Genomic DNA, 111,646 nt, shown 5'->3' with positions numbered 1-111,646 from the left:
ACCGGCCGCCTGCATCTCTTCGAGGATCCAGTTGCGGAAGGCTTTGATCTTCGGCACGTTGCGACGGTTTTCCGGATAGACGAGCCAGTAGGCCTTACCGTCGCTGCGGGTCAGCTCGAAAGGCTGATAGAGCCGGCCAAGAGCGATCTCGGCCGCATAGAAGGCCGGATGGAGAATCGCGACGCCGTGGCCGGCGATTGCCGCATCGGCTTCGACAGCCTGTGAGCCAAGTTGGTTGCGCGGGCGCCGGTCGAGATCCGTCTCGGTGACGCCGGCGGCTTCGAACCATTGTTTCCACCAAACGTCGCCGGCATCGAAGAGATCGAACTTCAAGAGATCGCGCGGTTCCTTGATGCCGCCTGCCGACTCCGCCAATTTCGGGCTCAACATCGGGGTGAACTCCAGCCCCATCAGCCGGTGCAGCGCCAGCCCCGGCCAGTTGCCGTCGCCCCAGCGAATGCCGACATCGATCTGTTCGCGGGCGAAATCGATGATATCGGAACTCGCCTGAAAGCGCACTGCGATCGCCGGATGCTTCAAATGGAAGGAGCCGAGGCGCGGCGCAAGCCATTTCGAGGCAAACGTATGGGTCGAGCTGATGGCCAGCGTACCGTCGACGCTATCGCGGGCCGTCGCCATCGCGTCATGCAGCATGGCGAAGGCTTCAGTCACCTTCGGCGCCAGCCGTTCGCCGGTCTCGGTCAAGGCGATCTGGCGGGGACGGCGCAGGAAGAGCGGCTCGCCGACATTCTCTTCCAAGAGCTTGATCTGGTAGCTGACCGCCGTCTGCGTCATGGCGAGTTCGTCACCCGCCTTGGTGAAGCTCCCCAGCCGAGCCGCGGCCTCGAAGACGCGCAGCGCATTCAGCGGAAACTGTTTCGAAAGCTTCATGGATAAGTTCTCTTGATGCAGGCAGACGGTCGTTCGATTGGAATTGCAGCATTTTTACCGGCAAACTGCAACTCATACCATCAATCTGACGAGGTGATGTCATGAATTGCTTTGCTATCGACGAGAAGCGCGCGCAGCCGAGCATTGGCGTGTTCAAGCGTCTTGCCGCACTGCTGGTCGGCCGCTTCTGCCGGCTGCCCCGCCTCGATCTCGATGCTGCGCCTGATCGCATCAAGCGCGATCTTGGTTTTCTCGATGGACGCGATCCGTTTTACGAGGACGCCTGCAAGCGATAGGTCGCCAGCGCCGTCAGGATTTCGGCGGCGGTCATTGCGGCGATCACTTCGGGGCGTTTGTCCCTGACCGCCGAGCCGCCGATCGGCAGCGTCAATCGCTCCATCGAGCCCCGTTCGCCGCCTTCGCGGGAAAGCCAGCTTGCCAAGGTGGCGCGTTTGGTCGCCGAACCGATCATGCCGATATAGGCGAGATCTTCTCTTGCCAGTGCTTCACGGGCGATGAGGAAGTCCAGCGCGTGGTCGTGCGTCAGGATGACGGCTGCGCCGCCAACGGGAATATCCTTCACCAGGGCCTCCGGCATCGGCACCAGCCGGGTCTTCGTCGGCGCCGGCAGGTTGGCGAGCTCTTCGTAGCGCGTTTCGACCACCGTTACCGACAGCGGCAGTGGCGCAAGAGCTGTGGCCAGCGCGCGCCCGACATGGCCGGCGCCGAAGAGATAGACTTCCGGCAGACGCTCGATCTCGCCGACAAGCCTCGCTTCGAGTTCGTCTTTCAACGTCAGCGTCAGTTGGCGGAACCGCAATTGCGTGCGCCCACCGCAGCACTGGCCGATCTCAGGGCCGAGCGGAATATCCATGGTCGCCGCTCCGCCGGTTCTCGCCAGCATCTCCCGGGCATTCGCGATTGCCATGAATTCGAACTGGCCGCCGCCGATCGTGCCCCACAAGGCGGTTTGAGAAACGAGCATGAAGGCGCCCGCTTCACGCGGGGTGGAGCCTTGGGTGCCGGTTATGTCGACAAGAATGCTGTCGGGGTGGGCGACGAGGAAGGCGGGCAGGTCAGTCATGGGAGAATGGCAGACGCGCTCGCGTGTGTCTCACCCCCCTCTGTCCTGCCGGACAGAGGGGGTGTCCACTCTGCCGGTTCCGCTCGAGCAACAAGCCAGCCGGACGCCTTCCCATACTACACCCGCTTCATCCGCTCCACCGCCATCAGCACCCGCTCCGGCGTCGCCGGCGCATCAAGCCTTGGGCAGACTTTGTAATCCGCCACGCTGGCGACCGCCATCGACAGGGCTTCCAGCACCGAGATCGCCAGCATGAAGGGCGGTTCGCCGACGGCCTTGGAGCGGCCGATGGTGGCTTCCGCGTTCTCCGACCATTCGGCGAGGCGGACGTTGAAGATCTTCGGGCGGTCGGAGGCGAGCGGGATCTTGTAGGTCGATGGTGCATGGGTGCGCAGGCGTCCCTTGTCGTCCCACCAGAGTTCCTCCGTCGTCAGCCAGCCCATGCCCTGCACGAAGGCGCCCTCGACTTGGCCGAGGTCGATTGCCGGGTTCAGCGAGCGGCCGACATCGTGCAGGATGTCGGTGCGATCGATCAGATATTCGCCGGTCAGCGTGTCGATCGAAACCTCGGTGCAGGCGGCGCCGTAGGCGAAATAATAGAAGGGCGTGCCGCGGCCGGCCTTGCGGTCCCAGTGGATCTTCGGCGTCTTGTAGAAGCCAGCGGCGGAAAGCTGGACGCGGGCAAAATAGGCCTGCTTGATGAAATCGGGGAAGGGGATTTCGCTGTCACCGACGCGCACGCGGTTGGGCAGAAAGACGACGTCGGAGGAGGCCACATCCCATTTCTCGGCGGCAAAAGCCACCAGACGTTCCTTGATCTGGCGGGCGGCATCGAAGGCCGCCATGCCGTTCAGATCCGAGCCGGACGAGGCAGCGGTGGCCGAGGTGTTCGGCACCTTGGCTGTCGTCGTCGCGGTGATCTTCACCCTTGAGATATCGACCTGGAAGCTGTCGGCCAGCACCTGCGCGACCTTGGTATAAAGACCTTGGCCCATTTCGGTGCCGCCATGGTTCAGGTGGATCGAGCCGTCCTGATAGACGTGGACGAGCGCGCCGGCTTGGTTGAAGGCGGTCATGGTGAAGGAGATGCCAAATTTCACCGGCGTCAGGGCAATGCCCTTCCTGATATAGCGGCTGTCGCGGTTGAAGCCGATGATGGCGTTGCGCCGCGCCCGGTAATCTGACGTATCCTCCAGCTCGTCGACGACGCGGGCGATGATATTGTCCTCGACCTCCTGATGGTAGGGAGTCAGCGTGCGCCCGGAGCCCGGCTGGCCGTAGAAATTCAGCTTGCGGATGTCGAGCGGATCCTTGCCGACTGCGTAAGCGATCTCCTCGATGATCCGCTCGGCGCCGAGCATGCCCTGCGGCCCGCCGAAGCCGCGGAAGGCGGTGTTCGAGACCGTGTGGGTTTTCAGCGGCTTCGACTGGAGGTGCACATGCGGATAGAAATAGCTGGAATCGGCATGGAAGAGGGCGCGATCGGTCACCGGTCCCGACAGATCCGAGGAGAAGCCGCAGCGCGCCGCATAAGTGGCGTCGACCGCATGGATGCGGCCTTCGGCATCGAAACCCACTTCGTAATCGACCAGGAAATCATGACGCTTGCCGGTGGCGCTCATATCCTCGTCGCGGTCCGGACGGAATTTAATCGCACGCCCGAGCTTCTTGGCGGCGATTGCCGCAAGGGCTGCGAACTGGTTACCCTGCGTTTCCTTGCCGCCGAAGCCGCCGCCCATGCGGCGCACGTTGACGGTGACCGCGTTCGACGGGATATCGAGCACATGGCCGACAATATGCTGGATCTCGCTCGGATGCTGCGTCGACGACCAGACGGTGACCTCATCGTCCTCGCCGGGAATGGCCACGGCGATATGGCCTTCGAGATAGAAATGCTCCTGGCCGCCGATGCGCATCTGCCCCTTCAGCCGCATGGCGGCATTCGGCATTTCCGTTTCCGGCTCGCCGCGCTGCAGCGTCATCGGGGTGATCACCAGCGGGCCGCCATTGGCAAGCGCGCCGTCGATATCGTGCCAGTGCGTCAGGTCGCGATAGTCGATCTTCGCCAGCCGCGCGGCGCGCCGCGCCGCGTCGCGCGTTTCGGCGATGACGGCAAAGATCGGCTGGCCGTGGAATTGAACCAAGCTTTCGGCAAGCAGCGGCTCGTCATGGCTGCCATTGGAACTGGTGTCGTTGACGCCGGGCACGTCCTTGCCTGTGAAAACCCAAACGACGCCGGGATAGGCGGCGACAGCGGAAAGATCGATACTGATGATTTCGGCATGCGCCCGGTCGGAAAGGCCGAGCGCGCCGTGCAGGAGGCCGGCGGGTTCGGGAATATCGTCGATATAATCGGCGCTTCCGGTGACATGTTTGTGTGCTGAGTCATGGCGCAGGGAGCCGTGCATGGGGCCGGAGATGACGACTTTTCGGTCTTCGAAGGTGGACTTGTCCATTAGCGGTGTCCTCCACGGGAAGCCCTGATTTGACGGCGGCCCCTCATCCGGCTGCCGCCACCTTCTCCCCGCTTGCGGGGAGAAGGGACATGCCGCGCCGTCTCCGTTGCTCGCCACTTCTCGCAGGGCACGTCCCCTCTCCCCGCAGGCGGGGAGAGGGTTAGAGTGAGGGGCAAAGTGGTGACTGCGGGAGGTCGGCTTGCGAAACAATCCATCACGCCACCTCCTCGAACCGCTTCAGCTCCGCCGGCGCGCCAACAGTCTCAAGATAGAAGCGCGTCAGCAGGTTCTTCGCCGTCAGTTGCCGGTATTCCGCCGTGGCGCGCCAGTCGGTCAGCGGCTGGAAGTCGGCGTCGAAGGCGGGGCGGGCGGCGTCGATCGTCGCTTCCGTCCATGATTTGCCGATCAGCGCGGCTTCGACAGCTTGAGCGCGTTTGGGTGTTGCCGCCATGCCGCCGAAGGCAATGCGAATGTCGGTGACCACGTCGGTTGCATCGAGCGTCAGCAGGAAGGCGCCGAGCACCGCGGTGATATCTTCGTCGCGCCGCTTGGTGATCTTGTAGGCGGCAAAACGGCTGGTCGGCTTGGGATAGGGCACGAATACGCTCTCGACGAATTCGCCGGGCCTGCGATCCTGCTTGCCATAGGCGATGAAGAAGTCTTCGAGCGGCATCTTGCGCCGGCCTTCCAGGGAGCGCAGCGTCAGCGTCGCGCCGAGCGCGATCAATGGCGGCGGGCTGTCGCCGATCGGCGAGCCGTTGGCGATGTTGCCGCCGATCGTGCCCATGTTGCGAACCTGTTCGCCGCCAATGCGGTCGATCAGGCGTCCGAGCGCCGGAATTTTCCGGGCAATCGCTTCGAAAGCCTTGGTATAGCTGACGCCGGCGCCAATGGTGACGCCGTCTTCGCTTTCCGTGACCGATTGCAATTCGCTCAGATGATTGATGAAAACGACCGGGCTCAATCGGCGCATCTGCTTCGTCACCCAGAGGCCGACATCGGTCGCGCCGGCAACGATAGTCGCGTCGGGTTCCTGCGAGAGGACTTCGGCCAGAGCCTGAACAGACCCCGGAACGATCAGCTGGTCTTCGCCATTGGCGATCCGGATGGTGCCGCTCGCCTGCAGGGCCCAGAGCCGCGCAACGATTTCTGAGCGCGTCCGTTGCAGCGGATCGAAGAGCGCGCTCGGCCGCGTCAGGCTCACCTGCTCGGCGGCCTTGACGATCGGCTCATAGCCGGTGCAGCGACAGAGATTGCCCTGCAGCGCCTTTTCGATCTCGCGGCGGCCGGGATTTTCATTCGTCAGCCAGAGGCCATAGAGCGACATGACGAAGCCCGGGGTGCAGAAACCGCATTGCGAGCCATGGCAATCGACCAGCGCCTGCTGCACCGGATGCAGCACGCCGTCGCGCCCGGCAAGGTGCTCGACCGTCACCACATGGGTGGCGTGCAGCGAACCGACGAAACGGATGCAGGCGTTGACGGATTCATAGGCAAGCTTGCCGTCGGCCAGCCGTCCGACGAGCACGGTACAGGCGCCGCAATCGCCTTCGGCGCATCCTTCCTTGGTGCCTGTCAGGCGCCGCTTCAACCGGAGAAAGTCAAGAAGCGTCTCGGTCGGCCCAACATCGGTGAGCGCGATGTCCTCGCCGTTCAGGATGAAGCGTATGCTGTCGTTCATGATATTCCCGGTTGTTTTTTCCAAATGGTTAAGCCGCCGTCCAGCCACCGTCAATCGAGATGTGCGTTCCGGTCACCTGGCGGGCAGCGTCGCTGGCGAGGTAGAGCGACAATGCGCCGATCTCTTCGGCCTTGACGAATTCCCGCGTCGGCTGCGCCTTGAGGATGACCTCGCTCTTTACCTGTTCCTCGGTCATGCCGCGTGCCTTGGCAGTGTCGGGTATCTGTTTTTCGACCAGCGGCGTCAGCACGTAGCCGGGGCAGATGGCGTTGACCGTCACGCCGAATTCGGCAAGTTCCAGCGCCGCTGTTTTCGTCAGACCTAATATACCATGTTTGGCGGCCACATAGGCGGATTTGAAGGGGGAGGCGACGAGCCCGTGCGCCGAGGCAATATTGATGATGCGGCCGTGCTTCTTCGCCTTCATCAGCGGGATCGCCGCGCGCATGGTATGAAAGGAGCTCGACAGGTTGATCGCGATGATCTGATCCCATTTTTCGATCGGGAAATCCTCGATCTTCTCGACATGCTGGATGCCGGCATTGTTGACCAGAACATCGACGGTGCCGAAGCTCTTTGCCGCCGTTTCGATCAGGTCGGCGACCTCGGCGGGCTTCGCCATGTCGGCCGGATGGTAGATCGCCCGGCCTTTCGATATCGATTCAAGCCGTTCGACGATCGCCTTGATTTCATCGGCATTTCCGAAACCGTTGATGACGATGTTGTCGCCCGCTTCGGCGAAGGCGGTGGCGATCGCAAGACCGATGCCGCTGGTGGAACCGGTGACGACGACTGATCTGCTCATGTTTTTCTCCCTGGAAGCGGATGCTGCGTTGCAGCGTTGGCGGCGAGGTTATGCCCAAAGCCGGCGGGCTGGCAATTCCGCTTTATTCGCTTTTCTCATCCGTATCCGTGTCCTATTGATTTGCAACGATAATGATGTGTTTTGAGGAGGGATTTGATGAGTGGATATGTTCTGGCGATCGATCAGGGAACGACGTCGACGCGGGCGATCGTCTTCGATGGCGATATGCATGTCGCCGGCAAGGGCCAGAAGGAATTCACCCAGATCTATCCGCGTTCCGGCTGGGTGGAGCACGATCCCGACGAGATCTGGGATTCGGTCGTCTCCACCGTCAACATGGCGTTGCGCGACGCCGGGATTACGGCGAGGGATGTTGCGGCACTCGGCATCACCAATCAGCGCGAGACGGTGGTCGTCTGGGAGCGCGAGACGGGCCGGCCGATCCAGAATGCCATCGTCTGGCAGGACCGGCGCACCGCGAGCTATTGCGATAATCTGAAGCGGCAGGACCTCGAGCGGCTGTTCACCAAGAAGACCGGCCTGCTCCTCGATCCCTATTTTTCCGGAACGAAGCTTTCCTGGATGTTGGCCAACGTGAAGGGTGCGCGGGCGCGTGCCGCCAGGGGCGATCTCTGCTTCGGGACGATCGACACCTTCCTGATATGGCGGCTGACAGGCGGCAAGAGCTTCGTCACCGACGCCACCAATGCCTCGCGCACGCTGATGTACAATATCGCCGAAAATAGCTGGGACGAGGATCTGCTCGATATTCTGAGGGTGCCGGCCGCCATGCTGCCGGAAGTCAAGGATTGCGCCGCCGATTTTGGGACGGTCGACGCCGGTATCTTTGGCGCTGCGATCCCGATTCTCGGGGTCGCCGGTGACCAGCAGGCGGCGACCATCGGTCAGGCCTGCTTTGCGCCGGGCATGCTGAAATCGACCTATGGCACTGGCTGTTTCGCGCTGCTCAACACCGGCGCAGATATGGTCCGCTCGAAAAATCGGCTGTTGACCACCATCGCCTATCGCCTGAACGGGGAGACGACCTACGCGCTCGAGGGATCGATCTTCATCGCCGGTGCAGCGGTGCAATGGCTGCGGGACGGACTCGGGATCATCGGCAGCGCCGCCGAAACCAACGCACTTGCCGAAAAGGCCGATCCCACGCAGGAGGTCTATCTCGTGCCCGCCTTTACCGGGCTGGGCGCGCCGCATTGGGACGCCAAGGCGCGCGGTGCCATCTTCGGGCTGACACGCAATACCGGCCCGGCGGAATTTTCCCGCGCCGCGCTCGAGGCCGTCTGCTACCAGACCCGTGACCTGCTCGACGCCATGCAGAAGGATTGGAAGAACAGCGGCGACGATACGGTGCTGCGGGTCGATGGCGGCATGGTCGCCTCCGACTGGACGATGCAGCGGCTCGCCGACCTGCTCGATGCTCCGGTCGACCGCCCGGTCATTCTCGAGACGACGGCGCTCGGTGCCGCCTGGCTCGCCGGCAGCCGGGCCGGGGTCTGGCCGGACAGGGACGGCTTTTCGGCGAGGTGGAAACGCGACCGGCGGTTCGAGCCCGATATGGACGAGAAGGTGCGGACGACCAAGCTCAAGGGCTGGAAGAGTGCGGTCCGGCGGACGCTGAGCGAGGGGTGAGGCGCGATCAGAACCGCATCATAACGGCTGGTGTCCCCACGGGCTGCTCGGCTGTTCGGGCGCCTTTCTTTTGATAATTTTTTAATGCGACCTGTCGGCTAAGCGGTTACTCCTTCGTCATTCGGAAAGAGGAGTGGCCCGATGCTTTATGCAATCCTTTGTTACGCCCATGAGGAAACCGTCTTCGCCTGGAGCCAGGAGGAGGAGGCTGCCGTCATGGAGAAACTTTACGCCGTGCAGGAGCCGCTGGCGAAAGCCGGCAAGCTCGGTCCCGTCGGCCGGCTGATGCCGACGACGGCGGCGACTACGGTGCGCAAAGGCAAGGACGAGCCCTTGGTCATCGACGGGCCTTTTGCGGAAACGAAGGAGGCGCTTCTCGGCTTCTATGTGGTTGACTTCGAAACCCTCGACGAGGCGGTCGCCTTCTCGAAGCAGCTTTCATCCGTCAATCCGGGTTCCACCTCATACGAAATTCGGCCTTTCTACGTCTTCAGGCCCGGAGATGCTGCATCATGACCGATATTGCCTGGATCGACCTCGCTCTTGCCTCGGCCCGCCCAAAGGCGCTTGGCGCGCTGCTGCGCTATTTCCGTGATCTCGATACCGCGGAAGAGGCGTTCCAGGAGGCATGCCTGAGGGCGATCCGGACATGGCCGGAGAAGGGACCGCCGCGCGATCCGACGGCCTGGCTCATCTTCGTCGGCCGCAACAGCGGCATCGACGCGGTGCGCAAGCGGTCGAAGCTCCAGGCCCTGCCGGATGAGCACGTCATTTCCGATACCGAGGATGCCGAAAGCGATATCGCCGAGCGGCTGGACGATTCCAATTATCGCGACGATATCCTGCGGCTTCTTTTTATCTGCTGCCATCCGGATCTGCCGGCCACCCAACAGATCGCGCTGGCGCTGCGCATCGTGTCCGGCCTTTCGGTGACGCAGATCGCGCGCGCTTTCCTGGTATCGGAAAGCGCCATGGAGCAGCGCATCACCCGGGCGAAGGCGCGTGTCGCCAAGGCAGGCGTGCCTTTCGAAACGCCGAGCCCCGAGGAGAGGGCCGAACGTCTCTCGATCGTCAGCACGATGATCTATCTCATCTTCAACGAGGGTTACAGCCAGGCCGACCCCAAGCATGAGGCGGCCGCCATCAGCGACGAGGCGATCCGGCTGGCACGGCTGATGCTGCATATTTTCCCCGCCGAACCGGAGCTGATGGGGCTGCTCGCGCTCATGCTCCTGCAAATCTCGCGCCGGCCGGCGCGCTTCAGCGCCGAGGGCGAAATCGTGCTGCTCGAAGATCAGAACCGCTCGCTTTGGAACCAGCCCTTCATCAACGAGGCGCTCGCGCTGCTCGACAAGGCGCTGCGGCACCGCCGGCCCGGCCCGTATCAGCTTCAGGCGGCCATTGCCGCCATCCATTCCCGCGCGAAACGTGCCGAGGATACCGACTGGGTCGAGATCGATCTGCTTTACCGCGCGCTGGAGCGTGTGCAGCCTTCGCCTGTCGTGACGCTTAACCGCGCCGTCGTTGTTTCCAAGCTGCAAGGGCCGCAGCAGGCTCTCGATCTCATCGATCCGCTTGGCGAGAAACTCGGCGGTTATTTCTACTATCACGGTCTGCGGGGTGGCCTGCTGAAGCAGCTTGGCTTGTCTCGCCAGGCGCGCGAGGCCTTCGACCATGCCATTGCGCTTGCCCATTCGGCGGCCGAGGCCGCCCATATCCGCCGGCAGATCGACAAGATGCAGGAAGAGGCCGCGCAACCGATCGCAGAATGATCAAAGAAAAATCGCCACGCTGTCGGAATGGCGAAGTTTGACACGTCCTTGTAACAGCCTGAGACGAACCAGGTTTAATCAAATGGAGAGATGTTGAGATGACCGCCAGCACCCAACATGAGCTTGTCCTTATCCGCGAATTCGAAGCCCCGCGTGATAAGATCTACAGGGCGTGGACCGATCCCGAGCTGCTGAAGCAGTGGTTCGTACCGCGCCCCTGGGGCGTGGCGGAAGCGACGCTGGATGTCCGCCCCGGCGGCTCCAACGTCATTGTCATGCAGGATCCCGAGGGCAATCGGTATCCGAACCGCGGCGTCTATCTCGAGCTCGTCGAGAACGAGAAGATCGTCTTCACCGACGCCTATAGCAGCGCCTGGGTGCCTGCCGAAAAACCTTTCTTCACCGGCGTCATCCTGCTCGAAGATCTCGGCAATGGACGCACGAAGTATACGGCCAAGGCGCTGCACTGGCGCGCCGAGGACAAGGAAGCGCACGAGAAGATGGGTTTCCACGACGGATGGGGAAAGGCCGCGGATCAGCTGGCGGAACTGCTGGCGAAGATGTGAGCGGAGGAGGCGTGGCGGAGGCCGGGTCGTCCCTGCTTCAAGTATTGTTTGAGGCAGCTTGGAAGAAGATTCCGCCGGCGCTTTGAAGTCGTTGAATTCAGATTCGAATCGAGGGTTTAGGCGTGGGGGTGGCTCTGTCGACGCAGGCTGTATCCTGTGCCAATCTGCTGACATGGGTTACGTCTACATTCTCGCATCCGGGCGCAACGGCACGCTCTATACCGGCGTGACGCGGGACCTTGCCGGGCGGCTATACGAGCACCAGAATGAACTGACGCCAGGTTTTCACGTCCAAGTATGGCGTCAAGACGCTGGTGTGGTTTGAGGAGCATGATCTGCTGACGACTGCGATCAAGCGGGAGAAGACGATCAAGAAATGGCCGCGGCAGTGGAAGCTCAATCTGATCGAGCGGGAGAATCCGGAATGGGAGGATATCTCGTTTCATCTACTTGGACTGTGAGTACCTGAGTCTCCCGTCGCGCGGACGCGCGACTGCTGGATTCCTGTGACGAGCACAGGAATGAGGGAGTTCTTGGTGTCGGGAGAGATCAAAAGCAACTGTCGTCCCTCTGATCCGGCTCTACACGAGGATATGGAGCGCGGGTTGACCCACTTGCTCCCTCATTCCTGTGCTTGTCACAGGAATCCAGCAGCGCCGTGTCTACGGCGCAAAGACTCTTACCATGCTGCCGACTAAGTCTTAGCGACGAATGGTCGAAACCATCCTACCACTATCGAAACTCTCGAACATTCCGTTCCAGACTTTGTATTTGCGTTGCCGCTCGCCGGTCCTTATCTCCAGGTTGAATTCAATGGGATGCGGACAATGGAACTCGGCCTTTATACATTCGCAGACGTCAATCCTAATCCCTCGCGCAGCAAGGGAGCGGAAGGAGCCGAACGGCTGAAGCATCTGATCGAGGAGATCGAGCTTGCCGATCAGGTCGGGCTCGACGTCTTTGGGCTCGGCGAGCATCACCGGCCGGATTATGCGGCCTCCGCTCCTGCGGTGGCGTTGGCGGCGGCTGCCGTCAAGACCAGGAATATCCGGCTGACGAGCGCCGTCACCGTGCTTTCCTCCGACGACCCGGTGCGGGTCTTCCAGCAGTTTGCGACGCTCGACCTGATTTCGGGCGGCCGGGCCGAGATCATGGCGGGGCGGGGCTCTTTCATCGAGTCCTTCCCATTGTTCGGCTACAATCTCGAGGATTACGACCAGCTTTTCGAAGAGAAGCTCGATCTGCTGCTGGCGCTGCGCGACAGCGAGACGGTGCAATGGGAGGGCGAGCTTCGCGCGCCGATCCGTGGGCGCGGCGTCTATCCCAGGCCATTGCAGGATCCGCTGCCGCTGTGGGTTGCGGTCGGCGGCACGCCGCAGTCCGTGGCGCGCGCCGGTGCGCTCGGCCTGCCGGTGGCGCTGGCGATCATCGGCGGCGAACCGCGCCGTTTCGCGCCGCTTTTCGATCTCTACCGTGAGGCGGCGCGCCGGGCAGGGCAGGACCAAACGAAGCTGAAGACCAGCATCAACGTTCACGGCTTCATCGCCGATACCACCGAGGCCGCCGCCGACCAGTTTTACGGACCGCAAGCCGAAGTGATGAACCGCATCGGCCGCGAGCGCGGCTGGGGGCCGACAAGCCGGGCGCAATTCGACCTATCGCGCGGGCCGAACGGCGCGCTCTTCGTCGGCGATCCGGAGGCAGTCGCGGAAAAGATTATCGCCCAACATGCGCTGTTCAAGAACGACCGTTTCCTGCTGCAGATGGCAATCGGCCTGATGCCGCATGCTGAGATCATGCGCGGCATCGAGCTCTATGGGACGAAAGTCGCGCCGATCGTCAGAAAGGCATTGACTGAAAGGAACGAAGGGGCGAAAGCCACCGCTTGAGGCGGCCGCGCCTCGCCCGCAAGGCCGGAAGAGACGAATGGTTATCGCAAACGACGATGAGCTGACAAAGCTCAAGGAGATCGGCCGGATCTGCGCCAACGCCATCCAGGTGATGGCGGCAGCGATGGAACCGGGCATGACGACGCTGGAACTCGACCGGATCGGACGCAAGGTGCTTGAGGATTCCGGCGCGCGCTCGGCGCCGGAGTTCTGCTACCAGTTTCCCGGCGCCACCTGCATCAGCGTCAACGAGGAAATCGCCCACGGCATTCCCGGGCCACGTGTCATCCAGGCCGGCGACCTGATCAATATCGACGTTTCGGCCGAGAAGGACGGTTTCTTCGCCGATACCGGCGCTTCCTTTGCGATGCCGCCGGTCAAGCCGAAGATCGAACGGCTCTGCCGCGACGGCAGGCGGGCGCTCTGGGTCGGGCTCAACCAGGTCAAGTCGGGTGAGCCGCTGGCCAAGATCGGTACCGCAGTCGGGGCTTTCGCCCAGAAGAACCGCTATACGCTGGTTGCCAATCTGGCGAGCCACGGCGTCGGGCGTTCGTTGCACGAGGAGCCGGCCGAGCTCTCGACCTGGCCGGACCCTTCGGAAAAGCGGGTCATGACGGACGGTCTCGTCTTTACCGTCGAGCCGTTCCTTTCGCTCGGCGCCACATGGGCCGAGGGCGGCGACGATGCATGGACGCTTTATGCCGATCCCAAGGCGCCGACCGTGCAATATGAACACACGGTGGTTGCGACGCGGAACGGACCGGTGATTTTGACCTTGCCGGATGGGCGGGCGTAGGGGAATTCTCGGGTTTTCTTCCTTCGTGGCGGCGTCAGCGCACCCGCGTCGCCCTTCGAGGCCCCGCGGGGCACTCAGGATTGAGGCTCCCTTGTTCTTTCGGGCGCAATCCGCAGTGCCTCTGCTGCCATCTTTCATGACCTGTCTCAGGAGCATTAGGAAACCACCCTGTCGTCAGGGATGGGGTTAGAGCGACTTCAAATACTCGGTGAGATCGCCTTTTTCCTCCGCGCTCAGATTCAACTTCAAATGGTCGTTATAGTGCTCGACGACGTCCTCCAGCGTGGCGAAGCGCCCGTCATGGTAAAAGCCACCCTTGTGGACCTTGTCCACGTTCCACAAGGCGCGCAGCGGCGCTGTCCGGTAGCGGCCGTCCGGGGCGCGTTTCGCCTGGAAATCGTCTATCCCGATCTCGTCCGCCGTGTGCAGGTTCCAGCCGGGTTCGGTGAAGAGCGGCGGTACATGGCAAGTGGCGCACTTGGCCTTGTCGTTGAAGAGGGCCTTTCCTTTTTCCGCCGCCGCCCTGTCGAAGGTGCCTTCCGGCGGCTGCGGAGTAGGCAAGGACAGCTGGTAGAAATGTAACGCCGGCAGTTTGGCGGTGATCCGGTCTTCCTTGTCCTGCTTGTGGCCCTGCTTTGTCCTAGCGGCGACCGGATATTTCTCGGCGTCATCAAGACGCGGATCATAGAACGTGCCTTTGCCATGCATCTCGAGGTTTCCGACATAGGCGTTCCAATAGCTGACGGTTCCCCAGGCTCCAGTCCAGGTATGGTTGTTCACGCCCGCCAATCCGAATGCGGGCGGATTGAGCGTGGCCGACGTCTTGCCGTCCGGCCGGAACGCCTTTCCATCCAGGTTGAGTTCGGCGTCGAACTTGCCGGGCCCCCAGGCTTCCACCGCCTTCTTCACGTCGGCTTCCGAAACCTGCAGCATCTCAGTGAATGCCGTAAGGTCAGGCGCCAGCGCGACGATCGCACCGATGTTCAGGTCACGGTTGGGCCAGCCATCCAGCCGATGACCGATGCCGGGAGCGTAGGCGTCGTCGACCGTCGAGTGGCACACCGCACACTGGATTCCGACCGACGTCAGGGTCTTTCCGTCTTCGCCGAAGAATCCGGTTACCCCCACAACGGCATTGGCCTTCAGCAGAAGTAGCGTGCTGGCCGGATCGTCAAGATCGACCTCACCTTTGGCGAGCGCAGCGGCAATGTCTTTTGGGATGGCGTTAACTTCGACTTTCAACCCGAGCTCCAGAGCTTTCTTGGGACTAAGGCCTGGCCCCTTGCCGCCCAGCTTCTCACCCGCGATCGCTTCGTGAAGCTTGAGTTTGCCTCCCCAGAAGTCCTCACTGCCGAACGTGTCAAAGCGGAATGTCTCGCGGCCCTCCTCCAAGTACCGTCTTGCTTGATCGGCCGCCGCGGCATCAAAGTCCTTACCGCTAACAGAGGGCTCTTTGCCTGTTTGGGCAGCGGCGGGAATCATCGTTGACGAGAGGAGAAGAAGGAAAAGAGCGGTACCCTGAGAGCGTAGAGACATGAAATTCCCTCCACGCAGCCGATGTTTTCGGCTTGCGCACCTGGATTTAGGCCAATGACAACAACGCCCCACAATATATTACCGTATGCTAAAATAGCAATTAATATACGAGCCAATCCGCGGCGGTCGCCCGCATCGAGGCGATCCAGACCTCGGAAGAAATCGTCCTTCGAGGCAGCTCAGGACGAGGCTCTCTTATACCTCGGCGCGTCCGCGAACGCGCCGTCGCCGGCACCTACCCCGTCTTCACCGCGTATCCGGCCTGCCGCCCTGTAGGATTTCCGTGGCCGCGCGTTCCAATATGCCGGCGATACGGGCGGCTTCGGCTTTCGACCAGGGATAACGCATCCTGAGCGCCGAGCGCAGCAACATGCGGGCGGCGCGGATATCGCCGCCGTCCTGCATGAAGTCGCCATCATCGCTGTCGGCGCCATGGCGGTCGGTTTCGAAAACACGCTTCACATACGCCATCTTCTCACCGATGCGTTCGAGCTTGGCGAGTGTGTGCAGGATCATGTCGCGGTTTTCCTCGACGCGGCGCCGGCCGGCCTCGGTGATGCGGTACAGCTTCTTGGTGCCCTCATTCTCCACTTCGGCAAGGCCGGTTTCTTCGAGATAGGTGAGCGCCGGATAAATGACGCCGGGGCTCGGCACATAGAAGCCGCCGGAACGCTCCTCCAGTAACTTGATCAACTCGTAGCCGTGGCGCGGCTGCTCGGCGAGCAGCGCCAGGATGACGAGCTGCAGATCGCCCGCCGCGAATTTGCGGCCCATGCGGAACGCTTCGCCGAACATGCCGCCTTTGAAACCTCTCACTGGCTTTTTCCTTTCATCGCAAGATGTATCGCTGGCTATGTCGTAAGACATATATCGTAAGATAATCACTTTCAAGGTGAGCCGGGGTTTTTTTCGACCTTTCCGGAAATTGATCGACCGATCAGAAATAGTCGTTTGCGATACCGGTGCTGCGGCGCGATAAGCGCTGCATGCTCTCCCGCCCCCCTCGCTCCCAGCCAAACCTCGTTGCCACCGCCGCTGCCGGTGCCGTTGCTATGGCGGCGGCCATGGGCTTCGGGCGCTTCTCCTACACGCCGATCCTGCCCGGGATGATGAGTGGCGTGCCGCTTTCGGCGGCGGATGCAGGTTTCATCGCCTCGGCGAATTTCGTCGGTTATCTCGTCGGCGCCGTGCTGGCGGCCTATGGCTGGGCGGCGGGGCGCGAGCGGCTGGTGGCGCTCTCGGCGCTGCTTGCCACCGCAATCCTGCTTGCCGCCATGGCTACCACCAATTCCGTCGCGATCTTCGCCGTCATCCGCTTCCTCGCCGGCCTCGCCAGCGCCCTTGCGATGGTCTTCACCTCGTCGATCGTGCTCAGCCACGGGGCCGCGGCCGGCAACGACCATGTGCAGGCGGCGCATTTCGGCGGGCCGGGGGCGGGGATCGCGCTGTCCTCGGTGATGGTGCTCCTGATCGGCCTCGGTTTCCACGGCGGGGCGGGCGGCTGGCGCGCCGACTGGATCGGCGGGGCGATCTACTGTGCGCTGAGCCTGGTCGTCGTTTTCCTGCTGTTGCCGTCTGCCCCGGCGCAATCGGCGCGCGCGGGTAAGGAGCCGGTGCTGGTCTGGAGCCGGCCGATGGTGCTGGTGACGCTCTCCTACGGCCTGTTCGGCTTCGGCTATGTCATCACCGCCACCTTTCTCGTCACCATCGCCCGCCTGTCGGCAACGGGAGCTTTCGTCGAATTCCTCTGCTGGTTCATCGCCGGTCTGACGGCGGCGGTGGCGCTGTTTGCCTGGAAGCCGCTAGTGAGGCCGTTCGGGCTTGGCGGCGTCTATGTCGCGGCGCTTCTTATCGAGGCGGCCGGCGTGCTTGCGACTGTGGCGCTGCCGCCTTCGGTCGCACCGCTGATCGGCGGCGCGCTGTTCGGCGCGACGTTCCTGGCGATCACCGCTTACGGGCTGCAGATCGGCCGCAAGCTTTCGCCCGAGAGTCCGCGCAGGATACTGGCGATGATGACCGCCGCCTTCGGCCTCGGCCAGATCGTCGGGCCGATCGTTGCCGGCTGGATCGCCGAACGCTCGGGCAGTTTCACCGTGCCGACGGTGATCGCCGCCGCCGCCCTTCTGGTCTGCGCCGCGCTGGTGATGCCGGTGATCAAGAAAGTCGCCTAACCGGTTACATCTCCGTAACAATCGGCCGAACCCATTGCTGCTTCCTTCGAACTGCCTTAGTTTCCGGCACAATCAGTGTTCCATGACACTCCCGAGACTCACAGTTCAGGAAAGCAAAGCCCCCCGTGTTTCATTCGTTTTTTCCCCAGCCGAAACCTTTCTTCATTTCGCTTGTCGTGTGGACGCTGATTTCAATATTCGGCTGGTATTTTTTCGCTGCGGGCCTCGGCGCGTCGCTCGGCTTTGTGCCGGTTCCGGAAGAGCAGCAGCCGATCGACCTTTCTTTCTTCCTGCTGCCGGAGAACCTTTGGTTTTACGGATACTTCCTTCTCTCGGCGGTGATCTTCTGCGGCGCATGGCATTTGAAGGCGCTGCACCATCCCTGGAAGCTGTGGTCGATCTGGGGTTCGGCGCTCATCATTTTCGTCACCTATTTCGGCGTCCAGATCACGGTCGTGATCAACAACTGGCGCCGGCCCTTCGGTGATCTTCTCCAAAACGCCTTGTCGAAGCAGCCGGGCATTTCCGTCGACAATTTTTATAGCCTGATGTGGGTCTTCTGTCAGATCGCTTTCCTCAGCATGTTCGTGTCGATCATGACCGACTTCTTTACGAGCCACTACATCTTCCGCTGGCGCGCTGCGATGAACGACTTCTACATGTCGAAGTGGGAAAAGCTGCGTCACATCGAAGGCGCCTCGCAGCGCGTTCAGGAAGACACGATGCGCTTTTCCAGCACCCTCGAAGGTCTCGGCATCAGTCTCATCAACTCGGTGATGACGCTCGTGGTCTTCCTTCCGATCCTTTTGGCGCTCTCGCATTACGTGACTGAACTGCCGGTCATCGGGCCGCTGGCGAATTCGCTCTTCTGGCTGGCGCTTTTCTGGTCGGCATTCGGCACGCTGCTTCTGGCAGTCGCCGGTATCAAGCTGCCGGGCCTCAACTTCCGCAATCAGCGCGTCGAGGCCGCCTATCGCAAGGAACTCGTCTATGGCGAGGATCATGCCGAGCGCGCGCAGCCGCTGACAGTCAGCGAGCTCTTTAATAACGTTCGGCGAAACTATTTCCGCATGTATTTCCACTACATGTATTTCAACGTCGCCCGCTATTTCTACATTCAGGCAGACGCACTCTTCGTCGTCTTCATGCTGGTGCCGACGATCGTTGCAGGCACGATAACCTATGGTATCTTCCAGCAGATCTCGACCGCCTTCGGCCAGGTCAGCAACTCGTTCCAGTACCTGGTCAACTCCTGGACGACGATCATCGAACTGCTTTCCATTCACAAACGTCTGAAGGCCTTCGAGGCGGCCATCGATGATGAACCGCTGCCGGCGATCGACCAGCATTATCTGGAGCGGGAAGCTGGCGTTGTTCATGTTGATGGGTGATAGGTAGCTTTCCGACGGATGGGGAAGCGCAGGCGGCAGAAAGAGGTGACTGGCGTGCCGTGCGGCCCCCTCATCCGCCTGCCGGCACCTTCTCCCCGCTGGGGAGAAGGGGAGGAAACGCGACCCCGCCACTTGCTTCCTCTTCTCGTCCCGCGGGGAGAAGATGGCTCGACGGGTCGGATGAGGGGGGCTGCGCGGCACCACCCCTCGTTCAAGAAGCATTGTCTCAGAGCCCTGACGTCTGCTGCAGCTTGCCGCGGGCCTCGATCATCGGGATCGCTTCGGAATAACTGACGCAGGCGACATCGGCGCGGTGGCAGACGTCGCTGACCAGGCGGTCCAGGGCTCGCCAGTAGGCGCCGCCGTTCATTTCCACGAAGTGGAAGCCGAGCTGGAGGGGGATGCGGTTGCCGTTGTACTGGCGGTCGAAGGCCTGGGAGAAGGCGGCATAGGAGCGATCCTCGAATTCCTTCGAATCGGCCCTGTCTTCCTCGCCCTTGGAGTGCCGCACGAACAGATTGTAGTCCATGCCGATGATCGGCTTTTCGCTCGGGCCCTCGGGGATCAGCGGCAGGCCGAAGCGGATGATGCCGTCTTCTTCGACTGGCATGGCCGGGCCTTTGGTGACGAGGCTTGCATCATAGGAGAAGCCGGCCTTCTTTTCGGCGGCGATCATGTCGGCGCCCGCCGTTGCCGCGAGATAGGGGGCGCGAAAGCCCCTGATGCCGTGATCGACAAGGTCCGGCCAGCCGGCAGGTTCCTCGATGCCGACGCTCTTCCAGGCATTCTTCAGCGTCGCGTGGAAAGTGGCATATTCGGCCGACCAGTCTGCCTCGCTCCAGAGGCGGCCGTCGAAATGACCGCAGGCATGGCTCGATATGTCGTGGCCTTCGAGATGGGCGTGCCAGATATTGCCGAGGCGTTCGCGGATCTCGTCGTCGCTCTGCGCGAAGCCGACATTCGATTTTCCGCGTTTCTGGTGCGGCGCCTGATAGGCCTTCTTCGCCGTCTCGTTCATCAGGAAGGTGCACGAAAGGAAATAGGTGAAGTGGGCGCCGTTCCTGGCGGCCATCTCCCGGCTTTTCAGCCAGAGCGCATTGTCGTGGGCGCCGTCGAAGGAGATGAGGACGAGCTGTTTCGGCCGGTCAGCCGCCTCGGCGATTGCCGGGAGAAGGAACGAAGCAGTCAGGCAGGTGGAGAGGAGAAGACGGGACATGGACACCGCGACAATTTGATCGCGGTTTCCCTCCTATAGAATTGCGGCGAAGCTGCGGTCTCAACTGGTATTTTTTCCCGTCAGCCGCTAAGCCATGACAAACTGCACGGAAGGGACCGCAATGGCACTGCTTATCATCGGCATCATACTTTTTCTCGGCGTGCATCTGGTGCGGGTCGTGGCTCCCGGCTTTCGCCAGTCGATGATCGCAAGCCTCGGCGAGAAAGGGTGGCGGGCCGCCTATTCGATCGCCAGTCTCGCCACGCTGATCCTGTTGATCTACGGGTTCGGACAGGCGCGCGCGGTGACCGGCATGCTTTACAACCCGCCGGTCTGGATGGCGCATATTACGATTACGCTGATGCTGATCGCGATGATCTGTCTGGTCGCCTCGCTGCTGCCGGCCGGACATATCGCCACCAAGACGAAACATCCGATGGTTCTGTCGGTAAAGATCTGGGCGCTGGCGCATCTGCTCGCCAATGGCGAGACGTCGTCGGTGCTACTGTTTGCCGCTTTTCTCGCCTGGGGCGTCATCCTGCGCATCTCGCTGAAGCGGCGCGAGCGGGCGGGCGAGATCACGCTGCGCCCCTTCGTCTCGGCGAAATACGATCTCTATGCCGTCGTCATCGGCATCGTTGCCTGGGGGCTGATCATCTGGAAGCTGCACGAATGGTTGATCGGCGTTTCGCCGCTGGTGATGTAACGAATCTTTCATATCCCCCTTACAACCGCAGCAAAATGGGGTAGAAGGCGCGGCAATGTGCGTAGCGCACAGCCTATGGGTATTGCCGCGGCCGGAGACGAGAATGGCATTCAACGACGACAGCTTCATCCGTGAAGTCAATGAGGAATTGCGGTCCGACCAGATGAAGGGCGCCTGGCGCCGGTTTGGCCGTTATATCATCGTCGCTGCTATCCTGATTGTCGTCGGTACCGCCGGCAAGGTTCTCTATGAGTATTGGGATGATAGCCGCTCCTCGGGCGCCGGCGACCAGTTCCTGGCGGCGATGAAGCTGGCCGACGAGAACAAGAACGATGAGGCGCTGGCCGCGCTCGACAAGCTGGAGAAGGAAGGCCATGGCGCCTATCCGGTGCTGGCGCGCATGCGGGCTGCGACCGTCCAGGCCCAAAAGGGCGACGCCGCCGCGGCGATCGCCGCCTTCAACGAGATCGGCAAAGACAACGGCGTTCCCGCTGCCGTGCGCGATGCCGCCAGAATGCGTGCCGGCTGGCTGCTGATCGAGAACGGCTCCTATGAGCAGGTTTCGGCCGCGATCGAGGAAATGGCCGTGCCCGGCAACGCCTTCCGCCATTCGGCGCGCGAGGCGCTCGGTCTGGCCGCCTACAAGGCCGGCAACATGGCGCAGGCGCGGCAGTGGTTCCAGTCGATTATCGATGACGCCGAAAGCCCGCGTCCTGTTGCCAATCGCGCCCAGATGATGCTTGATCTCATTACCGCATCCGGCGAGGCGCCCGCCGCGCAGGGCTGAGTTTTAAGGAAAAAGAATGAGTTTCACGGTCGCCATCGTCGGTCGTCCGAATGTCGGCAAGTCGACGCTTTTCAACCGCCTGGTGGGCAAGAAGCTTGCGCTCGTCGACGATACACCCGGCGTGACCCGCGACCGCCGGCCGGGTGATGCGCGGCTGATGGGTCTGACCTTTACGATTATCGATACGGCCGGTCTGGAAGAAGCCGACGAGGAAAGTCTGCAGGGCCGGATGCGCGCCCAGACGGAAGCGGCGATCGATGAGGCCGATCTTTCACTGTTCGTCGTCGATGCCAAGAACGGGCTGACGCCTGTCGATACCGCTCTTGCCGAAATGCTGCGCCGGCGCGGCAAGCCGGTGGTGCTCGTCGCCAACAAATCCGAAGCGCGCGGCTCCGACAGCGGCTTCTACGACGCCTATACGCTGGGGCTTGGCGAGCCGACGCCGATTTCAGCCGAACACGGGCAGGGAATGATCGACCTGCGCGACGCGATCGTCGCAGCGATCGGCAAGGACCGCGCCTATGCCAAGGAGGATGTCGCGGTTACCGATGTCGACATTCCGCCGAGCGAAAGCGAGGCCGACGGCGAGGATGAGGAGCCGGTCTATGACGACACCAAGCCGCTCAGAGTGGCGATCGTCGGCCGGCCGAATGCGGGCAAGTCGACGCTGATCAACCGTTTTCTCGGCGAGGACCGGCTGTTGACCGGGCCCGAGGCCGGCATCACCCGCGACTCCATCTCGGTCGAATGGGACTGGCGCGGCCGCACCATCAAGATGTTCGACACCGCAGGCATGCGTCGCAAGGCACGGGTAACCGAAAAGCTGGAGAAGCTGTCCGTCGCCGATGCTTTGCGCGCCATCCGTTTCGCCGAGACCGTGGTCATCGTTTTCGATGCGACGATCCCCTTCGAGAAGCAGGACCTGCAGATCGTCGATCTCGTGCTGCGCGAGGGGCGCGCCGCCGTCCTCGCCTTCAACAAATGGGACATGATCGAGGACCGCCAGGCGGTGCTGGCTGACCTGCGTGAAAAGACCGACCGGCTGCTGCCGCAGGCGCGCGGCATCCGCGCCGTGCCCATCTCCGGCCAGACCGGCTGGGGGCTGGACAAGCTGATGCAGTCGATCATCGATACCGACAGGGTCTGGAACAAGCGCATCTCGACGGCACGGCTTAACCGCTGGCTGGAAACGCAGCAGATCCAGCATCCGCCACCGGCCGTGTCCGGCCGGCGCATCAAGCTGAAATACATGACCCAGGTCAAGGCACGCCCGCCGGCCTTCATGATCTCCTGCACTCGTTCCGACGCGCTGCCGGAATCCTATACGCGCTATCTGATCAACGGGCTGCGCGCCGATTTCGACATGCCGAGTGTGCCGATCAGGATTCATTTCCGTTCGGCTGAGAATCCGTACGAGTCGAAGAAGAAGCGGACGTAAGGGGCGGGGCGCTGGTTTGGCGCCTTTATATTCGCTTGTGTCGTGCTCCGGGGTGCCCCGGAACGAGGTGGTGCGGTTAGCCGTGAGTCCCGCTCTTATTCAACGCCTCGCGCAGCGCCACGATCTCAGCCTGCAGCCGAGTGAGATTCGCCGCATCGCGGCCGCTCGCTTCCACGATACAGCCGGGAATGCCGATCGCTTTTTCCTTCAGGCGACTGCCTTCCTCGCTCAAGCGAATGACGACGACGCGTTCGTCCTCGCTGCTGCGTTCGCGCCTGATATAGCCGGCGCTTTCCAGGCGTTTGAGCAGCGGCGTCAGCGTGCTCGATTCCAGGAAGAGCTTTTCGCCCAGGCCTCCGACCGTTTGGCCGTCCTGTTCCCATAGCGTGACCATGGCCAGATATTGCGGATAGGTGAGGCCGAGCGTGTCGAGAAGCGGCTTGTAGACGCGGTTCAGCGCGTGGCTCGCCGTATAGACGGCAAAGCAGATGAAATCGTCGAGCTTCAGCGGATCCTGCATGGGGCAATCTCCAAAACCGGTCGACCATATATCGCGGGATAAATAATCGGAAGCGAGTTTTATGCATGGCTGCCATGCCGAGATTTAAATTGTGCGATAAATAATCGTGCGCGATATAGGTGGCGTGTTCAGAACGAACATCGAAAAACCGAGAGGACAGGACAATGTCGACCATCAAGACCGCAGTTTCCGCAGCAGCACTCCTGGCAGCTTCCGCCGTCGGCGCGCTTGCCGATCCGGCGCTCGAGCCGACAACGCAGACGTTCATCGATAGCCTGGCGGGCGGCAAGCCGATCTATACGCTGTCGCCGGCCGATGCCCGCAATGTGCTGGCGGGTGCGCAGAAGGGCGATGTCAAGAAGCTGGCGGCCAAGGAAGAAGACAAGGTCATCAAATCAGGCCCGACCGGCAGCATCAAGCTGCGGATCGTCCGCCCCGAGAATGCCAAGGGCACGCTGCCGGTCATTCTCTATTTCCATGGCGGCGGCTGGGTGCTCGGCGATGCGGATACGCATGACCGGCTGGTGCGCGAGATCGCCAATGGCGCTGATGCCGCCGTCGTCTTCGTCGACTACGAACGCTCGCCGGAAGCCCGTTACCCTGTGGCCATCGAGCAGGCCTATGCCGCGACCAAATATGTCGCTGAGCATGCCAAAGAGTTCAACGTCGACGCCAGCCGGCTGGCGGTCGCAGGCGACAGCGTCGGCGGCAATATGGCGGCCGTGGTGACGTTGCTTGCCAAGGAGCGCAGCGGTCCTGCCATCGACCAGCAGGTGCTGTTCTACCCCGTCACCGACGCCAATTTCGACAACGGTTCCTACAATGAGTTCGCCAATGGCCCGTGGCTGACGAAGGAAGCGATGAAGTGGTTCTGGAACGCCTACCTGCCCGATGAGGCCAAGCGCAAGGAACCGACTGCTTCGCCGCTGCAGGCATCGCTCGAACAGTTGAACGGCCTGCCGCCGGCTCTCATCATCACCGATGAAAACGACGTGCTGCGCGATGAAGGCGAAGCCTATGGCCGCAAGCTCAGCCAGGCCGGCGTCAAAGTCACCTCGATCCGCTATAACGGTACGATCCACGACTTCGTGCTGCTGAATGCGATTACCGAAACGCCGGCGGTCCGCAGTGCGATCAAGGTGGCGAACAACACGCTTCGCAGCGCTTTGCATAAGTAAGGGCGATTAGAACTCTTTCATGCAATTCCCTAGGAAAGTCGCTTCGCGCTTTTCCCGGCAAAACCGCTTCACACTTTTGCTGGAATTGCTTTAGTCCGAGGACGGCAAAGGCCCGGCGGCTTCGCCGGGCTTTCTGCTTCTCGGAAGCGACTTGGCGAATTGCCAGGCCTTCTTCCATTTCGGCGTGATGACGCCGTTGGCAGCGCGGATATTGTTGATGAATTGCAGCGTTGCCGCCTCCCAGGAATATTGCATGGCCAGCGCGCGCGCCTTCTCGCGCGAGGCGGAGAGGGCGGCGAGACAGGCGACGCGCAGATCCGCATCGAGCGCCCCAACCTCACTATCCTCGCCGATAATATCCAGCGGGCCGGTGACCGGGTAGGCCGCAACAGGCACGCCCGACGCCAGCGCTTCGAGGATCGTGTTGCCGAAGGTGTCGGTGAGCGACGGGAAGACGAAGACGTCGGCCTGGGCATAGATTTTTGCCAGATCCTCGCCGAATTTCACGCCGGTGAAGTGCGCATCCGGATAGCGCTGCTCCAGTTCGACGCGCGCCGGGCCATCGCCAACGACAATCTTCGAGCCGGGCAAGTCGAGATCGAGAAAGGCCGGCAAGTTCTTTTCCAGCGCCACACGGCCAACCGTCATGAAGATCGGACGCGGCAGGCCGAAAGGCTCTTCTTCGAGCGGCATGGGATGAAATTGCGTCGCGTCGATACCGCGGGTCCAGGGCATCAAATTCTTGATGCCGCGGGCCGACAGATCGCGGGCAAGGCTCGGCGTCGCGACCATGCAGCCGGCGCCGCCATTGTGGAACCAACGCACGAAGGCATAGAGCCAGCTCTGCGGGATCGGCAGCCGGGCGGAAACATATTCGGGAAAGCGGGTGTGATAGCTGGTGGAGAATGGCATGCGCTTGCGCAGGCACCAGCGGCGGGCTGTCAGCCCCAGCGGACCTTCCGTGGCGATGTGCACATAGGTGGGGTTATGCTTTTCGATCTCGCGCGCGACACGGCGGTAACTGGTGATCGACAGGCGGATCTCGGGATAGGTCGGGCAGGGGATGCTGTTGAAGCGCTCGGGCGTCACCATCGAAACCTCAACGCCCATCTTCGCCAATTCGCGATTGGTGTTCTCGATCGAACGCACGACGCCATTGACCTGCGGGTGCCAGGCGTCGGTGACGATCACCAGCCGCTCCGGCAGATTGCCGGCGGCCGCGGCACTGGCCCAGCTCTCGCCGCTATAAGTGTTTGCCGGACGTTGCAGCATGTCGCGATTTCCATCCGCGTTGCGATGTATGGCAACGCTCTACCCCTTAGCGGGGTTCCGGAATGGCGATTCCCGCCTCTTTATTTTGAGGCATGAGCATGATGGAAATATTACAGCGCTCTATGAACACTTACAGAGGCTTAGCGCCGTGCAGCCGGCAATTATGTCGGGAGGAAGAGAGCCTCGGAGGCTCAAAAAGAGACGGCGCCGGTCCGAGACCGGCGCCGCTTGGGAGGTTAGGCAGCAGCGGAAGCAGAGCCCGTGAGCGGAACTTCCGAGATCGTCTTCAGAACCTGGGAAGCGATCTGGTAGGGGCAGCCCTGCGAGTTCGGGCGGCGATCTTCCAGATAGCCCTTGTAGTCGTTCTTGATGAAGGAGTGCGGCACGCGGATCGAAGCGCCACGGTCAGCAACGCCGTAGGAGAACTTGTTCCACGGAGCCGTTTCGTGCTTGCCGGTCAGGCGCTTGTCGTTGTCGGGCCCGTAGACGTTGATGTGGTCCATCAGGTTCTTTTCGAACTGGGCCATCAGCGCCTCGAAATAGGCCTTGCCGCCGACTTCGCGCATGTACTTGGTCGAGAAGTTGCAATGCATGCCCGAACCATTCCAGTCGGTGTCGCCGAGCGGCTTGCAGTGATACTCGATGTCGATGCCATATTTTTCGGTCAGGCGCTGCAGGAGGTAGCGCGCCATCCAGATCTGGTCGGCTGCCTTCTTGGAGCCCTTGCCGAAGATCTGGAATTCCCACTGGCCCTTGGCAACTTCGGCATTGATGCCTTCGTGGTTGATGCCGGCAGCGAGGCAAAGGTCGAGATGCTCTTCGACGATTTCGCGGGCGACCGAGCCGACGTTCGAATAGCCGACGCCGGTGTAGTAGGGGCCCTGCGGAGCCGGATAACCGGACTCGGGGAAGCCGAGCGGACGGCCGTTTTCGTAGAAGAAGTATTCCTGCTCGAAGCCGAACCAGGCGTCTTCATCGTCGAGGATGGTCGCGCGAGCATTGCTCGGATGCGGCGTGACGCCATCGGGCATCATGACTTCGCACATGACCAGAACGCCGTTCGTACGGGCGGGGTCGGGATAGATGGCGACGGGCTTCAGCACGCAATCGGAGCTGCGGCCTTCGGCCTGCATGGTCGACGAACCGTCGAAGCCCCAGAGCGGAAGCTGTTCCAACGTCGGGAATGCATCAAATTCCTTGATCTGCGTCTTGCCACGCAGGTTCGGTACCGGAGTGTACCCATCGAGCCAAATATACTCGAGCTTATATTTTGTCATCGTGACTCTCTCAATGCTACGTAGGTGCGCAAATCCGGAGGCGATCTCGGCGCGTGAGCGCATCCGACCGCCAGGGGATGAAGCTCTTGAAGCATGTGGCGTGCCAGTTTGATTACCGGCGAAAGAAAAATCGAAAATCAGCCGGCCGGCACGCGTTTTTTTCGATCGAGCAACCAGCCTGATCGGGTACGCTAACACCGTATCCTCCTGAGAAAGCATATTTTCCGCTTCGGAACCCGATGAAAATTTCAGCGTTAGTCTGAAGTGATGAAGTGTTGAACAAATAGGCGGACGCTTTCGGCGTGGACAGCATAACGATCAGCCATAGTCGCGGTTGTGCTTATATTTTATGCAATTTGCATAAACTATGTGCAGCGTGCTATGGTGACGGTCGTCAATGTCGATGCGCCGAACTGAATGGAGGCGATCTCATGCCCACCGGTTTCCATCGTGAATCCGCAACGATCTACCAGTTTCCCGTCAAGCCGACGCGGGCCGCCAGCCGGTTCGAACGCACCCGGCGGATGGAGCGCGAAGCAGCCGACGTCTGCGACGCGGCGCTCGACAGCTGCTGGTATCATGACGAGGCGGTTCGCGACTCCGATCGGCCGACGAAATCCTGATTGCTTGATTCCCACGCGGGGTTAACGCCGATACGGCGGGGAGCGCGCCCGCGCATGGCGTTCGCATGTTCGTCGTCATGCGCGGGCTTAACGCCCGCTCAATCCAAGCTTCTCCTTGGCGACCAAGGCGCCATGCTCACTGACGACGCGGGCTGCGACGCCTGCGGCGAAGCGGGCGGCGACAGCTGCATCCTGCGTTTCCAGATAGCGTGCAAGGAAGGCGCCGTTGAAGCTGTCGCCGGCGCTGGTGGTATCGACCACTGTCTCCACCTTTTCGGCCGGAACAAAGCTCTGGTTGCCGGCGAAATTCAAATGGATGCCGTCCGCACCGTTCTTGACGACGACATCGGCGGCGCCCAGGGCGCGATAGCGTTGAATCGTCGCCTCGATGGAATCGTCGCCGAAATGCGCAGCTTCGTCGTCGAAGCTCGGCATGACCAGCACGGAGGAACGGGCGCCTTCGCTGATCGTGGCATGCATGACGTCGTAGCTCGACCAGAGGCGGGGACGGATGTTCGGGTCGAAGACCACGAGCTTGCCGGCCGCCTTGGCGCGGCGGATTTCGGCGAGCAGTGTCGTGGCATCCTCTTGCGGAAGAATGGCAAGGGTGATGCCGGAGAAATAGACGAGGTCGGCGCTTTCCACCGCTTCGCGGAGGCGATCGGGATCGGCAGCGAGGCTGCGGGCGGCCGAGCTGTCGCGCCAGTAGCTGAAGGAGCGCTCGCCGTTCTTCAGGCTGATCATATAGAGGCCGGGCGTCCTGCCCTTGATGCGCCGGATCAGGCTCGTGCCGATACCTGCCTTGTCGATGAAGGCGACCATCTCGTCCGACATGGTGTCGTCGCCGAGAGCGGTGAAATAATCGACCGACCAGTCAGGGCCAAGGCAGGCGCGGGCATACCAGGCGGTGTTGAAGGTATCGCCGGCAAAGCCCTTGCGCAGCAGCCCGTCGCCAGCCTGCGAGAGCTCCACCATGCATTCACCGATCGATAGAAACCGTCTTCCGCTCACCTTGTCCTCCCAGTACGAGCGCCGCTGATCCAACAGGCCGCTCTATCGCTTTGAATTGGCGCTTCATCCGCTGATACGCGGAGCCGGGCGGAGTGACAAGCATTGATGTTGCGGGCGCCGGTATCACTCGAAATGAAAAGCCCGCCTTCGCGGACAAGGCGAAGGCGGGCTTCAGCGAAGGTTGATTATTCGTGGATGGTGTAGCTGCCGAGCTCGCAAAGGTCCTGCGTGTCTTCGGTCGTGTCGAGGTTCGAATTTTCGTCGAACTCGAAGCGCATGTCGTATTTGCAGACGGTGCGGCCATCGGCGATGGTGATGTTCACGGTCTCGCCCGGATTGAGGACATCCTCGCCGAAGACGTCTTCTTCCCAGCTATTGACGCCGGTCGGCGAGCTGTAGAAGCGGGTCAGGACGGAATTGGTCCCGTTCGTGAGCTGGAACTTCAGATCTTCGGCACGCGACGGCACGGCTGAGGCGGCGATGATCGCGGCGGCAAGCGCGATCAATCCAGAGACTTTCGATTTCATGTATGCGTTCCCCTCGCCCATGATTGGGCGGAGAAAGGGATAGCAGATCCCCATCTAAATCTTTGTTATCGGAGACTATAGATTCCAAAATAAGTCTGTTTTCGGAACACTTCACCCCAAAGATGGAGGGCATAATATTCTGAAATCAGTGGAGGACGAATGCGGCTTTCGGGGGCTTAAAGCTCGCCAGCCCTCCTTCGTCATGCTCGGCCTTGTGCTGCCTTGTGCCGAGCATCTGCCTCCATCGATAGGCCAGCAGATCCTCGGCACAAGGCCGAGGATGACGTGTGAAGGGAGAGATCTATCATCAAGCCGAAGGCCGCCTCACGCAGCCATCGTGTCATTCACGGTCTGTCCATGTGGTAGCAGGCCGCCCTCTGGCCGGGGCGAACCTCCTCGATCGGCGGCATTTCGGTGCGGCAGATGTCGGTCGCCTTCCAGCAGCGCGGCGAGAAGACGCAGCCTTTCGGCGGGTTGAGCGGCGAGGGCGGATCGCCCTGCAAGCGGATGCGGGTGCGCAGGCGCGCGAGCTTCGGATCGGGGATCGGCGCGGCCGAAAAGAGCGCCTGCGTATAGGGATGGGCCGGATGGTCGAAGACGGTGGCGCAGTCGCCCGCCTCCACAACCCGGCCGAGATAGAGCACCAGCACATCGTCGGAGATCAGCCGCACAACCGAGAGGTCGTGGCTGATGAAGATCAGCGTCAGGCCGAACTCTTTGCGCAGCTTGCGCAGAAGCGTGATCACCTGGCCCTGGATCGAGACGTCGAGAGCCGAAACCGGTTCGTCGCAGACGATGAGCTTCGGCTTGGTGACGACGGCGCGCGCAATGCCGATGCGCTGCGCCTGGCCGCCGGAAAATTCGTGCGGGTAGCGATTGATCATCTCCGGAACAAGACCAACGGCACCCATGATCTCACGGACCCGCTCGGTGCGCTCGGTCTTCGAAAGCTTCGGCTCGAAGACGGTAAGCGGCTCGGCGATGATGTCGCCGACGGTCATGCGCGGGTCGAGCGAGGCGATCGGATCCTGGAAGATGATCTGCATGTCGCGGCGCGCGGCGCGCATTTCCTCTTCACTGAGGTCGAGGAGATTGCGGCCCTGCCAGAGGATGCGACCCTTCTGCGATTTCAACAACCGCAGGATCGAGCGGCCGAGGGTCGACTTGCCGCAGCCGGATTCGCCGACGATACCGAGGGTGCGGCCTTCGGCGAGATCGAAGCTGACATTGTTGACGGCGGTGAGGAAGACCGGCGGCTTGAACAAGCCTTTTGCCGGCAGTTCGAATTGGGTCGTCAGATTTTCGACCCTCAGCAGCGATCGCTCAGCCATGGTTCAGCAACTCCTCACGACGCGGGAACGGATGGTAACAGGCGGCGCAGTGGCGCGGCGCCAGCGTTTCGAGCGGCGGCGGACGGTCGATGCAATCGTTCTGGACCTGCGAACAGCGCGGCGAGAAATTGCAGCCCTTCGGCAGGTGCTGCAGGTTCGGCGGGCGGCCGGGAATGACGACGAGGTCGTCGACATCCTGGTCCGGCCGCGGGATCGAGGCATGCAACGCCGCCGTATAGGGATGGGCCGGATTGTCGAAGAGTTCATCGACGGGGGCCTCCTCGACGATGCGGCCGGCATACATGACGGCGACGCGGTCAGCCAGGCCTGCGACCACACCCAGATCGTGGGTGATCATCACCAGCGCCGTGTTCATCTCGGCCGTCAGGTCGTTGAAGAGATCGAGGATCTGCGCCTGAATGGTGACGTCGAGCGCCGTCGTCGGTTCGTCGGCGATCAGAAGCTTCGGCTTGGTCAGCAGCGCCATGGCAATGACGATGCGCTGGCGCATGCCGCCGGAAAGTTCGTGCGGATAGAGGTGGAACCGCCGGGTCGGATCCGGAATACCGACACGTTTCAGCATGTCGAGGGCAGCGTCCGATGCCGCGCGCGCCGTCAGGCCGCGATGAACCTCGAGCTGCTCGGTCAGCTGCCGGGAAATCCTCAGCGACGGGTTCAAGGCGGTCATCGGATCCTGGAAGACCATGGCCATGTCCTTGCCGCGAATCTGATCGAGCTCGCGCGGTTTTAGCGACAGCACATCCTTGCCTTCGAGCAGCGCCTGGCCAGTCGTGGCGCCGTTCTTGGCCAGCAGACCCATGATGCCGAGGAAAGTCTGACTCTTGCCCGAGCCGGACTCGCCGACGATCGCGACGCGCTCGCCGCGCCGGACGGTAAGGTTCATATTCGAGACCGCCTTCACCTCGCCGTCAGGCGTTGCGAAGGTGATCGAGTAGTCGTTGAGTTCGAGCAGGATGTCTTTTTGCGTTTCTAGGGGCATTCTTAACGATCCTTCGGGTCGAACGCGTCGCGCAGGCCGTCGCCGATGAAGAGCAGACTGAGCAGCAGGGCCACGAGGAAGCTGGCCGGGAAGATCAGCAGCCAGGGCATGCTTTCCATGGCGTCGGTTCCCTCGGCGATCAGCGTGCCGAGCGACGTCAGTGGTTCCTGCACGCCGAAGCCGAGATAGGACAGGAAGCTCTCGGTGGCGATGATTTCAGGCACGGTCAGCGCCGCGAAAATGACCACCGGACCGACGAGGTTCGGAATGATGTGCTTGACGATGATCTTGAACGGCCGCTGCCCGGAGGCGCGGGCCGCCTCGATGAATTCGCGATGCTTGATCGACAGGGTCTGGCCGCGCACGATGCGGGCCATAGTCAGCCATTCCAGCGCGCCGATCGCGGCAAAGAGCAGGTAGACGTTGCGGCCGAAGATCACCATCAGCAGGATGACGAAGAGGATATAGGGAAGCGCGTACATGATATCGACGAAGCGCATCATGATCGCATCCAGCCTGCCGCCGATATAGCCCGAGATCGCGCCGTAAAGCACGCCGATGACGACCGAGACGACGGTTGCCGTCAGTGCGACCGCAAGCGAGACGCGGGTGCCGTAAAGCACGCGGGCAAGAAGGTCGCGGCCATTCGGGTCGGTGCCGAAATAATGGCCGGTCTCGATCGACGGCGGGATGCGAAAGGCGGCCCAGTCCGGATCCTCGTAATTGAAGGGAATGAACCAGGGACCGAGGAAGGCGGCGAGGATCAGCAGCGCCAGGACGGCGATCGACAGGACGGCCGCCTTGTTGCGTCCGAGCCGGCGGAGTGCATCCTTGGTGAGCGAGCGGCCTTCGGGCGCGAGGCCCTCGGCCTGCAGTAGCTCCTCGGCGAGCAGTTCGCGTTTTGCGGGGTTGAGGATCATCGGTTTCTCACTTTCGGATCGAGCCAGGCATAGGCGATGTCGACGAGAAGGTTTAGGAACACGATCAGCACCATGTAGAAGATGACCGTCCCGAGAACCATGCCGTAATCACGATTGAGGGCTGCGTTGACGAAATAGCGGCCGATGCCGGGCAATCCGAAGATGCTTTCGACGACCAGCGAGCCGGTGAGAAGGTAGCTTGCCGCCGGACCCAGATAGGAAACGACCGGCATCATGGCGGGCTTCAGCGCATGGCGCATCACCGTCAGGCGCGGTCCGATGCCCTTGGCCTTGGCGGTGCGGATGAAGTTCTGGTTCATCACCTCGATCATCGAGCCGCGGGTGATGCGCGAGATGCGGCCTGCATGCGGCAGGGAGAGAACGACGATCGGCAGGATCAGATATTTGATCGAGCCGTCACCCCAGCCGCCGACCGGAAACCAGGCGAGGTGAATGCCGAAGATCAATTGCAGGATCGGCGCGATCAGGAAGTTGGGCAATACGACGCCGACCAGGATCAGCGCGCCGAGAATGTAATCCGGCGCCTTGTTCTGGTAGAGCGCGCCAAGGCAGCCGACGGCCACGCCGACGATGATGGCGATCAGAAAGGCGGCGGTGCCGATGGTGAAGGTGTAGGGCAGGCCGATCATGATCTGCTGGGCGACGGTGAAATCCTCGCTGGCGAAGGAGGGACCGAGATCGCCCCGCAGCAAGTCTCCGACATAGAGCAGATACTGCTGGATCAACGGCTTATCCAGGTTGTAGTGGGCCGCAAGGTTCTTGAGGATCACCGGCGGCAATGGCCTTTCGCCATCGAACGGACCGCCGGGGGCAAGGCGCAAAACAAAAAACGAGGCTGTCACGGCGATCCACATGACGGGGATCGTCGACAGCAGGCGACGGAGAGCGTATTTGATCATGGTCGTGGGCCGGTCCTTCCCGCGAGCGGCGGGAAGGACCGTTTTCCCTTACTCTTTCATCGACAGCCAGCGCGTGCGGTGGATGTCCTGGATGTTGTCGACGAAGCCTTCGATCTTCGGTGAGACGACATTCTTCGAGACATAGTAATAGATCGGCAGGGCGGCGGATTCATCAAGCGCCAGCTGCTCGGCCTTCTTGAAGATTTCGGCGCGCTTTTTCAGATCGGTTTCGGCGTTGCCGTCCTTGATCATCTTGTCATAATCGGGATTGGACCAGCGGCCATAATTCATCTGGACGCCTGTTACCAGCAGGTTCAGGAAATTGTCCGGATCGTTGTAATCGGCAAGCCAGCCGGCACGGCCGATTTCGACCTGACCGCGCTGCATCTGGTCGTAGTGCACCTTCGTTTCGGCATTGACGAGCTCGACATCGACGCCAAGCGGCTTCCACATGGATGCGATCGCAACGGCGATGCGCTTGTGGTTGTCGTTGGTGTTGTAGCTGAGGACGGCGTGAAGCGGCTTGTCCGGACCGAAGCCCGCCTCAGTGAGCAGCTTCTTGGCCTCGGCGACCTTGTCCTTATAGGGCAGGTCCTTCCAACTGACATAGGCCGGCTCGCCATAGTTCGCAGTGCCCGGCGGTACCCAGGAATAGGCCGGCAGTTCGCCGGTGCCGAGGATCTGTGGTCCGATCACTTCGCGGTTGATCGCCATCGATAGTGCCTGGCGGACGCGCTTGTCGCTGAAGGGCGGCTTCTGCGAGTTGACGACATAATAATAGAGGCCGGAGAAGGGGGCGACATGCGCCTGGCCCGGCAGGTTCTTCTTCATCCACTCGTACTGATCGGTCGGGAAATCGGTGAGGATATCGAATTCGCCGGCGCGGTAACGTTTCAGCGCCGCTTCTTGATCCTCGAGCACGAAGAACTTGGCGCCGTCGATCTTCAGGTCCTTGGTGCCGTACCACTGATCGTTCTTGACTGTCGTCACGTGCGAGCCGGGAACCCACTCGACCGGCTTATAGGGGCCGTTGGTGACGATGTTGCCGATCTTGACCCAGTCCTGACCCTTGGCCTCGACGACGTGTTTGGGCAGCGGATAGGCGGTGTAATGCATCAGCGCATTGAGGAAATAGGGGGTGGGGTTTTCGAGGGTGATTTCAAGCGTCTTGTCGTCGATCGCCTTGACGCCGAGCTGGTTGAGGTCGGTAATTTCACCCTTGTTGATCTTTTCGGCGTTCTTGATGGTGAACTGCAGATAGGCATAATCGGCGGCGTTCTTCGGGTCGACGAGGCGCTGGAAGGCGAAGACGAAGTCTCCTGCCGTGACCGGCTGGCCATCGGACCACTTGATGCCGTCGCGAAGCTTGAAGGTGTAGACCTTGCCATCGGGCGAAATCGTCCAGCTTTCGGCTTGGCCGGGGACCGGATTGTCCTTGGCATCCTCGGTGACGAGGCCTTCGAAGATGTCGCCGGCGATGCGATTCTCCCAGTCGCCTGAAAGTTTCTGCGGATCGAGTGACTGCGGGTCGCCACCATTATGAATGTTGAGCGTCGCCGCTTGAGCCGAAAACGCCAGCAATGTGCCAAGCATTGCGGAGGCGAGAAATTTTTTCGCGAAATGGTTCATCGTGGGTCCACCTTCCTAGGCTTTGCGCCTTTATTAGACATTTGTTCCCGGGTTTGACCTTTTACGTGCAGGTCAGTGCGCACCTTATCGCAAAGGCTTTGCGTTGCAACCCCAAATCCGGAGGCTGGAAACGGGTTGTGGACAAGCCTATATACGTCTCCCCCTTGTCGGATCGCGACGACATATGGCGACAGGTCCGTCACCTCCAGAACGGCCTCACATGTTGTCTTTTGCTTCGTCCGCTTTAGTGTTGCGGGCGCAAACGAAGCAGGAGATGTGGCCGATGGCATTGCAGGCAGGCGGTAATGCGGATTGGTGGCGCGGCGCGGTGATCTATCAGGTCTATCCGCGCTCGTTTCAAGACACCAACAGCGATGGCCTCGGCGACCTCAAGGGAATTACCCGCCGGCTGCCGTATATCGCCAGTCTCGGTGTCGATGCGATCTGGCTCTCGCCCTTCTTCAAGTCGCCAATGGCCGACATGGGCTATGACGTCTCCGATTATTGCGATGTCGACCCGATCTTCGGGACACTTGCCGATTTCGACGAGATGATGGCCGAGGCGCACAGGCTCGGCATCAAGGTCGTCATCGACCAGGTGATCTCGCACACATCCGACCGGCATCCCTGGTTCGTCGAGAGCCGGTCGAGCCGAACCAATCCTAAGGCGGACTGGTATGTCTGGGCCGATCCGAAGCCGGATGGGACGGCGCCGAACAACTGGCTGTCGATCTTCGGCGGGCCGGGCTGGGAGTGGGACGGCGTGCGCCGGCAATATTATCAGCATAATTTTCTCACCTCGCAGCCGGACCTCAACTTCCACAGCGAGGCCGTGCAGGATGCGGTGCTGGAAACGGTGAAATTCTGGCTCGACCGGGGAGTCGACGGCTTTCGGCTGGATACGGTCAACTATTATTTCTGCGACAAGCAGCTCAGAAGCAATCCGCCGCACGAGCCCGATGAGGATGACGCCGGTCTCGACGCGCCCGACACCAACCCTTACGGCATGCAGAACCACCTCTACGACAAGACGCAGCCGGAGAATATCGGCTTTCTCAAGCGCTTCCGGTCGCTGCTCGACCGCTACGAGGATCGCACCACCGTCGGCGAAGTCGGCGACGGCGCGCGATCGCTGAAGACGGTGGCCGCCTATACGAGCGGCGACGACAAGCTGCATATGTGCTACACGTTCGACTTGCTGGGGCCGGACTTTACCGCCGACCACATCCGCGGCTGCGTCGAAGCCTTCCAGAAATCGGTGACCGATGGCTGGGTCTGCTGGGCCTTTTCCAACCATGACGTCATGCGCCATGTCAGCCGTTTTGCGCTGACGGAGGAAGAGCGGCCTGACATCGCCAAGCTGGCGATTTCCGTGCTTTCGGCGTTGCGCGGCTCGATCTGCCTCTATCAGGGCGAGGAGCTCGGCCTGCCGGAGGCGGAGCTCGCTTTCGAGGATCTGCGCGACCCATACGGCATCCGCTTCTGGCCGGCCTTCAAAGGCCGCGACGGATGCCGCACGCCGATGCCCTGGGAAGCCGGCAAGGCGCATGCCGGCTTCACCTCTGCCGAAAAGAGCTGGCTGCCGGTGCCTTATGAGCAGGCGGCCCTTTCTGTCGATACGCAGGAGGCAAGCGGCGGATCGGTGCTCAATCACTATCGCAGGGCGCTCGCCTTCCGAAAAAGCCATCCGGCGCTGATCGACGGCGAGATGACCTTCGTCGACACCAATCAGGACCTGCTCGCCTTCACTCGCGAGAAGGGCGGAGAAAAGCTGCTCTTCGTTTTCAATCTGACGCGCGAACCGGCGGAATTCCGACTGCCTGAAGGCATCATGCTGGCCGAGTCGCTGGAGATGCCGGGCTTTGAAGCGGTGTCAGCTTCGGGGCTGGTGAAGCTTGCCGCGCTGGACGGGTTCTGTGCGCGGATTTGAGGATTATTTCAGCAACTTGTCGTAATCCACATGGGAGCCGATCCAAAACCAGATGACGTCGTCGCCATCCCTGATGGCTAAAGCTTTCCAGACGTGCCAACGCGCGCCGACCAAAAGCGGCCGACGCGCTTGAAGTGCAGGGATGGATGTCTGGGATCTTGTTTGAGCAGATCGAAATTTTCGTCGGCCAGCTTCCGTATCTGCTCAGGCAAGCCGTCATAGCCCTCCCAGAAGGAGGGAGTTGCATGGTGTTTCAAAGCGGCCTTGTCTTTCCGGCACGAAAATCCGCTAAGGCCTTCGCCGCGAAACGATCGAGCTTGCCGCTCGCGGCGTCCGCTTCCATCTGTCGATACCAGCGTTCGGTCTGAAGGGCTTCAAACCACGCCGAAAAGGCCTCGAACTCCTGCTTGTCGAGTTCGGTCACGGATTTTTCAGTCTGTTCCAGCTTGGTCATGATTTGCTCCAGCGATATCGCAAAATCGGCGCTGGCGCGAAATTTCCCAAGGATTCCATCACCCGATCAGCGCGAACTTGTCCACGTCGACCATGCCCCGGTCGGATATCTTCAGGTGAGGGATGACGGGCAGCGGCAGGAAGGCCAACTGGAGGAAGGGTTCTTCCAGCGTGGCACCGAGCGCGAAGGCGGCCTTGCGCAGATGGTGCAGCGTGTCGCGGACCGTCTCGTAAGGTTCAAGGCTCATCAGGCCGGCGATCGGCAGGGCGATTTCGCTGGTGACCTTGCCGTCCTGCACGACGACGAAGCCGCCCTGGATCTCGCCGAGGCGGTTTGCGGCGCGCGCCATGTCGTCCTCGTCGACGCCGACGACGCAGATATTGTGGCTGTCATGGCCGACGGTGGAGGCGATCGCGCCCCTCTTCAGACCGAAGCCTTGGACGAAGCCGTTGGCGTGATTGCCGTTCTTGCCGTGGCGTTCGATGACGGCGACCTTGATGATGTCGTTGGCAAGATCGACGGCCGTCTCGTTGCCTTTCACGGGCAGCCGGTAGCGGCGATGTTCGGTGATGATCTTGCCCGGCATGACGCCGATGACCGATGTCTCGCCCTCCCTGGCCGGCACGCCGAAATGGGCCGCGTTCACCGGTCGGGCCTTGACGCTGTCGAGGCCGATCGGAGCGACCGGCTTGCGCGTGGAAAAGAGTGCGTCGGTGACGCGGCGGCCAGCGGAAAAGACCATGCCGGCTCGGCAACCTTCCAGACTGTCGAGAACCACGAGATCGGCGCGCCAGCCCGGCGCCACCAGGCCGCGGTCCCGGAGGCCGAAGGCGCGGGCGGCCGAGATCGAGGCGGCGCGGTAGATCGCCAGGGGCTCGACGCCGTTGGCAATCGCGGTGCGGATCATGTGGTCGAGATGGCCCTGTTCGGCGATATCGAGCGGATTGCGGTCGTCGGTGCAGAGCGCGAGATGAGGCGATAGCCGCTCGGTGATGATGGGGATCAGCGCTGCAAGATCCTTCGACACGGAACCCTCGCGCACAAGGATATGCACGCCCTTGCGGATCTTTTCCAGCGCCTCAGTGGCGGTCGTGCATTCGTGCTCGGTGCGGATGCCGGCTGCGAGATAACCGTTGAGGTCGTTGCCGGAAAGAAGCGGCGCATGACCGTCGATATGGACGCCCTGAAAGGCGTCGAGCTTGGCCATGCAGACGGGATCCTTGTGGATCACGCCGGGGAAATTCATGAATTCGGCGAGGCCGATGACCTTCGGGTGATGGCGGAAAGGCAGGAGGCGTTCGATCGGCAGGTCGGCCCCTGCGGTTTCGAGATGGGTCGCCGGCACGCAGGAAGAGAGCTGGACGCGGATGTCCATGATCGTCTCCAGCGCGGATTCGAGAAAGAATTCGATGCCGGCGGTTCCCAGCACATTGGCAATCTCGTGCGGATCGCAGATCGCCGTGGTGACGCCGTAGGGCAGGACGCAACGGTCGAATTCATGCGGCGTGACGAGTGAGGATTCGATGTGCAGATGTGTGTCGATGAAGCCGGGAACGACTGTTTGGCCCGATATGTCGATCTCGGTCTCACCCTTATAATTGCCTGAAGTCCCGACGATGCGGTCGGCGCCAATAGCAATATCGGAGCGGACGATTTCGCCGGTGACGAGATCGAAGAAGCTGCCGCCCTTCAATACGATATCGGCGGGCACGCGGCCCACACCCTGGTCGATGAGACGTTCGAGTCTGCTGGTCATGGCACCGCTCACATTGCAACCGATTCTAAAACTTATAACCGATCTGCCGCGACATGCGATGCCCACAAACGAAACCGGGCGCCGAATGGCGCCCGATCGCAGTCTTTCCTGTCGTGGCTTATTCGGCCGCGACGATCTTGCCGCCTTCCCACTTGTAGAGCGAGAAGCTCTGCGAGGTCAGGTCGCCGGTTTCACCGTAAGTGACTTTGCCGATGGCGGTCGGGATTTCCTTGCCGTCCTTCAGCGCTGCGGCGACGGCTTCGGCATCCTCGGCGCTGCCGGCCTTCTCGATGCCGGCCTTCAGCACTTCGACGGCGGCATAGGCGTTCAGCGTGAAGGCCTCGGCCGGAATGTTCTTGGCGGCAAGCGCGTCGGCGGCCGTCTTGGAGTCGGGGTTCTTGGTCGCGTCGGAGGCGTTGGTGAACAGCGTGCCTCCCGCCGCATCCGTGCCGATCGCCCAGAATTCGGTGTTGGAGAGGCCGTCGCCGCCGATGATCGTCGCGTTGGCGGAGAGGTCATGCAGTTGGCGGGCCAGCAGGCCGCCTTCCGGGTGATAGCCGCCGAAATAGACGATATCGACCTTCTCGGACTTGATCCGGGTGGTGAGCGCACTGAAATCCTTGTCGCCGGGCGTGATCGCGTCATTGACGACTTCGGTAACGCCGCCGGCGTTCAGTGTCGCCTTGAAGGCGTCGGCGAGACCCTTGCCGTAAGCGCCCTTGTCGTTGACGATGGCGATGCGCTTGTCCTTGAAGTTCTGCAGCACGTATTTGGCGGCGACTTCCGACTGCTGGTCGTCGCGACCGCAGGTGCGCAGCACATTGGTGAGGCCGCGCTTGGTGAGGTCGGGGGCGGTTGCCGTCGGGGTGACCATCAGGACGCCATTTTCAGCCAGAACGTCCGACACCGGGATTGCGACGCCTGAAGTTACCGGCCCGACGACGAAGCGGATGCCGTCGCCGACGACTTTGTTGGCGGCGGAAACGCCCTGCTTCGGTTCGCCGGCATCGTCGGCGAGTTCGAGCACGACCTTCTCGCCGAGAATCCCGCCCTTCTTGTTGATCTCGTCGACGGCGGTCTGAGCGCCGTTCTTTACCTGGTCGCCATAGGCGGCGACCGGACCGGTCAGCGGCGCGATCAGCCCGATGGTGATATCGGCATGGGCAAGCGGTGCAAAGGTGAGTGACGCGACGAGGGTCGCCGTCAATGTCTTGAGGGTCATTGTCTGTCTCCTTGGATGGGGTCTTCGACCCGCGATGAGGCGCCGCGCCGGCTTACCCGATCATTCAACGGCCCTCCGGGGCCGTGCCAAGGACGATCGGTAGCGGCGCGATCAGCGAGCCCGCCGGCCATGTTTGACTCGGGGAGGCTCATGGCCAGATTTCTAGGAATTTTGATGAGATTGCGCAAGTTCATAACAAATCGAACGGGAGAATACGGTCGATCCGACCGAAGACGCGCCCGATGGGGTCATTTTCTATGTTTTCGAGGATTTTTCGAAAGCGAAGCCGCGATAAATCCGCGGTCCTTGTGTCGGACAAAACCACCTCCATAGGGTTGTCTTTAGCTTTCCTATTAACGGTTAGTTTGGCCAATGGCAGTAGGATCCCACGATACTCAAATACGGCAGCATTGAAAAAGAGACTGCATAAAGAATACATAGACATATCGGGAAATAGAGATCTGGATGCTCAAGCGTATCGATGCCGGTCAGGTGCGTATCGGAATGTTTGTGGAGGCTGTCGAGGGCCTGTGGCAGGATCCGCTTTTGTCTAAGCGCAGATTTCCCCTGCGGCGCGAAGTCGATGCCGCAAAAATTCGGAAATGCGGTACCGCCAGCGTCGTCATCAACACGAGCAAGGGGCTCGACACCAACGGGCTGCCGGGCCGCGACATCGAGATCGACATCCAGGCGGCGCGCGAGGCCGTTCAGAAATCCGTGCAGTTGCTGGAAGAGGCCTTCGGGCGGCTGCGCAATGGCGACGGAATCAGCGTCGATCACCTGACGCCGGTGATATCTTCCGTCTCCAAGTCGATGGATGAGAACCCTTCGGTTTTCCTTAGCGTCACACGCCTGAAATCAAAAGACGAAGTAACCTTCCTGCATTCCATTTCGGTGAGCGCGCTGATGATCCTTTTCAGCCGCCATCTCGCACTCGACGAACATACGATCCAGATGCTCGGCACCGCGGGTTTGCTGCACGATGTCGGCAAACTTGAAATTCCGCTTGAAGTCCTCAACAAGGCAGGACCGCTGGAAAGGGATGAGATCAGCTTGCTCCGGGGCCACCCGGAGAAGGGGCATGCGATCCTTTCGCGGCAGGAGGGCATGTCGGAGATCGTTCTCGACGTCTGCCTCAATCATCACGAGCGCATCGATGGCAAAGGCTATCCGCGCAGCTTGTCCGGCAGCGAGGTGAGCCTTCATTCGCGGATTGCCACGATCTGCGATGTCTATGACGCCATCACTTCGGTGCGGCCGTATAAGGCGCCATGGAGCGCCAGCGAGGCACTGAAATGGATGCTCGGCACTGAAGGGCATTTCGATCGCCAGCTGCTGAAAAAATTCGCTCTCTGCCTTTCCGTCGCCTCTGTAAGCTGAGCTTCCTGTCTCTTCAGATGAGAAGACCCGCGAGAGCATTGTCCGTCGCGGGTCTTGAGCGAATCTTCGGATGCGTCTTCAGATGTTGTTCTGAAGGATGGTCCTGAGCTTGCCGAAAAGTTCGTCGATGTGATGCTTTTCGATGATCAGCGGCGGGGAGAGCGCGATGATGTCGCCGGTGGTGCGGATCAGAAGTCCGCTCTCATAGGCCTTCAGGAATGCCGTGAAGGCGCGCTTGGTGGGCTCGCCGGCAATCGGGTCGAGCTCAATTGCGCCGATCAGGCCTGTGTTTCTGATATCGATGACGTTGGGGCAGTCCTTGAGCGAATGCAGCGCGTCGGCCCAATAGTCGGACAGTTCGGCAGCGCGGGTGAGCAGCCCCTCTTCCTTGTAGGTGTCGAGCGTGGCGAGGGCTGCGGCGGACGCGATCGGGTTGCCGGAATAGGTGTAGCCGTGGAAGAACTCGATCATGTGCTCGGGGCCGGCCATGAAGGCGTCATGAATCTCGGAGGTGACAAACACGGCGCCCATCGGGATGACGCCGTTGGTCAGTCCCTTGGCGGTGGTGATCATGTCGGGCTTGACGTCGTAATATTGCGCAGCGAAGGGGGCGCCGAGGCGGCCAAAACCAGTAATGACCTCGTCGAAGATCAGCAGAATGCCGTGTTTGGTGCAAATCTCTCGCAGCTTCTGCAGATAACCTTTCGGCGGGATGAGGACGCCGGTTGAACCGGCGACCGGCTCGACGATGACAGCGGCGATGGTCGAGGCGTCATGCAGCGTGACGATGCGCTCGAGTTCGCTGGCGATGTCGCCGCCGTGCTCAGGCTCGCCGCGGCTGAAGTTATTCTTGCCGGGCTGGTGGGTGTGCGGCATGTGATCGACTCCTGTCAGGAGCGTGCCGAACATCTTGCGGTTGGCGACGATGCCGCCGACGGAAATGCCGCCGAAATTGACACCGTGATAGCCGCGCTCACGGCCGATCAGGCGGAAGCGCGAACCGTTGCCCTTCACGCGGTGATAGGCAAGCGCCACCTTGAGCGCGGTCTCGACGGATTCGGAGCCGGAATTGGTGTAGAGGACGTGGTTCATGCCTTCCGGGGCGATGTCGACCAGACGGTTCGCCAGTTCGAAGGCCTTGGGATGACCGAGCTGGAAAGCCGGGGCGTAATCGAGTTCGCCCGCCTGCTCGCGGATTGCCTCGGTGATCTTCGGACGGCAGTGGCCGGCGTTGACGCACCAAAGGCCGGCCGTGCCGTCCAATACCTGACGGCCGTCATGGGTGGTGTAATACATGTCCTTGGCGCCGACGAACAACCGCGGCTCCTTCTTGAACTGGCGATTTGCCGTAAACGGCATCCAGAAGGCGCGAAGATCGTTCGGCGTATTGAGGCGATTGGACATGCTGTTCTCCTGGCCGTCGGCGGCCCGTTACCGAAGGGCTTGTCGCCCGAATTTTTACTGCCCGGTCAAATTATCAGTGCATCTCAACGCGTCAACACCTCACATGCTTCAGCGCCGGAAGAACGCGCCAAAAGACACGACCGGCAAATCGCGAAATTTGCCGGTCGTGCCGTTTAAGGTTCAGGTGCTGAAATTTCGTTGCCGAGCCTTCCGAGAAGATTCCCGTGCGGCACCGGCATGGCTGACGATCATGTCAGCGCTATCATCAGGCCGCGGATCTGCTTCTGGCCGGAACGAGGTAGATGTCCTCGAGCGTCGCCAGGATCTTCATGACCGGCTCGGATGTGCTCGAGTAATAGATGGTCTGGGCGTCGCGGCGGGTCTTGACCAGCTTCTGCGCGCGCAGTTTCGAAAGGTGCTGTGAAAGAGCCGACTGGCTGAGGCCGACTTGCGTGGCAAGGACGCCGACGGCGACTTCGCCTTTCACCAGGCTGCACAGGATCAGCAATCTTTTGGGGTTGGCCATGGCTGACAATAGTGCTGCCGCCACATTCGTGTGGTCAGCCAAATCAGGGGTTTCCATATTGTTATCTTCCTAATGCGAAACGTACATCATCTGTATGGGACAGGCCGTCTGCCGGAGCGGGCGGCCAAAACTAGCAACTAGGCTCGAAGATTGTATATACCTAAATTTAAGGTATCGAGTATGCTATTTTAGATATGTTTGAACAAATGTGATCGGAATCCGCAGCGAGAGTTTCGAATTCGTATCGCACCAAAAAATCCCCGGAAATGATCTCAAAACCCGCCGGATCGACGCCGCTGATGCGCCAAGAAGCCGATTCCGGAGCATTTAGGCGCACTGCAAGCACCGACGCCACATCGGGATGGCGCTCTACTAAATCTCGCACTGCTTCGGCCGCTTTGGCGGCGATCTCCTCGTTTGCCGGCGATTGGATGACAAGGTCTCTTCCGCCGAGATGATAGGCGCGGCCGAAGCCGCCATTGAGGCTCGCCCGCTCAGGTTTGAGACGGAAGAAGAGGAAGTCGGGAAAATCGATATACAGTTTTGCCTTGGGATGGCGATCGAGAAAACGCGTGCGAATGCGTTCGTGGAAGTGATGACCATGCTCGACCGGCTCCGCCGTACATTGGGTCGTCAGCCGAGCATAGGCGAGGGGATCGCCCTTGCCCGGTTCGCCGGTGAGCAGCGAAGCGCGCGCGTCCCTTGCCAGCGCCTTCGTGTGGGCCGAAAGCTTCGAAACGAGAATGACGGGCGCGCCATCGATATCGGTGGCGAGGAGGACGCGGCTGGCGAAGGGAAAACCGGTCTCGGGATCGAGAACGGCGATCGCCGCGTGCCGTGCGGAGCGCAACAGCACGCGGGCGAGCTTGCGGGCTTCATCGTCGGTTTCGCGTAGGGGCGAGGGCTGATCTTTCATAACCGCTTTGTGGCAAAGCGGATCGAAAACATCAAGCGTCCTGCTTGCGGCGATGGCGGGTGAGGCCGGCGACGATATCCTGGGCCGAGATGGTACCGACGATGGCGCCGTTCTCGACGATGCCGATACTGCCCGGCTGGCGGGCAAGCGCATCGAGAACATCGATGAGCGGGGTAGCGGCGCGGGCCGTGGCGCTGACGCTCATGCCGGCGGCTGTCTGGCCGAGCCCCGACTGCATGACGTCGGCCGCCGTCAGCATGTTGATCGGATTGAGATGCTGCACGAAATCGGCGACATACTGGTCCGCGGGGTTTTTGACGATGTCGTGCGGCGTTCCGCACTGGATGATGCGGCCGCCCTCCATGATGGCGATGCGGTTGCCGATGCGGAAGGCCTCGTCGAGATCGTGGCTGACGAACAGGATTGTCTTCTTCAGCCGCCGCTGGAACTCCAGGAGCTCGTCCTGCAGTCGGGTGCGGATCAATGGGTCGAGCGCCGAGAAAGGCTCGTCCATGAGGAGGATCGGAGCGCCGGTGGCAAAGGCACGGGCAAGGCCGACACGCTGCTGCATGCCGCCCGAGAGTTCGTTGACCTTGCGGTCGGCCCATTTAGTCAGGTTGACGAGTTCGAGCTGCTCGCCGACGCGCACCTTGCGCTCGGCCTCCGGCATGCCGGCCAACTCTAGGCCGAAGCCGACATTTTCGGCGACGGTGCGCCAAGGCAGAAGGGCAAACTGCTGGAACACCATGGAGACGGTGTGGGTGCGCAGGTCGCGTAGAGCCTTGGCATTGCATTTGTAAGGGTTGACTGAGCCGGTGGTCGTAGAGACCGCGACATCGCCGCGCACGACGGGGGCGAGGCCGTTGACGGCGCGCAGCAGCGTCGATTTGCCGGAACCGGAGAGACCCATCAACACCAGGATCTCGCCTTCCTCGATCGTCAACGAGGCATTGGCGACGCCGAGCACGAGGCCGGTGGCCGCGCCGATCTCGTCGCGCGTCTTGCCCTGGTCGACCATGGCCAGCGCGGTTTCCGGCCTATCGCCGAAGATGATGCTGACATCCTTGAAGCTTACCGCGGTCATGCGCCGTCTCCTTCACCCGCCGTGCGGAACATGCGGTCGAGAATGATCGCCAGGATGACGATGCAGAGACCGGCTTCGAAGCCTTTTGCGACATTGACGGTATTCAGCGCGCGCACGACCGGCACGCCCAGACCATCGGCACCGACAAGAGCGGCGATCACCACCATCGACAGCGACAGCATGATGGTCTGGGTGAGGCCCGCCATGATCTGCGGCGTAGCGAAGGGAAGCTCGACCTTGCGCAGCACCTGCACCGGCCTTGCGCCGAAGGCGACGGCGGCTTCGACAAGGGAAGGCGGCGTCGAGATGATGCCGAGGCGTGTCAGCCGGATCGGGGCGGGGATCGCGAAGATCACGGTGGCGATCAGGCCCGGGACCATACCGAGGCCGAAGAGGATCAGGGCCGGGATCAGGTAGACGAAGGTGGGAATGGTCTGCATCAGATCGAGCACGGGCCGCATGGCAGCATAGATCCAGGCGCGGCGGGCGGCCGCGATGCCGAGCGGAATGCCGATCACCATGCTGACGAAGGTGGAGGCGAGCACGAGGGCGAGCGTCTCCGTCGTTTCCTTCCAATAGCCTTGGTTCATGATGAGCAACAGCCCAAGACAGGTGAACAGCGTGATGCCGATCGATCGGCGCAGCCAGAAGGCCAGCGCGGAGATGACGGCGATGACGATCAGCGGGTGAGGTTTCTGCAGCACGAAGAGCAGGCCATCGATGACGTGCGACAGCAGGAAGGCGAGCTGGTTGAAGAACCACTCGCCGTTCGAGGTCAGCCAGTCCACGAAGGCTTTGGCCCATGAGCCGATGGGAATCTTAGAGTCGGTGATCCAATTCAAGGGGCGCGCCTATCCAAAAAAAATCAACAATCGGACAAAATGAAACGGGGCGGCGAGCCGCCCCGATCATATCATCAAAGGCCGAGGCCGGTCTTGGCGGCCGCCAGCGCGTCGCCCTTGCCGTCGCGGGTCTTGACGCCAGCAAGCCAAGGCTCGAGCGCGGCGGGATTGGCCTTCAGCCATTCGGTCGCCGCCGCTTCCGGCTCCTTGCCGTCGTCGAGGATTTTGCCCATGATCTGGTTCTCCATGTCGAGGGAGAACGTGAGATTCTTCAGCATCGCGCCGACGTTCGGGCATTCGTTGAGATAACCGGCGCGGACATTGGTGTAGACCTTGGCGCCGCCGAAATCAGGTCCGAAGACGTCGTCGCCGCCGGTGAGGTAGGTCAGCTTGAAGTTGGTGTTCATCGGATGGGGTTCCCAGCCGAGGAAGACGACGGGCTTGCCCGCTTTCTCGGCGCGGGCGACCTGGGCGAGCATGCCCTGTTCGGAGGATTCGACGACTTCCATGTCCTTCATGCCGAAAGTGTTCTTTTCGATCAGGTCCATGACGAGGCGGTTGCCGTCATTGCCGGGCTCGATGCCGTAGATCTTGCCGTCGAGATCGTCCTTGTGGGCAGCGATGTCCTTGAAGTCCTTGATGCCGAGTTCCGCGCCCTTTGCGTTGGTGGCAAGCGTGTACTTGGCGCCGACGAGGTTGGGGCCGAAGGATTCGACCGACTTGTCGTCGATATAAGGGCGGACGTCCTTTTCCTGCGTCGGCATCCAATTGCCGAGGAAGATGTCGATGTCCTTGTTCTTCAGCGAGGTGTAGGTGACCGGCACCGAGAGAACCTTGACGTCGGTCTGATAGCCGATGCTCTTCAGAACGACTGATGCGGTGGCGGTGGTGGCGGTAATGTCAGTCCAGCCGACATCCGAGAAGTGGACGGTCGAGCAGCTGTCGGGATCGGCAGCGAAGGCAGCGGTCGCAACCGACAGGGCGGCGACGGCGGTTGCGGTGACAAGTTTGAATGTGCTTGTTGTTTTCATTTTAGACTCCCAGTCTTTAGGTCCCCAAGCCAATCACCAATAGCCCAGTTTGACAAGCGACCTCAGTGTGTTTGCGTCGTATCGACCTATGCGATTGCGACGTCGGCGATTTTTTCGCAGTGTCTCGTTTTGGCGGCTTTCGCCGGGTTTTAGAGGTCGATTCCTGTGATTATCGCGGGGGCGGGGCTTTTCTTTGCCGTTGTGAGCTTTCAATAAGCCGAGCAAGGAGACATCGGATGGCAAAACTCTATTTCAACTATTCGACAATGAACGCCGGCAAGTCGACGCTGCTGCTGCAGGCCTCCTATAATTATCAAGAGCGCGGCATGCGTACGGTGCAGTTGATCGCCGCCTTCGACGAGCGCGCCGGCCGGGGCGTGATCGGCTCGAGGATCGGGCTGGAAGCGAGCGCTATTCCCTTCGAGCCGCATGAAGATCTGTTCAATCTCATCGCCGGTCTATGCGGCGACGGGGCGCCGATTTCCTGCGTCTTCGTTGATGAGGCGCATTTCATGACGGCCGTCCATGTCTGGCAGCTGGCCCGTGTCGTCGATCGGCTCGGCATCCCTGTTATGGTCTATGGGCTCCGGACCGACTTCCAGGGCAAATTGTTTCCGGCCTCGCAGGAGCTGCTGGCGATCGCCGACGAGATGCGCGAAGTGCGCACAATCTGCCATTGCGGCCGTAAGGCGACGATGGTGGTGCGGCTCGACGCCCAAGGCAAGGTGCTGCACGAGGGTGCGCAGATCGATGTCGGCGGCAACGAGAAATATGTTTCGCTCTGCCGCAGGCACTGGGACGACGAAATGAACGGGGCCTGGATCGCCGAGCCGGTCTGAAGGGGGAGCCTGTTTTCTTTGTCGCCATAAGCGACTAGCCTGCGGGCAGGAGATTCCCCGGAGAAATCAGGTGCGCAAAGCCCCGTCGTTCGACAGCCGTTATGAAGCCGCAAGCGGCTTCGCCGAAAAGATCGCGGCCGATGGAGCCTATTGCACAGCCTGCATCCGTGCCTTTGACAGCGATGAAAAACATTCGGCCGATGAGGTTTTCCTCGAGCAGAATGGGCGCTTTCACGACCATATTGCAGATGGCGCCGCGCTGGACGCTCTGCTGGCCGAGCTTGTCTTCTCCCTCGACCGGCTGACGGCGGAAGTGTCGGCAGATCTCGACAGTTTCCGGGGATTGACGATGCGCGAGAAAATGGCCGGCTGGACGTCGCGCCAGCGGATGTGGCGGATGTATACCGAGCGTGTGCGCGAGGCGCCCGTCATCGAGCGGCTGCTCGACCTTTTGGTGAAATCGGACGCGCTTGCGAGGCTGATCACCACACAGCGCGCTGCGCTCATCGACCGCCACAAGGCGGCCGAACACAATCTTGTCAGCATCGTTGAGCACCGCCGCCGGCTGGTCGATTCTATCGATATCGCCCGTCTCAGGATGAAGGAGCTCAACGCCAAGGCGCTGACGACGCAGGGTCGCATCGGCGTCTACGGCAACAGGGCGCATTGGGAGCAGATGGAGGCGGAGCGGCGGGCGCTGAAGGCGGAGGCCGAGCGCATCTCCGCCGAGGAACTCGAGATGCGCGACGACAGCCAGCGGCGGGAGCGCTTCATCAGCCTGTTTCAGGCCTTCGTCGATGCGACGAACAGCCAGATCGCCGCCCGCAACGTGCTTTTGTACAAGCTGATGATCGATGTCGAGGAGCGGCTCATCATCTATCAGGCGCAGGTCGATACCGATCGGCCGGGCATGAAAGCTAGGATCAAGCCGGAGTTCTTTCCCGATATTGCCGCGCCGATCAGCCTGTTCGAGAAGGGCATGCTCGTCGCCCAGGATCTGGAGCGGCGCAAGGGCCGCGCCGCTCTCGAAGTCGCCAGACGGCTTCCCGCCTATGCCGAACCGTCGCCCGAAGCACCAGGGGCGCCGTTGATCGATACGGCCCGCCGGCCCTTCCGCATCAGCCTGCGTTTTCTGCGTTCCTGAGCCCGAGGCGCGTCTGCGCTGCTTTCATTCGGAAAAATCGAGGGGCTTGTGTTGTGCTCGGCCCATCGAGCGCATATGTGGATGCAATGGGGTGGCAATCTTCCGATGCTCGCCTCGCCTGACAGGAGACGACGATGCTTGACCGGATCGCCGGTTTTTTCAGGCTGATCGGCCGGACGATCGGTCGCTGGGCCCGCCTGTTTTTCGCCTGGGCCTTCTGGCCCTTCCTTGCCGCGCATGGCTGGTATCAGCGCCGGAGTTGGATGATCCGGCTGCCTATTATCGCGCTCGTGGCGCTCTTCGTCGTGCTATACGGCTATTTCTTCTGGCAGACGCAGGTCTGGACGAATTTCAACATCGCCTTCGTCGACCAGTATCGACTTTCCGAACGCAAGGTTCCCGCCGGGCAGGAACTGCCCGTTGCCGAGGGGGCAAGTGCTGGGACTGCCAAGACCTGCCAGCGCTCGGCCATCGTCGACGTCACGGCGGATCTCACCGATTTCAACGTCAATCAGAATGCATGGATCTCCTCCATGCTGCTCTACAAGATGGGCTTCTTCGGCATCGACTGGGATCACACGCCCTTCCTCGACAACAAGGCGTCGTTCCAGCGCGGCATCAACCAGGCAGTCCGTCGAACCTCGGCGGAGCTCGTCGATACGCTCGGGCGCGTGCGTGGCACGTCGGGCATCAACAATGATCTGCAGAGCGCGCGCGGCAATCTGCAGTTCGACGAACATAGCTGGTATTTCGGGCTCAACCCTTTCGGGCCAAAGACGCCGACGCCCTCTTATTATCGCTCGGCGATCGGCAGCCTGCGCAAATTCAACACCGATCTTTCCGCCTGCAATGTCATTTTCGATGGCCGCGCCGACAATCTCATGCAGTTCATCGACCGCGTCGCCAACGATCTCGGCGGCACCTCCGACATGCTTGCCGAGCGCTCGGAGAACCACAATCGCGGCTGGTTCGACACGCGCGCCGACGACCGGTTCTGGTTCGCTTACGGTCAGCTCTATGCCTATTACGCTATTCTAGCCGCTGCACAGTCGGATTTCTCGCAGGTGGTGCAGGAGCGCAATCTCGGCGCAGTCTGGGGCGGCACGATGCGGCAATTCCAGGCGGCACTGCGCATCCAGCCGGCGATCATCTCGAACGGGCGCGAGGATGGCTGGATCATGCCGAGCCATCTCGCCACCATGGGCTTCTATATTTTGAGGGTGCGCTCGAACCTTGTCGAGATCCGTTCGGTGCTCGATCGTTAGGCGGACAGAAGCCCGAGACGGCGATAGGCGCCGAGCATCTGGACGATTTCCGCATCGGTGAGGCCAGTATGGGCGCAGGACTGCACGATCCTGTCGACGGTGGGCTGACTCGCGTCTGATCGGTCAGTTGATCAACTTCAATCGAATTGCTTTTGCGACCAATTGGGTACGGTTGACGCAATCGAGCTTTTTGATCGCGTTCGTCATATAGGCATTCACCGTATGGTCCGACAGCGTCAGGATCTGACCGATTTCGATCGAGGTCTTGCCCTGTGCGGTCCAGCGCACGACTTCGAGTTCACGTGCCGACAGCGCATTATGGGCGCTTTCTTCGTTCCGTCTGACGGTATTATATGCGTCGAGGGCGTGGAGGATGATGATCGCCAACTCGTTGACCTCGCTCTGGCCGAGTGCGGCGCGCTCGCCGCAGAACCAGAAAACCAGGCGGCGGCCGTCGACTGCAATGGTCGGCATGGCGACGCCCGCCGGTATCGCATGGTGCAGCATCAGGGCGCGCAGTTCGGCGGGAAAAGCCTGACCATTGACGACATCGTTAAGGTGCCAGGCGAGCGGCACTGCCGACTCCCTCAGCCGCAAGCCGAAAGGGCAGCCGCGCATCATATTGGCGCGGTCGAAGTCGCGGACATAGGCCGCGGGAAGCGAGCTTTCGATCAGCAGCGGTTTCAGCAGGAGGTCTTCCGGGGAGGGCGCGTGCATCAGCGTGGCATGCGCCAGCCCGAAGGCCGTAGCCACCCTGCCGAGCGCCTGGGCAAAAAGGCCACGCGTCCCTGCAACGGCAAGCTCCGCCGAAAGCAACGACTGTCTTTCAGAGGTGGTCATGTAAGACATCTATACGCCTCCGGCAGCCCCAATGTTAACGCTATCAAATACAGAAACGCCGGCGGATGCTAGTCCGAATTGACTGAACGCAAGCCGATTGGTTCGAATTGTGAAAAAATAGTCACAACTGCGCCCGTCTCGGTTGAGCAGAGGCTTGAGCAAGTAGCGCTGCGGTATTTTTGACTTCTTCCGATGCGGGACAGCTGTGGATATCTTCGACGCCTAACAGGAAGAGAATCATGGCGAAAGAGCCTCGGCGACGAGGCCGCCGAAATCCGCCTTGCTGCCGGTCAAGCCAGTTGCTAAGTCTATTATAATGTATAGCCGGGGCGGTTTGATCGTGCGCTTTGCGAATAGCTTTACTCTGAAGTCTCTGTTTTTTCTGCCGTTACTTGCTTTTCTTCTTTTGAACTTGCCGATTGGAACCGCAACTTCGCAGGCCGCCGAGCAACAGAAACAGTCTGCGCAGCCGCCCATGCGCTTCGTCATCGTGCGCAGCCTTCTCTGCCAGGAAAACTGCCCGGAATGGATATCGGCGGAGGGACGAATAACCTCCGACACGCCGGCTCGGCTGAAGAAAATTCTGAAGGCGGCGGGCGGACGAAAACTGCCGGTCGTCTTCCGTTCGGAGGGCGGCGATGTCGATGCCGCCTATGCCATCGGCCGGATGATTCGCAAGGCTGGATTGGAAACGGCGGTCGGCGGCACACGGCTGAAAGGTTGCCCAACGGCTGATCCGCGCTGCGACGCTGCTATCGCCAAGGACGGCAGCTCGATCGGTTACACCTATTCGGCCGGTGCATACTGCTTTTCCGCCTGTCCGCTGGCCTTTGCCGGCGGCACCTCGCGCGTCGCATCGCAATGGGCGCTCATCGGCGTGCACCAGATCACGACGATTTATAACAAGATGCGCATTTCCTACCGCATCGAATACAAGATCGTGAACGGCAAGAGGAAAGAAATCTCTCGCAAAGAGGTGGGACGCAAGGTGGCAGGGCAGACCAGTTCCACCAAGCTCGGAAAGAAGAGCATCGCTGCCTTGACGGCCTATTTGAAGGAAATGGGCGTTGACGACGACGTGATCGATCACATGATGAGCGCCACACCCGACAGCATCAAGATCGTACCACCGGTAGAAGCACTGCGTATAGGACTGATGACGGATATGCTGGCTTACAACGAATGGCCCGGCATGCCGCATTGCGCGCCGGATGCGCCGGCGGAGGCTGTCTGCCATGGCCATCCGCCAGCCGAGGCGCCGGCGGCCGCCCCCTCGGGCGGCTAAGCCTTGTCCTTCAGGTCATTCTTCGACGTTACGCTCATCAGCTTCTCCAGGAAACCGAGCATGACGGCGGAGGCGACGAAGGCGAGATGCATGAGCGTCAGCCACATGATCTTGCCATCGGCATATTTGTCGGCGTTGAGGAAGACCTGCAGCAGGTGGATCGAGGAGATGGCGACGATCGAGGAGGCGACCTTGATCTTCAGGCTGCCGGAATCGAGCTTGCCGAGAAAGGAGACCTCGTTGTCGGCCTCGCCTGCTTCATCGAAGCGGCTGACGAAATTCTCGTAGCCGGAGATCATCACCATGACGATCAGGCTGGCGACGAGGGCTGCGTCGATCAGTCCGAGCATGGCAAGAATCATTTCGGCCTCGTCGAGGTCGAAGACGCCGGAGGCGATCTTCAGGAATTTGTAGCCGAAGGAAACCGCATAAACGGCAAGCGCCAGCACCAAACCGATATAGAAGACGACGAGTAGCCAACGGCTCGACAGGATGACGCGCTCGATGATGAGTTCCAGTGACTTCATATTTTCACCCTGTGGACGGCAACGTTGATCGCCACATAAACGGCCAGCGTGGCAGCCGCAAGGCGCGGCGCTATTCACACCCTGCCGATATTTCGTTATCCCGATGAAGAGGAAATGTCGGCTCCGTCGCCGCGGAGCTCGGGAGGGGAGCATCCATGCCGTCGATCAAATCCGATATCGAAATCGCGCGCGCGGCGGCCAAGAAGCCGATCTTCGAGATCGGGGCGCAACTCGGCATACCGGTCGAGCAACTCGCGCCTTACGGTCACGACAAGGCCAAGGTCAGCGCCGAGTTCATCGCGGCACAAGCGGGCAGGAAAGATGGTAAGCTGATCCTCGTCACGGCGATCAACCCGACGCCGGCGGGCGAGGGCAAGACGACCACGACGGTTGGGCTCGGCGACGGTCTGAACCGGATCGGCAAGAAGGCCATCATCTGCATACGTGAGGCTTCTCTCGGTCCCTGCTTCGGCGTCAAGGGGGGAGCAGCCGGCGGCGGTTATGCGCAGGTCGTGCCGATGGAAGACATCAACCTGCATTTCACCGGCGATTTCCATGCCATCACCTCGGCGCACAATCTCTTGGCGGCGATGATCGACAACCACATATATTGGGGCAACGAAGAGAATATCGACATTCGCCGCATCGCCTGGCGGCGGGTCATGGACATGAACGACCGGGCGCTGAGGAGCATGGTCTCCTCGCTCGGCGGCGTCGCCAACGGCTTCCCACGCCAAGGCGGGTTCGACATCACCGTCGCCTCCGAGGTGATGGCGATCCTCTGCCTCGCCACCGATCTCAAGGATCTCGAGCGGCGGCTCGGCGATATCATCATCGGCTATCGCTTCGACAAGACGCCGGTGCATGCGCGCGATCTGAAGGCCGATGGCGCCATGGCGGTGCTGCTCAAGGATGCGATGCAGCCGAACCTGGTGCAGACGCTGGAGAACAATCCCGCCTTCGTGCATGGCGGTCCCTTCGCCAACATTGCCCATGGCTGCAATTCGGTGACGGCGACGAAGACGGCGCTGAAGCTCGGTGATTATGTCGTGACGGAAGCAGGTTTCGGGGCGGATCTCGGCGCCGAGAAATTTTTCGACATCAAATGCCGCAAAGCCGGGCTGAGACCGGATGCGGCGGTCATCGTCGCGACCGTCAGGGCGCTGAAGATGAATGGCGGGGTGAAGAAAGAGGATCTCGGCACGGAGGATGTCGCGGCGCTGAAGAAGGGCTGCGCCAATCTTGGCCGGCATGTCGCCAATGTGCGCCGTTTCGGCGTTCCCGTGGTCGTTGCGATCAACCATTTCGTTTCCGATACCGACGCCGAGATCGCGGCGGTGAAGGAATTTGTTTCCAGGCTGGGCGCCGAAGCGATCCTCTGCCAGCACTGGGCGAAAGGTTCGGCCGGCATCGAGGAATTGGCGCACAAGGTGGTGGAACTGGCCGAATCCGGCCAGGCGAAATTCCACCCGCTCTATGGCGACGATCTTTCGCTGTTCGAGAAGATCGAAATCATTGCCTCGAAGATCTACCATGCCGGCGAGGTGACGGCCGACAAGGCGGTGCGCGACCAGTTGCAGAGCTGGGAGGAGCAGGGCTACGGCAAGCTGCCGGTCTGCATGGCGAAGACGCAATATTCCTTCTCCACCGATCCGAATCTGCGCGGTGCGCCCGAAGGCCATATCGTCTCGGTGCGGGAGGTGCGGCTTTCGGCCGGCGCCGGCTTCGTCGTCGCCATTACCGGCGAGATCATGACGATGCCAGGCCTGCCGAAATCACCGTCGGCGGAGCGGATTTTTCTGAACGACCAGGGCTATATCGAGGGGCTGTTCTGAGCAGGCGTGTCACGGGACGGGAGAGGCGGCATCTCGTTCCCACCTTCTCCGCGCCGGGGAGAAGAGGATATGCCGCACCGTCTCGGTTCCCCGCCAACCGGCTTGATGACATGTTGCACGCGCTGGAGAGGCTCAATGGCAGTAGCGATAGCCACCCTTCCTATCGATCACGTCGAGATGGAAATGAGTTTCATGGGCAGCGTCGCTTTCGGGGTCGAGGACGGTGGTGAAATAGAGGCAGCCGGCGGCGCTGACGGTGCGTTGGAAGGCGCCGGTCAGCGTCGAGTCCCCGCGGCGGGAGCGGACGGCGACGTCGTCGCCTTTCTCGAAATGGAAGCTTGCAATGTCGATGGCATTGCCGCGCGCATGCTCGGAAATTCTGCCGGTTTCGGCGCCGTTGCGCAGGCGGCACATATAGGACGTTGCCTGGTTGACGGTGGTGATGCGGCCCTGTTCCGGCAGGGCGGCGGAGGCGGCCGGGACGACGCTTTCCTTGATCCAGCGGGCCAAGGCGAGTGCGGTCGGGCAGCGGATCGTCGCTTCCGGCTTCAGCTTGATTCCGGGCAGCGCTTCGGAAACGATGATCGGCTTGTCGATGCCGCAGCCGTTGCCGTCGTCGATGCGTGGCGTTTCCTTGAAGACGACGCCGAGCGCCTGGAGTGCGGCGGCGCATTCGGCGTGTTCGGCATCGCTTTCTGGTTCGATCGTCAGATGCTGCTCTTCAAGCGTCTGCTCGGCGGGCGGCTTTTCTTCTTCTTCAGGTGTCTGCGGGCTTTTTAACCTGCCCGGCGGCAGTGGCGGGCCTTGCATCGGCTCAGCCGGCGCGGGGGTTGAAGCTTCGGACTTTCCTGGTTCGCTTTGGGGCGCCGGCGGCCGGTCCTGTGCCGGTGCTTCCGGCTCCTTCGCATCGGGCTTCGGTTGGGGCGCGGGTACATCTTCCGGTGCAGGCGGTTCGGCCTTGTCAGGCAGCGGTGCAGGGCTGGTTGTCTCTGCGGGCTCCGGCTTAGCCTGAGGCAATGGGCCGTGCAGCGGCAGGCGAGCGCCGGCAAGAATGGCGGTTGCGGCGAGAAGGATCGCCAGTATCGAAAGTTTTCTCAACGCATCCGGTTCCGTCATGTCGATAGCGGAGGGAATAACGCATCATGGCGGGTTTCGTTGCATTTTCGCAACGCCCCGAAAGATCGCTAAAACTTGATTAATTCTTTCAAGATAAATCCTCCCTTTATGTTGACAATGATGGTCATGTTTTTTATGCGGCGAAAAGGAGGCGGAATTCTGCTTCGCCTTCATCCGCAAAAGCCCAGCCAGCCCCTCGAGCGTTCGACGCCACGACCAGCCAGCCCGGTAATCATCATGAGAGGGTAGGTTATGATCGTCCGGCATTGGCGCTCGGTTCTATTGGTCTGCACGGCAGTTGCAGCTGCTTTTCCTGTTTCGCAGTCTTTGGCGCAAAGCGCTCCGGCCACCACGCCGCAGGCGACCGCCGACGACAGCACCGTCCTGCAGAAGATCGTCGTCAAGGGCAAACGCGCGGCGCCGGGCAGCGTCGCCGACACGCCGCTGGCGAGCGAGGTCACCGCCAAGCAGCTGCAAGAGAAGCAGGTGACCAACTATAGCGACATCGGCCGCAGGGTCGATGCAGGCGTGAACTACTCGCGCGCGGATGCGGGCTTCAACCTGCGCGGCCTTTCCGGCGCACGCATCCTGACCACGATCGACGGCATTCCGATTCCTTATATTTCCAACAGTTCGCGTCAGGGCGCTTTTGCGCCGGCCAACGCCAATGGCGGCGGTGATACCTTCGATTTCGACTCACTCTCCTCGCTCGACATCGTGCGCGGCGCGGATTCGAGCAAGGGCGGCTCGGGCATGCTCGGCGGCGCAGTCGTTCTCAATACGCTGGAGCCGGAGGATGTCATTCCTGAAAGCCGTGACTGGGGTGCGATCGTCAAGTCGACCTATAACAGCGAAGACAGGAGCCTTTCCGGTTCGGCTGCCGCTGCCAAGCAGATCGGCGGCACCTCGATCCTATTCCAGGGCGGCTACCGCAAGGGTCATGAACGCGACAATATGGGCGATAACGACAGCTACGGTGCTCTTCGCACCGAGGCGAATCCGGCTGACTTCGATCAGAACAACCTGCTCTTCAAACTGCGCCAGGAGCTGGAAGGCGGTCATCGCATCGGCTTGACAGCGGAACGCTTCCGCTGGGATCTGAAAACCGATCTGCGCCATCTTCAGGGCGGCACCAGCCCTCGCAACTTCATGTCCGATAATTACGACGGTCGCGAACTGCGTGACCGCGATCGCGTATCGCTCGATTATGATTATGAAGCGCAGTCCTCCGACGCGTTCTTCAGCAGCGCGCGGGCCACGCTATATTGGTTGGATTTGAAGAAGGAAGCCGGCAGCAGGGGCCGTACGACCGCCAATGTTGCCTATGGCCGCAACAACCAGATCGAAAACGAAACCTGGGGCTTCAGCGGCACCGCGACGAAGGATTTCGAATATTCCGGTCTCGATCACTCCGTTCGCATAGGCCTCGATGTCGGCGTCTCCAGCTGGAGCCAATATAGCTGGGCTCTGTGCCCCACGTCGACGACTTGCCCGTCGCTGAACAACCAGGCGGAAGTGCCCAATGTCGACAGCCAGACCCTTGGGCTTATCGTCGAAGACAAGATCGAGATCGGCAATACCGGCTTCGCGCTGACACCCGGCTTCCGCTTCGACTGGTTCAACTACGATCCCTCGACCGGCGGCGGTTTTGCCAACAATACTGGCCTTACCCGTTTCGGCGATCTTCGCGACCGGACGGAAGCCGCCATGTCGCCGAAGATCCTTGCGACATACGACCTGACGCCTGATGTAGAGCTCTATATGCAGCTGGCGGTCGGCTTCCGTGCGCCCACCGTCGACGAGCTTTACAGCCGTTTCTATAACCCCACTGGCCGCTACGCCCAGCTCGGCAATCCCGATCTGGAACCGGAAATCGGCCGCGGCATCGAAGTCGGCGCCAATTTTGACACGGGCGATGTCACCGGAAGGATCGCGCTTTTCCACACCCGCTACCAGAACTTCATCGAAACGGTGACGAGCGTCGACGCGACCGGATTTACTGAATTCAATTACACGAACGTGGCTGCAGCCACGATCTCCGGCATTGAAGCCAGTGCAGCAAAGACGTTCAACAACGGCATCAATCTGCATGCTTCGCTTGCCTATGCCTATGGCAGGAATGAAGAGACCACGCAGCGGCTGCGCTCGGTGGCGCCGTTCAAGGCGATCATCGGTGGTGGCTGGAGCAACGAGACCTTCGGCTTCGACCTTTCCTCGACGCTTTCGGCCGGCATGCTGACCGACCACCTCAATACACCGGTCACCAATACCGCCGACACGACCTTCGATGCGCCCGGTTATGCGATCGTCGACCTGACCGGCTGGTGGACGCCGGAACAGCTGCCAGGCCTGCGCGTTCAAGCAGGCCTCTACAACATCTTCGACCAGGAATATTTCAACGCGCTCGCGGTGCGCGACGTCAATCTCAGCTCGGCGACGGCGTCGCAGCCGCGCGACTGGTATTCAGAGCCTGGCCGCACCTTCAAGGTCTCGCTCACCAAGACCTTCTGATTGTCGGCACACCGTCAAGGCTGGGGGAGGGCGGCGTTCGAGCCGCCCTTTTCATTCGTGCGATCGCCTCTTGCGCGGCGGCTGATCTCAGGCTAACAATTTTTCCATGATCAAGTCCTTGAACATTGCTGTTTGGTGGTGGGCTCGCTGAGGCGGCCTCGACCAATCGTGTCCAAAGACGACGACGAGTGAGCCGCCCGAAACTTCGAGGCGGCTTTTTTGTTTTATCGCCGCCTGTCGTCCGGGCCCCGATAACGGAGTGGAACTATGGTAACGATCCTGCGGGATGATGGTGCGGAAATCTACGAGACCAAGGGCGGGATATCAGTCACGCGGCAGCGGCGGGCGATCCCCTACAGCGACGCGGTCTCTTCCTATGTCGACAAGCTCGACGAGCGCCGCGGCGCGGTGTTCTCGTCCAACTACGAATATCCGGGCCGCTACACGCGCTGGGATACCGCCGTCGTCGATCCGCCGCTCGGCATCTCTTCCTTCGGGCGCGACGTCTGGATCGAAGCCTACAATGAACGCGGCGAGGTGCTTCTCAGCTTCGTCACCGAGCGGCTGCAGACAGTGCCCGAGCTTGTGCTCGGCGCTTCCTCCGCCCGCCGGCTCGACCTTTCCGTCAAGGCGCCGGACCGGGTGTTCACCGAAGAAGAGCGCTCGAAGATGCCGACGGTCTTCACCGTGCTGCGCGCCGTCACCGACCTCTTCTATTCGCAGGCGGATGCAAGCCTCGGGCTCTACGGCGCCTTCGGCTACGATATCGCCTTCCAGTTCGACGCGATCGATCTGAAGCTGAAGCGGCCCTCCGACCAGCGCGACATGGTGCTCTACCTGCCGGACGAGATCCTGGTCGTCGACAATTACGCCGCCAAAGCCTGGATCGACCGCTACGATTTCGAGAAAGGCGGCGTGACGACCGAGGGCAAGGCCGAGCAGATCGCCCCGGAGCCTTTCCAGCACACGGATGCCATTCCGCCGAAGAGCGACCATCGACCGGGCGAATATGCTGAGCTTGTCGTCAAGGCCAAGGAAAGCTTCCGCAAGGGTGATCTCTTTGAGGTCGTGCCCGGGCAGAAATTCATGGAGCGCTGCGAAAGCAAGCCTTCCGATATCTCGAAGCGGCTGAAGGCGATCAATCCATCGCCCTATTCCTTCTTCATCAATCTCGGCAATCAGGAATATCTGGTCGGCGCCTCGCCGGAGATGTTCGTGCGTGTCTCCGGACGGCGCATCGAGACCTGCCCGATCTCGGGCACGATCAAACGCGGCGACGACCCCATCGCCGACAGCGAGCAGATTCTGAAGCTTTTGAATTCCAAGAAGGACGAGTCCGAGCTGACCATGTGCTCGGACGTCGACCGCAACGACAAGAGCCGTGTGTGCGAGCCCGGTTCCGTCAAGGTGATCGGCCGCCGGCAGATCGAGATGTATTCGCGTCTCATTCATACCGTCGATCATATCGAAGGCCGGCTGCGCGACGACATGGATGCCTTCGACGGTTTCCTCAGTCACGCCTGGGCCGTCACCGTCACCGGCGCGCCGAAGCTCTGGGCGATGCGCTTCATCGAGAGCCATGAAAAGAGCCCGCGCGCATGGTATGGTGGGGCAATCGGCATGGTCGGCTTCAATGGCGACATGAATACCGGCCTGACGCTGCGCACCGTGCGCATCAAGGACGGCATCGCCGAGGTGCGCGCCGGAGCAACGCTGCTCAACGACTCCATTCCGGAGGAAGAAGAAGCCGAAACCGAATTGAAGGCCTCTGCCATGCTTTCCGCCATCCGAGACGCCAAGACCGGCAATTCCGGCAAGATCCAGCGCGACGTCGCAAGCGTCGGCAAGGGCGTGAGCATCCTGCTCATCGACCATGAGGACAGCTTCGTCCATACGCTCGCCAATTACTTCCGCCAGACGGGCGCAACGGTTTCGACCGTGCGCACGCCGGTGCCGGAGGAGATTTTCGATCGGTTGAATCCGGATCTGGTCGTACTGTCGCCGGGACCGGGAACGCCGAAGGATTTCGACTGCAAGGCGACGATCAAGAAGGCGCGGGCCCGCAACCTGCCGATCTTCGGCGTCTGCCTCGGCCTGCAGGCGCTCGCCGAAGCCTATGGCGGAGAACTGCGCCATCTGGCGCTGCCGATGCACGGCAAACCCTCGCGCATCCGTGTGCTGGAGCCGGGAATCGTCTTTTCCGGCCTCGCCAGGGAGGTGACGGTCGGCCGCTACCACTCGATCTTTGCCGATCCTTCGACGCTGCCGGCTGAGTTCATCATCACGGCGGAAAGCGAGGACGGCACGATCATGGGCATCGAGCATGCCAAGGAGCCGATCGCCGCGGTGCAGTTCCATCCGGAATCGATCATGACGCTTGGTGGCGATGCCGGCATGCGGATGATCGAGAATGTCGTGGCGCATCTGGCGCGCAAGGTGAAGACCAAGGCTGCCTGACACCCGCAATGCCATCTCGCCCTTCCTGCTTGCGGGAGGGGCGGGGCGGGCATTCCAACGGCAGCGCCCGGTTGACTTTATCGGACAAATCAGAACATTTCCGGAACGATCAACCGGGAATTATCGCCGTGGCCAATGCTGAGAAGTTCATCGTCCTTCCTTACCGCAAGAACCGCGGCAATCTCGTTCCCGGCGAAATGCGGCAGGCATCGAATGCCGTCAGCGCCGAAAAGATCGCTTTGGCGATGGCCCGGCGTTTCGTCGGCGTTGCGGCCTATGCCGTGATCGTCGACGAGGAAACCGGCGACATGACCTCGCCGCGATTGCTCGCACGCCATGGCGAAATTGCCGATCTCAACGCCGCCTGAGGCGCAATTTTGATGGAGACCTCGCTCTACCTGCCGGTCAAAGCCTTCCTGGAGGCGGCCGGCTATGTCGTCAAGGGTGAGGTCGGCGGCTGCGATCTCGTCGGGTTGAACGATGGTGAGGCGCCGGTCGTGGTCGTCTGCGAGCTTAAGCTTTCCTTCAATCTCGAGCTGCTGCTCCAAGCGGTCGACCGGGCGGCGATGAGCGACGAAGTCTGGATCGCGGCGCGCGTTTCGGCCAAGGGGCGCGGGCGGGAAGCCGACAGACGCTACCGCGACCTCTGCCGGCGGCTCGGCATCGGCATGCTCGGTGTCTCCGATGGCGGCGAGGTCAGCGTCATCGTCAGTTCCGTCTCGCCGATGCCGCGCACCAATCCGAAGCGGCGCACGCGCCTCGTCAGCGAGCACCAGCGGCGCCGCGGCGATCCTGCCGTCGGCGGCGGCTCACGTGCGCCGATCATGACCGCCTATCGACAACAGGCGCTGCTCTGCGCGGCGGCGCTCGACCAGGGCGTAGCGCGGCCGCGGGATATGAAGGCGCTTACGCCCAACGCAGGCAGGATCCTGCTCGACAATGTCTATGGATGGTTCGAGCGCAAGGAGAAGGGCGTCTACGCGCTGACGCCGGCCGGGCAGGCCGCACTCCTGCGCTGGCCGCAGCCTGTCGCCGATCCCGCTCCGGATTCCCTATAGTTTGCCGCCACTGCTTTTCCGTGGTGGGCGGCAGCTGTGAACGACGCGTCATTCTCTTTGACAAATCCGGCATCATCGCCCATATCACCCTCAACTGCACCGCCTGCGCGATATTCGCGCGGGCGGTTTTGCATTTCAATGGCTTGGATCCTGCAATTCATTCGCAACCGCAGGAGGACGATATGAGCGACCACGGCGATCTTACGGTTCGGAATCTGGCGATGTGGGGGATCCCGCTGTCGCTCGGCGTCATGGGCTTGAAGATGGTGGCCTGGTGGGTCACCGGATCGGTGGCGCTGCTGTCGGACGGGCTTGAATCGACGGTGAATGTCGTTGCCGCCTTCATTGCCTTCTTCGTTATCCGCTATGCGCAGAAGCCCGCCGATCACGACCATCCCTTCGGCCATCACAAGGCGGAATATCTATCCGCCGTCACCGAGGGCGCGTTGATCGTGGTCGCGGCGCTGTTGATCGTCAACGAGGCGATCGGTTACCTCGCCGAACCGCGCATGCTCGATGCGCCCGTACTTGGCCTGGCGATCAATTTCGCGGCCGGCGTCATCAATGCGGTCTGGGCACGGCTGTTGATCCGGACAGGGCGCAAATATCGCTCGGCAGCACTGGCTGCGGACGGGCAGCATATCATGTCCGACGTGGTGACCTCGGTCGGCGTGCTCATCGGCTTGCTGCTGGCGCTCGCCACCGGTTATGCGATCTTCGACCCGGTGCTAGCCATCCTCGTTGCCGTCAACATCCTTTATCAGGGCTGGAAGGTGATCTCGCAATCGATCGGCGGGCTGATGGACCAGGCCGTCACCCCGCAGGAAGAAGAAGCGATCAAGCAGGCGATCGCCACCCATGCGGCAGGCTCGATCGGCGTGCATGATCTGAAGACCAGGCGGGCGGGCACCGTCACTTTCATCGATTTTCACATGGTGGTGCCGGGGACTATGTCCGTGCGGCAGGCGCATGATATATGCGACCGCCTTGAGGATGCCATCAGGACCGTGCATGAGGGCGCCAAAATAGCCATTCATGTGGAGCCGGAGGGCGAAAAGGCCCATGGCATCCGCGTCAAAGTCGTCAAGGAGGCATGATGCCGAATACAGATGTTTCCAGCCTGTCGATGCTGGGCCAGCAAACCGAAACCGCAAAATCACCGGAGGAGGCGGTGCTTGAAAAAGTGCCGTCCAACCATGCCGGCACCGATTATGTCGTGCGTTTCACCGCGCCGGAATTCACCTCGCTCTGCCCGATGACCGGACAGCCCGATTTCGCCCATATCGTCATCGATTACATTCCGAGCGAATGGCTGGTGGAATCAAAGTCGCTGAAGCTCTTCCTGCATTCCTTCCGCAATCACGGCGCCTTTCACGAAGACTGCTCGATCTACATCGCCAAGCGGATTGTCGAGTTGCTCGATCCCAAGTGGCTCCGGATCGGCGCCTACTGGTATCCGCGCGGCGGCATTCCGATCGACGTCTTCTGGCAGACCGGCAAGCCGCCGGAAGGCGTGTGGCTGCCGGAGCAGGGCGTCGCCACCTATCGCGGACGTGGGTGAGCCACGGTGCCGCCAAAGGCAGCAGCAATCAACCCAGTGGATCGATTGCAGTGGCGAACGCCCGGAGCTTAAGCGAAGGGCCGGGATACGGTGCGGCAATTCAATACCAATTGCCGCACATTCCTTACCCGTTGAAGCTCACACATCCGTAACGTCGCCGGACGCGTCATCGCTGTAATCGTCGCCATCGCCATAATCGGCCTGCTGCAGATTGTCATCGTTGCTATCGTGGGCGGCATTGTCGGACGCCTGGCGGGTGTCGTCGTTGCCGAAATAATTGTTGATGACCGTTTCCTCGGTGGGTGCGCTGGCGTTGCCGAAGGGATTGGCACCGAAGGGCGAGCCCCAGCCGAGCGAGGACATGTGGTTGCCGAAGATGCCGCTCAACGAATTGGCGAGCAGCATGCCGCCGGCAACGCCCGCTGCCGTGCCGAGCGCGCCGCGCAGGAAGCTGCCGCCTGCCGATGGTGCATAGGCCTGCTGGCTCCAGGGGCCGGTCGGCTGCTGCGGCATCTGGCGAGCGCTGCTGTCGTAGCCGCGGGGTTCGTCATAGGTGCGGGAGGGCTGGCCCCAGGGACCGGGATTGGCAGGGCTGGAGGGAACCGGAGCGGGCTGCTGCGTCTGGGTGTTGCCGAAGATCGAGCTGAGGAAGCCGCCACCCTGTTCGGCCTGACGGTGTTCACTGCTGCCGGCTTCCAGCTGGCGGACGTGTTCCTCGAGTTCCTTGATATGATTGGCGGCCGCCTCCAGCCCTTTTTCCTGCACGATCACGGCTTGAGCCAGATAATAGGTAGCGGAGGGCTGTTGCCGCGTTGCCTGGTCGATCAGGGCCTCGGCCTCGCTGTCGCGCGGCGTGGCCGCGGCAGTGCGTACGCGGTCGAACAGGGCGGTCAGCAGTTGGCGTTCTTCGGGTGACATGTCTTGTCTCCTGTTATTTCGGACGGCATTGCCGCGTGAGGGTGAGGTAGGAAGCGATTCAGGCTTTTCAAAGCCTTTCACCGTTACATTTCAGTAAGGCTTGCGGAACGGCGCGTGGCTTCTTAAGGATATCTCCACCGCTTCGGTGCCTTGTGTTTTTCCCGCATTGTTTTAGGCATTGAGTCGCACTATGTGCGAGGAACCCGAATTCATCTCCGAGAGGTTCGCATGAACGACGAAGAACAGGACGACAAGACGAAGGAACTGCCGCTCGGCAAGGAAACGGAGGCGAATCTTTTCAAGTCGCGTTCGATCTTCATCTATGGACCGATCAACCAGGAACTGGCGCAGAAGGTCTGCTCGCAGCTTGTCGCACTTGCGGCGGCCAGCGACGACGACATTCGCATCTATGTCAATTCGCCCGGCGGCCACGTCGAATCCGGCGACTCCATCCATGACATGGTCAAGTTCATCAAGCCGAAGGTGTGGATGATCGGTACCGGCTGGGTCGCTTCGGCCGGCGCGCTGATCTATGTCGCGGCTCCGAAAGAGCAGCGCCTCTGCCTGCCGAACACGCGCTTCCTGCTGCACCAACCGTCAGGCGGCACGCGTGGCATGGCATCCGACATCGAGATCCAGGCACGCGAGATCATCAAGATGAACGAGCGCCTGAACAAGATCATGGCGGCGGCCACCGGCCAGCCGCTCGACAAGATCGCCAAGGATACCGATCGCGACTACTGGCTCTCTGCCGAAGAGGCGAAGGACTATGGCCTCGTTTCGCGGATCGTGACGTCGCAGGCCGACATCTAAGTTTTCGCGGCCAAAACGATCAGGAGATGCCCTTGCCTGCAGACAGCAGGCGAGGGCATTTCATTTTCACGGGCGGATTCGGGCGGGGAGAATATCCCTGCTGCGGCCCTCAATACGAGCGTGTGAAACCGCCGTCGTGCATGATGTTGAGCCCGCTCATATGGTCGGAGAAGCGCGACAAGAGGCCTTCGACGGCGATGGCGACCTCTTCCGGTTCTCCATATTTTCCCAAGGGTACGTTTGCTGTTTCCTCGGCAAGACGCTGTTCGAACGTCACGCCGGCGGCAGCGGCCCGTGTTTCGATGGCTTCGCGATACCAGGGCGAGAGCGTGCCCCCGAGGGATAGCGTGTTGACATGAATACCGCGGGCGCCGAGCGCAAAAGCCAATGTCTTCGCCTCGCCGATCCACGCGCAGCGCAGAACGTTTGAAGTGGCGTAGTGTCCAAGCACCTGCGCAGACGATATGCCCGAGATGATGACGATCTTTGCCCGACGTCCGTTGACGGGATCGGGGTTCATCCGGCCAATCGCCGTTTTCAGGACTTCCAGCGGCCCGATGAAGCAATTCTGGAACAGCGCGCGCCATGCCTCGCCGGTCGGCATCGGATCATTCGTGCTGTGGGCCTGCGGCGGCATCAGAACGACCCCGTCGAGAACGATATCTCTCGAGGTCAGCTGCTCGCCGAACTGACGGATCGACTGGTCGCTCGTCATGTCCAAGGGCAGCCAGACAGGACGATCGCCGGTCCCGGCCAATTCATGTGAAAGTGACTCGAGCTTGGCTTCATTGCGCGCGGCCAGAACGAGCGAATGACCGCTGTGGGCGAGTTGACGGCAGACTGCCGTACCAATGCCTCCGGTTGCCCCTGTGACCAGGATCGTCCGCGTTTCGTTGGCCATTCGCCTATCCCCCAAAGGTTGCAGATCACTTTAAGCGTGCGCTGCCGGCAGGGAAAGGCGTTGTTTGTCGAGTGCTGAACGGAAAGGGCTGAATCTGGACTTGCACGCGCGCCAACCGTCGTGCTCCATGCCATTCCCGCTGTCCGAGTCCTGATATGCTCAAAGATTTCTCCGTCCAGGCCCTGTTCATGGGGCTGCTGACCGCCTTTGTCGGTTCCGCCAGCTCCTTCGCCGTCGTGCTGCATGGATTGCAGGCCGTTGGCGCCACAGAGGTTCAGGCGGCCTCGGGGCTGATGGCACTGTCGATCTCCATGGGTGTCTGCGCGATCGTGCTCAGCGCCGCGACGCGGTTGCCGATCAGCATTGCCTGGTCGACGCCGGGTGCGGCCTTGCTGGCAAGTACCGGGCCAGTCGAGGGCGGCTTCAATGCCGCGGTCGGGGCATTCCTGGTCTGCGCCGTGCTGATCGTCATCGCCGGCCTGTTCAAGCCGCTTGGCCGCGCCGTCGCCGCCATTCCTGCGCCGCTTGCCAATGCGATGCTGTCCGGCGTGCTGATCGGCCTCTGCTTTGCACCGGTGAAGGCAATCGGCTTCAATCCGCTGTTCGGCCTGCCGATCGTTCTCGCCTGGATCGTCGTCGGCGCCTTCAAGCGGCTCTGGGCGGTGCCGGCGGCACTCGCAGCCTTCGTGTTGGTGCTGGCGTTCGGTGTCGATATTCCCGACGGTGCACTCGGTTCGCTGCAGCAGTCATTGGTGCCGACGGCGGAATTCGTCCGGCCGGTGTTCAGCCTCGCCGCTTTCATCTCGATCGCGCTGCCGCTCTTCATCGTTACGATGGCCTCGCAGAATATTCCCGGCATCGCGGTGCTGAAGGTTAATCATTACGATCCGACGCCCGGTCCGCTCTTTGCCGTCACCGGCTTCTTCTCGCTGCTGTCGGCGCCGTTCGGCGGTCATGCCGTCAATCTGGCGGCGATCACCGCGGCCATGTGCGCCGGGCAGGATGCGCATGCCGATCCGAAGCGGCGCTATTGGGCGTCGCTGATCGCCGGCGTTGGTTATATCATCCTCGGGTTGCTCGCCGGTGCGGTGACGGCCTTCGTCGCCTTGGCGCCTCCCGTTCTGATCGAGGCGGTGGCGGGGCTGGCGCTGGTCGGCGCCTTCTCGTCTTCGGCAATGTCGGCCTTTCAGGCGCCCGAATCGCGCGAGGCGGCGGCGATCACCTTTCTCGTCACGGCATCCGGCGTCTCCTTCGGCGGCATCTCAGGCGCCTTCTGGGGATTGATCGCGGGCGGGCTGATGCTCGCCCTGTCGCGACTGGTGAAGATGTCAAAAGATCGAGCTCAGCAGAGGTAGAGGAAACCTGGCGCGCCGCGAGGGCTTGCCAGTTTCGCTGGCCAAGGTTATAAGCGCGGCCATGAAGACCTCTGGCGCCAAGATTTCCGACACGATTGCACGCGGCCGCATCGCCCTGCGTGACGTCTCGCGCGCCCTGACCTCGCTTCTTCTCCTCGGCCTTACGCGCGGTTGCCGGGTCCTTTGAGGAGCGCCCGGCGGCCGAAAGCCCGCCTGGCAATCGCTCCTCGCGACTCACTTTCAAAATTGACCTAATGACCGATGAAGGTCCGCATTTGTTTATCGCCAAGCCCGACGTGATCGGCTAAGAGGCGGAACAAATGCCGGGACGAGGAGACAAGACAATGGACAACACCACCAACCGATCCTCCGCAGGTGCCAAGGGCATGCCCGATGCCGCGGCGAAGTACCGGCCCTATCCGCAAGTAAGCATTCCCGACCGCACCTGGCCGACCAAGACAATCACCAAGGCGCCTGTCTGGTGCTCGGTGGACCTGCGCGACGGCAACCAGGCGCTCGTCGATCCGATGGGCCATGACCGCAAGGCGCGCATGTTCCATCTGCTGCTGGAGATGGGTTTCAAGGAAATCGAGATCGGTTTCCCCTCGGCCTCGCAGACCGATTTCGATTTCGCTCGCTGGTGCGTCGAGGAGGGCAATGTTCCGGCAGACGTCTCGCTGCAGGTACTGGTGCAGTGCCGGCCTGAACTCATCACCCGCACCTTCGAAGCGCTGGAAGGGGCAAACCGGCCGATCGTTCATTTCTATAACTCGACCAGCGAGTTGCAGCGTCGCGTCGTCTTCGCCAAGGATGTCCAGGGCATCAAGCAGATCGCCGTCGATGCGGCCAAGATGATTACCGACATGGCCGCCAAGGCCGGCGGCGGCTACCGGTTCGAATATTCTCCAGAAAGCTTCACCGGCACTGAGCTCGAGGTGGCACTGGAGATCTGCAATGCGGTCATCGCGGTCGTGAAGCCGACGCCCGACAACAAGCTGATCATCAACCTGCCGTCGACCGTCGAGATGGCGACGCCGAACGTCTATGCCGACCAGATCGAATGGATGTGCCGCAATCTCGACAACCGCGAGAATCTGATCGTTTCGCTGCATCCGCACAACGACCGCGGCACCGGCATCGCCGCCGCCGAGCTGGCCTTGCTGGCGGGCGCCGACCGCGTCGAAGGTACGCTATTCGGCAATGGCGAGCGCACCGGTAATGTCGATGTGGTGACGATGGCGCTGAACATGTTCACGCAGGGCGTCGATCCCGGCATCGACTGCTCGAACATCGAGCGCATTAAGGAGGTTTTCGAATATTCGAACCAAATGGCGATCAGCGAGCGTCACCCTTACGTCGGTGAGCTGGTCTATACGGCCTTCTCCGGTTCGCACCAGGATGCGATCAACAAGGGCATGAAGGCAGCGCAGGTGGCCAACCATCCCGTCTGGGAAGTGCCTTATCTGCCGATCGATCCGCGCGATGTCGGCCGCTCCTACGAGGCGATCATCCGCATCAATTCGCAGTCCGGCAAGGGCGGCATCGCCTATATCCTGCAGCAGGATTACGGGCTCAACCTGCCGCGCAACCTACAGGTCGAATTCCGCGAAGACATCCAGCGCATCACCGACGTCGAGGGCAAGGAGCTTCCCTCGAAGCGCATCTATGATCGCTTCATCGAGCGATACGTGACCCAGCCCGAAGCGCGCCTCAAATTCGTCGATCACCACACCTATCCCGATACGGAGCGTAAGGGCCAGCGGATCGTCGCGGCTGAGATATCGGACAATGGCGAGATCAAGCGGATCGAAGGGCGCGGCAACGGCCCGATCGACGGTTTCATCAACGCACTGTCGCATTATCTCGGCATCGAGATGTCGGTCGAGGACTATTCCGAGCACTCGCTGCAGCACGGCTCGAACGCGGCGGCGATCTCTTACGTCGAGACGTCCTATCCCGGCGGCAAGCTCTTCGGCGCCGGTATCAATACCAATATCGTCGCGGCCTCGCTGGAAGCGATCGTCTCGGCGGCCAACCGGGTGCTCGACGTGAAGGCCGGCAAGGTCTGATCCGATAGGCTTCAGGCCGCGATCGCTTCGGTGCGGCGCGGCCTGATGAGGAGATTGGCTTCCTTGAGTCTTCGCTGAGCGCTACCGAACGCAATGAAAGGCGCGCTCTGATGCTAATGGTCGATTTCGCCATAGGTTCGCAGCTCCGCTGGCGGTAATCATTCGACACATGCGACAGCCGCCGTCAGATCGCCGTGGCGATCTCCATGGCCAGCTGGCCGAGGGCTGCCTCGGAGGAGGGGCCGGCGAGCACGTAGGAAGTGCCGGCATTGTGCCAGGTCACCAGGCCGATCTCATCTTTGATCGTTTCCTTGAAGTCGTCGGTTTCCGGTGGCTGCGCATCCTTGCGGAAGCAGATGGAGATAATGTCGCCGTCGGAGTTGGAATAGACGAGCTGACCGACGGGACGGCTGTCGCCGAGGATGACGCGGGCGCCCTGGAAGGTCCAGGCCTTGGCGCTGAGATCCGGCACGCGGAAGGGCACACCGATGGCCGTCGTCAGCCAGCTGGAGATCTCCTCGGCCTGCGAGGCGGGCACTTCGACGAGATGACGGGGCTGGCGGATCAGCAGGCGCTGATAGGCGGTGACGTCGCCCAGCCAGTCGCTGGTATTGGCCGGCGCTGAGGCTGAGGTCGTGGTTGCGATTTCGTCTGCGTCCGGGGCGGTACCAACAAAGTAGCCGATGCCGCAACCTAGGACGAAGAGGATGAGAGCGGCCGCGAGTGCCTGCGGGCCGCTCGGCGCCAGCTTCACCTGCGGGCGCGTGGCGCGCTGTGCGACCGGCGTCTTCGGCGGCTGCGTGCTCTTGATCGAGCGGACGAGGGCGAGCGGCACCGGCTCCTTCAGCACGTCGTCGAGGCGGCGGCGTCCGAAATCGGCGCCGTGGCGCAGTTTTTCATGCAGCCGGCGCGCATTCTCGTCATTTGCCAGGCGCTGCTCCAGTTCGTGGCGCTGTTCGGGCGAGACTTCGCCATCGAGGAGGGCGGTGAGCTGGGCTTCGAGCGACAATTTCCTGAGATCGAGCAATTCAGTACCTGTGGATCGGGTGGGTGCCGGCAAGGGCTGCGAAATGCAGCCTTGCAGTGGCGAGCTGCGAGGCGACGGTCGCCGCCGGAATGCCCATGATGTCGGCCGCCTGCTGGTAGCTGTGGCCTTCGACGTCGACGAGCAGGAAGATCGAAGAGACGCCGTCCGGCATATCGGCGATCATGCGATGGATGGCGTCGGGATCGACTACGGCCGAGCGCTCGCGCGCGGCCTCGCGAATATCGGTGACATTGCCGCGGGCCGACGCCCTCGGCTTGCGCTTGCGGCTGTCGTCAGCCCATTGCTGGCGGGCTAGCGTATACATCCAGCTTTCCAGCCGGCCTTCGCCGCTCCACTGATGCCCCTTGGAGATCGCCCGCTGACAAACGGCCTGGATCAGTTCGTCGGCCGCAGTCGCCTCGCCCGCGAGCGTGATCGCGAAGCGGCGAAGACGCGGCAGAAGGCCGACGAGATCACGGCGGAGGTCGATGGTCGTTGCGGGCTGACGCATTGTCTATCCAGGAGCACTCACAGTAGTTTCGCGGACGACGCTTAAGCGATCGGACGCGAATCCGGCCTTCTTGTCGCCGGTCATGCATGCGCTTTATGGAACAACTCTCCTCCACTTCGCAAGCATCCGGTCGTTTCCAGTCCCCTTTCCCAGGGAATTTTCGTAATCTAGCCTGCAAAGCTTGCGTCAATATGTCCTGTAGCCGTTCAAGCTTTGCAGCAGAGCGCGATAGGCCCAGGTGCCTTCGCCGCCGCGATCGCGGATTTCGACGAGCTGGACGCGGGCGCCCTGGATGTCTCCCTGTTCCACCAGCGCCATGCCCATGTAAGAGCGGGCGAGGATGTAGTTCTCATCGGCCTGCAGCGCCTTGCGGTAATAGGACATGCCGAGTTCCATGCGGCCGGCTTTGCGGTTGGAGTAGCCGAGATAGTTCAGGATGCGCGGGTCGTTTTGATTGCGGGCGAGATTGAGCACGGTGATGGCGTTCTCATACTGGCCGGCATAGGCAAATTCGCGGGCGAAATTGTAGAGGTCGTCGTCGTTGAAGCTGCTCTTCTTCGGGGTGACGCATTCCTTCTTGGCCTTGTCCCAGACCTTGCCGCCGGTGCAGGTCTTGGTCGTCTCGGTCTTCGGCGGCGGGTTGGTGTCGTCGTTGCCGCCGCCGACCGCGAAAGCGGCCGTGGCGATGCCGAAGGCAAGGCCTGTAGCAAGCGAAATTCTGCCAAGACGATGGAAGGAGAAGGTCATGGGCGGGCTCCATTCTGAGGCGATGCGTTGCGCGGATTGTACGCTTACCGCCGAAAATACCAAGAGGATAAGAAACCTCTATGGCAAATGTTGCGACGATGATCGGACGTGTTCGCAGATCGATCCAAGTGCGGAGTGAACGGAGTCCGGATCCGTCGCTAAGCCGCGAAAATATCAACGCTTTCCGGAATCACCGCGTCGCCGGCCCGGTTCAGGCTGAAGCGCTCGCCGCTCAGCTCCCAGGCACCGGGAGAGCCATCGATGGAGAACAGATTGTAGGCTGCGGCCGGCTTGATGCTGCCCGGTCCCTGCGAGGCCGATGCGATGCCGACGACGGGTACTGGCTGCACCTGGCCGCGCAGCCAGTGCAGCGTGTTCAGGTGTGTGTGGCCATGCAATACGAGTTCGGCGCCGCCCGTCGAAATCACGGCGGCGAAGCGGCGGATGCCGATCATCCGCTTGTAGAAGGTCGTGGCCCCGCGGATCGGCGGATGATGGATCATGACGACACGGAAGAGGCCGGCTTCGCCGGCCGCGCGCAACATGTTGACGGTATCGCGCGCCTGGCGCGCGCCGAAGAAGCCGGAGGCGGCGAAGGGAGGGGTGGCGACCGCCGTCGAGCAGCCGACGATCGCGACTTTGCCGCGGACGCGCAGATAGGGGAAGATGTGCCGGTCCTCCTGCCATTGCGGCGGGGCGAGATCGCCACGGACATACTCGTACCAGGCTCGCATCGATTTCTCATAGGCGCCCGGCACATAGGCGTCGTGATTGCCGGGAACGACCGAGGTATGGGCGGGATCGCCGAGCTCGCGCAGCCAGGCGGCGGCGGCGCGGATTTCGATGCCGCTCGCCAGATTGACAAGGTCGCCGGTGACGGCCAGATGATCGGCCTGATGGGCGCGGATGTCATCCAGCAGCAGATCGAGCGTGCTGCCGAAAAGGTGCTTGCGCCGATTTCGATGCCAGTTCACAAAGCCCGTTATGCGTTTGGAAAACAGCTCCTGGATGGAAAGACGGGGCAACGGCCCAAGATGGACGTCGGAAATATGCGCGAGCTTGAACATGCTACGAGACATAGACCAGCTTATTGACAAATCAAACACATCCGGGCGCGATGAAGAGCTGAAACGGAGCGATGGTGGATAAAGAAAAGCGGCCCCTTCATATCAGGACGGCCCTGCGCCTTCTGCATGTCTATTTCTCTTTCGCCCGGGGCATGACAATGGGTGTCAGAGCCGCCTGCTTCGATGCGCAGGGGCGGATTTTTCTAGTCCGCCACAGCTATGTCGGCGGCTGGCATATGCCGGGCGGCGGGCTGGAACGCAACGAGACTGTCGAGGAAGCGCTAGCCAAGGAGTTGCGCGAGGAGGGCAACCTCAGGATCATCGGCAAGCCGCAGCTGATCCAGGTCTATTTCAACACGACAACCACGCGGCGCGACCATGTCGTGTTCTACCGGGTCACCGTCGAGCAGACGGCACCGCGGCCGCCGGATTGGGAGATTTCCGACAGCGGCTTCTTTTCCCTCGACAGCCTGCCCGAGGGTACGACCGAGGCGACATATCGCCGCCTTGCCGAACTTCGCGGCGAGCAGCAGCCCGACCATCGTTGGTGACAGGGCTCAGGCCGCGTAAGGCTTTGCACGACCATGCGGGCTGTCGAGATCGAGCGTCGGGCCGACGGGAACGATGCCGGTCGGGTTGATCGTCTTGTGGCTGCGGTAATAGTGCTGCTTGATGTGATCGAGGTTTACCGTCTCGGCGACGTCTGCCGTCTGGTAGAGATCTCTGAGGTAGCCAGGCAGGTTCCGGTAGTCGGCGATCCGGCGAATGTTGCACTTGAAATGGCCGACATAGACGGGGTCGAAACGCACCAGCGTCGTGAACAGGCGCCAGTCGACCTCGGTCTGCCTGTCGTCGAAGAGGTAGCGGCTCTTGCCGAGACGCTCGTCGAGCCTGTCGAGTGTTTCGAACAGCTTGGTGACATTCTCCGCGTAGGCTTCCTGGGCGGTGGCAAAGCCCGCTTTGTAGACGCCATTGTTGACGGTGTCGTAGACGATAGCGTTCAGCGCATCGATGTCGGCGCGCAGATCTTCGGGATAGAAATCGGCCTTTGACCCGGTCAACCCGTCGAAGGCGCTGTTGAACATGCGGATGATCTCGGCGGATTCGTTATTGACGATTGTGCCTGACTTCTTGTCCCAGAGGACGGGCACCGTCACGCGGCCGGAATAGTGTGGATTCGCCTTGACGTAGATCTGCCAGAGTGTCGCCGCGCCGAATAGATGATCGCCGGTCGCGCCGTCGCCGATCTTGAACTCCCAGCCGTTCTCGACCATCAGCGGATCGACAACGGAAACCGAAATCAGCTCCTCCAGCTTCTTCAGCTTGCGGAAGATCAGCGTGCGGTGCGCCCAGGGACAGGCAAGCGAGACGTAGAGATGGTAACGGCCGGGCTCGGCCTTGAAGCCGCCGCTGCCGGTGGGACCGGCCGTGCCGTCTGCCGTCACCCAATTGCGGAACTGCGAGGGCTGCCGTTTGAATTGGCCATTGCTCTCCTTCGTGTCGTACCAGGCATCATGCCAGACGCCGTCCACCAGCATTCCCATGATCTTCATTTCCTCGATTGCGTGTCGGAGCGGAAGTTAGAGCCTTTCCTGGTTAGATTGAAGCATTCTGTTGGCTCAAACGGAGTCGGATGGTCGACCGGCCGGCGCGCGTCGTAGCCCAGCTCTACTGCCAAGCCGGACGGTCGATCAGACGGCCCGTTTCAGCCAACCCGAAGGGCCGGGCATGTTTCCGCCAGGATCAGAGGCGATCGGCTCGGACATACCTTGGGGTATGTCCGTCGCCAATCGCCTCTGTCCTGACGAAAACCTGCTCCGGCAGAATGCTTCAATCTAACCAGGAAAGGCTCTAGCTGAGATAGCGGGGCTTTGCAGGCGGTAAAGGTTTGAACACTGTGTCACGTCGTTCGGACAGCATCATTAAGAGCGCTGCAGGCTCCTTTGAGCGTTTGGAAAGAGGCGCGGCGCCATGGTGTGCATTTTGCGTTGGACGGCGGAAATTTTTCCTGCTATCGGCGTTTCCACGATTTTAGGATCCCTGCGTGATGTTCATTTCCAGAAACCCGCGACGACGCTGATGCTCCCGAACGCCGAAGGCGTGTTCGAGACCCATCAATCTGTCCATCCGGTTTCTGTCATCATGTACAAGCACGATCTCGTCTATCTCACCGAAGACGCGTCCCACGACGCCGCCATCGAACACATCAACGAAGAAGCCTTCGGCCCGGGCCGCTTCACGCGGGCGGCCGCACGCATTCGCGAGCAGGGACCGCATGACCTGTCGCTCTCCTTCATCTGCGCCGACGACGGCGAAACGATCGCCTCGGTGCGGATGACGCCGGTTCTGGCCGGCACAGTGAAAGGTCATCTTCTCGGCCCGCTTGCCGTGCGTCCCTCGCACAAGAATATGGGCATCGGCCGAGAACTGGTGCGGATCGCGGTGGAAGCGGCGCGGCGCAAAGGTTCGGAAGCCGTCATCCTTGTCGGCGATCCGCCCTATTATGGCCCGCTCGGCTTCGAGAAGGTCGCCTATAACGCGCTGACCTTCCCGGGCCCAGTCGATCCCGCCCGTGTGCTCGTCGTTCCGATCGCCGAGGGCGTGCATGAACGGCTGAAGGGCGTGATCGCCTGGCACGGAGATTTATAATCTTTTCCTGAGAAAGCTGCGCGTGCGGCCTTGCGGGAAATCCTCGAGTTCCCCGAAGACTTCATAACCCTGGCGAAGATAGGCGCTGAGAGCCTGCGGGCTGAACGTGTCGATCCAGGCGCCGCCGCACCCCCGGGCTCTCGCCTCTTCCTCCGCTTCTGCGAGGAGCTTGCCGGCGAGACCGGCGCCGCGCAGCGTCTCGGGGATATAGAGCATCTGGGTGAAGAGCCAGCCCCAGGCGGTAAAGCCGGACAGGCCGCCGGTCACCTTGCCGTCGGTATCGCGGATGAGGATGGCAAGCGGCCGACGATCCGCGGGACCGACATCGCCGGTGTTGAAGGCCGAGAGCGCATCGGCGATCGCCGCAAGTTCCTCCGGCGAGGGCGCGCCGGTGAGCTCGAATCCCCGCATGCGACTACCGCCCCTCGCGCCACCACATGGTCCCGAAGGCGAGCAGCAAAATGCCGACGCCGGCAAAACCGGCAAAGAGCGGCAGCGTGTTGATGCCCTTCAAGACTGTCTCGCTGGTCATGCGGATCATCATGCGGTCATTGTCGGAGACGCGAACCTGGCCGCGCACCGGCAATATCGGCGGCACGGTGATTGCGCCCTTTTCACTGGCGACACGGGTCAAGAGACCTTTGCTCCTGTCGACGACAGGTTTCAGCACATTTGTCGTCGAGATCATTGCCTTGAATTCCGGCGCGTCGACGGCGCCGATATGGACAAGGGTCGACAATTTGCCGTTGCGGATTTCGAAGAGACCGATCTCGTCCATCCGCTTCTCCGCCTTGTAGAGGCCGGGTTCGGATTGGGCCAGCGGCAAGGTTTCGGTCTTGCCGGAGGGATAGCGTACGGTGGCATTGCCCGGATTGTCGCCGATCGTCTGGCGGGTGATTTCAAGGGTCCGGCCGGAAGCGCGCGCCGTCAGCGCTTCTTCCTCGAGCGCCGGCTCCTTCATCAGCCAATGGGCGATGCGGCGATAGAGCGAGACATTCGGACCGCCGCCTTCGAAACCGCGAGCCCAGAGCCAGCCCTGATCGGAGAGCAGCATGGCGACGCGGCCCTGGCCGGCGCGGTTCAGCACCAATAGCGGATGGTTGTCGGCGCCCAGCATGATCGTCTCGCCCTGCGGCCGCTCGACGTCGACGCTGCGGAACCAGCGCCCCCAATGCGGCGGATCCTCGCTCGAGCCGTCCAGACCGCGCGTGACGGGATGCTTGCGGCCTTCCTCGGACAGGCGGGGGTAGAAGGCCTTCTCGATCATCCGGCCTGTCGGCTCGGCCGGCAGCACGGAGGCAAGCGGCGTCATCGCGATCGATTCCGGGCTTGCGTGTTCCGGACCGGCGGCGATCAGCAGGGCTCCGCCGTTCTCCACATATTGGGCGATGTTGTCGTAATAGAGCATCGGCAGCACATTCGCCCGGTCCTGATAACGGTCGAAGATGATCAGGTCGAAATCCTTGATCTTGTCGATGAAGAGTTCGCGTGTCGGGAAAGCGATCAGCGACAGCTCGTTGATCGGCGTGCCATCCTGCTTTTCCGGCGGACGCAGAATGGTGAAATGGACGAGATCGACCGAGGCGTCGGATTTCAACAGATTTCGCCAGGCGCGTTCGCCGGCATGCGGCTCGCCGGAGACAAGCAGGACGCGCAGATTCTGGCGGATGCCGTCGATGACGTGGACGGCGCGGTTATTGGCAGTGGTGACTTCGCCGGGAAGTGCCGCGACCGAGAATTCGAGCACGTTGCTGCCGCCCCCCGGCACCTTGAAGGAGAAAGGCGTATCCTGGCCGGGTGTCGCCTGCAGGGTGGCGATTTCATCACCGTTGATCTTCACCGTCACGTCGGCGGTGCCGCCGGGGCTCGGGCCGTCGTCGAAGACGCGCAGGACGACCTGCTGCTCCTCATTGACGATGCCGAAGCGCGGCCCCTTGATGACTTCGATGCGGCGATCGAATTCGTTGGCCTTGCCGGTGATGAGGCCGTGGATCGGCGCGTCGAAACCGAGCGCCTGATTGGCGGCCGGAACATCGTGGACTTCGCCGTCGGTCAGCATGATGGCGCCGCCGATGCGGGACGGCGGAACATCGGCAATGTTGGCCGACAGGGCGTCGAACAAGCGCGTCGACGGCACGTCGGAATTGACGTCGCCTTCGACATCGATGAAGCGAGGCTCTATCTGCGGAAAGCGGGCGAGCTGGGACTTCAGGGCTGCCAGCGCATCGTCGGTCATCTTGGCCCGGTCGGGCGTCTGCTGGCTCTGGCTCCGGTCGACGAGAACGGGGACGATCGTCGACAGCGGATCCCGATCCTCCTGCAGCAGCACGGGATTGGCGAGCGCCGTCAGCAGGGCGAGTGCCGCCAGTGTCCTGATCCAGGCGCCGCGGATGCCACGCCAGATCGCGAAGGCGGCGATGACCGCTCCGATGGCGGCAAGTGCCGCCAGAACCGGCCAGGGCAGAAAAGGCGAAAAGTCGAAGGTCATCTCATTGTCCTAACCGTTCAAGGAGGTCGGGAACATGAACCTGGTCGGTCTTGTAGTTGCCGGTCAGCATATACATCATGATATTGACGCCGGAACGATAGGCATATTCGCGCTGCCCTTCGTCGGAGGGCACGGTCGGCAGCATCGGCACGCCGTTGTCGTCGACCGCCCAGGCGCCGGCGAAATCATTGCCGGTGATCAGGATCGGCGAAACCCCGTCGGCCGTCGCCGCCGATTTTTCGGTTGTTTCGCGGCCGCCGCCCTGCCGGGCCTCGATCCAGAGGGGGCTGCCGGCATAACGGCCCGGAAAGCTCTGCAGGAGATAGAAGGATTTCGTCAGCACGTGATCTGATGGTACCGGCTCGAGCGGCGGAATGTCGAGATTGGCAAGGATCTCCTGCAGCCTCTGACCGTTGGCGCTGACATTGCCGCCATTGTCCAAGGCGCTGATCTGATCGCGCGTATCGAAAAGCACTGTGCCGCCGTTGCGCATATAGGCGTCGATGCGGCTGATCGCCGCCGTCGACGGCATCGGCGCCGTTGCCGAAACCGGCCAGTAGATGATCGGATAGAAGGCGAGTTCGTCCGTGGTTAGGTCCAGGCCGACGGGCGGCGCCGGCTCCAGCGTCGTGCGGAAGGTCAGGAACTGGGTGAGGCCCTCGAGACCGCGTTCGGATATATTGTCCACCTCCTGTTCGCCGGTGACGACATAGGCGAGGTGGGTGTTGTCAAGCCGCTGCAGGATCAGGTCGTCGCCGGGCTGAGAATCATTGGCGTGCAGCGTACCGGGCTGCAGCAGGAAGGCGGCGGCGAGCGCTATCGCGATCACGCTCATGGTGCGGGCAGCCGGGCGCATGCGCGAGAAGGCGCCGTTCATGAAGAGGACGATCAGGCTGTCGGCCAGCAGCAGCAGAAAGGCGGCAAGAAAGAGCGCGGGTTTTGCCGACCAGCTTTCGCCGCCGATCAAGCCTTCGCGCACGGCCGTCGCCCCTGCCGTGTCGAGCGGCTTCAGTTCGGCGCCCTCCGGCAGCACGTTCAGAGAGGTGAAACCATCTTCCGAACCATAAAGCCCGGGCGGATTGTCGAAATTCGCCGTCGGCTCCGTTCCGGCCTTTGGAGTGAGCGGCCGCGCCGAACCCGTCTCGGAGATGAGAGCGCCCTTGGCCGTCAGCATGCGGAATGGCGGCAGCGTCTCGGCCACACGCGCATTGCCGCGAGCCTCCGACGTCACGCCGCCCGAGCGCGATATTTGCAGAAGATGACGCAGCATGTCGACAAAAGTGCCCGAAATCGGCAGATCCGACCAAGTCGCTTCGGCGGTCACGTGAAACAGAACGATCTGGCCCGATGCCAGCGGCTTCATCGTCACGAGCGGCGTGCCGTCGGCAAGGCTCGCCCAGGTGCGCTCGGCAAGATCGGGGGTCGGTTCGGCAAGCACCTGCCGCTTGACGACGACGTCGGAAGGACGCGCTATGCCCGAGAAAGGCCCGAAATTCGGAAACTCGGCCAGCGACTGGGGTTCGCTCCAGGACAATGTGCCGCCCAGCGCCCGTTCTCCCTGACGCAGAATGACGGGGATGAGAGGGTCGTCGGCAGGTGCTGCCGCCATGCGCGGGCCGGCGAAGCGCAGGAGCATGCCGCCATTCGATATCCAGCGCGTCAGGGGTTCGTAGGTGTCCTCCGGAAGCCGGCCGATATCGGCCATGATAATGATCGACGGATTGCTGGCGAGAAGTTTCGGTATGGCAACCGAAAGATCGGAATCGCCGGGCTGGATGAGATCCGCATAGGGCTGCAGCGCCCGCTGGATATAATAGAGCGGCGACAGCAGCGGCTGGAACTCATCCCCGCCTGCTCCCGACAGCAACACCACGCGGCGGCGCTTGAATGCGTCGTCGAGAAGATGGACCGCGCCTGCTGTCGCGCCGTTGTCGACGCTGATGCGCGCGAAATCGTTGCGCATCTCGAAGGGGGCGGTGATCGAACTCGTCGCGACGCTTTGGCCGGGACGGAAGTCCACCCGACCGTTGGCGATCGAGCGGCCCTGGCTGTCGACGGCGTTCAGCGCTACAGATGCGGCATGCGCAGCGTTGAGGCGCGTGACTTTGACGGTCATGGCATCAGCGGCGTTGTTGGCCGCGGTGATCGCAATCGTCCGCGCGGCATCGCCCTCGATCAGGCGCAGATCAGCGGGCTGGAGATCAGCCAGCTGACGGACCGTGGCGTCGTCGGCTTCGGCGGCGGCGCCGTCGGTCAGAAAGGCGAGGGTTCCGGGCTTGATGCCGTTCAAGGCGGAGCGCAGTGCCTGGAAGGCGCGCTCGCGGTCCGGCGCCAGCGGCCGCGGCTCGGCGGCGCGCAGCTTGTCGCGGGCGGCCGCGGCGGTGCCGGGCACGGCGTCGTTGGTCGGCTCGGCAGTGAAGGCGATCGACACCGGCATGCCGGCGGATTCGGCATCGTCGATCAGCGCGTCGGCCGTCTGGACGCGCCGCTCCCAGTCGGGTGCCGCGGCCCAGCTATTGTCGACGAAGAGGACGAGTGGGCCGCCAGATGCGAGCGAACTGGTGCGCGGATTGAAAACCGGATCGGCGATCGCGAAGATGATGGTGGCGGCGAGCAGCATGCGCAGCAGCGTCAGCCACCAGGGGCTCTGGGCCGGCGTCTCTTCGCGCTTCAGCACCGATGCGAGGATCTTCAGCGGTGGAAAGATCTCGCTCTTCGGATGTGGCGGCGTCAGCCTGAGCAGCCACCAGATCACGGGCAGGGCGATGAGGGCGCCGAGAATGGCGGGATAGGCGAAAGCGAAGGGAAGAGCGTTCACAGCTGCCCCCCATGCGTAGCCTTGGCCGGCATGCCGGACAGATACATGTGCACCGCGACCAGCGCTTCGGAGGCGAGGTGATCGGTGCGATGGCTCGTGAAGGTCCAGCCGAGATGGCGCAGCGACTGGCCGAGGCTCTCCCTGCGGGCGAGGTAGGCGTTGCGATAGGCCTCGCGGATATGTTCGGCGCGGCCGGAGATCAGCCTCGCTCCGGTCTCAGGATCGGTGAATTGGGTGCGGCCGCTATAGGGGAAGATTTCCTCGGCGGGGTCGGATATCTCGACCACGTGGCCGCGTAGGCCGCGGCGAGCAAGCGGGCCGAGCCGTTCCATGATCGCCGGCGCGTCGTCGAGGAAATCGCCGATGAGGACGAGGTCACTCCAGCCGCGGATCATCCCCGTTTCCGGCAAGCCGCCGGCCAGCGGCGCGTGCATCAGCGCGGAGGCGAGGCGTTCTGCTGCCGTGCGGGTGGAGGCGGGTTCCATGATGCCGGGGCAGCCGATGCGTTCGCCGGAGCGAGAAAGGATTTCGGCGAGCGCCAGCATGACGACCAGCGCCCGGCTTTCCTTGGAGGCGCTGCCATAACTCGATTTATACATCATCGAAGGCGACATGTCGCACCAGAGCCAGATCGTATGCGCTGCCTCCCATTCGCGCTCGCGTACATAGGTATGGTCGTCGCGGGCGGAACGGCGCCAGTCGATGCGCGACAGGCTCTCACCCTCGGCATAGGGACGGAACTGCCAGAAATTCTCGCCGATACCGCGCTTGCGGCGGCCGTGCCAGCCGGCGATGACAGTGTTGGCGATGCGCTTGGCCTCCACCAGGCAGTCCGGCATCAGGGCGGCCCGCTGCCTGGCGCGGGAAAGGGCATCACTGCCTGACGTCGGGTTGACGATCTGTCCGATAGATGCCACGCGTCCGGCTTCCTTATCCCTTTGCCTGCTTCACCAGTCCGGCGATGACGTCGCGCACCGACATGCCTTCGGCGCGGGCGGCGAAAGTCAGCGCCATGCGGTGCTGGAGAATGGGTTCGGCAAGCGCGAAGATGTCGTCGAGAGATGGGGCGAGACGGCCTTCGTAGAGCGCGCGGGCGCGGGCGCAGAGCATCATCGCCTGGCCGGCGCGAGGGCCGGGGCCCCAGGCGACATTCTTGTCGGTCGACGCGTTGCCCTGTCCGGGGCGGGCGGAGCGGACCAGCGAAAGGATGGCGTCGACGACCGTCTCGCTCACCGGCATCTGGCGCACCAGGGTCTGGATTTCGATCAGCCGCTGCGCATCGATGATCGCCGCAGGCCGGGTTTCGCCGAGGCCCGTCGTCTCGAGCAGGATCTGGCGCTCGGCGGCGAGCTCGGGATAGTTGACGTCGACCTGCAGCAGGAAACGGTCGAGCTGGGCTTCGGGCAGCGGATAGGTGCCTTCCTGCTCCAGCGGGTTCTGGGTGGCGAGCACATGGAAGGGCGCCGGCAGGTCATAGCGCTGGCCGGCAATCGTGATATGATATTCCTGCATCGCTTGCAGGAGCGCCGACTGGGTGCGCGGCGAGGCGCGGTTGATTTCGTCGGCCATCAGAAGCTGGGCGAAGACCGGGCCCTTGACGAAACGGAAGGAGCGGCGGCCGCTGTCGTCCTGGTCCATCACTTCTGAGCCGAGAATATCCGAAGGCATCAGGTCGGGGGTGAACTGAATGCGGTTGGCGGCAAGGCCGAGCACTTCGCCGAGCGTCGTCACCAGCCTGGTCTTGGCAAGGCCGGGGACGCCGACGAGCAGGGCATGACCGCCGGAGAGCACGGCGAGAATGGTGTTCTCGACGACGCTTTCCTGACCGAAGATCACCTTCGAGACTTCTGTGCGAATGGCGGCGATATCGGAGAGCGCCTTCTCGGCGGCGGCGACGATCGCCTTTTCATCGAGGCTGGCTTCGGTCTTCATCATACCCATGGGCATCTCCAACGGCTGAAATCATTCGGCAGCGAATCGGCGGACTTATACATCTGCCTCATACTCGATAGAGTTATGGAGATGCGACGGGCTGACAAGTTCGTTACGAATGACTATCTCGTGACTTCACTTCGTTAAGGACAAACCGGGACGGAAGAATGGCAGCCGAGGAAATCAGCGGACAGGCGGATGCAGCGGGACTTGCCGCGCTGATTTCACGCGCGTCCGCGGAAAACAGCGGCAAAAAACGTGGACTTCCGCCGGTCGAGCGGTGGAATCCGCCTTTCTGCGGCGATATCGACATGGAGATCAGGGCCGACGGCACCTGGTTCTATATGGGCACGCCGATTGGCCGGCCGGCGCTGGTGCGGCTGTTTTCGACGGTTTTGCGCAAGGATGAGGACGAGAAGATCTATCTCGTAACTCCTGTGGAAAAGGTCGGGATTAGGGTCGCCGACGCTCCTTTCATCGCCGTGGAGATGAGCGTGACGGAGCGGGAGGGCCGCCAAGTGCTGACGTTCCGCACCAATGTCGGCGATGTCGTGGAGGCGGGAGTAGAGCATCGGCTGCGCTTTGCCATTGCGGGCGGCAATGCCGAACTGAAACCCTATCTGCATGTGCGCGGGCGGCTGGAGGCGCTGGTGTCGCGTGCAGTGATGTATGAACTGGTGGCACTCGGAGAGACCGTCGACGTGGAGGGGCAGGCGATGTTTGCTATCCGCTCCGCCGGCGAGGTCTTTCCTGTCATGCCGGCCGACGAACTGGATATGCTTTCCCGATGAATGATGCGATCACCCAACGACATGCGCTGTTCTCCGCAGCTGAATTCCGCCGCCGTGCGCTTAATCAGAATGGCGGGCCGGTGGAACATGCCTGGCGTGATCACGGCGACCATGTCCTCAATCCCGACATCGTGGCTGAAGTGGCGACTTTCAAGCTGCGCGATGCCGCGGTGCTCGTGCCCGTCATCGACGACGGCGAGGAAGCGCGGGTGATCTTCACCAAGCGCACGACGACGCTGCGCAAGCATTCCGGCCAGATCGCCTTTCCCGGCGGATCCATCGATCCGGCCGATATCTCGCCCGAAATGGCGGCGATCCGCGAGACGGAGGAAGAGATCGGGCTTGCCGGCTCCTTCGTCGAGACGGTCGGCAGGCTGCCGAATTATCTCGCCTCGACCGGTTTCCGCATCACGCCCGTGCTCGGCGTCGTCAAGCGTGGTTTTGCCTTGCGGCTGAACCCGGCCGAGGTGGACGACGTGTTCGAAGTGCCGCTCTCCTTCCTGATGAACCCGGCCAATCACCGGCGCGACAGGCGCGTCATCGATGGCCTCGACCGGCATTTCTACCGTGTGCCCTATGAAACCAGGATGATCTGGGGCATCACCGCCGGCATCGTCCGCACGCTCTATGAAAGGCTTTATGCATGACAGGCCTTGCCGACCAAGCATGGTTCCGCGATCCGGCGCTCGGCCGGATCCTTGCGCTTCTCAATGCCGGCGGTGGGGCCGGTGGTGGGTCCGACGGCGGGGAAGGGCGGGTGGTCGGCGGCGCAGTGCGCAACAGCCTGATGGGCTTGCCGGTCAGCGATATCGATATCGCCACGACGCTGACGCCCGAGATCGTGATCGAGCGAGCGGCGGCGGCCGGAATCAAGGCGGTGCCGACCGGCCTGCAGCACGGCACGGTGACGCTCGTCATCGACGGCAAGCCTTTCGAGGTGACGACGCTTCGCACCGACGTCGAGACCGATGGGCGTCATGCCAAAGTGGCCTTCAGCACTGACTGGAAGGCCGATGCCGAACGGCGGGACCTGACGATCAACGCGCTCTATGCCGATGCGAGAGGCGAGGTGGTGGATCTCGTCGGTGGGCTTGCCGACATCGAGGCGCGCAACATCCGCTTCATCGGCGATGCGGCAACGCGTATTGCCGAGGACCATCTGCGCATCCTGCGCTTCTTCCGTTTCTTTGCCTATTACGGTTCCGGGCGTCCGGATGCCGAAGGGCTGAAGGCCTGTGCGGCGGCGCGTTCGAAACTGAAGACGCTGTCTGCCGAACGTGTGTGGTCGGAGCTCAGAAAACTGCTTGGTGCCGCCGATCCCGGCCGGGCGCTGCTCTGGATGCGGCAGGTGGCGGTGCTGACGGAAATCCTGCCGGAGACCGAACGATGGGGGATCGATGCGATCCCCGCGCTGGTTGCCACCGAAAAGGCGCTCGGCTGGGCGCCCGACCCATTGCTGCGCCTTGCAGCGATCGTGCCGCCCGATGCGGCGCGGCTGGAGGCGCTTGCGGCCCGGCTGAAGCTCTCGAATGCGGAAGCGGCCACTCTCAAGGCCTGGGCGATGGCGGCACCGATCGACGACGAAATCTCGTCGGCCGCCTTCGAGCGGCTGCTTTACCGCAACGGCGCGGACGGCATCACGACGCGCCTGAAGCTGGCGCTTGGCGTCGCACGCGGGAAGGCCGAGGGCGATCTTAGCGAGATGGCGCGCTCGGCGCGGCTCGGAAAGCTCCTGGATCGGGCCATGACGTGGAAGAAGCCGCAGTTTCCCGTGAATGGTGCAGACGTGATCGCGGCGGGCATCCCATCCGGCCCGCGTGTCGGCGAACTGCTTGGCAGCTTGGAAAATCAGTGGGTGGAGGAAAACTTCGCGTCCGATCGAGCAGAACTTCTCGCGAGGTTGCAGGAACGCGTACAATAGTGGATATGGCGTCGCGCCCGGTGGACGCGGCGCCTGCTATCGTCGTTGGCGCCAGGACTCGGGCCACCGGCCGTCAGGCGGCGGTCGCTTCGTCGCGGATGCGGGCCTTGATGTTATCAACCATGTTTTCGCGTATGGTGGTTTCGCCATGAGCGGATTTCAGGTGCTCGACGGCGCGGCGGACCACTTCTGCGTCATTATCCGCCCGGGTGTGCCAGGCGCAGCCGGGAACAAGCGTGCCGCATTCGAAAAGTCGCATGGTCTTCTCCTCTGTCTGAACACAACGGCCGTCGCGTTTGCACGCGATTGATGAAATGTACGGAGGACGGGAAGGTTCCGGCCGGCATCGAGTGACGACCGGAGAAGGTCTTTCAGTCGGGCATCGCCCAGGCTTTGTAGGTATCCGAGAGATGGCCGGGCGTGTTGCTGTTGGCTGCGTCGTTCTGCAGCTCTTCCGGCGACTTTCCGCCGGCCAGCTGTAGCTTGACCTGCTCGATGAAGCAGCACAGCGGCAGATCCGAGCCGCTCTTGGCCCGCAGTTTCTCGGCAATGCGTATCAGGAACTCGGGCGTGTCGATGGCACGGAATGTTTCCTGGACATCCGTGGACGCAGGCGAGCCGCTTTGTGTCGTCATGACAATCCTCCTCCGATTGTTACGCACGTACATATAAAGTTAGGACTCACTGAGCTTTTATGAAGGTCCCTCGGTTCGAATTTATCGATGAGATCTCATAGTCTCACGGCCAGCGTACGACGGGTGGCAGCGAGGAGAGAATGGACTCGACGTTGCCGCCGGTCTTCAGGCCGAAGATCGTGCCGCGATCATACAGCAGATTGAATTCGACGTATCGGCCGCGGCGGATCAATTGTTCGTCACGATCGGCTTCCGTCCACAGCTTGTTGAAGTTGGAACGGACGATCTTCGGATAAACCATGGCGAAGGCCCGGCCGACATCGCGGGTGAAGGCGAAATCGGCGTTCCAGCCGCCCGTTTCATCGCTCGAATGCAACCAGTCGTAGAAGATGCCGCCGATGCCTCGGGGCTCGTTGCGGTGCTTCAGGAAAAAATAGTCGTCGCACCAGGCCTTGTAGGCATCGTAGTCGGCGACGGCATGATTGCGGCAGGCAATCTCCATGGCCTTGTGGAAGAGTTGGCTGTCCTCGTCCTCCTGCGTGCGGCGGCGCGACAGCACCGGCGTCAAGTCGGCCCCGCCGCCGAACCAGCGGCTAGTGGTGACCACCATGCGGGTGTTCATATGCACTGCCGGAACGTTGGGATTGACGGGATGGGCGATCAGCGAGATGCCGGAGGCCCAGAACCGCGGATCGTCCTTGGCGCCGGGTATCTGCGCCCGGAATTCCGGGGAGAATTCGCCGTATACCGTGGAAGTATGGACGCCGACCTTCTCGAAGACACGGCCTTCCATCATCGACATCCGGCCGCCGCCGCCGGCGCCGTTTTCGCGCGACCAATCCTTGGCGACGAAGCGGCCGGGCTCCTGATCGGAGAGCGGGCCTTCCAACCCGTCTTCAAGAGCCTCGAAGGAGGCGCAGATCGTATCGCGCAGCCCTTCGAACCATTTGCGGGCGGCCTCCTTCTTCTCCTCGATATCGTCAGGCAAGCCGATCGGCAGTTCCGGTCTTTCCATGTCACGCCTCCAACGGCCGGCCTCCGCTAGGGAAACGACTCGCTCATTCTTGATTGCACCTCGGTTTAGCAGGTGGCGCCGCATCTCGCCAAGCCGGCAGGCACGGGCATGTGCCGCCAAGATTCGACTCGCAAATCCGCGATTTCGATACTACCTTTCCTCGGCAGAGGTAGGTTTAATGGCGAAAATTCCAGGACCTCCGTCCTTCGACGGCCTGAAGCGCAGAATGGCGAAACACCGGGCGGAAAATCCGACCCGCAAAGACCATTTCGTGCGTCAGACATATTGCCTCGGCTTGATCGACGCACGCGCCAAGGCGCGCGAATGGTTCGACGAATATCCGAAAGCGGCCTATTGGACCGAAGTGGAGAGCTGGCGCCAGCTCGACGGCGACCGGATCGAATTCACCATGCGCCGCCTGCCTTCGGCAGACTAACCGTCATTCTGCGACAGCCCGCACGCGACTTTCGATCAGCAGGCCGCTCTCATCCATAATGGGATATGCCACGGAGACGATGTGGGCATTGATCCTCTTCAGATCGCGCAGCATGTCGAGATGCAAAGAGCTCGTTTGCAGGCTGTCGGCCCGGCCGTCGCGCAGGCGTTCGAGATGATGTTCGGCCGACTGCTTCTCCATCCGGCGCACCTCGACTTTCGTTTCCATCATCTGGCGCGCGAGGTTGAAGTCGCGGGTGACGAAGATGGTCTGGGCGACGCGCAGATTGTCGATCGTCAGGTCGAATAGTGTTCTGAGTTCCCGATGACCATCCTCGGAAAATCTGAGGCCCAGTGAGATCTTCTTCGCTACCTGCTCCGAGAGCCCCTTCTCGATGATGTCGCCCATATGTTCGAGATTGATCGCATAATCGATGACGACGATGGAGCGGCGGGCGTTTTCGTCACTGAGGCCTTCGCGGCCAAGTTTCGACAGATAGACCTTCACCGCCTGCTGCAACGTATCGACGCGTTCTTCGAGGGCTGCGATTTCGGCAAGCTTGGAGGCATTGTTCTGCTCGAAGGCTTCCGAAACCCGCATCAGCATGCGCTCGATCAGGTCGCCGATCCCCAACACTTCACGCGTGGCGCTGGCAAGAGCGATAACGGGTGCCGAAAGCTCCTGCGGATCCAGATATTTCGGCGCGGTATCGGACTCGGGCTGATCCGGCACCAGCCGGGCCATCAGGGTGGCGAGCGGCCGGGAGAAAGGCCACGCTAGCGCGGCAAGCAGAAGATTGAAGGCCAGATGAGCGTCGACCGGCAGCTTGGCCGGGCCGAAGGGCAGCATCTGGATGAGTTCGGCACCGTAGCTCGCCAGGGGCAGGGCGATGAGGCAGCCGAGCGTGCGGACGGCGAGATTGCCAAGCGTCACGCGCCGGGCCGAAACCGGGCCGCCCAAGGTTGCTATGACGGGCGGTATTGCGCCGCCGAGATTGGCGCCGAGCACGAGAACGATGACAAGTTCGGGCGAGATGAGGCCAGCGGAAGCGAGCGACAGAATCAGAACGACCACCGCCAGGCTCGACGAGGAAAGGAAGGCAAGGGCCGCCGAAAAGAGCAGTGCTACGGGCAGGGCGCCGTTCAGCAGGCCGATGAATGCGGCAAGGGCGGGAGACGTCCGCATCGGCTCCGTTGCGAGGCCAAGGAGATGCAGCGACAACAGCATCAGCCCAATGCCAATCAGCGCTGCGCCACCGCCTTGGCGGGCGCTGGAGCGGCCGCGGTAGAGCACAATGCCGGTCAGGATCAGAAGCGGAGAGAGCCACTCTATGCCGGTTGCGACGATCCACGCGGTGATCGCAGTGCCGACATTGGCGCCAAGCAGGACGATCTGCGCCATGCGCGGCTTGATCAGGTCACGTTCGACGAAGGAGGCGGTCATCAATGCCGTCGCCGTCGAGCTCTGCAGCGCGACGGTGGCAATAAGGCCCGACAGGAAGGACCGAAGGCTGCCGCGCGTTCCGGTGGCAAGTCCTGTTCTGAGCCGGGCGCCGAAGGCTCTGGATACGCCGTCCTTCACCTGCGCAAGGCCGAACAGCAGCAAAGCGACGGCGCCGAACAGGTTGATCATGATGACCGTGGAATCCATTTTTTGTTTTTATTCTTCCTTTATCTGTCGGCGCGACTCAAGCCTGCGAGACGCCTCTCCAAGCTATTGAAATCGCAGCCGCCATGCGATTTTTTTGATTGCCCGGCTAATAAATATAGACTGATCCGGCGGATTGGCAATGTCGATTTCTGACACATCCGGGGCTTTGCCCGTTTCGTTGCGGCCGCTGCCGCTCAAGCCCAGACGGTCTGGCGCATCGCTTCGCCGACGATCATCGCGGCCGAGACGGCGACGTTGATCGAGCGCTGGCCTTCGACCATCGGGATCAGGATGCGGGCGTCGGCCCTTTCATGCACGTGGTCCGGAACGCCGGCGCTTTCCCGGCCGAGAAGCAGGATGTCGTCTGGACGGAAGGTGAAATCAGTGTAGCGATCGGCTGCCTTGGTCGAAGCGAGGATGAGGCGGCGGCCGGTCGTGGCGCGCCATGCTTCGAAACGATCCCAACTGACATGGCGGGTCAGCGCGGCGGCAGCGATATAATCCATTCCCGATCGTTTCAGGTTGCGATCGGAAACGTCGAAGCCGGCCGGCTCGATCAGATCGACCGCGAAACCGAGGCAGGCCGCAAGACGCAGGATCGTGCCGGTATTGCCTGCTATATCCGGTTGGTAGAGTGCCAATCTGAAGTCGGTCATCATGCGCCGTTTGTTTCGTCGGGATGCGAGATACCTAAAGCAACCGGCATTTCGCCGCAACAAGGCGCACTTTGGCCCCGAAACGGTCAATTTCCGCCGTCATGGGGCTGGAAATTTCGCGATTTTCGCGTTATCCATGCACGTCTTCAATCGCCAGCAGGGAGGGCCGACATGAATATCTTGCTCATTGTGCGCTTTCCCGCCGTGATGCCGATCAAGGCGACATGGCGCCGCTAGTGCGCATTTCTTCCTGAAATCCCCTTTTGATCCATTGTGCGGCTGTTTCAGCCTCGCCCCTTGAACGGTCGGTTCCCATATGTGCTTGCAGTGCGCTCAGATGGCGCGAAGCCGGGAGCCGAGACGCGGATGTTTCGGAGCAATTTCATGTTTGGCTGGTTCGAACAGCGACTCAATCCCTTTCCGAGCGAGGAGCCCGTCGCTCCGCCCAAAGGTCTTTTTGCCTTCTGCTGGCACTACAGCAAGCCGGCGGCACCCTGGCTCGGCCTGATGGCGATGCTGACGGCGTCGATCGCCGTCGGCGAAGTGGCACTCTTTCAGTTTCTCGGCGACATCGTCGATTGGCTGACCCATGCCGACCGCGCCACGTTCCTGCAGACGGAGGGCCACAGGCTTTTCTGGATGGCGGCGCTGGTGCTGGTCGGCTTGCCGCTGGCGGCCGGCCTCGATTCACTGATCATGCACCAGATGCTGCTCGGCAATTATCCGATGAGCGCCCGCTGGCAGATGCACCGCTTCCTGCTGCGCCACAGCATGACCTTCTTCGCCAACGAGTTTGCCGGGCGTGTCGCGACCAAGGTGATGCAGACCTCGCTTGCCGTCCGCGAAACGGTGATGAAGATCCTCGACGTCTTCGTTTATGTCGTCAGCTATTTCCTGACGATGATCATCGTGATCGCGGCCGCCGACTGGCGGCTGATGATCCCGATCCTCGTCTGGCTCGCCATCTATGTCAGCATCGTCTCCTACTTCGTGCCGCGGCTTCGCAAGATAGCGGCACAGCAGGCCGATGCGCGCTCGATGATGACGGGGCGTGTGGTCGACAGCTATACGAATATAGCCACTGTCAAGCTGTTTTCGCATGCCGGCCGCGAGGAGGTCTATGCCAAGGAGGGCATGGACGAGTTCCTGCAGACCGTGCACAGGCAGATGCGTAAGGTGACGCTCTTCCACATCAGCGTCTATCTGAACAACTGCGTCGCACTCTTCGTCGTCTCCGGCCTGTCGATCTGGTTCTGGCTGAACGGCGCGATCTCGGTCGGCGCCATCGCCATTGCCATCGGCCTTGCCATGCGCGTCAATGGCATGTCGCAATGGATCATGTGGGAAGTCTCGGCGCTGTTCGAGAATATCGGCACGGTCTATGACGGCATGGAGATGATGAGCAAACAGCACGACATCGTCGACAAGCCGGGCGCTCCTTCCATGACGGCGAAGAAGGGCGCGATCCACTACGAGCGCATCCGCTTCCACTACGGCAAGAGCAAGGGTGTCATCGACAACCTGTCGCTCGACATCAGGGCGGGCGAGAAGGTCGGTCTCGTCGGCCGCTCCGGCGCCGGCAAGACGACGCTGATGAACCTGCTGCTGCGCTTCTACGACCTGGAGGGCGGCCGCATCACCATTGACGGCCAGGACATATCAGGCGTCTCGCAGGAAAGCCTGCGCTCGCTGATCGGGGTGGTGACGCAGGATACGTCGCTGCTGCACCGTTCGATCCGCGACAACATCGCCTATGGCCGGCCGGAGGCGACGGACGCCGAAGTGATCGAGGCCGCCAAGCGCGCCAATGCCTGGGAGTTCATCGAAGGGCTCGTCGACATGCAGGGCCGCCAAGGGCTCGACGCGCAGGTTGGCGAGCGCGGTGTCAAACTGTCTGGCGGCCAGCGTCAGCGCATAGCGATTGCTCGCGTCTTCCTGAAGGACGCGCCGATCCTGGTGCTCGACGAGGCGACCTCGGCGCTCGATTCGGAAGTGGAGGCGGCGATCCAGGAAAACCTCTTCGCCCTGATGGAGGGCAAGACGGTGATCGCAATCGCTCACCGGCTGTCGACGCTGACCGAGATGGACCGGCTGATCGTGCTCGACAAGGGCCGGATCATCGAGGCCGGCTCGCATGGCGAACTGATCGAGAGCGGCGGCATCTATGCCGACCTGTGGAACCGCCAGTCCGGTGGCTTCCTCTCCGATCACGCCGAAGAGGCGGAAGAGGCGGCGGAATAATCAAGCCCTCCCTGCGAGAGCGGGGAGGGCCATTCGAATTATTAGACTGATTTCACTTGCCAATGGGGTACAAGGCGTCCTTTCCGCCGTTTCAAAGGCTGTCGGCCCAATCGATCACCCTATCATGTTCGACGACGACAATAGTATTGGCGGCTGCCAGCGTACGCAGCGTGGCGATGCGGCGGCGTTCCTCGCTGTCGAGCCAGGCGGTGATGGCCGCGGTGACTATCGCGTCGCGCGCTAGCGCCAGGTCGAGAGCCAGGGCATCCAGCCTTTCTGCAAGCGGAAGCGGAATATGCGCATCGAGCATTTTCGTTTCCATGGCCTTCCCTCCGTTGAAGCGCAATCGTAACGTCAGATTGTGACCGGTTGGCGGGCAATCAATGGCGATGCCGCCGATGTTATCGATCATTACAAAAATATAAGATTGCGACCGCTTTTCATTCCCTTTGCCGCTCCGCCCAATCCGCCTATATCGCTTCCATGTTTCTGCGACCCATCTTCCGCCTGTTCGAGACCTGGATCGATCCGTTCCGCCCGTGCGCCAATCTTCAGCCGCCGCCGGGAACGCTCGGCTTCATCTGGTTCTATATCGGCCAGACGAGGATGCCGTTCATCACCATGCTCATACTCGGCGGCGCATCGGCCGCAATCGAAGCCGCACTCTTCTGGTTCGTCGGACGCCTCGTCGATATTCTCGCCAGCATTACGCCCGGTGCCGGCTGGAGCGGTCTTCTCGCGGCCCATGGCGGCGAACTGTTCGGCATGCTCGCCCTGATCGGGCTGGTGCGCTTCGTCGTCGCCTTCCTGATTGCCCTCGTCGATCAGCAGGTGATCACCCCGGGCTTCTACAATCTAGCACGTTGGCAATCTTATCTCCACGTCTCAAGGCAATCATTGTCGTTCTTTCAGAGCGATTTCTCCGGGCGCATCGTCACCAAGGTCTGGTCGGCCGGCCAGGCGACCGGCGATCTCGTCACCTCGCTGATGGAAAGCGTCTGGTTCGTCGGAATTTATGCGGTCACGACGCTGGTGCTGGTTGCCCGATTGGACTTTTCCCTTGCCGCCGTCGTGCTGTTCTGGCTTGGCGCCTTCAGCCTGCTTGCCCGCCACTTCGTCCCGCGGATTCGCCATCATTCCCGCGAGACGGCGGAAGCGGGATCGATGCTGAACGGCCGGATGGTCGATTCCTACAGCAATATGCAGACGCTGAAGCTTTTTGCCCGCGACGAAGAGAGCGACCGCTACATGCGCCAGGGCTTCGACATCTATCAGGATACGGTGCTGCGCTTCACGCGGTTCATCACTGGCGTCAGAGCCTCCATGGCGCTGCTCTCCGGCCTGATGATCGTGACGATGGCGGGCTTGAGCGTCGATCTCTGGCTGCGCGGCCTGGTCAGCTCCGGTGCGGTGGCATTCTCGCTGGCGCTGGTGCTGAGGCTGAATTTCCTGCTCGGACGGCTGATGACGCAGTTCAACGGAATCATGCGCAATCTCGGCACGATCCAGAATGCCGCCGAGTTGATCTCCCAGCCGCTCGGGCTTGTCGACCGTGCCGATGCGAAGAGCCTGGTGATCCGCCAGCCCGGCATTCGCTTCGACAATGTCTCCTTCCGCTATGGCAAGGATCAGCAGCCGGTCGTCGACGACTTCTCCCTGACCATCCGTCCGGGCGAAAAAGTCGGGATCGTCGGCCGTTCGGGGGCGGGAAAATCGACGTTGATGAACCTGCTGCTGCGCCTCTACGATCTTCAGGAGGGCCGCATCCTTGTCGATGGGCAGGACATATCGGCCGTGACCCAGGAAACCCTCCGGATGCAGATCGGCGTTGTCAGCCAGGATACCTCGCTGCTGCATCGATCGGTGCGCGACAATATCCTGTTCGGACGGCCGGACGCAGGCGAGGAGCGGCTGATCGAGGCGGCCCGGCGCGCCGAAGCCATCGATTTTATCGCCCGCCTGCAGGACCAGCAGGGCCGCAGAGGCTTTGATGCCCATGTCGGCGAGCGCGGCGTCAAGTTGTCGGGCGGCCAGCGGCAGCGCATCGCCATTGCCCGGGTGATGCTGAAGGATGCTCCCATCCTGGTTCTCGACGAAGCAACGTCGGCGCTTGATTCTGAAGTGGAGGAAGCGATCCAGTCCAATCTCCATCGGATCATGGAGGGCAAGACCGTGCTTGCGATCGCCCACCGGCTGTCGACGATCGCTGCGCTCGACCGGCTGATCGTCGTTGATCTCGGCCGGATAATCGAGGAGGGCAGCCACGACGAACTGCTTCGCCAAGGTGGGCTCTACGCCGAACTTTGGGCGCGTCAATCCGGCGGCTTCCTCGCGGTGGACGGGGATCTCGGCTCAGGGGTCGACGGCGAATTCCGCCATGAGGCCAAAATGGTTTGAGCCGAAGCTGTCGGCGATGCGGCGGACCGATTTCAGCCGCAGGGGCGCCCTCGCAAAGATGTGGTCGATCGGAATGCCGAAGACGCTGGCTGCGATCGGCCAGGTCGCGGGTTCCAGCGATACGGTGCCAAAGCCTTCTGTGCGCAGAAGATTTTGTACCCCTGGCGTCAGAATAGACGAGTTGAAATCACCGGCCAGCACCAGCGGTCCCGGCAGGCTGGGCGCGATCGCGGCGAGGTCCTCGAGCTCCAGGCCGTAGAACTCATCGTAATAGGGTTTGGTCAGATGCGCCGTCAGGAAGTTGACTTTGCGGCCGTCGAAATCGACCGCCGAGATCGTCAGCCGATTGCGCCACAGCAGGCCGAGACTGCGGATGCGCGGCTCGATGAGCGGGCGCTTCGACAGGACGAGCGTATCGCATTGCTGCATGCCGATGCCGCAGCCGACATAATAAGGATAGGTTTTCAGAAGCCGCGGCAATTCCGACAGAACTGGCTCGGCCTCGAGGATGTTGACGACATCGGCGCCCGAAGCAATCGCCATGTCGGCGATCGCGCCACCGTTTGCAAAATTATCGTTTTCGATATTGAAGGACATCAGCCGGAAAAGAACCGGGCGGTGCGCATCGACGGCGGGCTGGGCAAATTCGCGGGTCATCACGATGCCATGGACGGCAAGAGCCAGGGATATGCCGAGCGTCAGCAGGCCGTACCAATGGCGCTTGACAAGCAAGGCCACGAGGGAGGCGAGCGCAGCGGCCGCCGCCAGATGGAGCTGGAAGCTGTAAAAGAACGAAAGCAGATAAAAATCGGTGACATACCGCAACGAAACGATGGCGAGTACCAGGGTCGTGAGGACGCTGAATACGCAAAAAATCGTGTCTCTCATCCGCTTCGGTCCGGCTTGCTGGCGTGATTGCGATTGCGCCTATCACGGCGGCTTTTTTGTTGCAATGCAGCATGCCGGCAAGCTCGTATTTGCCTTAAAAAATTCATCCGAAATTTCCCGCGACATTGTGCCCTCATCCCCTTGTCAAGGCTGGACATAATTTGCGATCAAGCTTAGAACGCGCCGGATTGCCGGGGAATCTATGGCCGAAATGTGTCCAGATCGATTCGCCGGCAGAGGGGGCAGGGCGGAATTCCGCGATAATTGCGCAGAGGATGGTTAAGCCGTGAGCGAACACGTAACGACAAGCGAGGCTTCGACAGAGCCTACTCGCCGTGATTTCCTTTATCTCACCACTGGTATGGCGGGTGCTGTGGGCGCCGTTGCGGTTGCTTGGCCGTTCATCGACCAGATGCGGCCGGATGCGTCGACGCTGGCGCTCGCCTCCATCGAAGTCGATGTTGCGACCCTCGAGCCCGGCATGTCCCTGACGGTCAAGTGGCGCGGGAAGCCGATCTTCATCCGCAACCGCACGCCTGAAGAAGTGAAGGCAGCCGCCGATGTTCCGCTGGCAGATCTCAAGGATCCGGTCGCCCGCAATGCCAACCTGCCGCCCGAGGCTCAGGCAACGGGTGTTGATCGTTCAGGCGGCAAGGACAAGGAAAACTGGATCGTCATGATCGGCACCTGCACCCATCTCGGTTGCGTGCCGCTCGGCCAGGCCGGCGAGTACAATGGTTGGTTCTGTCCCTGCCATGGCTCGGTCTACGATACGGCCGGCCGCATCCGCAAAGGTCCTGCGCCGCAGAACCTGGCGATTCCGACCTTTTCATTTGTGTCCGATACCAAGATCAAGATCGGTTGAGGGGAGACTGATTCATGAGTGGCCATTCCAGCTACGAGCCATCAACCGGCTTCGAAAAATGGGTCGATGCGCGCCTGCCGCTACCGCGCATGGTCTATGACAGCTTCGTTGCATATCCGGTTCCCAGGAACCTGAACTATGCCTACACCTTCGGCGCGATGCTCTCCGTCATGCTGATCGTGCAGATCCTGACGGGCGTGACGCTCGCCATGCATTATTCCGCCGACACGACGATCGCGTTCAACTCCGTTGAAAAAATCATGCGCGACGTCAACCATGGCTGGCTGCTGCGCTACCTGCATGCAAACGGCGCATCCTTCTTCTTTGTCGCCGTCTACCTGCATATTGCCCGCGGCCTCTATTACGGCTCCTACAAGGCGCCGCGCGAAATCCTCTGGATCCTCGGTGTGGTCATCTACCTGCTGATGATGGCAACCGGCTTCATGGGCTACGTGCTGCCTTGGGGCCAGATGTCCTTCTGGGGCGCGACCGTCATCACCGGCTTCTTCTCCGCCTTCCCGCTGGTCGGCGAATGGGTGCAGCAGTTCCTGCTCGGCGGCTTTGCCGTCGACCAGCCGACGCTGAACCGCTTCTTCTCGCTGCACTACCTGCTGCCGTTCATGATCGCCGGCGTCGTCATCCTGCATATCTGGGCGCTGCACGTCACCGGCCAGACGAACCCGACTGGCGTCGAAGTCAAGACGAAGACGGACACGGTGCGCTTCACGCCCTATGCGACGATGAAGGATGCGCTCGGCGTCTCCGTCTTCCTGCTGGTCTATGCCTATTTCGTCTTCTACCTTCCGAACTTCCTCGGCCATGCCGACAACTACATCCCGGCCGACCCGTTGAAGACGCCGGCTCACATCGTTCCGGAATGGTACTTCCTGCCGTTCTACGCGATGCTGCGTTCGATCACCTTCAACATCGGCCCGATCGACTCCAAGCTCGGCGGCGTCCTCGTGATGTTCGGCGCGATCATCGTGCTGTTCTTCCTGCCCTGGCTCGATACGTCGAAGGTTCGCTCGGCGGTCTACCGTCCCTGGTACAAGCTGTTCTTCTGGCTGTTCGTGATCAACGCGATCATCCTCGGCTGGCTCGGTTCGCAGCCGGCGGAAGGCACATACGTCATGATTTCGCAGTTCTGCACGCTTCTCTACTTCGCTTTCTTCCTGGTTGCGATGCCGGTTCTCGGCCTGGTGGAAACGCCACGCCGTATCCCGAATTCGATCACCGAGGCGGTGCTCGAAAAGCGCAACAAGACTGCTGCTGCCAGTGCGGCGGCCAATGCCTAAGCGAGCGACGGAAGGGAATAGAACCATGAAAACGCTTGTTGCAAGCATTCTGCCGCTCGCCGTCGCCGCTCTGCTCGGCAGTGCGGCTTTCGCCGAGGAAGCGGCGCCTGCGAATGGCGCAGCCCCTGCTCATCACGAGGAAGGTGCGACGCCGCACTATCCGCTGAAGGAGCCAAAGGAGCAGGAATGGACCTTTGCCGGCCCGTTCGGCCATTACGACAAGGCTCAACTCCAGCGCGGCCTGAAGGTCTACACCGAAGTCTGTTCTGCCTGCCATTCGATGAGCCTCGTGCCTTTCCGCATGCTCGACGAGCTCGGTTATTCCGAGGCACAGGTGAAGGCTTTCGCCGCCAATTACGAAGTGCAGGATGGCCCGAACGCGGCTGGTGAGATGTTCAGCCGCAAGGCGGTCCCTTCCGATCACTTCCCGTCGCCGTTCCCGAATGCCGAGGCAGCTGCCGCTTCCAACAATGGCGCGGCTCCACCTGACTTTTCGCTCATCGCCAAGGCCCGCGAAGTCGAGCGCGGTTTCCCGCGGTTCGTCGTCGACATCTTCACCCAGTATCAGGAAAGCGGGCCTGACTACATCTACTCGCTGCTGACGGGCTATGAAGAGCCGCCGGCCGGGTTCCAAGTGCCGCAGGGCGCGCATTACAACCCCTATTTCCATGCAGCCGCTGCCTTCGCCATGCCGAAGCCGCTCTCCGACGGCCAGGTAACTTATGACGACGGCGCGCCGGCAACCGTCGATCAATATGCCAAGGACGTGTCTTCCTTCCTGATGTGGGCCGCCGAGCCGCATCTGGAGGAGCGCAAGCGTACCGGCTTCATGGTGATGATCTTTCTGGCGATCTTTACGGTGCTGATCTATCTGACGAAGCGCTCGGTTTACGCCAACAAGGAACATTGAGCGTTCCGTGCCTGAATTCGAAAGGCGGCCCATGGGCCGCCTTTTTTGTGTCGGCGATTCCATCGGCTTGGCCGGTGGATCCTCTCCGAAAGCCGCTTTTGCGCTCAGTGTCATGGGTCTCAGCGAGGCGCGTCCTTTCTGACGTACAAGGGCGCCGTAGCGCCCTGAACTGCCGGATAATTTTATCCCTAAATCGATTTCGATTTGAGGAATTATGCAGTAGGGTGCGGCCGTTTCATGCCCTCGCAGATATGGACTTTCCATGGACAATACGACGTCGGAGCTCGCAGCCAGCATCCGTTCCATTCCCGACTATCCGAAGCCCGGAATCATTTTCCGCGACATCACCACGCTGCTCGGCAATCCCCGCGCCTTCCGCCGGGCGGTCGATGAACTGGTGCAGCCCTATGCCGGTACGAAGATCGACAAGATTGCCGGCATGGAGGCGCGCGGCTTCATCCTCGGTGGGGCGGTGGCGCATCAGCTTTCCTCGGGCTTCGTGCCGATCCGCAAGAAGGGCAAGCTGCCGCACGATACCGTGCGCATCGCCTACAGCCTCGAATATGGGGTGGACGAGATGGAGATGCATCGCGATGCGATCGAGCCCGGCGAGAAGGTGATTCTGGTCGACGACTTGATCGCCACCGGCGGCACGGCTGTCGGTGCCACCCAGCTTCTGCGCCAGATCGGCGCGGAGGTGGTCGGCGCCTGCTTCGTCATCGATCTGCCGGACCTCGGCGGTCGCAGGAAGCTGGAAGAGCTCGGCGTCAACGTGCACACGCTGGTCGAATTCTCCGGGCACTGAGCCCGGATCCAATGCCGATGGCGTCAGTCGAATTCCAGCACGCCGCTTTCGAAGCGCATAACGGGATCGCCGTTTTGATTGATGCCTTCGCACAGGATGGTGTTGAGGTGCCAGCCCGGCCGCGACGCCAGCGGCCGGCTGGAGAGGAGGGCGACGGAGTAGGTCACGATGTCGCCCGGGAAGATCGGCCGCAGCCATTGCAGTTTCTGGAAGCCCGGCGAGGGACCGAGGTTCGGCGCCGTCAGCCCTCTTTGCGCGAGGGCGACGCTCTGACTTTTCCAGAAGGCGAGGAAGGTCCGCATCCAGGCGGCGGTGGTGTGCCAGCCCGACGCGCAAAGGTCACCGAAGAGGGTTTCTTTGGCGGCTTCCTTATCGACGTGGAAACGCTGCGGATCGTAGCGCGTTGCGAAGTGGATGATGTTTTCCTCGGTGAAGACGTAGCTGCCGATCTCGGTCTTTTCGCCGACGGCGTAGAGTTCAGACATTCTCATGCTGTCATCTCCGGACTCATGTTGATATCCGGGGCAGGGCGCATGCGGATCATGACCGAATTTTCCGAGAGACAAACAAGCTCGCCGCGCTGATTTTCCACCTCGTGGCGGAACTTGGCGATGCCGATGCCGGGGCGCGAGCGCATCGGCCGGGCCTCAAGCACGGTCGAGTAACCCTGCAGCGTGTCGCCTGAAAGCACCGGCTTTCGCCATTCCATCAGATCGATGCCAGGCGCGCCCTCGCAGAGCGCGTTAAGGATGTAGCTGTCGGCCATCATGCGCATCAGCATCGCGGACGTATGCCAGCCGGAGGCGGCAAGGCCGCCGAGAATGCTGGCGCGGCCGGCAGCCTCGTCGAGATGCATCGGCTGCGGGTCGAATTCCCGCGCGAATTCGACGATTTCCTCGGCGGTCACCGGTTTCGGGCCGAGGGGAAAGCGGCGACCGGGTTCGAAATCCTCGAAGGCTAGCTTTTCTGCCGACATTCGCTCCTCCGCCATATCAAGCGCCTAGAATAGGATGACCACCTTAGGCCGAATCGGCCTAAAATCTGAATCCTGTTCTACATTAAAGAGTTAGAGCATGATGTCGCCCGAAAACCGCTCACACTTTTCGGCATCATGCTCTAGTGCTTACAATAGGATCCGCGTGGGCTCAATGATTCCGGGGAGATAAACCGGCATGACTGATCTGAGGTCGATACTCGACGAGGCAGCGCGCCAGGGGCTGATTTCGCCTGAAGCGGGCGGGCGGCTTCTGCCGTTTCTGACCGAGCGTGGCGTGGCTGTCATCAGGCCGCAGCTGGCATTGGCAGCCGAGGGGCAGGCAGCCGAAGGGCAGGCCTGGTCTGATACGGAGACACCGCGCTTCGTGCGCGGGTTTCACGACGTGCTGATCACCATCGGCGTCGTCGTGGCGCTCGTCGGCCTCTGGGGCCTTGCGCCGCTTTATGCCGTGCCGCCCGCGATCCTGGTGCTTTCGGAAATCCTGGTGCGCCGCCAGCGGCTCGCTTTGCCGGCCGTCGGCCTGACGATCGCCCTGTTCTGCTGGACATTCTTGCTGATGTCCCGCGTTTTCACGCCGTGGACATCCGAAATCGGCGCAGGGCTGACGCAATTTGTTGCCGGCTTTCCGATCCTTCTCGGCGTCTACTATGCCCGCTATCGCGTGCCCTTGTCGCTGGCGCTTGCCATCATGTCCGCGCTTGCCTTGGCACTCACCCTGCTGTTGCGTCTCGTGCAATGGCTAAGCGGCAATCCAGGTTTTTTCGTCGATCATCTTGCCTTGCTGGCTGCGATCTCTCTTCTTTGCGCGCTCGGCCTCTTCGCCACGGCGCTCTATTTCGATCTCGGCGACCGGCTGCGCCGGACAACACGCTCGGATATTGCGTTCTGGCTGCATCTCGGCGCGGCGCCGGCGCTGCTCTACAGCACTGTTTCCCTCATGTCTTTCGGAGAAGGCGGCCGTATCTTCGACCTGGCGAACATGTCGGCCCGGACGCCGGTGGTCGTCGCGACGGTGGCGGTGCTGATGCTGATCGGCCTGGTCATCGACCGGCGGGCCTTCGTCACTTCGGGGCTGCTGTCGCTCGGCGTTGCGATCTTCAGCGTCTTCCGGCAGGGAAGCGCCACGGTCGACACCTACATCTTCACGACGCTGATTATCGTCGGCGCGATCGTCTTGATCATCGGCACCGGCTGGATGCCGCTTCGCCGGCTGGTGTTGCGCGCACTGCCGCCGGCCATGGCAAACAGGCTGCCGCCGGGTTAAGGCGGCAGCGCTCTTTTATTTAGGTGTTGAAGCGGAAGTGGATGACGTCGCCGTCCTGGACGACATATTCCTTGCCTTCGTCGCGGGCCTTGCCGGCATCCTTGGCGCCGACTTCGCCGTTGAATTTGATGTAGTCGTCATAGGCGATGGTGTTGGCACGGATGAAGCCGCGCTCGAAATCCGAATGAATGACGCCGGCCGCCTGCGGCGCCTTGGTGCCGCGCTCAATCGTCCAGGCGCGCGTTTCCTTCGGGCCGACGGTGAAATAGGTGATGAGGTGGAGCAGCTTGTAGCCGGCGCGGATCAGCCGGTCGAGGCCCGCCTCATCGAGGTCGAGGGCGGAGAGAAATTCCTTGGCTTCATCCTCGGGAAGCTGGGCGACTTCGGCCTCGATTGCCGCCGAGATGACGACAGTTTCGGCTCCCTGTTCCCGAGCCATGGCAGCGACGGCCTCGGTGAATTCATTGCCGGTCGAAGCCTCGGCCTCGGCGACGTTGCAGACATAGAGCACCGGATGCGAGGTTAGCAGATTGAGGCCCTTGAGGATGGCGATCCCCTCGGCATCGAGCGTCGACAGGAGCGTGCGCACCGGCTTGCCCTCGTTGAGCAGCTTCAGCGACGCTTCCATGATCGGCAGCATCGCCATCGACTCCTTGTCCTTGCCGGTGGCGCGCTTGCGCGTCTGCTCCGTGCGGCGCTCCAGGCTTTCGAGGTCGGCGAGCATCAGCTCGGTCTCGATCGTCTCGGCATCGGCGACGGGATTGATGCGGCCCTCGACATGGGTGATGTCGCTGTCTTCGAAGCAGCGCAGCACATGCACGATCGCGTCGACTTCGCGGATATTGGCGAGGAACTGGTTGCCGAGGCCCTCACCCTTCGAAGCGCCGCGCACCAGGCCGGCAATGTCGACGAAGGAGATGCGGGTCGGAATCAATTCCTTGGACTTGGCGATATCGGCAAGCTTGCGCATGCGCGGATCGGGCACGGCGACTTCGCCGGTGTTCGGCTCGATCGTGCAGAAGGGATAATTGGCCGCCTGTGCCGCTGCCGTCTTGGTGAGCGCGTTGAAGAGGGTCGATTTGCCGACGTTCGGCAGACCGACGATGCCGCATTTGAAGCCCATGGCTAAAACCTGCTGTTCTTGAATTTCTTGCTGGTGCCTATGGGATAAAGGAGCAATGTGGTCAAGTCTTAGCGAGCTTTTAACGTTGCTCACTTGCCCAAGGAACGGTGCCGGCCTATTTTCGAGGGTGATCGCGGTTTCGGTGCATTGCGGATTTCGTCAGAAGCACGGTCGCTGTTGCCGGCCGCAATGACATTCGGCCTCAACTCGGGCCGCCAATCCCTCCCGATCGAGGCCGGCGGCCACGGCGCACCGTCGAAAATTCGTCATCGATAATGATTAGTTGTTTTGAAGATTCCTGACCATGTCATCAACGGGTGGATTTTCCGATGAGTGACAACGACGTTGCCCTGAAGCCGAAGACCAAAGTGGAGCCGAAGCTGGACAAGCCGAAGCTCTATAAGGTCATCCTCGTCAATGACGATTATACGCCGCGCGAATTCGTCATCGCGATCCTGAAGATTGTCTTCCGCATGAGCGAGGAGACCGGCTATCGGGTGATGATGACGGCGCACAAGCTCGGTTCCTGCGTGGTCGTGGTCTGCGCCAAGGACATTGCCGAGACCAAGGCCAAGGAGGGCATCGATCTCGCCAAGGAGATGGGTTTTCCGTTGATGTTCACGACGGAGCCCGAGGAATAGCCAGGCTCAGGGGCGGCGGATCTGATAGCCCGTCTTGTCCTGCAGGAAGCCGCAATTCTCATAGAAGCGCAGCGTCGCAGGATTCCTGGAACCGGTCAGCAGCATCACCTTGTAGCAGCCGGCCTTCCAGGCCTCGGTCACCGCATGGCTGATGACGGCGCCGGCATAGCCGCGTCGGCGGTGGTCGGCATGGGTGACGACATTTTCGAGGAGCGCATAGGAGGCGCCGTTCCGCGTCAGGTTCGGCACGACAATCATGGTCACGGTGGCGACAGCGATATCACGGGCAAAGCCCATCAAGACGGTCATACCGGGCTGGGCAAGGATAACCGAGAAGCGTTCCTCGGCGGTGATGTCGTCGAGGGGCGGATCAGCGGGGTTCAAATGCCGGTAGAGGGTCATCAGCCCCGAGAGATCGCCGGCAGCTGCGGGACGGACCGCGAAATCCTGGTCCGGCATCGGCCTCATTCCCCCTTATTGCCGAACATCTTCTTCAGCATCTCGGCCATCGGCCCGGTGGCGGGGAGTTTCGGTTGATTGCTGCTGCGAGCTTGGCGGATATGCGACTGACCGGCCGGCTTCTTTTCGCCATCCTTGCCTTCCTTCCGCGGTTTTTCCTCCTCGGCCTTGCCGCCGAGCGCCAGCGCGATCTTGTTCATCAGCTGCGAATCCTCGTTCCGCACCAGCATCTCGGCATTGTCGGCGAGCGTCTCGAGCAGCGGTTCCAGCCAGTCGCTGTCGGCCTTGGCGAAATCGCCGAGCACATGGTTCTGCACCATCTCCTTGATGCCGGGATGTCCGATCCCGAGGCGCAGGCGCCGGTATTCCTTGCCACAATGGGCGTCCAGCGACCTGATGCCGTTGTGGCCGCCATGGCCGCCGCCGGTCTTCAGCCGCGCCTTGCCCGGGGAGAGGTCGAGCTCGTCATAGATAGCGACAAGGTCGGCGGGCTGGAGCTTGTAAAAGCGCATCGCCTCGCCGACGGCCTCACCGGAGAGGTTCATGTAGGTCTGCGGCTTGATCAGCAGCACCTTCTCGCCGCCGAGTTCACCCTCGGCGATCTCGGCCTTGAACTTCTTCGACCAGGGCGAGAAGCTTTGACGCCGATGGATGGCGTCAACGGCCATGAAGCCGATATTGTGACGGTTGCCGGCGTATTTGGCGCCGGGATTGCCGAGACCCGCAATGATCAGCATGGCCTGTCTTCCTCGCTTAAGCTTGCCGCTGTTCACCACCCGGAAAACGGCGCAATGTCAAGCGGAAAGGGTAGTATCAGTCCGACAGGTTCATGCCGTATTTCAGGAAGATCTTTTTCTGGTCGCCATCGGCGATCAGCTTGTCGAGAGCGGCCTGCATCTTGGCGCGCAGATCGTCCGGAAAGCTTTTTTCGCAGGCGATGCCCATCGGCTGGGCGGAGAGCACGGTCACCATCTCCACCGGCTGATCGGCCTTCAGCTTGTCGAAATAGAGTTCGGAGATCGGCATCATGTCGATGCGCCCGCTGAGCAGCTTGCGCAGCGTCGCGTTGAAGTCGCTGGCGACGTCGAGCTTGGGGAAGCCCTTCTCCTTCAGGATCGTCTCGGTATAATCCTCGCGCTGGGTACCGATCGTATATTTCTTCGCCTCGTCCAGATTGCCGGCGGTGACGCCCGAGCCCTTGCGGGTGATCAGGATGTTGCGGTCGACGAGCAGCGGCTCGATCCATTTGAACAGCGGATCGCGCTCACTGTTGTGGGCGGTGGCGAAAACGCACGTCATCGGCGCCGTGCGGGCGAGGCCGAAAGCGCGCGCCCAGGGCAGGACCTCGATTGTATAGTCGACGCCGAGCGCGGCCATCATCTTTTCGACCTGCTCGACCGTCGCGCCCTTGATGACCTTGCCTTCGCGATAGTTGAAGGGGGCATAGTCCTCGGTGGTGAAATTGATCGTCTGCGCATGGGCGGTGCAGGGCAGCGCCAGGCATGCGAGAAGCAGGAGCTTTTTCATCGGATCATCTCCTTCGTTCTTCGTTTACGAGGCGCGTGCGACGGCCGATTGGGGCGTCATCAGTTCCTCAATGAGCTTGGCTGCGTGCTGCGGGCGATGGAAGAGGTAGCCCTGACCATAATCCAGCCCCATCTGGTGGAGCGTGCGGCATTCCTCTTCGGTCTCGATGCCCTCGGCGATGACGGTGCAGTTCATCTTGTGGGACAGGGTCGTTATGCCTTCGATCAGCATGCGGCTCTTCTGGCGGACGTCATCGTCGCCGTCGTTGATCGCGCGGGTGAAGGACTGGTCGATCTTGATGATGTCGACAGGGAAACGGTTGAGGTAGCTCAGCGACGAATAGCCGGTACCGAAATCGTCGAGCGCAATGCGGCAGCCGAAGCGCCGAAGCTCCGTGACGATCATGCGGATCTGCGGGTTGTCGTGCATCAGCACGGCTTCGGTGATCTCGACGACGATGCGTTCGGGGCGGATGCCGTGCCGGCCGACAATGGCAGCAAGCCGGGCCGGCAGCGCCGGCTCGAACTGCAGCGGCGAGAAATTGATGGCGAGGTAGGTATCCTGCATGCCGGAGATGCGGGAAATCTTTGCAAGATTGGCGATCGCTTTATCCATGACGACGTTGCCGACGCGGACGATTTTTCCTGTCTCTTCAGCGACGCTGATGATCTCGGCCGGTGGCATCAGGCCCTTCTGCGGATGGTTGAGACGCATCAGCGCTTCAAAGCCGGCAATGCTGCGGCCGTTCAAGTTGACGATCGGCTGCAGGAAGGCCTCGAACCAGTTGTCGATGAGGCCGGCTTCGATATTGGCCTCGATTTCGGCGCGGCTGCGGGCGCGATCGAGCATGACGTTGTCGAAGAGTTGCGCGCCATTCTTGCCGTCGCGTTTCTTGGCATACATCGCCATGTCGGATTTCTGAAGCAGTTCGGCTGCGGTCGTGGCATGATGCGGATAGATGGAGATGCCGATCGAAGCGCTCAGATGCATGTCCGGGGCAAATGGGGTTTCGAAGATCGAGGCGATCTGCTCGCACATCGCCTTGGCGCGCCTTTCGGCGTCCTTCGCCGGCAGCAGGATGGCGAATTCGTCGCCGCCGAGACGGGCCGCCTCGTCGGAGGGAGCAAGATGGGTCTTCAGGCGCTCGACAAGTTCAATCAGCGCCTTGTCGCCGGCGGCGTGGCCCATATTGTCGTTGATCCACTTGAAGCGGTCGAGATCGACGAAGAGGCAGGCGAGCTCCTGGCCGGAGGCGTCTGCCGCGGCGATCTTGCTGTCGAGCACGGCTTCAAAACCCTGGCGGTTGAGCAGCCCGGTCAGGTGGTCGGTGATTGCCTGGCGATGGTTGCGGTCCTCGGAAGCCTTAAGCTCGGTCACATCGGTCATGACCGATAGCGAAAGGCGATCGTGAGCGTCGGCGCCGGCTTCCGATTCCATGATGAGGACGTCCATGGTGCGGCCATCCAGGCAGACGAACTTGACGGTGACCGCCATGCCGCTTTCGGCCCGGCGGCGCTTGACGAACTTGTCGCGGGTATTTGCGGTGACGAGATCGGCGAAGTTGCGGCCGATGACGGCGGCGCGATTATAACCGGTAGCAAGCAGCCAATAGTCGCTGACGGCGGTGATGCGGTCTTCCTCGTCGAGCGAGAAGAGCATGGCGGGAGTGAGGTTGTAGATATCGGTGGCGCGGCGATGGGCGAACTTCAGCTCCTTCTCCTCGCTTTCGAGCTTGGTCTGCATCTCGTTGAAGCTGTGGGCAAGCCGTCCCATCTCGTCGTTCGACTGCCAGTCGACGTGATGGCGGGAGCCGAGCTGGCGGGTGGCCTCGATCGCTGCCGTCAGCCGCATCAGCGGCTGGATGACGAAGAAGCGGTTGCCGATCAGCGCAGTGCCGAAAACGGTCAGAACCGCGAAGATGAAGATCGAAATGAAAACGACCTCTTCCTGCTTCAGGCCGGAAAACAGGCCGAGGGCGGGATAGTAGACACTGATACTGCCGAGATTCTTCGGGCCATCGATGGTGTTGTAAATGATGGCGCGCGACACCTGCACGAGCTTGCCGTCGAAGGAGCGCGGAATGGTGGACTGGCTGACGTCGAGCTGGCCTGACTGGTCGCGCACTTCGACCTTGACGATGGCGCCCTGGGAAACGACCGTCGCGCTGATCTGGGTGACGCTTTCTTCATCCAGGTCCCAGAGGGGCTTTGCCAGCGCCTGGGCGTTGGCGACAAGAAGAACCGAGATATGATCGCGTATTTCCTTGTCGGCTCGCTCTGAGGAAAGAAAAAGAAAAAGAACAAAGAGAGGAGCGACAAAAACAAGCAGCGCTCCGCAAACAATTCCAAAAAACCTGTTCTCAACGGAATTGTTCATGGTTCCGTCTACTCCCCCAGGCCGGCCATATTTGCTGTCGCGCGTTCGGGCCGGCTTCATCGCAGCTGACGGGGCATGCTTTCACGAATACGTTAAATGTTGCTGAAACGGAGGCCTTGCGGGCAACGAAAAGCCCGCCTCCCCGGTTCACGGAAGGCGGGCCATAGCCTTGCAAATTGGCCAAAGCGATCAGGCTTCGGCGTCGCCTTCAGCTTCGACGGCGCTCTCGACGCCGGCAGCCGGAGCGACGATCGTCGCGATGGTGAAGTCGCGGTCGATGACCGGGGTCACGCCCTTCGGAAGGGTGACTTCCGAAATATGGATGCTGTCGCCAATCTTCTTGCCGCTGAGGTCAATGTCGAAGAATTCCGGGATCGCGTCTGCCGGGCAATGCACTTCGACTTCATGGCGGACGATGTTCAGAACGCCGCCGACCTTGAGGCCCGGGGACTTCGCTTCGTTGATGAAGTGAACCGGGATTTCGACGCTCACCTGGGTGTTGCCCGAGACGCGCAGGAAATCGACATGCATCGTGAAATCGCGGACCGGATCGAGCTGGTAGTCCTTCGGCAGAACCTTGTACTTCTTGCCGTCGACTTCGATGGTCGCTACGGTGGTCATGAAACCGCCGGCGTGGATGCGCTTCGTCACCTCATTGGTGTTGAGAGCGATGGCAATGGGGGCCTGCTTGTCACCATAGATGACAGCGGGAATCAAACCGTTGCGGCGAAGTTCACGGGCGGACCCCTTACCAACCCGTTCGCGCGCCTCGGCCTTGAGCTCGTAAGTTTCCTGGCTCATGGCTATTCCTTTCGAGGTTATTTGGAGAGTCCGGCGGCGGGCAAACGCCTTGTTCCGTCGAACCGGAGGCGGGTTGCCCCAGCCTCATCCGCGTTGCCTCCAAGGGTGTCTACGCGGACCGCTGGCCTATATTATAAGTCGCTCGGAAACGCAAGTTGCGGATTCCAGCGAGGCTGACGGCTCTGCAGCTGTCAACGGTCATGTCCTCAATGGAGCTCCGCCGCCATTCCCAGGGCGCCGAGCTTCGGCTTGAAAAGACGAGCCTCGTTGAAATCACCTCAAAACCCCGTCCCGTCCAGATGGCAAATCGTCAATGGCTGCTACCACTTGGCTTGACATTAGTGTGCTTCGCATCTTTGGATGCCGCATTCAAAAAAGCGGCTGAGGAGAAACCCGACCATGCGTCTCAAACTTGTTACGGCAACGAGCTTGCTTGCCCTTTGCCTTTTTACCACGGCCGAGGCCGTGGAGATCAATCAGGACGGCGCCAATGCGGTTCGGGACGCTTTGACGAAACTGCTTCCCGACGATCTGGCGAAAACCGACTTTATCACCGTCAATCCTGCGGGCGGGCGCTATCAGATCATGTACGATCTGGCGAAGCTACTTACGAAAGTCGATCCGACGACCTTCACCATCAACGGCCTGACTCCGTTCTCGACATTCGCCACGCCGCTCGATAACGGGCTTTGGAACATCGAAGGCAACGACAGTTTCAACGTCTCCGGCCACTTCAAAGACCCGGATCAGAAAACCACTAATTTCACCTATTCCATCGCTTCGATTGTGCATAGCGGTGTTTTCGACCCCGCAATCAGCTACCTGCGCTCAGGCACCTTCGCAGTCAAAGACGTTAAGGTCGCCAGCAAGTCCGAAACCGACGAGGTTCATGCCACCATCGCCAGCATGGACCAGAAGCTGAGTTCGACGGACACTGCCGGCGGCAACGGACGTATAGACTTTGTCGGCAGCGCCTCGATGACTGGTTTCGTCGAGCAGGTTTCGAGCGTGCAAATGCCACCCATCGATCTTCGCGCCGGCTCGATCAATGTCGACGCCAAGGTGAACGGCCTGCCGGCAAAGCAGATTCGCGAAATGGTCTTCTTCTTGCTCGACCACCTCGAAGATAAGGAATTAAGCGCGGAGAATACCGATAGGATCAAGGCAATAGTAAAGGACGCTTTTCCGCTCCTGACGTTGTTCAGCGAGACAATCGGGGTCAACGATCTGTCCGTCACAAACGAGTTGGGCAAGGGCGGCGCCAAGGCATTCGGCTACACCGTCGCCATCGAAGGGCCGAGCGATGCCATGCGCTTTGGCTTCGGCATGAACGCGCAGGAGATCAGGCTCGACACCCCGCTGATGCCGGCAAACTACTCGACTTTCATGCCAACTAGCTTCGATCTGCAGCTTGCCGTGCCGAATCTGGACTTCGCCAGCTTTGGCGATGCGTTGATGGCGATGGATTTCAAGGACAAAGCGCCGAAGGCGAGCGGCGAGGAGATGGGGAAGAAGCTCTTCCGGGACGGTCGTCTTGCCGTCGAGTTTCCCAGGATCAGTGCCAAGTCTGGGGTCTATGATGTCGATATGACAGGCAGGATCGAAGGTCGAGTCGACACCGAGAAGGACTATTCGATGGAGGCGACCATCCTCGCCCGCGATCTCGACAAGACCATCTCGGCAGTTCAGGAACTTGCCAAGACTGATCCCGATCTCAACCAAGTCTCCTTCGGCCTCATGATGGCGAAGGGTTTCGCCAAGACAGATGCGGACGGACGCTCGCGCTGGGACATTAGCGTCAGCCGCGACGGCTCCGTGGCGGTCAATGGTCAGCAGATCAAGGGACCGGATGGTCCTGATCAGGATGAGGAGTTAGAGCCGGACCAGGAGCAGGAACCGGATCAGGGCCAGGACGCGGTGCCTGCGCCGACGCAGCAGCCTTGAGGGCTATCGATCGCGATAGAAATAAATGAGGCCGGCCTTGCGCCGGCTTCAGCGTGTTGACCACAAAAAATCCGGCACAAAGTCGGCCTCAGACCGCTGACAAAGCCAACAACCCCCTGTTTCGTCATGCTTCGGGTTTGTCCCGAGAATCTGTCGTCGGTCGATAGGGCAGCAGATCCTCGGCACAAGGCCGGGAATGACGCGAGCAAGGAACGGAGTTGCGCCTTACGTGACAAGCTTCGCCGGACGATCGGAACGACGATTGTTCTGGGCTTTCGTTTCCAGCAATTCACGCTGCTCGGTGAGCACGCGTGGTAATAGCCTGGTCCTGATGCCGAAATTGAAAGAGCCGGTCGAATGCCGGCTCTGTTTAATCGAACAGGCTGGAGACGGATTCTTCCTGGCTCGTCCGGCTGATGGCTTCGCCGATCAGCGGAGCGGTCGTCACGACGCGGATATTGTGGGCGGACTGCACCGCCGTCGTCGGCTGGATCGAGTCGGTAATGACAAGTTCGCGCAGTTTGGACGAGGTGACGCGGGTAACGGCGCCGCCGGACAGCACGCCGTGGGTGATATAAGCCGTGACGCTGGAAGCGCCCTGGGCGAGCAGCGCATCGGCCGCATTGCAGAGCGTGCCGCCGGAATCGACGATGTCGTCGATCAGCAGACAGTCCTTGCCGGTGACGTC

At 61.5% G+C, this 111,646-nt stretch carries 103 protein-coding genes and 2 pseudogenes (2 of these 105 running past the window's edge); 47 read left to right on the top strand and 58 right to left on the bottom strand.

The window, feature by feature from the left end; translation table 11 throughout:
• Positions 1-891, bottom strand: partial view of a transcriptional regulator GcvA gene (gene gcvA, locus AMC88_RS16110; RefSeq protein WP_064825509.1) — the 5' portion only. Its footprint begins 6 nt before the window's first position; 891 of the gene's 897 nt are visible here — the first part of the coding sequence; the start codon lies at positions 889-891; its stop codon lies off the left edge, out of view.
• Positions 892-992: 101 nt separating this feature from the next.
• Between gcvA and AMC88_RS16105 the strand changes: the two genes are divergently transcribed.
• Positions 993-1,187, top strand: coding sequence for a hypothetical protein (locus AMC88_RS16105; RefSeq protein ID WP_010013547.1), 195 nt, complete (start codon positions 993-995; stop codon positions 1,185-1,187).
• On the opposite strand, the gene xdhC is transcribed toward AMC88_RS16105, so the two are convergent.
• From xdhC to AMC88_RS16085, 4 genes are all read right to left on the bottom strand, one after another.
• The gene (gene xdhC, locus AMC88_RS16100) at positions 1,163-1,975 is read right to left on the bottom strand and encodes a xanthine dehydrogenase accessory protein XdhC (protein ID WP_064825508.1); all 813 of its coding nucleotides are present in this window, start codon (positions 1,973-1,975) and stop codon (positions 1,163-1,165) included. The genes AMC88_RS16105 and xdhC overlap by 25 nt on opposite strands.
• Positions 1,976-2,091: 116 nt before the next feature.
• On the bottom strand, positions 2,092-4,431 hold the full coding sequence (gene xdhB, locus AMC88_RS16095) for a xanthine dehydrogenase molybdopterin binding subunit (RefSeq protein WP_064825507.1): 2,340 nt from the start codon (positions 4,429-4,431) through the stop codon (positions 2,092-2,094).
• A gap of 214 nt (positions 4,432-4,645) precedes the next feature.
• Positions 4,646-6,112, bottom strand: coding sequence for a xanthine dehydrogenase small subunit (gene xdhA / locus AMC88_RS16090; protein WP_064825506.1), 1,467 nt, complete (start codon positions 6,110-6,112; stop codon positions 4,646-4,648).
• Positions 6,113-6,140: 28 nt separating this feature from the next.
• Positions 6,141-6,917: a 3-hydroxybutyrate dehydrogenase gene (locus tag AMC88_RS16085; protein ID WP_064825505.1), complete on the bottom strand. Its 777-nt coding sequence runs from the start codon at positions 6,915-6,917 to the stop codon at positions 6,141-6,143.
• A 156-nt stretch (positions 6,918-7,073) separates the two neighbouring features.
• Here AMC88_RS16085 and glpK point away from each other — a divergent pair, with 156 nt between their 5' ends.
• From glpK to map, 7 genes and pseudogenes are all read left to right on the top strand, one after another.
• On the top strand, positions 7,074-8,567 hold the full coding sequence (gene glpK, locus AMC88_RS16080) for a glycerol kinase GlpK (RefSeq protein WP_064825504.1): 1,494 nt from the start codon (positions 7,074-7,076) through the stop codon (positions 8,565-8,567).
• Positions 8,568-8,708: 141 nt separating this feature from the next.
• A complete protein-coding gene (locus tag AMC88_RS16075; protein ID WP_012484728.1) occupies positions 8,709-9,083 on the top strand; it encodes a YciI family protein in 375 nt (124 codons plus the stop codon).
• The gene (locus tag AMC88_RS16070) at positions 9,080-10,339 is read left to right on the top strand and encodes an RNA polymerase sigma factor (RefSeq protein WP_064825503.1); all 1,260 of its coding nucleotides are present in this window, start codon (positions 9,080-9,082) and stop codon (positions 10,337-10,339) included. Before AMC88_RS16075 ends, AMC88_RS16070 begins: the two co-directional genes overlap by 4 nt.
• A 98-nt stretch (positions 10,340-10,437) precedes the next feature.
• Positions 10,438-10,905 carry an SRPBCC family protein gene (locus AMC88_RS16065; protein ID WP_010024094.1) on the top strand — a complete coding sequence of 156 codons (468 nt, stop codon included), beginning with the start codon at positions 10,438-10,440 and terminating at the stop codon, positions 10,903-10,905.
• A 172-nt stretch (positions 10,906-11,077) separates the two neighbouring features.
• Positions 11,078-11,366: pseudogene (locus AMC88_RS16060) on the top strand (GIY-YIG nuclease family protein).
• 366 nt (positions 11,367-11,732) lie between these two features.
• Positions 11,733-12,794 carry an LLM class flavin-dependent oxidoreductase gene (locus AMC88_RS16055; protein ID WP_016733758.1) on the top strand — a complete coding sequence of 354 codons (1,062 nt, stop codon included), beginning with the start codon at positions 11,733-11,735 and terminating at the stop codon, positions 12,792-12,794.
• Positions 12,795-12,831: 37 nt separating this feature from the next.
• Positions 12,832-13,590, top strand: coding sequence for a type I methionyl aminopeptidase (map, locus tag AMC88_RS16050; protein ID WP_012484725.1), 759 nt, complete (start codon positions 12,832-12,834; stop codon positions 13,588-13,590).
• Positions 13,591-13,776: 186 nt separating this feature from the next.
• On the opposite strand, the gene AMC88_RS16045 is transcribed toward map, so the two are convergent.
• Together AMC88_RS16045 and AMC88_RS16040 are read right to left on the bottom strand one after the other, a co-directional pair.
• Positions 13,777-15,126, bottom strand: a complete 1,350-nt coding sequence (locus AMC88_RS16045) for a hypothetical protein (RefSeq protein WP_029531442.1) — start codon at positions 15,124-15,126, stop codon at positions 13,777-13,779.
• Between the two features lie 246 nt (positions 15,127-15,372).
• Complete coding sequence (locus tag AMC88_RS16040) at positions 15,373-15,942, bottom strand: PadR family transcriptional regulator (RefSeq protein ID WP_012484723.1); 570 nt, start codon at positions 15,940-15,942, stop codon at positions 15,373-15,375.
• Between the two features lie 170 nt (positions 15,943-16,112).
• Here AMC88_RS16040 and AMC88_RS16035 point away from each other — a divergent pair, with 170 nt between their 5' ends.
• Positions 16,113-17,297, top strand: a complete 1,185-nt coding sequence (locus AMC88_RS16035) for a YbfB/YjiJ family MFS transporter (RefSeq protein ID WP_064825502.1) — start codon at positions 16,113-16,115, stop codon at positions 17,295-17,297.
• 125 nt (positions 17,298-17,422) lie between these two features.
• Complete coding sequence (sbmA, locus tag AMC88_RS16030) at positions 17,423-18,688, top strand: peptide antibiotic transporter SbmA (protein WP_012484721.1); 1,266 nt, start codon at positions 17,423-17,425, stop codon at positions 18,686-18,688.
• Positions 18,689-18,914: 226 nt separating this feature from the next.
• Here the strand turns inward: sbmA and AMC88_RS16025 are convergent, their stop codons facing one another.
• A complete protein-coding gene (locus tag AMC88_RS16025) occupies positions 18,915-19,904 on the bottom strand; it encodes a polysaccharide deacetylase family protein (protein WP_064822505.1) in 990 nt (329 codons plus the stop codon).
• Positions 19,905-20,025: 121 nt separating this feature from the next.
• Between AMC88_RS16025 and AMC88_RS16020 the strand changes: the two genes are divergently transcribed.
• The 3 genes from AMC88_RS16020 to der all read left to right on the top strand — a co-directional run bounded on the left by AMC88_RS16020 (position 20,026) and on the right by der (position 22,835).
• Positions 20,026-20,610, top strand: coding sequence for an NnrU family protein (locus AMC88_RS16020; protein WP_010002564.1), 585 nt, complete (start codon positions 20,026-20,028; stop codon positions 20,608-20,610).
• 103 nt (positions 20,611-20,713) lie between these two features.
• Positions 20,714-21,397 carry a tetratricopeptide repeat protein gene (locus AMC88_RS16015; RefSeq protein WP_010023313.1) on the top strand — a complete coding sequence of 228 codons (684 nt, stop codon included), beginning with the start codon at positions 20,714-20,716 and terminating at the stop codon, positions 21,395-21,397.
• Between the two features lie 16 nt (positions 21,398-21,413).
• Complete coding sequence (gene der, locus AMC88_RS16010; protein WP_012484719.1) at positions 21,414-22,835, top strand: ribosome biogenesis GTPase Der; 1,422 nt, start codon at positions 21,414-21,416, stop codon at positions 22,833-22,835.
• Between the two features lie 76 nt (positions 22,836-22,911).
• Here der and AMC88_RS16005 read toward each other — a convergent pair whose 3' ends face one another.
• Positions 22,912-23,355 (bottom strand): MarR family winged helix-turn-helix transcriptional regulator, encoded by a 444-nt coding sequence (locus tag AMC88_RS16005; protein WP_012484718.1) that lies wholly within the window; start codon positions 23,353-23,355, stop codon positions 22,912-22,914.
• A 164-nt stretch (positions 23,356-23,519) separates the two neighbouring features.
• Here AMC88_RS16005 and AMC88_RS16000 point away from each other — a divergent pair, with 164 nt between their 5' ends.
• A complete protein-coding gene (locus AMC88_RS16000) occupies positions 23,520-24,533 on the top strand; it encodes an alpha/beta hydrolase (protein WP_064825501.1) in 1,014 nt (337 codons plus the stop codon).
• Between the two features lie 90 nt (positions 24,534-24,623).
• On the opposite strand, the gene AMC88_RS15995 is transcribed toward AMC88_RS16000, so the two are convergent.
• Both AMC88_RS15995 and AMC88_RS15990 read right to left on the bottom strand, forming a co-directional pair.
• On the bottom strand, positions 24,624-25,805 hold the full coding sequence (locus AMC88_RS15995) for a glycosyltransferase family 4 protein (protein WP_012484715.1): 1,182 nt from the start codon (positions 25,803-25,805) through the stop codon (positions 24,624-24,626).
• Positions 25,806-26,041: 236 nt separating this feature from the next.
• Positions 26,042-27,082, bottom strand: coding sequence for a glutamine synthetase beta-grasp domain-containing protein (locus AMC88_RS15990; protein WP_012484714.1), 1,041 nt, complete (start codon positions 27,080-27,082; stop codon positions 26,042-26,044).
• 431 nt (positions 27,083-27,513) lie between these two features.
• Here AMC88_RS15990 and gstI point away from each other — a divergent pair, with 431 nt between their 5' ends.
• Complete coding sequence (gstI, locus tag AMC88_RS15985; protein WP_004678133.1) at positions 27,514-27,705, top strand: glutamine synthetase translation inhibitor GstI; 192 nt, start codon at positions 27,514-27,516, stop codon at positions 27,703-27,705.
• A gap of 87 nt (positions 27,706-27,792) precedes the next feature.
• Here gstI and AMC88_RS15980 read toward each other — a convergent pair whose 3' ends face one another.
• The 7 genes from AMC88_RS15980 to AMC88_RS15950 form a co-directional block, all read right to left on the bottom strand.
• On the bottom strand, positions 27,793-28,680 hold the full coding sequence (locus AMC88_RS15980) for a sugar kinase (protein ID WP_012484713.1): 888 nt from the start codon (positions 28,678-28,680) through the stop codon (positions 27,793-27,795).
• Between the two features lie 221 nt (positions 28,681-28,901).
• Positions 28,902-29,243, bottom strand: coding sequence for a hypothetical protein (locus AMC88_RS15975; protein ID WP_012484712.1), 342 nt, complete (start codon positions 29,241-29,243; stop codon positions 28,902-28,904).
• A 344-nt stretch (positions 29,244-29,587) separates the two neighbouring features.
• Positions 29,588-30,574 (bottom strand): ABC transporter ATP-binding protein, encoded by a 987-nt coding sequence (locus tag AMC88_RS15970; protein ID WP_004678130.1) that lies wholly within the window; start codon positions 30,572-30,574, stop codon positions 29,588-29,590.
• Positions 30,567-31,574 carry an ABC transporter ATP-binding protein gene (locus AMC88_RS15965; RefSeq protein WP_004678129.1) on the bottom strand — a complete coding sequence of 336 codons (1,008 nt, stop codon included), beginning with the start codon at positions 31,572-31,574 and terminating at the stop codon, positions 30,567-30,569. Before AMC88_RS15965 ends, AMC88_RS15970 begins: the two co-directional genes overlap by 8 nt.
• Positions 31,575-31,576: 2 nt before the next feature.
• Complete coding sequence (locus AMC88_RS15960) at positions 31,577-32,494, bottom strand: ABC transporter permease (RefSeq protein ID WP_004678127.1); 918 nt, start codon at positions 32,492-32,494, stop codon at positions 31,577-31,579.
• Positions 32,491-33,414: an ABC transporter permease subunit gene (locus AMC88_RS15955; protein ID WP_012484711.1), complete on the bottom strand. Its 924-nt coding sequence runs from the start codon at positions 33,412-33,414 to the stop codon at positions 32,491-32,493. The genes AMC88_RS15960 and AMC88_RS15955 overlap by 4 nt, the downstream gene beginning before the upstream one ends.
• 48 nt (positions 33,415-33,462) lie before the next feature.
• Complete coding sequence (locus AMC88_RS15950; protein ID WP_004678124.1) at positions 33,463-35,043, bottom strand: peptide ABC transporter substrate-binding protein; 1,581 nt, start codon at positions 35,041-35,043, stop codon at positions 33,463-33,465.
• Between the two features lie 283 nt (positions 35,044-35,326).
• Here AMC88_RS15950 and bglA point away from each other — a divergent pair, with 283 nt between their 5' ends.
• Positions 35,327-36,973 carry a beta-galactosidase BglA gene (bglA, locus tag AMC88_RS15945; protein WP_012484710.1) on the top strand — a complete coding sequence of 549 codons (1,647 nt, stop codon included), beginning with the start codon at positions 35,327-35,329 and terminating at the stop codon, positions 36,971-36,973.
• A gap of 253 nt (positions 36,974-37,226) precedes the next feature.
• Here bglA and AMC88_RS15935 read toward each other — a convergent pair whose 3' ends face one another.
• The 3 genes from AMC88_RS15935 to AMC88_RS15925 form a co-directional block, all read right to left on the bottom strand.
• Positions 37,227-37,427 carry a hypothetical protein gene (locus tag AMC88_RS15935; RefSeq protein ID WP_012484709.1) on the bottom strand — a complete coding sequence of 67 codons (201 nt, stop codon included), beginning with the start codon at positions 37,425-37,427 and terminating at the stop codon, positions 37,227-37,229.
• A gap of 58 nt (positions 37,428-37,485) precedes the next feature.
• The gene (gene ade / locus AMC88_RS15930; RefSeq protein WP_064825500.1) at positions 37,486-39,183 is read right to left on the bottom strand and encodes an adenine deaminase; all 1,698 of its coding nucleotides are present in this window, start codon (positions 39,181-39,183) and stop codon (positions 37,486-37,488) included.
• Between the two features lie 118 nt (positions 39,184-39,301).
• Positions 39,302-40,405: a branched-chain amino acid ABC transporter substrate-binding protein gene (locus tag AMC88_RS15925; protein WP_064829995.1), complete on the bottom strand. Its 1,104-nt coding sequence runs from the start codon at positions 40,403-40,405 to the stop codon at positions 39,302-39,304.
• Between the two features lie 465 nt (positions 40,406-40,870).
• Here AMC88_RS15925 and AMC88_RS15920 point away from each other — a divergent pair, with 465 nt between their 5' ends.
• Positions 40,871-41,785 carry an HD-GYP domain-containing protein gene (locus AMC88_RS15920; protein ID WP_004678116.1) on the top strand — a complete coding sequence of 305 codons (915 nt, stop codon included), beginning with the start codon at positions 40,871-40,873 and terminating at the stop codon, positions 41,783-41,785.
• Positions 41,786-41,863: 78 nt separating this feature from the next.
• On the opposite strand, the gene aptA is transcribed toward AMC88_RS15920, so the two are convergent.
• The 6 genes from aptA to AMC88_RS15890 all read right to left on the bottom strand — a co-directional run bounded on the left by aptA (position 41,864) and on the right by AMC88_RS15890 (position 47,588).
• Positions 41,864-43,189, bottom strand: coding sequence for an omega-aminotransferase AptA (aptA, locus tag AMC88_RS15915; RefSeq protein ID WP_064825498.1), 1,326 nt, complete (start codon positions 43,187-43,189; stop codon positions 41,864-41,866).
• Between the two features lie 265 nt (positions 43,190-43,454).
• Positions 43,455-43,772, bottom strand: coding sequence for an ArsR/SmtB family transcription factor (locus tag AMC88_RS15910; protein WP_004678111.1), 318 nt, complete (start codon positions 43,770-43,772; stop codon positions 43,455-43,457).
• Between the two features lie 109 nt (positions 43,773-43,881).
• Positions 43,882-44,631: a HugZ family pyridoxamine 5'-phosphate oxidase gene (locus AMC88_RS15905; protein WP_012484703.1), complete on the bottom strand. Its 750-nt coding sequence runs from the start codon at positions 44,629-44,631 to the stop codon at positions 43,882-43,884.
• Positions 44,632-44,662: 31 nt separating this feature from the next.
• Positions 44,663-45,715 (bottom strand): choline ABC transporter ATP-binding protein, encoded by a 1,053-nt coding sequence (gene choV, locus AMC88_RS15900; protein WP_012484702.1) that lies wholly within the window; start codon positions 45,713-45,715, stop codon positions 44,663-44,665.
• Positions 45,712-46,557 carry a choline ABC transporter permease subunit gene (choW, locus tag AMC88_RS15895; RefSeq protein WP_004678106.1) on the bottom strand — a complete coding sequence of 282 codons (846 nt, stop codon included), beginning with the start codon at positions 46,555-46,557 and terminating at the stop codon, positions 45,712-45,714. Before choW ends, choV begins: the two co-directional genes overlap by 4 nt.
• A gap of 74 nt (positions 46,558-46,631) precedes the next feature.
• The gene (locus AMC88_RS15890; RefSeq protein WP_012484701.1) at positions 46,632-47,588 is read right to left on the bottom strand and encodes a choline ABC transporter substrate-binding protein; all 957 of its coding nucleotides are present in this window, start codon (positions 47,586-47,588) and stop codon (positions 46,632-46,634) included.
• A 236-nt stretch (positions 47,589-47,824) separates the two neighbouring features.
• Between AMC88_RS15890 and AMC88_RS15885 the strand changes: the two genes are divergently transcribed.
• The 3 genes from AMC88_RS15885 (at position 47,825) to AMC88_RS15875 (ending at position 50,836) form a co-directional block, all read left to right on the top strand.
• Positions 47,825-48,427 carry a thymidine kinase gene (locus AMC88_RS15885; RefSeq protein ID WP_004678102.1) on the top strand — a complete coding sequence of 201 codons (603 nt, stop codon included), beginning with the start codon at positions 47,825-47,827 and terminating at the stop codon, positions 48,425-48,427.
• A 70-nt stretch (positions 48,428-48,497) separates the two neighbouring features.
• Positions 48,498-49,571 carry a hypothetical protein gene (locus tag AMC88_RS15880; RefSeq protein ID WP_016733741.1) on the top strand — a complete coding sequence of 358 codons (1,074 nt, stop codon included), beginning with the start codon at positions 48,498-48,500 and terminating at the stop codon, positions 49,569-49,571.
• A 134-nt stretch (positions 49,572-49,705) separates the two neighbouring features.
• Positions 49,706-50,836, top strand: coding sequence for a DUF2333 family protein (locus tag AMC88_RS15875; protein ID WP_016733740.1), 1,131 nt, complete (start codon positions 49,706-49,708; stop codon positions 50,834-50,836).
• A gap of 123 nt (positions 50,837-50,959) precedes the next feature.
• On the opposite strand, the gene AMC88_RS15870 is transcribed toward AMC88_RS15875, so the two are convergent.
• Positions 50,960-51,685, bottom strand: a complete 726-nt coding sequence (locus tag AMC88_RS15870; protein WP_004678097.1) for a helix-turn-helix transcriptional regulator — start codon at positions 51,683-51,685, stop codon at positions 50,960-50,962.
• Positions 51,686-52,016: 331 nt separating this feature from the next.
• Between AMC88_RS15870 and AMC88_RS15865 the strand changes: the two are divergent.
• Positions 52,017-52,946, top strand: a pseudogene (locus AMC88_RS15865) (COG3904 family protein); the annotation flags it as partial.
• An 11-nt stretch (positions 52,947-52,957) separates the two neighbouring features.
• On the opposite strand, the gene AMC88_RS15860 reads toward AMC88_RS15865, so the two are convergent.
• Positions 52,958-53,488 (bottom strand): TIGR00645 family protein, encoded by a 531-nt coding sequence (locus AMC88_RS15860; RefSeq protein ID WP_004671586.1) that lies wholly within the window; start codon positions 53,486-53,488, stop codon positions 52,958-52,960.
• Between the two features lie 155 nt (positions 53,489-53,643).
• On the opposite strand from AMC88_RS15860, the gene AMC88_RS15855 reads away from it, so the two are divergent.
• Entirely contained in the window at positions 53,644-55,323 is a 1,680-nt protein-coding gene (locus tag AMC88_RS15855; RefSeq protein ID WP_012484697.1) for a formate--tetrahydrofolate ligase, read from the top strand.
• Between the two features lie 132 nt (positions 55,324-55,455).
• On the opposite strand, the gene AMC88_RS15850 is transcribed toward AMC88_RS15855, so the two are convergent.
• Complete coding sequence (locus tag AMC88_RS15850) at positions 55,456-56,439, bottom strand: extensin family protein (protein WP_012484696.1); 984 nt, start codon at positions 56,437-56,439, stop codon at positions 55,456-55,458.
• 252 nt (positions 56,440-56,691) lie between these two features.
• On the opposite strand from AMC88_RS15850, the gene AMC88_RS15845 reads away from it, so the two are divergent.
• From AMC88_RS15845 to queF, 6 genes are all read left to right on the top strand, one after another.
• Entirely contained in the window at positions 56,692-58,950 is a 2,259-nt protein-coding gene (locus AMC88_RS15845) for a TonB-dependent hemoglobin/transferrin/lactoferrin family receptor (RefSeq protein ID WP_016733739.1), read from the top strand.
• Positions 58,951-59,217: 267 nt separating this feature from the next.
• On the top strand, positions 59,218-61,407 hold the full coding sequence (locus AMC88_RS15840; RefSeq protein ID WP_016733738.1) for an anthranilate synthase: 2,190 nt from the start codon (positions 59,218-59,220) through the stop codon (positions 61,405-61,407).
• A gap of 128 nt (positions 61,408-61,535) precedes the next feature.
• A complete protein-coding gene (locus tag AMC88_RS15835) occupies positions 61,536-61,775 on the top strand; it encodes a hypothetical protein (protein WP_016733737.1) in 240 nt (79 codons plus the stop codon).
• 12 nt (positions 61,776-61,787) lie between these two features.
• Positions 61,788-62,465 (top strand): DUF2161 domain-containing phosphodiesterase, encoded by a 678-nt coding sequence (locus AMC88_RS15830; protein WP_016733736.1) that lies wholly within the window; start codon positions 61,788-61,790, stop codon positions 62,463-62,465.
• 182 nt (positions 62,466-62,647) lie between these two features.
• Positions 62,648-63,562, top strand: coding sequence for a CDF family cation efflux transporter EmfA (gene emfA, locus AMC88_RS15825; RefSeq protein ID WP_004671573.1), 915 nt, complete (start codon positions 62,648-62,650; stop codon positions 63,560-63,562).
• Positions 63,562-64,026, top strand: a complete 465-nt coding sequence (gene queF / locus AMC88_RS15820; protein WP_029531438.1) for a preQ(1) synthase — start codon at positions 63,562-63,564, stop codon at positions 64,024-64,026. Before emfA ends, queF begins: the two co-directional genes overlap by 1 nt.
• Before the next feature lie 138 nt (positions 64,027-64,164).
• Here queF and AMC88_RS15815 read toward each other — a convergent pair whose 3' ends face one another.
• Positions 64,165-64,944, bottom strand: a complete 780-nt coding sequence (locus AMC88_RS15815) for a DUF2076 domain-containing protein (RefSeq protein ID WP_064825497.1) — start codon at positions 64,942-64,944, stop codon at positions 64,165-64,167.
• Positions 64,945-65,172: 228 nt separating this feature from the next.
• Between AMC88_RS15815 and AMC88_RS15810 the strand changes: the two genes are divergently transcribed.
• A complete protein-coding gene (locus AMC88_RS15810; protein ID WP_004671567.1) occupies positions 65,173-65,757 on the top strand; it encodes an ATP-dependent Clp protease proteolytic subunit in 585 nt (194 codons plus the stop codon).
• A gap of 109 nt (positions 65,758-65,866) precedes the next feature.
• Here AMC88_RS15810 and AMC88_RS15805 read toward each other — a convergent pair whose 3' ends face one another.
• Positions 65,867-66,658 (bottom strand): SDR family oxidoreductase, encoded by a 792-nt coding sequence (locus tag AMC88_RS15805; RefSeq protein WP_016733733.1) that lies wholly within the window; start codon positions 66,656-66,658, stop codon positions 65,867-65,869.
• 155 nt (positions 66,659-66,813) lie between these two features.
• Between AMC88_RS15805 and AMC88_RS15800 the strand changes: the two genes are divergently transcribed.
• The 3 genes from AMC88_RS15800 (at position 66,814) to leuA (ending at position 70,082) form a co-directional block, all read left to right on the top strand.
• On the top strand, positions 66,814-68,013 hold the full coding sequence (locus AMC88_RS15800) for a benzoate/H(+) symporter BenE family transporter (protein ID WP_016733732.1): 1,200 nt from the start codon (positions 66,814-66,816) through the stop codon (positions 68,011-68,013).
• A 61-nt stretch (positions 68,014-68,074) separates the two neighbouring features.
• Complete coding sequence (locus AMC88_RS34515; RefSeq protein WP_010020128.1) at positions 68,075-68,200, top strand: hypothetical protein; 126 nt, start codon at positions 68,075-68,077, stop codon at positions 68,198-68,200.
• Between the two features lie 157 nt (positions 68,201-68,357).
• The gene (gene leuA / locus AMC88_RS15795; RefSeq protein WP_046977121.1) at positions 68,358-70,082 is read left to right on the top strand and encodes a 2-isopropylmalate synthase; all 1,725 of its coding nucleotides are present in this window, start codon (positions 68,358-68,360) and stop codon (positions 70,080-70,082) included.
• Between the two features lie 184 nt (positions 70,083-70,266).
• Here the strand turns inward: leuA and AMC88_RS15790 are convergent, their stop codons facing one another.
• From AMC88_RS15790 to AMC88_RS15775, 4 genes are all read right to left on the bottom strand, one after another.
• Positions 70,267-71,109: an anti-sigma factor family protein gene (locus AMC88_RS15790; protein ID WP_012484686.1), complete on the bottom strand. Its 843-nt coding sequence runs from the start codon at positions 71,107-71,109 to the stop codon at positions 70,267-70,269.
• A 1-nt stretch (position 71,110) separates the two neighbouring features.
• Positions 71,111-71,620, bottom strand: coding sequence for an RNA polymerase sigma factor (locus AMC88_RS15785; RefSeq protein WP_012484685.1), 510 nt, complete (start codon positions 71,618-71,620; stop codon positions 71,111-71,113).
• Between the two features lie 186 nt (positions 71,621-71,806).
• A complete protein-coding gene (locus AMC88_RS15780; protein ID WP_012484684.1) occupies positions 71,807-72,367 on the bottom strand; it encodes a tetratricopeptide repeat protein in 561 nt (186 codons plus the stop codon).
• A gap of 158 nt (positions 72,368-72,525) precedes the next feature.
• Positions 72,526-73,434, bottom strand: a complete 909-nt coding sequence (locus AMC88_RS15775; RefSeq protein ID WP_041683719.1) for a metallophosphoesterase family protein — start codon at positions 73,432-73,434, stop codon at positions 72,526-72,528.
• Positions 73,435-73,505: 71 nt separating this feature from the next.
• On the opposite strand from AMC88_RS15775, the gene AMC88_RS15770 reads away from it, so the two are divergent.
• On the top strand, positions 73,506-73,985 hold the full coding sequence (locus tag AMC88_RS15770) for an NUDIX domain-containing protein (protein WP_010005628.1): 480 nt from the start codon (positions 73,506-73,508) through the stop codon (positions 73,983-73,985).
• Positions 73,986-73,991: 6 nt separating this feature from the next.
• On the opposite strand, the gene AMC88_RS15765 is transcribed toward AMC88_RS15770, so the two are convergent.
• Positions 73,992-74,978 (bottom strand): glutathione S-transferase family protein, encoded by a 987-nt coding sequence (locus AMC88_RS15765; protein ID WP_010022821.1) that lies wholly within the window; start codon positions 74,976-74,978, stop codon positions 73,992-73,994.
• A 535-nt stretch (positions 74,979-75,513) separates the two neighbouring features.
• Here AMC88_RS15765 and AMC88_RS15760 point away from each other — a divergent pair.
• On the top strand, positions 75,514-76,083 hold the full coding sequence (locus AMC88_RS15760) for a GNAT family N-acetyltransferase (RefSeq protein ID WP_080515677.1): 570 nt from the start codon (positions 75,514-75,516) through the stop codon (positions 76,081-76,083).
• Here AMC88_RS15760 and AMC88_RS15755 read toward each other — a convergent pair.
• From AMC88_RS15755 to AMC88_RS15735, 5 genes are read right to left on the bottom strand one after another with little or no spacing between them, the layout of a single operon-like run.
• On the bottom strand, positions 76,078-76,494 hold the full coding sequence (locus tag AMC88_RS15755) for a GNAT family N-acetyltransferase (RefSeq protein WP_010016091.1): 417 nt from the start codon (positions 76,492-76,494) through the stop codon (positions 76,078-76,080). The two genes, AMC88_RS15760 and AMC88_RS15755, sit on opposite strands and share 6 nt — an antisense overlap.
• Positions 76,495-76,498: 4 nt before the next feature.
• Complete coding sequence (locus tag AMC88_RS15750; protein ID WP_064825496.1) at positions 76,499-78,571, bottom strand: hypothetical protein; 2,073 nt, start codon at positions 78,569-78,571, stop codon at positions 76,499-76,501.
• 1 nt (position 78,572) lies between these two features.
• The gene (locus tag AMC88_RS15745; RefSeq protein ID WP_012484678.1) at positions 78,573-81,389 is read right to left on the bottom strand and encodes a DUF4159 domain-containing protein; all 2,817 of its coding nucleotides are present in this window, start codon (positions 81,387-81,389) and stop codon (positions 78,573-78,575) included.
• A complete protein-coding gene (locus tag AMC88_RS15740; RefSeq protein WP_012484677.1) occupies positions 81,386-82,306 on the bottom strand; it encodes a DUF58 domain-containing protein in 921 nt (306 codons plus the stop codon). Before AMC88_RS15740 ends, AMC88_RS15745 begins: the two co-directional genes overlap by 4 nt.
• 13 nt (positions 82,307-82,319) lie before the next feature.
• Positions 82,320-83,330: an AAA family ATPase gene (locus tag AMC88_RS15735; protein WP_004680086.1), complete on the bottom strand. Its 1,011-nt coding sequence runs from the start codon at positions 83,328-83,330 to the stop codon at positions 82,320-82,322.
• A 158-nt stretch (positions 83,331-83,488) separates the two neighbouring features.
• Between AMC88_RS15735 and AMC88_RS15730 the strand changes: the two genes are divergently transcribed.
• Genes AMC88_RS15730 through AMC88_RS15720 form a run of 3 tightly spaced genes read left to right on the top strand, consistent with a single transcriptional unit; the run spans position 83,489 to position 86,033 of the window.
• Complete coding sequence (locus AMC88_RS15730) at positions 83,489-84,112, top strand: DUF1285 domain-containing protein (RefSeq protein ID WP_012484675.1); 624 nt, start codon at positions 83,489-83,491, stop codon at positions 84,110-84,112.
• On the top strand, positions 84,109-84,759 hold the full coding sequence (locus AMC88_RS15725) for a CoA pyrophosphatase (protein ID WP_012484674.1): 651 nt from the start codon (positions 84,109-84,111) through the stop codon (positions 84,757-84,759). The genes AMC88_RS15730 and AMC88_RS15725 overlap by 4 nt, the downstream gene beginning before the upstream one ends.
• The gene (locus AMC88_RS15720) at positions 84,756-86,033 is read left to right on the top strand and encodes a CCA tRNA nucleotidyltransferase (RefSeq protein WP_064825495.1); all 1,278 of its coding nucleotides are present in this window, start codon (positions 84,756-84,758) and stop codon (positions 86,031-86,033) included. Before AMC88_RS15725 ends, AMC88_RS15720 begins: the two co-directional genes overlap by 4 nt.
• A gap of 73 nt (positions 86,034-86,106) precedes the next feature.
• On the opposite strand, the gene AMC88_RS15715 is transcribed toward AMC88_RS15720, so the two are convergent.
• The 3 genes from AMC88_RS15715 to hemF form a co-directional block, all read right to left on the bottom strand.
• The gene (locus AMC88_RS15715; RefSeq protein ID WP_004680095.1) at positions 86,107-86,292 is read right to left on the bottom strand and encodes a DUF1059 domain-containing protein; all 186 of its coding nucleotides are present in this window, start codon (positions 86,290-86,292) and stop codon (positions 86,107-86,109) included.
• A gap of 112 nt (positions 86,293-86,404) precedes the next feature.
• Entirely contained in the window at positions 86,405-86,668 is a 264-nt protein-coding gene (locus AMC88_RS15710) for a hypothetical protein (RefSeq protein ID WP_004680097.1), read from the bottom strand.
• 103 nt (positions 86,669-86,771) lie between these two features.
• A complete protein-coding gene (hemF, locus tag AMC88_RS15705) occupies positions 86,772-87,683 on the bottom strand; it encodes an oxygen-dependent coproporphyrinogen oxidase (protein WP_012484672.1) in 912 nt (303 codons plus the stop codon).
• A gap of 178 nt (positions 87,684-87,861) precedes the next feature.
• Here hemF and AMC88_RS15700 point away from each other — a divergent pair, with 178 nt between their 5' ends.
• Positions 87,862-88,119: a hypothetical protein gene (locus AMC88_RS15700; RefSeq protein ID WP_004680100.1), complete on the top strand. Its 258-nt coding sequence runs from the start codon at positions 87,862-87,864 to the stop codon at positions 88,117-88,119.
• Positions 88,120-88,122: 3 nt separating this feature from the next.
• On the opposite strand, the gene AMC88_RS15695 is transcribed toward AMC88_RS15700, so the two are convergent.
• Positions 88,123-89,769: a Na/Pi cotransporter family protein gene (locus AMC88_RS15695; RefSeq protein WP_012484671.1), complete on the bottom strand. Its 1,647-nt coding sequence runs from the start codon at positions 89,767-89,769 to the stop codon at positions 88,123-88,125.
• 194 nt (positions 89,770-89,963) lie between these two features.
• Positions 89,964-90,425, bottom strand: coding sequence for a tRNA (cytidine(34)-2'-O)-methyltransferase (locus tag AMC88_RS15690; protein ID WP_012484670.1), 462 nt, complete (start codon positions 90,423-90,425; stop codon positions 89,964-89,966).
• Between the two features lie 384 nt (positions 90,426-90,809).
• Here AMC88_RS15690 and AMC88_RS15685 point away from each other — a divergent pair, with 384 nt between their 5' ends.
• Positions 90,810-92,666 (top strand): ABC transporter ATP-binding protein, encoded by a 1,857-nt coding sequence (locus AMC88_RS15685; protein WP_004680105.1) that lies wholly within the window; start codon positions 90,810-90,812, stop codon positions 92,664-92,666.
• Between the two features lie 91 nt (positions 92,667-92,757).
• Here the strand turns inward: AMC88_RS15685 and AMC88_RS15680 are convergent, their stop codons facing one another.
• Complete coding sequence (locus AMC88_RS15680) at positions 92,758-92,988, bottom strand: CopG family transcriptional regulator (RefSeq protein WP_012484668.1); 231 nt, start codon at positions 92,986-92,988, stop codon at positions 92,758-92,760.
• A 161-nt stretch (positions 92,989-93,149) separates the two neighbouring features.
• Here AMC88_RS15680 and AMC88_RS15675 point away from each other — a divergent pair, with 161 nt between their 5' ends.
• On the top strand, positions 93,150-95,063 hold the full coding sequence (locus AMC88_RS15675; protein ID WP_012484667.1) for an ABC transporter ATP-binding protein: 1,914 nt from the start codon (positions 93,150-93,152) through the stop codon (positions 95,061-95,063).
• Here AMC88_RS15675 and AMC88_RS15670 read toward each other — a convergent pair.
• Positions 95,019-95,951 (bottom strand): endonuclease/exonuclease/phosphatase family protein, encoded by a 933-nt coding sequence (locus AMC88_RS15670; protein WP_012484666.1) that lies wholly within the window; start codon positions 95,949-95,951, stop codon positions 95,019-95,021. The two genes, AMC88_RS15675 and AMC88_RS15670, sit on opposite strands and share 45 nt — an antisense overlap.
• 286 nt (positions 95,952-96,237) lie before the next feature.
• Here AMC88_RS15670 and petA point away from each other — a divergent pair, with 286 nt between their 5' ends.
• The 4 genes from petA to AMC88_RS15650 all read left to right on the top strand — a co-directional run bounded on the left by petA (position 96,238) and on the right by AMC88_RS15650 (position 99,826).
• Complete coding sequence (gene petA / locus AMC88_RS15665; protein WP_012484665.1) at positions 96,238-96,816, top strand: ubiquinol-cytochrome c reductase iron-sulfur subunit; 579 nt, start codon at positions 96,238-96,240, stop codon at positions 96,814-96,816.
• A gap of 14 nt (positions 96,817-96,830) precedes the next feature.
• On the top strand, positions 96,831-98,111 hold the full coding sequence (locus tag AMC88_RS15660) for a cytochrome b (protein ID WP_012484664.1): 1,281 nt from the start codon (positions 96,831-96,833) through the stop codon (positions 98,109-98,111).
• A 25-nt stretch (positions 98,112-98,136) separates the two neighbouring features.
• Positions 98,137-99,021: a cytochrome c1 gene (locus AMC88_RS15655; RefSeq protein WP_012484663.1), complete on the top strand. Its 885-nt coding sequence runs from the start codon at positions 98,137-98,139 to the stop codon at positions 99,019-99,021.
• Positions 99,022-99,283: 262 nt separating this feature from the next.
• A complete protein-coding gene (locus tag AMC88_RS15650) occupies positions 99,284-99,826 on the top strand; it encodes an adenine phosphoribosyltransferase (RefSeq protein ID WP_004680123.1) in 543 nt (180 codons plus the stop codon).
• Positions 99,827-99,849: 23 nt separating this feature from the next.
• Here the strand turns inward: AMC88_RS15650 and AMC88_RS15645 are convergent, their stop codons facing one another.
• Together AMC88_RS15645 and AMC88_RS15640 are read right to left on the bottom strand one after the other, a co-directional pair.
• On the bottom strand, positions 99,850-100,317 hold the full coding sequence (locus AMC88_RS15645) for a MaoC family dehydratase (RefSeq protein WP_012484662.1): 468 nt from the start codon (positions 100,315-100,317) through the stop codon (positions 99,850-99,852).
• Positions 100,314-100,802 carry a MaoC family dehydratase gene (locus AMC88_RS15640; RefSeq protein ID WP_029531432.1) on the bottom strand — a complete coding sequence of 163 codons (489 nt, stop codon included), beginning with the start codon at positions 100,800-100,802 and terminating at the stop codon, positions 100,314-100,316. The genes AMC88_RS15645 and AMC88_RS15640 overlap by 4 nt, the downstream gene beginning before the upstream one ends.
• Positions 100,803-100,998: 196 nt before the next feature.
• On the opposite strand from AMC88_RS15640, the gene AMC88_RS15635 reads away from it, so the two are divergent.
• A complete protein-coding gene (locus AMC88_RS15635; protein ID WP_012484660.1) occupies positions 100,999-102,087 on the top strand; it encodes a hypothetical protein in 1,089 nt (362 codons plus the stop codon).
• A gap of 19 nt (positions 102,088-102,106) precedes the next feature.
• Here AMC88_RS15635 and ychF read toward each other — a convergent pair whose 3' ends face one another.
• Positions 102,107-103,210, bottom strand: a complete 1,104-nt coding sequence (ychF, locus tag AMC88_RS15630; RefSeq protein ID WP_012484659.1) for a redox-regulated ATPase YchF — start codon at positions 103,208-103,210, stop codon at positions 102,107-102,109.
• 329 nt (positions 103,211-103,539) lie between these two features.
• Between ychF and clpS the strand changes: the two genes are divergently transcribed.
• Entirely contained in the window at positions 103,540-103,851 is a 312-nt protein-coding gene (gene clpS / locus AMC88_RS15625; RefSeq protein ID WP_012484658.1) for an ATP-dependent Clp protease adapter ClpS, read from the top strand.
• 6 nt (positions 103,852-103,857) lie between these two features.
• Here clpS and AMC88_RS15620 read toward each other — a convergent pair whose 3' ends face one another.
• The 5 genes from AMC88_RS15620 to AMC88_RS15600 all read right to left on the bottom strand — a co-directional run bounded on the left by AMC88_RS15620 (position 103,858) and on the right by AMC88_RS15600 (position 109,014).
• On the bottom strand, positions 103,858-104,319 hold the full coding sequence (locus AMC88_RS15620) for a GNAT family N-acetyltransferase (RefSeq protein WP_012484657.1): 462 nt from the start codon (positions 104,317-104,319) through the stop codon (positions 103,858-103,860).
• On the bottom strand, positions 104,316-105,047 hold the full coding sequence (gene pth / locus AMC88_RS15615; protein ID WP_012484656.1) for an aminoacyl-tRNA hydrolase: 732 nt from the start codon (positions 105,045-105,047) through the stop codon (positions 104,316-104,318). Before pth ends, AMC88_RS15620 begins: the two co-directional genes overlap by 4 nt.
• A gap of 76 nt (positions 105,048-105,123) precedes the next feature.
• A complete protein-coding gene (locus AMC88_RS15610) occupies positions 105,124-105,837 on the bottom strand; it encodes a substrate-binding periplasmic protein (RefSeq protein ID WP_012484655.1) in 714 nt (237 codons plus the stop codon).
• A gap of 24 nt (positions 105,838-105,861) precedes the next feature.
• On the bottom strand, positions 105,862-108,213 hold the full coding sequence (locus AMC88_RS15605; RefSeq protein ID WP_012484654.1) for an EAL domain-containing protein: 2,352 nt from the start codon (positions 108,211-108,213) through the stop codon (positions 105,862-105,864).
• Positions 108,214-108,402: 189 nt separating this feature from the next.
• Complete coding sequence (locus AMC88_RS15600; protein WP_012484653.1) at positions 108,403-109,014, bottom strand: 50S ribosomal protein L25/general stress protein Ctc; 612 nt, start codon at positions 109,012-109,014, stop codon at positions 108,403-108,405.
• A gap of 399 nt (positions 109,015-109,413) precedes the next feature.
• Between AMC88_RS15600 and AMC88_RS15595 the strand changes: the two genes are divergently transcribed.
• Positions 109,414-110,958 (top strand): hypothetical protein, encoded by a 1,545-nt coding sequence (locus AMC88_RS15595; RefSeq protein ID WP_064825494.1) that lies wholly within the window; start codon positions 109,414-109,416, stop codon positions 110,956-110,958.
• A 370-nt stretch (positions 110,959-111,328) separates the two neighbouring features.
• Here AMC88_RS15595 and AMC88_RS15590 read toward each other — a convergent pair whose 3' ends face one another.
• On the bottom strand, positions 111,329-111,646 hold the end of the coding sequence (locus AMC88_RS15590; protein WP_004680140.1) for a ribose-phosphate pyrophosphokinase. 615 nt of this gene lie beyond the right edge of the window; 318 of the gene's 933 nt are visible here — the last part of the coding sequence; its start codon lies off the right edge, out of view — the gene reads right to left on this strand; it ends in the stop codon at positions 111,329-111,331.

Source organism: Rhizobium phaseoli (genome assembly GCF_001664385.1).
Taxonomy (GTDB): Bacteria; Pseudomonadota; Alphaproteobacteria; order Rhizobiales; family Rhizobiaceae; genus Rhizobium; species Rhizobium phaseoli.
The sequence above is the reverse complement of the archived record's forward strand: the minus strand, read 5'-3'. Positions and strand labels throughout refer to the sequence as shown.

What these genes read in the sequence shown, in the direction of transcription:
- AMC88_RS16105 (WP_010013547.1), top strand. Translation starts at nt 993, where the DNA reads ATGAATTGCTTTGCTATCGACGAGAAGCGCGCGCAGCCGAGCATTGGC.
- xdhC (WP_064825508.1), bottom strand. Translation starts at nt 1,975, where the DNA reads ATGACTGACCTGCCCGCCTTCCTCGTCGCCCACCCCGACAGCATTCTT.
- xdhB (WP_064825507.1), bottom strand. Translation starts at nt 4,431, where the DNA reads ATGGACAAGTCCACCTTCGAAGACCGAAAAGTCGTCATCTCCGGCCCC.
- xdhA (WP_064825506.1), bottom strand. Translation starts at nt 6,112, where the DNA reads ATGAACGACAGCATACGCTTCATCCTGAACGGCGAGGACATCGCGCTC.
- AMC88_RS16085 (WP_064825505.1), bottom strand. Translation starts at nt 6,917, where the DNA reads ATGAGCAGATCAGTCGTCGTCACCGGTTCCACCAGCGGCATCGGTCTT.
- glpK (WP_064825504.1), top strand. Translation starts at nt 7,074, where the DNA reads ATGAGTGGATATGTTCTGGCGATCGATCAGGGAACGACGTCGACGCGG.
- AMC88_RS16075 (WP_012484728.1), top strand. Translation starts at nt 8,709, where the DNA reads ATGCTTTATGCAATCCTTTGTTACGCCCATGAGGAAACCGTCTTCGCC.
- AMC88_RS16070 (WP_064825503.1), top strand. Translation starts at nt 9,080, where the DNA reads ATGACCGATATTGCCTGGATCGACCTCGCTCTTGCCTCGGCCCGCCCA.
- AMC88_RS16065 (WP_010024094.1), top strand. Translation starts at nt 10,438, where the DNA reads ATGACCGCCAGCACCCAACATGAGCTTGTCCTTATCCGCGAATTCGAA.
- AMC88_RS16055 (WP_016733758.1), top strand. Translation starts at nt 11,733, where the DNA reads ATGGAACTCGGCCTTTATACATTCGCAGACGTCAATCCTAATCCCTCG.
- map (WP_012484725.1), top strand. Translation starts at nt 12,832, where the DNA reads ATGGTTATCGCAAACGACGATGAGCTGACAAAGCTCAAGGAGATCGGC.
- AMC88_RS16045 (WP_029531442.1), bottom strand. Translation starts at nt 15,126, where the DNA reads ATGTCTCTACGCTCTCAGGGTACCGCTCTTTTCCTTCTTCTCCTCTCG.
- AMC88_RS16035 (WP_064825502.1), top strand. Translation starts at nt 16,113, where the DNA reads ATGCTCTCCCGCCCCCCTCGCTCCCAGCCAAACCTCGTTGCCACCGCC.
- AMC88_RS16025 (WP_064822505.1), bottom strand. Translation starts at nt 19,904, where the DNA reads ATGTCCCGTCTTCTCCTCTCCACCTGCCTGACTGCTTCGTTCCTTCTC.
- AMC88_RS16020 (WP_010002564.1), top strand. Translation starts at nt 20,026, where the DNA reads ATGGCACTGCTTATCATCGGCATCATACTTTTTCTCGGCGTGCATCTG.
- AMC88_RS16015 (WP_010023313.1), top strand. Translation starts at nt 20,714, where the DNA reads ATGGCATTCAACGACGACAGCTTCATCCGTGAAGTCAATGAGGAATTG.
- der (WP_012484719.1), top strand. Translation starts at nt 21,414, where the DNA reads ATGAGTTTCACGGTCGCCATCGTCGGTCGTCCGAATGTCGGCAAGTCG.
- AMC88_RS16005 (WP_012484718.1), bottom strand. Translation starts at nt 23,355, where the DNA reads ATGCAGGATCCGCTGAAGCTCGACGATTTCATCTGCTTTGCCGTCTAT.
- AMC88_RS16000 (WP_064825501.1), top strand. Translation starts at nt 23,520, where the DNA reads ATGTCGACCATCAAGACCGCAGTTTCCGCAGCAGCACTCCTGGCAGCT.
- AMC88_RS15995 (WP_012484715.1), bottom strand. Translation starts at nt 25,805, where the DNA reads ATGCTGCAACGTCCGGCAAACACTTATAGCGGCGAGAGCTGGGCCAGT.
- AMC88_RS15990 (WP_012484714.1), bottom strand. Translation starts at nt 27,082, where the DNA reads ATGACAAAATATAAGCTCGAGTATATTTGGCTCGATGGGTACACTCCG.
- gstI (WP_004678133.1), top strand. Translation starts at nt 27,514, where the DNA reads ATGCCCACCGGTTTCCATCGTGAATCCGCAACGATCTACCAGTTTCCC.
- AMC88_RS15980 (WP_012484713.1), bottom strand. Translation starts at nt 28,680, where the DNA reads ATGGTGGAGCTCTCGCAGGCTGGCGACGGGCTGCTGCGCAAGGGCTTT.
- AMC88_RS15975 (WP_012484712.1), bottom strand. Translation starts at nt 29,243, where the DNA reads ATGAAATCGAAAGTCTCTGGATTGATCGCGCTTGCCGCCGCGATCATC.
- AMC88_RS15970 (WP_004678130.1), bottom strand. Translation starts at nt 30,574, where the DNA reads ATGGCTGAGCGATCGCTGCTGAGGGTCGAAAATCTGACGACCCAATTC.
- AMC88_RS15965 (WP_004678129.1), bottom strand. Translation starts at nt 31,574, where the DNA reads ATGCCCCTAGAAACGCAAAAAGACATCCTGCTCGAACTCAACGACTAC.
- AMC88_RS15960 (WP_004678127.1), bottom strand. Translation starts at nt 32,494, where the DNA reads ATGATCCTCAACCCCGCAAAACGCGAACTGCTCGCCGAGGAGCTACTG.
- AMC88_RS15955 (WP_012484711.1), bottom strand. Translation starts at nt 33,414, where the DNA reads ATGATCAAATACGCTCTCCGTCGCCTGCTGTCGACGATCCCCGTCATG.
- AMC88_RS15950 (WP_004678124.1), bottom strand. Translation starts at nt 35,043, where the DNA reads ATGAACCATTTCGCGAAAAAATTTCTCGCCTCCGCAATGCTTGGCACA.
- bglA (WP_012484710.1), top strand. Translation starts at nt 35,327, where the DNA reads ATGGCATTGCAGGCAGGCGGTAATGCGGATTGGTGGCGCGGCGCGGTG.
- AMC88_RS15935 (WP_012484709.1), bottom strand. Translation starts at nt 37,427, where the DNA reads ATGACCAAGCTGGAACAGACTGAAAAATCCGTGACCGAACTCGACAAG.
- ade (WP_064825500.1), bottom strand. Translation starts at nt 39,183, where the DNA reads ATGACCAGCAGACTCGAACGTCTCATCGACCAGGGTGTGGGCCGCGTG.
- AMC88_RS15925 (WP_064829995.1), bottom strand. Translation starts at nt 40,405, where the DNA reads ATGACCCTCAAGACATTGACGGCGACCCTCGTCGCGTCACTCACCTTT.
- AMC88_RS15920 (WP_004678116.1), top strand. Translation starts at nt 40,871, where the DNA reads ATGCTCAAGCGTATCGATGCCGGTCAGGTGCGTATCGGAATGTTTGTG.
- aptA (WP_064825498.1), bottom strand. Translation starts at nt 43,189, where the DNA reads ATGTCCAATCGCCTCAATACGCCGAACGATCTTCGCGCCTTCTGGATG.
- AMC88_RS15910 (WP_004678111.1), bottom strand. Translation starts at nt 43,772, where the DNA reads ATGGAAACCCCTGATTTGGCTGACCACACGAATGTGGCGGCAGCACTA.
- AMC88_RS15905 (WP_012484703.1), bottom strand. Translation starts at nt 44,631, where the DNA reads ATGAAAGATCAGCCCTCGCCCCTACGCGAAACCGACGATGAAGCCCGC.
- choV (WP_012484702.1), bottom strand. Translation starts at nt 45,715, where the DNA reads ATGACCGCGGTAAGCTTCAAGGATGTCAGCATCATCTTCGGCGATAGG.
- AMC88_RS15890 (WP_012484701.1), bottom strand. Translation starts at nt 47,588, where the DNA reads ATGAAAACAACAAGCACATTCAAACTTGTCACCGCAACCGCCGTCGCC.
- AMC88_RS15885 (WP_004678102.1), top strand. Translation starts at nt 47,825, where the DNA reads ATGGCAAAACTCTATTTCAACTATTCGACAATGAACGCCGGCAAGTCG.
- AMC88_RS15875 (WP_016733740.1), top strand. Translation starts at nt 49,706, where the DNA reads ATGCTTGACCGGATCGCCGGTTTTTTCAGGCTGATCGGCCGGACGATC.
- AMC88_RS15870 (WP_004678097.1), bottom strand. Translation starts at nt 51,685, where the DNA reads ATGTCTTACATGACCACCTCTGAAAGACAGTCGTTGCTTTCGGCGGAG.
- AMC88_RS15860 (WP_004671586.1), bottom strand. Translation starts at nt 53,488, where the DNA reads ATGAAGTCACTGGAACTCATCATCGAGCGCGTCATCCTGTCGAGCCGT.
- AMC88_RS15855 (WP_012484697.1), top strand. Translation starts at nt 53,644, where the DNA reads ATGCCGTCGATCAAATCCGATATCGAAATCGCGCGCGCGGCGGCCAAG.
- AMC88_RS15850 (WP_012484696.1), bottom strand. Translation starts at nt 56,439, where the DNA reads ATGACGGAACCGGATGCGTTGAGAAAACTTTCGATACTGGCGATCCTT.
- AMC88_RS15845 (WP_016733739.1), top strand. Translation starts at nt 56,692, where the DNA reads ATGATCGTCCGGCATTGGCGCTCGGTTCTATTGGTCTGCACGGCAGTT.
- AMC88_RS15840 (WP_016733738.1), top strand. Translation starts at nt 59,218, where the DNA reads ATGGTAACGATCCTGCGGGATGATGGTGCGGAAATCTACGAGACCAAG.
- AMC88_RS15830 (WP_016733736.1), top strand. Translation starts at nt 61,788, where the DNA reads ATGGAGACCTCGCTCTACCTGCCGGTCAAAGCCTTCCTGGAGGCGGCC.
- emfA (WP_004671573.1), top strand. Translation starts at nt 62,648, where the DNA reads ATGAGCGACCACGGCGATCTTACGGTTCGGAATCTGGCGATGTGGGGG.
- queF (WP_029531438.1), top strand. Translation starts at nt 63,562, where the DNA reads ATGCCGAATACAGATGTTTCCAGCCTGTCGATGCTGGGCCAGCAAACC.
- AMC88_RS15815 (WP_064825497.1), bottom strand. Translation starts at nt 64,944, where the DNA reads ATGTCACCCGAAGAACGCCAACTGCTGACCGCCCTGTTCGACCGCGTA.
- AMC88_RS15810 (WP_004671567.1), top strand. Translation starts at nt 65,173, where the DNA reads ATGAACGACGAAGAACAGGACGACAAGACGAAGGAACTGCCGCTCGGC.
- AMC88_RS15805 (WP_016733733.1), bottom strand. Translation starts at nt 66,658, where the DNA reads ATGGCCAACGAAACGCGGACGATCCTGGTCACAGGGGCAACCGGAGGC.
- AMC88_RS15800 (WP_016733732.1), top strand. Translation starts at nt 66,814, where the DNA reads ATGCTCAAAGATTTCTCCGTCCAGGCCCTGTTCATGGGGCTGCTGACC.
- AMC88_RS34515 (WP_010020128.1), top strand. Translation starts at nt 68,075, where the DNA reads ATGAAGACCTCTGGCGCCAAGATTTCCGACACGATTGCACGCGGCCGC.
- leuA (WP_046977121.1), top strand. Translation starts at nt 68,358, where the DNA reads ATGGACAACACCACCAACCGATCCTCCGCAGGTGCCAAGGGCATGCCC.
- AMC88_RS15785 (WP_012484685.1), bottom strand. Translation starts at nt 71,620, where the DNA reads ATGCGTCAGCCCGCAACGACCATCGACCTCCGCCGTGATCTCGTCGGC.
- AMC88_RS15780 (WP_012484684.1), bottom strand. Translation starts at nt 72,367, where the DNA reads ATGACCTTCTCCTTCCATCGTCTTGGCAGAATTTCGCTTGCTACAGGC.
- AMC88_RS15775 (WP_041683719.1), bottom strand. Translation starts at nt 73,434, where the DNA reads ATGTTCAAGCTCGCGCATATTTCCGACGTCCATCTTGGGCCGTTGCCC.
- AMC88_RS15770 (WP_010005628.1), top strand. Translation starts at nt 73,506, where the DNA reads ATGGTGGATAAAGAAAAGCGGCCCCTTCATATCAGGACGGCCCTGCGC.
- AMC88_RS15765 (WP_010022821.1), bottom strand. Translation starts at nt 74,978, where the DNA reads ATGGGAATGCTGGTGGACGGCGTCTGGCATGATGCCTGGTACGACACG.
- AMC88_RS15760 (WP_080515677.1), top strand. Translation starts at nt 75,514, where the DNA reads ATGCTCCCGAACGCCGAAGGCGTGTTCGAGACCCATCAATCTGTCCAT.
- AMC88_RS15755 (WP_010016091.1), bottom strand. Translation starts at nt 76,494, where the DNA reads ATGCGGGGATTCGAGCTCACCGGCGCGCCCTCGCCGGAGGAACTTGCG.
- AMC88_RS15750 (WP_064825496.1), bottom strand. Translation starts at nt 78,571, where the DNA reads ATGACCTTCGACTTTTCGCCTTTTCTGCCCTGGCCGGTTCTGGCGGCA.
- AMC88_RS15735 (WP_004680086.1), bottom strand. Translation starts at nt 83,330, where the DNA reads ATGGGTATGATGAAGACCGAAGCCAGCCTCGATGAAAAGGCGATCGTC.
- AMC88_RS15730 (WP_012484675.1), top strand. Translation starts at nt 83,489, where the DNA reads ATGGCAGCCGAGGAAATCAGCGGACAGGCGGATGCAGCGGGACTTGCC.
- AMC88_RS15725 (WP_012484674.1), top strand. Translation starts at nt 84,109, where the DNA reads ATGAATGATGCGATCACCCAACGACATGCGCTGTTCTCCGCAGCTGAA.
- AMC88_RS15720 (WP_064825495.1), top strand. Translation starts at nt 84,756, where the DNA reads ATGACAGGCCTTGCCGACCAAGCATGGTTCCGCGATCCGGCGCTCGGC.
- AMC88_RS15715 (WP_004680095.1), bottom strand. Translation starts at nt 86,292, where the DNA reads ATGCGACTTTTCGAATGCGGCACGCTTGTTCCCGGCTGCGCCTGGCAC.
- AMC88_RS15710 (WP_004680097.1), bottom strand. Translation starts at nt 86,668, where the DNA reads ATGACGACACAAAGCGGCTCGCCTGCGTCCACGGATGTCCAGGAAACA.
- hemF (WP_012484672.1), bottom strand. Translation starts at nt 87,683, where the DNA reads ATGGAAAGACCGGAACTGCCGATCGGCTTGCCTGACGATATCGAGGAG.
- AMC88_RS15700 (WP_004680100.1), top strand. Translation starts at nt 87,862, where the DNA reads ATGGCGAAAATTCCAGGACCTCCGTCCTTCGACGGCCTGAAGCGCAGA.
- AMC88_RS15695 (WP_012484671.1), bottom strand. Translation starts at nt 89,769, where the DNA reads ATGGATTCCACGGTCATCATGATCAACCTGTTCGGCGCCGTCGCTTTG.
- AMC88_RS15690 (WP_012484670.1), bottom strand. Translation starts at nt 90,425, where the DNA reads ATGACCGACTTCAGATTGGCACTCTACCAACCGGATATAGCAGGCAAT.
- AMC88_RS15685 (WP_004680105.1), top strand. Translation starts at nt 90,810, where the DNA reads ATGTTTGGCTGGTTCGAACAGCGACTCAATCCCTTTCCGAGCGAGGAG.
- AMC88_RS15680 (WP_012484668.1), bottom strand. Translation starts at nt 92,988, where the DNA reads ATGGAAACGAAAATGCTCGATGCGCATATTCCGCTTCCGCTTGCAGAA.
- AMC88_RS15675 (WP_012484667.1), top strand. Translation starts at nt 93,150, where the DNA reads ATGTTTCTGCGACCCATCTTCCGCCTGTTCGAGACCTGGATCGATCCG.
- AMC88_RS15670 (WP_012484666.1), bottom strand. Translation starts at nt 95,951, where the DNA reads ATGAGAGACACGATTTTTTGCGTATTCAGCGTCCTCACGACCCTGGTA.
- AMC88_RS15660 (WP_012484664.1), top strand. Translation starts at nt 96,831, where the DNA reads ATGAGTGGCCATTCCAGCTACGAGCCATCAACCGGCTTCGAAAAATGG.
- AMC88_RS15655 (WP_012484663.1), top strand. Translation starts at nt 98,137, where the DNA reads ATGAAAACGCTTGTTGCAAGCATTCTGCCGCTCGCCGTCGCCGCTCTG.
- AMC88_RS15650 (WP_004680123.1), top strand. Translation starts at nt 99,284, where the DNA reads ATGGACAATACGACGTCGGAGCTCGCAGCCAGCATCCGTTCCATTCCC.
- AMC88_RS15645 (WP_012484662.1), bottom strand. Translation starts at nt 100,317, where the DNA reads ATGAGAATGTCTGAACTCTACGCCGTCGGCGAAAAGACCGAGATCGGC.
- AMC88_RS15640 (WP_029531432.1), bottom strand. Translation starts at nt 100,802, where the DNA reads ATGTCGGCAGAAAAGCTAGCCTTCGAGGATTTCGAACCCGGTCGCCGC.
- AMC88_RS15635 (WP_012484660.1), top strand. Translation starts at nt 100,999, where the DNA reads ATGACTGATCTGAGGTCGATACTCGACGAGGCAGCGCGCCAGGGGCTG.
- ychF (WP_012484659.1), bottom strand. Translation starts at nt 103,210, where the DNA reads ATGGGCTTCAAATGCGGCATCGTCGGTCTGCCGAACGTCGGCAAATCG.
- clpS (WP_012484658.1), top strand. Translation starts at nt 103,540, where the DNA reads ATGAGTGACAACGACGTTGCCCTGAAGCCGAAGACCAAAGTGGAGCCG.
- AMC88_RS15620 (WP_012484657.1), bottom strand. Translation starts at nt 104,319, where the DNA reads ATGAGGCCGATGCCGGACCAGGATTTCGCGGTCCGTCCCGCAGCTGCC.
- pth (WP_012484656.1), bottom strand. Translation starts at nt 105,047, where the DNA reads ATGCTGATCATTGCGGGTCTCGGCAATCCCGGCGCCAAATACGCCGGC.
- AMC88_RS15610 (WP_012484655.1), bottom strand. Translation starts at nt 105,837, where the DNA reads ATGAAAAAGCTCCTGCTTCTCGCATGCCTGGCGCTGCCCTGCACCGCC.
- AMC88_RS15605 (WP_012484654.1), bottom strand. Translation starts at nt 108,213, where the DNA reads ATGAACAATTCCGTTGAGAACAGGTTTTTTGGAATTGTTTGCGGAGCG.
- AMC88_RS15600 (WP_012484653.1), bottom strand. Translation starts at nt 109,014, where the DNA reads ATGAGCCAGGAAACTTACGAGCTCAAGGCCGAGGCGCGCGAACGGGTT.
- AMC88_RS15595 (WP_064825494.1), top strand. Translation starts at nt 109,414, where the DNA reads ATGCGTCTCAAACTTGTTACGGCAACGAGCTTGCTTGCCCTTTGCCTT.